General features: G+C 45.1%; 74 protein-coding genes, 1 rRNA gene and 1 riboswitch. Of the genes, 15 read left to right on the forward strand and 60 right to left on the reverse strand.

The annotated features are described in order from the left end of the window. Positions 1-333: ribosomal RNA gene (locus UQ64_RS22550) — 16S ribosomal RNA — on the reverse strand; the annotation flags it as partial. Positions 334-803: 470 nt separating this feature from the next. Next, entirely contained in the window at positions 804-1,682 is an 879-nt protein-coding gene (locus tag UQ64_RS22555; RefSeq protein ID WP_060625692.1) for a nucleotidyltransferase-like protein, read from the reverse strand. A 127-nt stretch (positions 1,683-1,809) separates the two neighbouring features. Between UQ64_RS22555 and UQ64_RS22560 the strand changes: the two genes are divergently transcribed. Then, positions 1,810-2,175: a DUF2614 family zinc ribbon-containing protein gene (locus UQ64_RS22560; protein WP_060625693.1), complete on the forward strand. Its 366-nt coding sequence runs from the start codon at positions 1,810-1,812 to the stop codon at positions 2,173-2,175. 116 nt (positions 2,176-2,291) lie between these two features. Here the strand turns inward: UQ64_RS22560 and UQ64_RS22565 are convergent, their stop codons facing one another. The 19 genes from UQ64_RS22565 to UQ64_RS22655 form a co-directional block, all read right to left on the reverse strand. Next, positions 2,292-4,013, reverse strand: a complete 1,722-nt coding sequence (locus UQ64_RS22565; RefSeq protein ID WP_060625694.1) for a glycosyl hydrolase family 18 protein — start codon at positions 4,011-4,013, stop codon at positions 2,292-2,294. Between the two features lie 236 nt (positions 4,014-4,249). Further along, the gene (locus UQ64_RS22570; protein WP_060625695.1) at positions 4,250-4,681 is read right to left on the reverse strand and encodes a Fur family transcriptional regulator; all 432 of its coding nucleotides are present in this window, start codon (positions 4,679-4,681) and stop codon (positions 4,250-4,252) included. A 126-nt stretch (positions 4,682-4,807) separates the two neighbouring features. Beyond that, positions 4,808-6,718 (reverse strand): DUF4097 family beta strand repeat-containing protein, encoded by a 1,911-nt coding sequence (locus UQ64_RS32345; protein WP_245238180.1) that lies wholly within the window; start codon positions 6,716-6,718, stop codon positions 4,808-4,810. 46 nt (positions 6,719-6,764) lie between these two features. After that, positions 6,765-7,241, reverse strand: coding sequence for a GNAT family N-acetyltransferase (locus UQ64_RS22580; RefSeq protein ID WP_060625696.1), 477 nt, complete (start codon positions 7,239-7,241; stop codon positions 6,765-6,767). A gap of 188 nt (positions 7,242-7,429) precedes the next feature. Beyond that, positions 7,430-8,875, reverse strand: a complete 1,446-nt coding sequence (gatB, locus tag UQ64_RS22585; protein WP_060625697.1) for an Asp-tRNA(Asn)/Glu-tRNA(Gln) amidotransferase subunit GatB — start codon at positions 8,873-8,875, stop codon at positions 7,430-7,432. Positions 8,876-8,886: 11 nt separating this feature from the next. Then, positions 8,887-10,344 (reverse strand): Asp-tRNA(Asn)/Glu-tRNA(Gln) amidotransferase subunit GatA, encoded by a 1,458-nt coding sequence (gatA, locus tag UQ64_RS22590; RefSeq protein WP_060625698.1) that lies wholly within the window; start codon positions 10,342-10,344, stop codon positions 8,887-8,889. A gap of 27 nt (positions 10,345-10,371) precedes the next feature. Further along, positions 10,372-10,659, reverse strand: coding sequence for an Asp-tRNA(Asn)/Glu-tRNA(Gln) amidotransferase subunit GatC (gene gatC, locus UQ64_RS22595; protein WP_042131015.1), 288 nt, complete (start codon positions 10,657-10,659; stop codon positions 10,372-10,374). 145 nt (positions 10,660-10,804) lie between these two features. Beyond that, a complete protein-coding gene (locus UQ64_RS22600; RefSeq protein ID WP_042131017.1) occupies positions 10,805-11,188 on the reverse strand; it encodes a hypothetical protein in 384 nt (127 codons plus the stop codon). Between the two features lie 244 nt (positions 11,189-11,432). Continuing rightward, on the reverse strand, positions 11,433-12,203 hold the full coding sequence (locus UQ64_RS22605; RefSeq protein ID WP_060625699.1) for an ABC transporter permease subunit: 771 nt from the start codon (positions 12,201-12,203) through the stop codon (positions 11,433-11,435). Beyond that, positions 12,200-13,114: an ABC transporter ATP-binding protein gene (locus tag UQ64_RS22610; protein WP_060625700.1), complete on the reverse strand. Its 915-nt coding sequence runs from the start codon at positions 13,112-13,114 to the stop codon at positions 12,200-12,202. The genes UQ64_RS22605 and UQ64_RS22610 overlap by 4 nt, the downstream gene beginning before the upstream one ends. Next, complete coding sequence (locus UQ64_RS22615; RefSeq protein WP_060625701.1) at positions 13,114-13,305, reverse strand: PLDc N-terminal domain-containing protein; 192 nt, start codon at positions 13,303-13,305, stop codon at positions 13,114-13,116. The genes UQ64_RS22610 and UQ64_RS22615 overlap by 1 nt, the downstream gene beginning before the upstream one ends. Positions 13,306-13,357: 52 nt before the next feature. Continuing rightward, positions 13,358-13,570, reverse strand: a complete 213-nt coding sequence (locus tag UQ64_RS22620) for a hypothetical protein (RefSeq protein ID WP_060625702.1) — start codon at positions 13,568-13,570, stop codon at positions 13,358-13,360. Then, on the reverse strand, positions 13,567-13,902 hold the full coding sequence (locus tag UQ64_RS22625) for a YxlC family protein (RefSeq protein ID WP_060625703.1): 336 nt from the start codon (positions 13,900-13,902) through the stop codon (positions 13,567-13,569). Before UQ64_RS22625 ends, UQ64_RS22620 begins: the two co-directional genes overlap by 4 nt. After that, entirely contained in the window at positions 13,889-14,434 is a 546-nt protein-coding gene (sigY, locus tag UQ64_RS22630) for an RNA polymerase sigma factor SigY (RefSeq protein ID WP_060625704.1), read from the reverse strand. The genes UQ64_RS22625 and sigY overlap by 14 nt, the downstream gene beginning before the upstream one ends. A 76-nt stretch (positions 14,435-14,510) precedes the next feature. Further along, a complete protein-coding gene (locus tag UQ64_RS22635) occupies positions 14,511-14,834 on the reverse strand; it encodes a hypothetical protein (RefSeq protein ID WP_060625705.1) in 324 nt (107 codons plus the stop codon). Between the two features lie 184 nt (positions 14,835-15,018). Then, a complete protein-coding gene (locus tag UQ64_RS22640; RefSeq protein WP_060625706.1) occupies positions 15,019-15,651 on the reverse strand; it encodes an MBL fold metallo-hydrolase in 633 nt (210 codons plus the stop codon). A gap of 1 nt (position 15,652) precedes the next feature. Beyond that, positions 15,653-16,219: a thioredoxin family protein gene (locus tag UQ64_RS22645; RefSeq protein ID WP_060625707.1), complete on the reverse strand. Its 567-nt coding sequence runs from the start codon at positions 16,217-16,219 to the stop codon at positions 15,653-15,655. After that, the gene (gene uptA / locus UQ64_RS22650; protein ID WP_042191826.1) at positions 16,216-16,830 is read right to left on the reverse strand and encodes an undecaprenyl phosphate transporter UptA; all 615 of its coding nucleotides are present in this window, start codon (positions 16,828-16,830) and stop codon (positions 16,216-16,218) included. The genes UQ64_RS22645 and uptA overlap by 4 nt, the downstream gene beginning before the upstream one ends. A gap of 425 nt (positions 16,831-17,255) precedes the next feature. After that, complete coding sequence (locus UQ64_RS22655; protein WP_082651276.1) at positions 17,256-17,738, reverse strand: SDR family oxidoreductase; 483 nt, start codon at positions 17,736-17,738, stop codon at positions 17,256-17,258. 217 nt (positions 17,739-17,955) lie between these two features. Between UQ64_RS22655 and UQ64_RS22660 the strand changes: the two genes are divergently transcribed. Both UQ64_RS22660 and UQ64_RS22665 read left to right on the forward strand, forming a co-directional pair. Beyond that, positions 17,956-18,294 (forward strand): autorepressor SdpR family transcription factor, encoded by a 339-nt coding sequence (locus UQ64_RS22660; RefSeq protein ID WP_060625708.1) that lies wholly within the window; start codon positions 17,956-17,958, stop codon positions 18,292-18,294. Positions 18,295-18,296: 2 nt separating this feature from the next. Beyond that, positions 18,297-18,950, forward strand: a complete 654-nt coding sequence (locus tag UQ64_RS22665; protein WP_060625709.1) for an SdpI family protein — start codon at positions 18,297-18,299, stop codon at positions 18,948-18,950. On the opposite strand, the gene UQ64_RS22670 is transcribed toward UQ64_RS22665, so the two are convergent. The 6 genes from UQ64_RS22670 to yyaC form a co-directional block, all read right to left on the reverse strand. Further along, on the reverse strand, positions 18,939-21,392 hold the full coding sequence (locus UQ64_RS22670) for an O-antigen ligase family protein (RefSeq protein WP_060625710.1): 2,454 nt from the start codon (positions 21,390-21,392) through the stop codon (positions 18,939-18,941). The genes UQ64_RS22665 and UQ64_RS22670 overlap by 12 nt on opposite strands. A 350-nt stretch (positions 21,393-21,742) precedes the next feature. Next, complete coding sequence (locus UQ64_RS22675; RefSeq protein ID WP_082651277.1) at positions 21,743-22,927, reverse strand: class I SAM-dependent methyltransferase; 1,185 nt, start codon at positions 22,925-22,927, stop codon at positions 21,743-21,745. Positions 22,928-23,009: 82 nt separating this feature from the next. Further along, the gene (locus UQ64_RS22680; RefSeq protein WP_060625711.1) at positions 23,010-23,819 is read right to left on the reverse strand and encodes a PhzF family phenazine biosynthesis protein; all 810 of its coding nucleotides are present in this window, start codon (positions 23,817-23,819) and stop codon (positions 23,010-23,012) included. Next, on the reverse strand, positions 23,819-24,490 hold the full coding sequence (locus UQ64_RS22685; RefSeq protein WP_060625712.1) for a DUF6483 family protein: 672 nt from the start codon (positions 24,488-24,490) through the stop codon (positions 23,819-23,821). Before UQ64_RS22685 ends, UQ64_RS22680 begins: the two co-directional genes overlap by 1 nt. 292 nt (positions 24,491-24,782) lie before the next feature. Then, positions 24,783-25,589, reverse strand: a complete 807-nt coding sequence (locus UQ64_RS22690) for an alpha/beta fold hydrolase (protein ID WP_060625713.1) — start codon at positions 25,587-25,589, stop codon at positions 24,783-24,785. A 90-nt stretch (positions 25,590-25,679) separates the two neighbouring features. Further along, positions 25,680-26,207 carry a spore protease YyaC gene (yyaC, locus tag UQ64_RS22695; protein WP_245238182.1) on the reverse strand — a complete coding sequence of 176 codons (528 nt, stop codon included), beginning with the start codon at positions 26,205-26,207 and terminating at the stop codon, positions 25,680-25,682. A 144-nt stretch (positions 26,208-26,351) separates the two neighbouring features. Between yyaC and UQ64_RS22700 the strand changes: the two genes are divergently transcribed. After that, the gene (locus UQ64_RS22700) at positions 26,352-26,576 is read left to right on the forward strand and encodes a DUF1128 domain-containing protein (RefSeq protein WP_042191840.1); all 225 of its coding nucleotides are present in this window, start codon (positions 26,352-26,354) and stop codon (positions 26,574-26,576) included. A 76-nt stretch (positions 26,577-26,652) separates the two neighbouring features. Here UQ64_RS22700 and UQ64_RS22705 read toward each other — a convergent pair whose 3' ends face one another. The 4 genes from UQ64_RS22705 to UQ64_RS22720 all read right to left on the reverse strand — a co-directional run bounded on the left by UQ64_RS22705 (position 26,653) and on the right by UQ64_RS22720 (position 31,460). Beyond that, the gene (locus UQ64_RS22705) at positions 26,653-27,657 is read right to left on the reverse strand and encodes an asparaginase (RefSeq protein ID WP_060625714.1); all 1,005 of its coding nucleotides are present in this window, start codon (positions 27,655-27,657) and stop codon (positions 26,653-26,655) included. A gap of 308 nt (positions 27,658-27,965) precedes the next feature. Further along, positions 27,966-28,802, reverse strand: coding sequence for a sugar ABC transporter permease (locus UQ64_RS22710; RefSeq protein WP_060625715.1), 837 nt, complete (start codon positions 28,800-28,802; stop codon positions 27,966-27,968). Further along, complete coding sequence (locus UQ64_RS22715; RefSeq protein ID WP_060625716.1) at positions 28,799-30,106, reverse strand: sugar ABC transporter permease; 1,308 nt, start codon at positions 30,104-30,106, stop codon at positions 28,799-28,801. The genes UQ64_RS22710 and UQ64_RS22715 overlap by 4 nt, the downstream gene beginning before the upstream one ends. A 19-nt stretch (positions 30,107-30,125) precedes the next feature. Next, positions 30,126-31,460 carry a sugar ABC transporter substrate-binding protein gene (locus UQ64_RS22720; RefSeq protein ID WP_060625717.1) on the reverse strand — a complete coding sequence of 445 codons (1,335 nt, stop codon included), beginning with the start codon at positions 31,458-31,460 and terminating at the stop codon, positions 30,126-30,128. A gap of 454 nt (positions 31,461-31,914) precedes the next feature. Between UQ64_RS22720 and UQ64_RS22725 the strand changes: the two genes are divergently transcribed. The 3 genes from UQ64_RS22725 (at position 31,915) to UQ64_RS22735 (ending at position 34,768) form a co-directional block, all read left to right on the forward strand. Further along, complete coding sequence (locus tag UQ64_RS22725) at positions 31,915-33,675, forward strand: glycoside hydrolase family 13 protein (protein ID WP_060625801.1); 1,761 nt, start codon at positions 31,915-31,917, stop codon at positions 33,673-33,675. Between the two features lie 106 nt (positions 33,676-33,781). Next, positions 33,782-34,291, forward strand: coding sequence for a YtxH domain-containing protein (locus tag UQ64_RS22730; RefSeq protein ID WP_082651279.1), 510 nt, complete (start codon positions 33,782-33,784; stop codon positions 34,289-34,291). 144 nt (positions 34,292-34,435) lie between these two features. Next, positions 34,436-34,768 (forward strand): DUF5665 domain-containing protein, encoded by a 333-nt coding sequence (locus UQ64_RS22735; RefSeq protein ID WP_060625718.1) that lies wholly within the window; start codon positions 34,436-34,438, stop codon positions 34,766-34,768. 146 nt (positions 34,769-34,914) lie between these two features. Here the strand turns inward: UQ64_RS22735 and UQ64_RS22740 are convergent, their stop codons facing one another. From UQ64_RS22740 to UQ64_RS22780, 9 genes are all read right to left on the reverse strand, one after another. Further along, a complete protein-coding gene (locus UQ64_RS22740) occupies positions 34,915-35,685 on the reverse strand; it encodes a sigma-70 family RNA polymerase sigma factor (RefSeq protein WP_060625719.1) in 771 nt (256 codons plus the stop codon). Then, complete coding sequence (gene rsbW, locus UQ64_RS22745) at positions 35,682-36,134, reverse strand: anti-sigma B factor RsbW (protein ID WP_060625720.1); 453 nt, start codon at positions 36,132-36,134, stop codon at positions 35,682-35,684. Before rsbW ends, UQ64_RS22740 begins: the two co-directional genes overlap by 4 nt. 18 nt (positions 36,135-36,152) lie before the next feature. Beyond that, positions 36,153-36,491 (reverse strand): STAS domain-containing protein, encoded by a 339-nt coding sequence (locus UQ64_RS22750; RefSeq protein ID WP_060625721.1) that lies wholly within the window; start codon positions 36,489-36,491, stop codon positions 36,153-36,155. A 98-nt stretch (positions 36,492-36,589) separates the two neighbouring features. Next, the gene (locus tag UQ64_RS22755) at positions 36,590-38,260 is read right to left on the reverse strand and encodes a response regulator (protein WP_060625722.1); all 1,671 of its coding nucleotides are present in this window, start codon (positions 38,258-38,260) and stop codon (positions 36,590-36,592) included. Positions 38,261-38,281: 21 nt separating this feature from the next. Next, positions 38,282-39,148, reverse strand: a complete 867-nt coding sequence (locus UQ64_RS22760) for a CheR family methyltransferase (RefSeq protein ID WP_060625723.1) — start codon at positions 39,146-39,148, stop codon at positions 38,282-38,284. A gap of 87 nt (positions 39,149-39,235) precedes the next feature. Beyond that, on the reverse strand, positions 39,236-42,904 hold the full coding sequence (locus UQ64_RS22765) for a response regulator (protein WP_060625724.1): 3,669 nt from the start codon (positions 42,902-42,904) through the stop codon (positions 39,236-39,238). Continuing rightward, entirely contained in the window at positions 42,901-44,073 is a 1,173-nt protein-coding gene (locus tag UQ64_RS22770; protein WP_060625725.1) for a SpoIIE family protein phosphatase, read from the reverse strand. Before UQ64_RS22770 ends, UQ64_RS22765 begins: the two co-directional genes overlap by 4 nt. A gap of 235 nt (positions 44,074-44,308) precedes the next feature. Further along, positions 44,309-44,833, reverse strand: coding sequence for a hypothetical protein (locus tag UQ64_RS22775; RefSeq protein WP_060625726.1), 525 nt, complete (start codon positions 44,831-44,833; stop codon positions 44,309-44,311). 60 nt (positions 44,834-44,893) lie between these two features. Further along, complete coding sequence (locus UQ64_RS22780; protein ID WP_060625727.1) at positions 44,894-45,400, reverse strand: DUF948 domain-containing protein; 507 nt, start codon at positions 45,398-45,400, stop codon at positions 44,894-44,896. Between the two features lie 188 nt (positions 45,401-45,588). Here UQ64_RS22780 and UQ64_RS30330 point away from each other — a divergent pair, with 188 nt between their 5' ends. Continuing rightward, positions 45,589-45,756, forward strand: a complete 168-nt coding sequence (locus UQ64_RS30330; protein ID WP_042131050.1) for a DUF1328 family protein — start codon at positions 45,589-45,591, stop codon at positions 45,754-45,756. A gap of 124 nt (positions 45,757-45,880) precedes the next feature. Beyond that, positions 45,881-46,255, forward strand: coding sequence for a hypothetical protein (locus UQ64_RS22785; RefSeq protein WP_060625728.1), 375 nt, complete (start codon positions 45,881-45,883; stop codon positions 46,253-46,255). A gap of 237 nt (positions 46,256-46,492) precedes the next feature. Here UQ64_RS22785 and UQ64_RS22790 read toward each other — a convergent pair whose 3' ends face one another. Then, entirely contained in the window at positions 46,493-47,575 is a 1,083-nt protein-coding gene (locus UQ64_RS22790) for a C40 family peptidase (RefSeq protein WP_060625729.1), read from the reverse strand. Between the two features lie 201 nt (positions 47,576-47,776). Continuing rightward, complete coding sequence (locus tag UQ64_RS22795) at positions 47,777-48,646, reverse strand: cation diffusion facilitator family transporter (RefSeq protein ID WP_060625730.1); 870 nt, start codon at positions 48,644-48,646, stop codon at positions 47,777-47,779. A gap of 123 nt (positions 48,647-48,769) precedes the next feature. On the opposite strand from UQ64_RS22795, the gene UQ64_RS22800 reads away from it, so the two are divergent. After that, positions 48,770-48,955 (forward strand): hypothetical protein, encoded by a 186-nt coding sequence (locus tag UQ64_RS22800; RefSeq protein ID WP_042131054.1) that lies wholly within the window; start codon positions 48,770-48,772, stop codon positions 48,953-48,955. A gap of 334 nt (positions 48,956-49,289) precedes the next feature. Here UQ64_RS22800 and UQ64_RS22805 read toward each other — a convergent pair whose 3' ends face one another. Together UQ64_RS22805 and UQ64_RS22810 are read right to left on the reverse strand one after the other, a co-directional pair. Next, a complete protein-coding gene (locus UQ64_RS22805) occupies positions 49,290-50,915 on the reverse strand; it encodes an ABC-F family ATP-binding cassette domain-containing protein (protein WP_060625731.1) in 1,626 nt (541 codons plus the stop codon). 156 nt (positions 50,916-51,071) lie between these two features. Beyond that, on the reverse strand, positions 51,072-52,037 hold the full coding sequence (locus UQ64_RS22810; RefSeq protein ID WP_060625732.1) for an MBL fold metallo-hydrolase: 966 nt from the start codon (positions 52,035-52,037) through the stop codon (positions 51,072-51,074). Between the two features lie 244 nt (positions 52,038-52,281). On the opposite strand from UQ64_RS22810, the gene UQ64_RS22815 reads away from it, so the two are divergent. Both UQ64_RS22815 and UQ64_RS22820 read left to right on the forward strand, forming a co-directional pair. Next, complete coding sequence (locus UQ64_RS22815; protein ID WP_060625733.1) at positions 52,282-53,418, forward strand: virulence factor; 1,137 nt, start codon at positions 52,282-52,284, stop codon at positions 53,416-53,418. Between the two features lie 103 nt (positions 53,419-53,521). Continuing rightward, positions 53,522-53,726, forward strand: a riboswitch (Lysine riboswitch). A gap of 201 nt (positions 53,727-53,927) precedes the next feature. Next, positions 53,928-55,406: an amino acid permease gene (locus UQ64_RS22820; RefSeq protein WP_245238184.1), complete on the forward strand. Its 1,479-nt coding sequence runs from the start codon at positions 53,928-53,930 to the stop codon at positions 55,404-55,406. Positions 55,407-55,479: 73 nt separating this feature from the next. On the opposite strand, the gene UQ64_RS22825 is transcribed toward UQ64_RS22820, so the two are convergent. From UQ64_RS22825 to xylA, 9 genes are all read right to left on the reverse strand, one after another. Beyond that, positions 55,480-56,619: a transglutaminase domain-containing protein gene (locus UQ64_RS22825; RefSeq protein WP_060625734.1), complete on the reverse strand. Its 1,140-nt coding sequence runs from the start codon at positions 56,617-56,619 to the stop codon at positions 55,480-55,482. A gap of 140 nt (positions 56,620-56,759) precedes the next feature. Then, positions 56,760-59,129: a glycoside hydrolase family 95 protein gene (locus UQ64_RS22830; protein ID WP_060625735.1), complete on the reverse strand. Its 2,370-nt coding sequence runs from the start codon at positions 59,127-59,129 to the stop codon at positions 56,760-56,762. A 116-nt stretch (positions 59,130-59,245) separates the two neighbouring features. Next, the gene (locus UQ64_RS22835; protein ID WP_156417650.1) at positions 59,246-60,991 is read right to left on the reverse strand and encodes an ABC transporter substrate-binding protein; all 1,746 of its coding nucleotides are present in this window, start codon (positions 60,989-60,991) and stop codon (positions 59,246-59,248) included. Positions 60,992-61,142: 151 nt separating this feature from the next. Next, the gene (locus UQ64_RS22840) at positions 61,143-62,048 is read right to left on the reverse strand and encodes a carbohydrate ABC transporter permease (RefSeq protein WP_060625736.1); all 906 of its coding nucleotides are present in this window, start codon (positions 62,046-62,048) and stop codon (positions 61,143-61,145) included. Positions 62,049-62,114: 66 nt separating this feature from the next. After that, positions 62,115-63,050, reverse strand: coding sequence for an ABC transporter permease (locus UQ64_RS22845; RefSeq protein WP_245238186.1), 936 nt, complete (start codon positions 63,048-63,050; stop codon positions 62,115-62,117). Between the two features lie 655 nt (positions 63,051-63,705). Next, positions 63,706-65,247 carry a response regulator transcription factor gene (locus tag UQ64_RS22850; RefSeq protein WP_060625738.1) on the reverse strand — a complete coding sequence of 514 codons (1,542 nt, stop codon included), beginning with the start codon at positions 65,245-65,247 and terminating at the stop codon, positions 63,706-63,708. Beyond that, positions 65,244-67,031 carry a sensor histidine kinase gene (locus UQ64_RS22855; RefSeq protein WP_060625739.1) on the reverse strand — a complete coding sequence of 596 codons (1,788 nt, stop codon included), beginning with the start codon at positions 67,029-67,031 and terminating at the stop codon, positions 65,244-65,246. Before UQ64_RS22855 ends, UQ64_RS22850 begins: the two co-directional genes overlap by 4 nt. 237 nt (positions 67,032-67,268) lie before the next feature. Then, positions 67,269-68,765 carry a xylulokinase gene (gene xylB, locus UQ64_RS22860; protein ID WP_060625740.1) on the reverse strand — a complete coding sequence of 499 codons (1,497 nt, stop codon included), beginning with the start codon at positions 68,763-68,765 and terminating at the stop codon, positions 67,269-67,271. 566 nt (positions 68,766-69,331) lie between these two features. After that, on the reverse strand, positions 69,332-70,648 hold the full coding sequence (gene xylA, locus UQ64_RS22865; protein WP_060625741.1) for a xylose isomerase: 1,317 nt from the start codon (positions 70,646-70,648) through the stop codon (positions 69,332-69,334). A 376-nt stretch (positions 70,649-71,024) separates the two neighbouring features. On the opposite strand from xylA, the gene UQ64_RS22870 reads away from it, so the two are divergent. Both UQ64_RS22870 and UQ64_RS22875 read left to right on the forward strand, forming a co-directional pair. After that, a complete protein-coding gene (locus tag UQ64_RS22870; RefSeq protein WP_060625742.1) occupies positions 71,025-72,185 on the forward strand; it encodes an ROK family transcriptional regulator in 1,161 nt (386 codons plus the stop codon). Between the two features lie 210 nt (positions 72,186-72,395). After that, complete coding sequence (locus UQ64_RS22875) at positions 72,396-72,596, forward strand: hypothetical protein (protein WP_042131070.1); 201 nt, start codon at positions 72,396-72,398, stop codon at positions 72,594-72,596. Between the two features lie 181 nt (positions 72,597-72,777). Here UQ64_RS22875 and UQ64_RS22880 read toward each other — a convergent pair whose 3' ends face one another. From UQ64_RS22880 to deoC, 7 genes are all read right to left on the reverse strand, one after another. Beyond that, positions 72,778-73,011 (reverse strand): glutaredoxin family protein, encoded by a 234-nt coding sequence (locus UQ64_RS22880; RefSeq protein WP_060625743.1) that lies wholly within the window; start codon positions 73,009-73,011, stop codon positions 72,778-72,780. Positions 73,012-73,080: 69 nt separating this feature from the next. Then, the gene (gene trxB / locus UQ64_RS22885; protein ID WP_060625744.1) at positions 73,081-74,022 is read right to left on the reverse strand and encodes a thioredoxin-disulfide reductase; all 942 of its coding nucleotides are present in this window, start codon (positions 74,020-74,022) and stop codon (positions 73,081-73,083) included. Positions 74,023-74,178: 156 nt separating this feature from the next. Further along, complete coding sequence (locus tag UQ64_RS22890) at positions 74,179-76,143, reverse strand: heavy metal translocating P-type ATPase (protein WP_060625745.1); 1,965 nt, start codon at positions 76,141-76,143, stop codon at positions 74,179-74,181. Positions 76,144-76,551: 408 nt separating this feature from the next. After that, the gene (gene aroB / locus UQ64_RS22895) at positions 76,552-77,691 is read right to left on the reverse strand and encodes a 3-dehydroquinate synthase (protein WP_060625746.1); all 1,140 of its coding nucleotides are present in this window, start codon (positions 77,689-77,691) and stop codon (positions 76,552-76,554) included. Positions 77,692-78,091: 400 nt separating this feature from the next. After that, positions 78,092-79,159 carry a hypothetical protein gene (locus tag UQ64_RS22900; RefSeq protein WP_060625747.1) on the reverse strand — a complete coding sequence of 356 codons (1,068 nt, stop codon included), beginning with the start codon at positions 79,157-79,159 and terminating at the stop codon, positions 78,092-78,094. A 211-nt stretch (positions 79,160-79,370) separates the two neighbouring features. Beyond that, a complete protein-coding gene (locus UQ64_RS22905; RefSeq protein WP_060625748.1) occupies positions 79,371-80,663 on the reverse strand; it encodes a homocysteine synthase in 1,293 nt (430 codons plus the stop codon). Positions 80,664-80,911: 248 nt separating this feature from the next. Next, a complete protein-coding gene (gene deoC / locus UQ64_RS22910; RefSeq protein ID WP_143759565.1) occupies positions 80,912-81,589 on the reverse strand; it encodes a deoxyribose-phosphate aldolase in 678 nt (225 codons plus the stop codon). Positions 81,590-81,777: 188 nt separating this feature from the next. On the opposite strand from deoC, the gene UQ64_RS22915 reads away from it, so the two are divergent. Further along, positions 81,778-82,596, forward strand: a complete 819-nt coding sequence (locus UQ64_RS22915) for a 3-oxoacyl-[acyl-carrier-protein] synthase III C-terminal domain-containing protein (RefSeq protein WP_082651280.1) — start codon at positions 81,778-81,780, stop codon at positions 82,594-82,596. The last annotated feature ends 127 nt before the right edge of the window (positions 82,597-82,723 follow it).

Here is an 82,723-nt window from a genome sequence, read left to right on the forward strand (position 1 = left end):
TCCCAGTGTGGCCGTTCACCCTCTCAGGTCGGCTACGCATCGTCGCCTTGGTGGGCCGTTACCCCACCAACTAGCTAATGCGCCGCAGGCCCATCCCTTAGTGACAGATTGCTCCGTCTTTCATTCTTCCTTCAGGAGAAAAAAGAAATTATCCGGTATTAGCTACCGTTTCCGGTAGTTATCCCAGTCTAAGGGGCAGGTTGCCTACGTGTTACTCACCCGTCCGCCGCTAAGTTACTTTGAAAGCAAGCTTTCAAAGTAACTCCGCTCGACTTGCATGTATTAGGCACGCCGCCAGCGTTCGTCCTGAGCCAGGATCAAACTCTCCAATTAGTATTGAAAAGAGCGATATGCTCATTTTGAAACATCTGACGAGAAAATTAATTCTCACGATGAAATTCCAAAAGCGTAAAATACGCTGTGAAACTCATCTGTTTTGGATTTCACTTTCGTGATTCCCTACTCACTCGTTGTTCAGTTTTCAAAGATCAAGCTGTTTATTTCGTCGTTGTGTTGTTCAGCAGCGACCTTTATAATATATCACAGCACCCTCGTTTTAGTCAACCTTTTTTTTAATTTCTTTTTTCGGTTGTCTTTCGAATGTTTTCGAAAGCACATCTCTGTGTCAGAGGGACGAGTTATAATTTAACACATGAACAAGGAAAGAGTCAACCATAAATTTATTAGAATAAATATGAGCGCATCATAATAGCGAGCAAACAAAAAAGAGAGTGCTCAGCCTCTCCCTATCCCTACTTATTTTATCTATAGATTACCGGCAAATCCTGCATCTAATTTCTTCTCTATAAGGTATATCGGATCGCATGACCCTCTCCACCATGACCGTCAGCCCATAAAGTAATCTCACGGATTAGCGAACGGGAAACAAGCTTTCGTAAAACCAGGGGCAACTCAGCCTCTAATTGACACAGCCCAGAATGCTGTAGTAATTCTTTTATACTCCACGCTTCCTTACGGCTATTCAAAATATTGAAAAGCAATGCACAACAATCCGTCATTTTTGACATAATCCCAAATTCACATGCTAGAAGAACAAGCTCTACTCTTTGCTCTAAGGTCTCCGTGCTGATGGTTAGTTCCTCATATAGTTTATGGACCGAAGTGTTCATACTTTTAACCTGCTCCCAAACACCCGGCTCTGGAAATGAACCAGATTCACTCACTTCTATTCTTGCCCAATGATATAGAGCCATCAATACACAGTTATACGCATCCATAATGTAGCCAGCTTCTATATACCGTTTAGATTTCACATACAAATGCAAGAATCGTGCAAACTCCATGAACTCAACTCGTTCCTTAAGAGGCCCTTCAAATTGTAAAATCTCCCGGCGCATATCCCCTAGTATTCCTTTGGGATCCCAGATTACTTCCCCAATCATCAAACTAGTAAGGAGCTCGTTATTATCTCCCGCCATGACAGCCCGCTCCAAAGCGGAAAGGCCAATATGGACTGACTGGGTCCGTGTGTCACCGGCAATGGTGTGGCGAACAATATGTTCTAAATCCTGTTCCTCATGTAAAACTAACACAACCATATCAAAATCGTGAAGCAGCGCGCTTTGAAATGGAGTACTCCCCTTCTGCCGCAAAGCGACAGCTCCTAAAACATTTTCTTCAAACGTTTCTCCACTCAACAAAGTTACATTGGATAATTCCATGCTTCCCTCCATTAAATTTGGCGAATTTGCGTCCAGTCAGTTATAATTCAGTTATAATTATTATTCTACATATGAAAGACAGTTCCTTCTGAACTACCCAACTATATTTAGTTAGGAGCAAACACTCATGAAGTTTAAAACGGCTAAGATTAACGCTTTTCGCACATGGGGATTACTGCTCACAATGCTCGGAATGGGGCTTATGGTTTTGGGTACAGCAGGTATCGTATTCTGGGGATCGACTGGAAAGGTATTCGCTGGAATCGGACTTGTAATCGGTTTAATTTCCATGATGGCAAGTCTTGCGATCTATTTCTGGGCTGGCATGCTGTCAACGAGTGCAGTTCAGTTAGAGTGCCCGGAGTGTCACAAGCTGACCAAGATGCTCGGCAAAACAGACCGCTGTATGTTCTGCCACACCATCCTTACTATGGATCCGGCAGCAGCCAATATTACTGCGGAACAACTTAAGAGTCAGCAGCTTAATCACTAAAACACACCTTACAGAAGCTTATTACTAGCGAATTAGAATGCAATCAAACATTTGCTTGATACAACAAAGGGGCCCCATATGGGAGCCCCTTTGTCTGTTCTCTTTATGATAAAAAATTACTTATGAATTCCTTGTAAAGCCTCCCACGCAGACGGATTACTGAAGCTGCGATTCCATGAACCTATGCCACCAAGCCCTAGAGACTTAGCAAGCTCAACTCTTGATTTTAAGCTCACCTTATCTTCTATCCATATTTTCTTAAGAGCGCCATCTTCCTTGTACTCTACGTAATTCTGTCCAGCATCCTTATCAAATGTCGGGGTTAGCTTTTTCTCTTTGATAATTTTTTCAACTGCATTCATACTAACCGATTTAGAGCTCACCTTTGTCTTGCCATCTACTTGAGCCTCAGTCCAGATACGGGTGTACAATGGAATCCCCAAAATCACCTTCTCAGGCGGCACTTTATCTTCCTCTAGGATACGGCTTATTGAATTCTCTACCCAAGGTAAGGAGGCAACAGAGCCCGCGATAGGGCTAGCCGCCCAATGTTCATCATAAGCCATCACGATTAGATAATCGACTAGTGTCCCAAGAGCCTTACGATCAAGGAACGCAGACCACATCTCACTATTAGATTTAGGTGTCACGTCTATGGAGACGATTAGATTCTTAGCCTGAGCCATCGGTTTTAGCTCTCTCATAAATTGAGTGACATTCTCTCCGTCTTTCGTATACACATTCTCAAAGTCGATATTAATTCCATCCAAATTGTATAAGTCCGAATATTCTAAGATCTGTACGATTACGTTCATCCGTTTCTCATAGCTGGACAATGCCTCAGTAGTCATGTCTGGATCGAAGCTATTGCTAAGCAATCCCCATACCTCTAACCCGTGCTCATGTGCCCACTGCACATATGCACTGTCGGCCTGACTGCGCACATTGCCATCTCCATCTATAATACTAAACCAGGTTGGGCTAGCCACGTTAACGCCTGGCAGCTCACCGAAGGTTTCTGGATTGGGTTTGCGTTGGTAAACAGCCTCCCAATACAAATTCACTGACTTCCCTTTCCAGTTTCGCTCAGCGCGTGTTGGCGTGGATTTTTTCGGCTCCACTGTCTTTTGACCATCCCGAACAATGTCACTTGCCTTGGCATAACCTGCATAACCGCTGCTTAATTGTACAAACAGCCAGTCCTTATTTTCCTCATTCCAAATATTCACGACTGCCCCAGGAGACATATCCGCAACTATAGGTGCGTGAATGGATGCCTCATTTCGTAGAGCTACTGACTTGTCTCCTTCTTCACCTTTAACTTTCCCTAGTGAGACAGTCTCTCCTGCCGTCATTAGTAGCGTGGCTCCAGTATTTGTATCCTCCTGTATTTCAAACCCATACAGATCTTCTAATACATCCGCAGGAAGGTAGGTTACTTTCTCCTTTACTTCAGGCGCTAAGCGCAGCTGCAGCGGACGATTGTTCAGACTGGCATCGGTTTTCTCCTCCTGCATGTATAGAAGTTCACTATCCGTTGATAATATGACCGATTTCGTCTTCTCTTCATATCGAATGGAAGGATCCACATACTCTTGCAACAATGGTAATGGTAATAGCATGCTATCCCCAGTCCCCGAGGCAGAATAACCTGTATGTTCTCCTTTTACAAAGATGGGATGCTCTTGAGCTTTCCAGTCTACATCTATATGCTGACGATTTGGCAATACATAAAACACTACCCAATAGGCTGCTGCTACAATGATTAAAAGTCCAAACAAACGCCTAAAAAAACCTCCGCGCTTTTTGACGCGTCTCTGTCCCAATCTTCTGTCCAAAATATATCCTCCAGATAATAATATGATTTTTAATAGAGTCTAACATTACGATTATAACATCCACTTGGTTTCGTATAACCAGTAGAAAATAGTCATTTATTCTACAAATTGTTATATCCAAGAAGAAACCATTCTTATTTTTTCAAAAAAATAAAAACGTGAGTCCTCCGCTTTCGGATTTCGCACGTTTATTGTGGTTACTTGGCACATAGCCTTGACACCGTTCTATTCTAGTCTTAATGCTGCTTCTCTCTACAACCTTTGCAAAATCCATGCAGTTCCATACGCAATCCTGTAATCTTAAAGCCTGTAGCTTGCTCAGCATGCAGCTCTACATCCCTAAGCGAAGGATAACTAAAATCCTCAATCTTACCGCATTGCTGACATATAACATGATAATGATCAGACACATTGGCATCAAAACGGCTGGAGCTATCCCCATAGGTCAACTCACGAACCATGCCAGCTTCCATAAACATCTTGAGATTATTATATACGGTTGCCACGCTCATGCTCGGAAATTTAGGCTCTAATGCCCGATATATATCGTCAGCTGTAGGATGATTCATTGCTTCCATCAAATACGTAAGAATCGCATGACGCTGGGGCGTTATACGGACACCTGTTGTTTTTAATTGTTCCAATGCATGTTGTACGCCACTCCCCATGACTGTCACCGCCTTTTAAATTTAAAAATAAAAGAAATATTTCTTATAATTGTAAGACTGGGTTTTCAATCTTGTCAACGAAGTCGATACATTATATTCATTATTATATAAGAAAAATTACTTTTTTCAATAACCTCTCACATTTAAGTTGCTGTTTCCCTCAACCTGAACCTTGAACTCACCTGTGCCCACTTCACCAGATATCTTCTTCTTATCAATGGTTAAGCTAGGTAAATCTGAAATAATATCGCCATATCCACTAGAGCCATTCAACTTATAGTTCCCTAACAGCGGCAAATATAAATAGATATCGCCAACTGCACTATAAATGTCCCAGTCTCCTCCCACTTCAGGTGAGCGAACATCAATGATGCCATTCAAGGATTCGGCATGCAGCTTGGATCTGGCTCCATCAATCTCTAAATTACCATTTTTGCTGGAAAGATCGATCTCAGCTTCATTCCCGATTGCTCCGATATTGCCAACTGCCGTTGATAATTTCAAGGCCCCTGTGACATTCCAAGCATTCATGTTGCCACCGCTCGTCGATAATTCAACACTGCCTTGGACGGATCTCGCACGCACAGCTCCATTCAGTGTTTTCCCCTTCACATTACCAAAGATACGATGAAGAATAAGTTCTCCATTCCCCGTTTCCAGCGAAATATCTTCGATCGCTTCTATGTTCTGCAGGGTAATCCCACCATTCATAGTACGAACATCGAGGTTAAACCGACGGTCTTCCGGCAAAGAAATGTCCAAATCCATTCGCGGCTGACGCTTACCTGATTCTCCATACGCCTTACTGTTGGATGTGATTTTTATAGTTGGTCCTTCAACAACATCCACAAAGGACTGTTCCGAAATGGCTTCAGCCATCGGACCTTCCAATTGATCTACCCAGACTGTAGTAGTAATTTGAATGTTATCTACGGGTGCACGATGCAATAAAATATCGCCATTAATACCATCGATGGCTATTTTGGCTGTATTTAACTTCACTGGAACAATAAGCGGAGCCTTCTGAAATTTGCTTCCCTTCGCCTCACCATAGTCGACTGCAGCTGCCGTAAGGTTGAGACTCACATTTTTCCACAGATATAAATAATGCTCTTGTTCGGCAACGATAAACACACTCGCAGCAAGTAATATAGCAGATAAAAGGCCGCGTAAATCCAATCTGATTCTTGTTCCTTTTTGTACAGAGCCTGCACGACCAGAAAAGAAATACATGAGCAGGAACTCAATCCCCCATAACACCGGGATTACTGGCCACCACTTCAAGAGTAGAAGCATATAGTCGGATCCATCTTTCCAATCCAGAAACAACGGGATAGAAATACCAATAAGTAAGACCGATGCCGTATATCTTCCTACACGCCGGTTATGAGACTCATTTTTTTTGCGCCAAACGATTCCTCTGACAATTTCTCTCGTTCCTATATATATACCACCACATAATAAAACTGCAGACACGGCCACTTCGGAGTAATGCTCAATAAAAAATTGCAGCCATGCTGGCTTTTGGCGAAACAGAATGAGTAACGCTCCCCCTAAAAGAAGTAGAAATCCAAAGGATACGCCAGGTTCACTGACGATACTACGACGCTTAGGAGGTGTAGTTACTTTTGCCACAGGATCATCAAGCTCTTGATCTTCAGGGTAACGAAGAATCTTGTCAGCTGATTGCAGCACATCATATACATTATAGAAATATATCGCCGGAATAATTAGCGCAAGTAAAATAAGTAACGGAACATTAATCTGCATTCCAATGGATGAGAAATATATTAAAGCTGAGATATCCAATAGAATTAAGAAGATAAAGGTAATTCCTTTGCGGAGAAGCCCAAAGTATAAGTGCCCAGTTCCTGGGATGAGAGCTGCCAATAGTCCAGCGATAAATTTGCGTTTGCGGCGGCGGCGCTTCGGACGTGGAGGGATTATCTTCTTCTGAATCTCACCCTCTGTAGTCTCAAGATCGGCTGAACCCCGCTGCTCTTCCTGCGCTGAGAGCGTTGCAGAATCATTCGTCATATCTCGGCTTCTCCTTTCGTAAACAATGGTCTGTGTATATGCTTCTTCAAAGTGAACCACTCCGATAAAAATCAATCAATTCCACTCCGGGAGCAACTTCCTGCGATCCCATAGGTACAAATCCATGCTTGCTGTACAAAGAAACGGCAGGTAAGTTCAGCTTCCCCGTAGATACGATGTATTGCTCCATCCCTGAAAAATGTTCAAATACGTATTCCAAAAGACTGCTTGCAATACCTCTACGGAAAAAGTCCGGTCCCACCATCATCCGCGTAATCGTGAGTTTCCCCGGGGATTCTTCTTCTATAGCAATAGCACCCATCAGTTCTTCATCTTCATCTTCATCAAAGCAGCCGTAAAAATCCTCTTTAGAGTGGCTGAGCATCTCTCTCGTCTCCATGAGCGGTGGAATCTCACGAAACCCTATTAACTCTGCTTCCAGTCGGTAGGCCTTATGCTGGAGGCTCCATAATTCATTAACGGTACTATCATCCCGGAGGTTTAGCTTAATAATCGTATTCATCCCTACAAGTCCCCTTATATGCCGCTAAGGGCCTGCCGTTGCCGACAAGCCCTTAGCTTATTACATAAGTATATTACCCCAAGTATAAACGTCTTCGGCGTCCTTTTATGGACGACAAACGTTTATACGAGAAATATAAGAATAATGTATAACGTGAAACTTATACTTTCTTATATTCCAAATAAGGCTTAGTTGCTCAATACCTCGATCAGAAGTTTATTCGCTAGACCTGGATTAGCCTTGCCTTTGCTTTCCTTCATCACTTGTCCCACAAGGAAGCCAATAGCTTTCTGTTTCCCTGCTTTATAATCCTCTACGGATTGCGGGTTAGCAGCTACGACTGCTTCCACAATTCCTTTTATGGCGCCTTCATCGCTGATTTGTACCAGACCTTTTTCCTCAACGATTGCAGCAGGCAATTTACCGCTCTCTAGCATTTCTTTAAATACCGTTTTAGCGATCTTGCTGCTGATGGTTCCGCCTGCAATGAGTCCGATCATTTCCCCGAGCCCTTGCGGCGTAATTTTGACCTGAGACAATTCCAGGTTATTACTATTCAAATAAGCAAGCAGATCCCCCATGATCCAGTTAGCTACAGCCTTGGCATCCTGCGTATAAGTAAGACATCCTTCGAAAAAGTCCGCTAACGGTTTAGAGGAAGTGATCACGCCAGCATCATAAGCTGTAAGACCCAGTTCTTCACTGTAGCGAGCTTGTCTTGCATCCGGTAGTTCCGGGATCGTCGAACGAATGGATTCTTTCCATGCATCGTCAATATGCAATACGATCAGATCTGGATCCGGGAAATAACGATAATCATGCGCTTCTTCCTTACCTCGCATAGATAAAGTTTTCCCTTGGGCTTCATCCCAGCGGCGAGTCTCTTGTACAACCACTCCACCATCATCCAGGATCTCAGCTTGACGATATTGTTCATACTCCAGTCCACGCAGCACACCGCGGAAGGAGTTCATGTTCTTAAGCTCTGCTCTAATGCCGAATTCTTCTTGTCCTTCTGGGCGTAGACTGATGTTCGCGTCACAGCGCATCGATCCCTCTTCCATCTTGACATCGGATACGTCGCAGTATTGCATAATGGCACGGATTTTCTCCAGATAAGCACGAGCTTCCTCTGGCGAGCGCAAGTCTGGCTCGGATACGATTTCGATAAGCGGTGTTCCTACCCGGTTAAAATCGACAAGTGACGCAAAACCGCCATCTACGTGCGTCAGCTTACCTGCATCTTCTTCCAAATGAAGACGAGTAATACCGATCCGTTTCGTTTCCCCATTCACTTCAATGTCAATCCAGCCGTTCAGACCGATAGGCTGATCGAACTGCGAAATCTGATAGGCTTTCGGAGAATCCGGGTAAAAATAATTCTTGCGGTCGAATTTACTAACATCACCAATAGTACAATTCAGTGCCATCGCTGCTTTCATAGCGTAATTTACCGCTTGTTTGTTGAGCACTGGCAATACGCCGGGGTGACCCAGGCAGACAGGACAAGTATGCGTGTTAGGTGGGGCACCAAATTCAGTGGAGCATCCGCAAAAGATTTTGGAGTTGGTATGAAGTTCTACATGAACCTCTAAGCCGATGACCGTTTCGTATTTAGACATAAGTAATCCCATTCCCTCCTTTACTACAGCTGTGGACGCTGCTTGTGATGATCAGTATTTTGTTCAAAAGCGTGAGCAACACGCAGAATCGTGCTCTCATCAAATTCTTTACCGATAATTTGCAAACCTACTGGCATGCCTTCCGCAAAGCCACAAGGAACGCTAACGGCAGGAATACCTGCCAAGCTCACAGGAATCGTGAGAATATCGTTCAGATACATGGTCAGCGGATCTTCAGTCTGTGAACCTAATTTAAATGCTGTCGTAGGCGCTGTTGGGCCGATGACCACATCATATTTTTTAAAGATGTCATCAAAATCCTGTTTAATCAAAGTACGCACTTTTTGTGCTTTTAAATAATAAGCATCATAGTACCCGGAGCTTAGCGCATAAGTCCCTAGCATAATACGACGTTTAACCTCCGGGCCAAAGCCGCGACTGCGGGAGTTTTGGTACAGATCGAGCAATCCCCCACCTTCATCTACACGTACGCCATAACGCACACCGTCAAACCGGGCAAGGTTAGATGAGGCTTCCGAAGAGGAAAGCAAATAATAAGCGGCTACTGCATATTCCGTATGCGGTAATGAAACTTCCTCCCAAACAGCGCCCATTCCTTCCAGCACCTTAAGTGCAGACAAGACTGTCTCACGCACAGATGCATCGACACCTGCTCCCAAGTATTCCTTAGGTACAGCAATGCGAAGTCCAGAAACATCACCAGTCAGTGAACTCAAATAATCAGGGATTTCTACCTTAGCTGAAGTAGAGTCCTGTGCATCATAACCAGCAATGGCTTGAAGCACATATGCAGAATCTTCTACATTACGCGTAAGCGGGCCAATCTGATCAAGAGAGGAAGCAAAGGCCACCAGTCCGTAACGTGATACAAGGCCGTACGTAGGTTTGAGACCTACAACGCCGCAATAAGAAGCAGGCTGGCGGATGGAACCCCCAGTATCCGAACCAAGCGAGAAGAACACTTCACCCGCAGCTACAGCTGCAGCAGATCCACCGCTGGAACCGCCAGGAACACGTTCAAGATCCCAAGGATTACGCACAGGCCCAAAGCTTGAGTTCTCGTTAGATCCGCCCATTGCGAATTCATCCATATTCAATTTACCGATCGTTACAGCATCTGCCTGTTGCAGTTTGGAAGCTACAGTTGCGTTATATATCGGCTGAAAATTGTTCAAAAATTGGCTGGCACAGGTCGTGCGTAGTCCCTTAGTTACAATATTATCCTTAATTCCAGCAGGAAGACCAAACAGCAACCCACGTGCTGCTCCAGATGCCAGTTTGTCGTCCAAAGCGCGTGCAGCGCTACGAGCGCCCTCCTCGTTCAAGGTCAAAAATGCATTTACTTTCTTATCCCGCTCAGCGATAATCGCCAGCGATTCTTCAGTCAGTTCACTGACCGATACTTCTTTTGCAGTTAACATACGATGTACTTCAGGCAATCGATTTTGAAACAGGCTCAAGATTATTCCCCCTTTCTTATTATGTAGTTATTCCAAAACAGCTGGAACCTTGAAATGTCCGTCTTCATCATCCGGCGCGTTAAGAAGTGCTTCCTCTTGCGTTAGGCTTTCCTTCACAACATCATCCCGCATCACATTACTGACCTGCAGTACATGCGTGGTCGGCTTCACATTCTCCGTATCTAGCTCATTCAACTTCTCAGCATATTGTAAAATAGCATTCATTTGTTCTGTAAAGGTTGCCTCTTCTTCCGGGCTCAATTGCAGACGAGCCAGCTTGGCCACATGCTGCACATCTTTAACGGTAATGCTCATAAGATAAATCCCTCCTGTTTAAAGGGCTAAAGCGCCCGGATAACGTTTTTAATTATATTGTAGAAACTTGGACAATTCAATGATAGGGTTATATTCATTGGAAAATGAAGTACATAACAAAAAAGCCGGCTTTCGCCGGCCTTCCTTAAATCCAAGCTCTAAGATTCACTTGTTTGATGAAATCTGCTTGGGACATGCTTTCGGTTGACGTTGTTTCCGTCTCTTCTGTATCCATATCTTCACCGTTCATCAAATGATGGAACAGCTTCTCATTGTACGTGGACAAAGCATAATCAATTAACGCTTCATGCGTTGCTCTTTCAGCCTCAGCTACTAATAAATGTTCTTCCGCCTCAATGTCTTCAGCCGGAACATAAAAGTTCCTGTTGGCTTCCGGTACACGTATAACATAGTCAAACGCATTATCGGGATTGCGGTCGTAAGCAATTAGGTAGCCGTATTCCCCGATAGGAAGACTCTGCTCAAAAGCGTCCGCAACAATGACAATCTTTTCTCCTAAACGCAGCATCGCCCTACCTCCTGACCCCAAAATCTATCATGATTTTGCTTATTTCAACAGTCTACTAAAAAAAGATAGAACTGTCTAGCGGCAGTCCAGACGATCCTGATAATTCTACCAAGCAATAACGCCTTCGGCGTCCCTTAAGGACGATATGCGTTTATGCGAGAAATAGAAGGATAATGTATAGTGTGAAGCTTATACTTTCTTATATTTTAAAATATACTATATTCGATACAGCACAGCTTAATAATCAGTCGGGAAAGTTGTTCTTTCTTGTCAAAAATGAGGCCCCAGCAAGGCAAATTATAATCAATATACTGTCAGACAGATAAGGAGCCGCTCTAAAGCCCTCTCCATCTATAAGAATTCCTGCTGACAGTCCAGAAAGTGCTGCGGGTGTCCAGTCAAACCATGCAGGCAATATGCTTAAGCCTAATGACAATCCAGCCATTAACGCCAGTGCTAAAAATGCAGCTACTGGAGGTCTTAAAAAGGCACTAAACAGCAACGTAGCCGAGACAACACATAATAACCACAAACCATATACTCCAGAAGCTGCGATAACATCGCCCCATGATAATGATCCAATTAGCTGCTCCGTGTAGTAAGCAGCACCCGCTGCACCCAGTCCAAGCGCAACAACAAGCAGGGTCAGTTGAGCAAACCATTTAGCTAACACTATTGCTACCGGTGAAACCGGTCTTACTAGAATTAACTCCAAAGTGCCGCTATAGCGTTCACCAGCTAAAGTATTCATCGAGCCTAGCGCCAATACCAGCATTCCAATCGTCCCATACTGTCCCAATGCTTGCGCCATCACAACTGCGGCACTCGGTATTTCATACCCTTCCAGCAGACCTGGGGGTACATCCCCTGAGGCTTTTAATATTTCCGGCAAATAATATGTGGTTAAAGGCTGCATAATGCCTAAAATGATGAACACGACAGGTATCCAGATTAGCTTATAACTGCGAGCCATCTCGAGCATTTCTTTTCGATAAAGGACCCAAGTGCTGCTCATACGCCCACCACCTTCATAAATAAATCCTCTAATGTGGAAGAGCCAGCTTCAAATTGCAACAATGGAATTTCGAGCTGCGCTGCTTCTTGCAAAATCATCTGGCGGGCCTTTTCTACGTCATTCACATTAAATACGGCATGATCTCCAAGCAACTGGGACTCCAGTACAAACGGTTTGGAGGCAAGAGATTCCAGCCACTGAATGGCTTCTTTGTGTTTCTCAGTACGTAAACGAATAACAGGAAGACTGTATTGTGAACGAAGCTGCGACAGAGCCCCCTGCTCAGCGATGAGTCCATGATTCATTAAAATAATATCATCACAAATCTCTTCCGCATCATGCAGCACATGCGTGGAGAAAACTACCGTTGTCTCTTCACGTATTTCACGTAGCAATTCCATCACTTCCCTGCGGCCAATCGGATCAAGTGCAGATACAGGCTCATCCAGTAAAAGCAGTCGAGGACGATGCACAAGTGCCTGTGCGAGTCCCAGCCGCTGCTTCATCCCCCCGGAATAGCCACCAATTCTGCGGCGAGCATCGTCTTTGAGACCTACACGCTTAAGTGATTCCAAAGCGCTGCTTGTCGCTTCTTTGGCCCCCATCCCACTAAGTTTAGCAGCGAATACAACATACTCCTGTCCAGTCATCCACCCGTAAAAGGCTGGAGACTGCGGTACATATCCTAATCCCTTGCGATATTCTGCTCCAGGACGGCTCCCCTCAAAAGAAATCATTCCAGAGGTTGGTTCGAGAAGTCCAGCCAGCATACGTAGTGTGGTCGTCTTTCCAGCACCATTTGGCCCCAGTAAAGCGACACACCGTCCTTTTTCAATCTCAAAGCTTATATCATGTACGGAAATATGTGCCCCATAGCTTTTGCGTAAATTTGTAACTTGAAGGAGTGACATTAGACATCTTTCCTTCCTATCGTGAAATAAGCAACGCTGCCTAATATATTTCCGAAAATAATGATTATAATCCACATCCATTTAGGACCACGCACGCTATCGGCTTTGGCTAAAGAAATTAACCCGATAATAGCAAGCAAAGCCTGCAAAATGATCAACGGCATAATTAAACCCCAATTTACATCTTCCATGAAGTACCACTCCTTTTGTGTTATGAAAGGAACGAGCTCATATCCTGGACCGTTACAGCTTCTTTCTCCTACGTCTTTCCGGTAGAATGACCACAAGTAAATAGACCAAAGCGGGCGTAGGAACGGTAGTAATAGCCCAAAGCCCCCAGAACCAGGCTTTTCTTCCGCGTCGTCTTGCATCCCGGAACAACAGCGTCCCTTGCAGCATCAATAGGACTGCTAACAATAACCATAACCACAGAGGCACATCCTGTAGCTCATTCATTCTTGTGCACCTTCTCTATTTCTCCTGATCCTCGCTATTCCTAGAGCACTGAGCCCCGCAATAGGAATAATCGCTTGAATAATCCAATAAACCATCGGCGCAGAACCGAGAATGGATAGAAATGCACTGATCAGGATCAACGATATCCCCCAGAATAACAGCAGTTCTTTACGTTCCATGCTCTTTCTATGCACAGAGGCATCAACCATTAACCTCTCCAGTTCCTGTAATGAAGGTGGTGTGATGTCATTATATTGTGCATCTAACCGGTCAAGCTCATCTGAGAGCTTGTGCAAATACAACTCAGGCTCCTTATCTTTATCCTTCTCCATCCTCATTCAGCTCCTTTCGTAGTTGGTTAAGACCAAGGGATACACGCGATTTGACAGTGCCTGAAGGAACTCGCATGATTTCGCCAATTTCGTCGTAGCTATAGCCATAATAATGCTTCAGTAGCACAGCTACCCTTTGCGCAGAGGGTAATCTGGAGAGGGCATCCAGCACTTCACTCCATTCCTCCCCCCTGCTCTCAAACCGCCAACGAATCGAACGGATCCCCTGTTCCTGTTGTTCCCGCTGCTTCCACTCCGCTTCACGCTTCCAGCGCCGTTTTCGATCAATGAATATTCTGGTAGCAATTGTGATTAACCAAGAAGAAAATGAAGATGTTCCGTTATAGGTGTTGATCTTCTCCATACATCTGACCATGGTGTCCTGTACAAGATCCTCTGCCAGCAATGGATCCATGGTCACCTTGATTAAATATTTGAATAAAAAAGTATAGTGTTCTCGCAGCAGTGAAGACAGTGCTGAAGTATCTCCCTGCTGTGCCCGTCTGATTCTCTCCAGCGACTGATCGCTCATCTGTCCCTCCATCTCCATGATTTCGTTCCTATTTGTAGTACGAATATGTATTGCGAATCGTTCATTCCGCTAATAATTATTTTTTGAGCTCCCACAGCTTGCGTCTCCATGGCTGAATCATTCCTTTTCTTGCCGGAAAACGCCAAAAAAGAGGCATACTTCTGCACTCGCCTCTTGAAGCCACTGCTATTCCCCCGTTAACCCCACTGTTCTCCTGAAGCAAGCCCTCACGAAGTTCCTTATTTTCAGATTGTATGTCTCTACGTTCTATGGATGAACAAAAACCACCCTTTCCTGAACATTCCGAAAAAAACCGGCAATTACTGCTGCAAAAATTATTCCATTTCTCCTTGGAGTCATACCAACTGTAGTCCAATGGGTAGTATATATTCTTCTCCATTCTACTTCCCTCCATGCTTTTAAGCCTATATGAAGACAAAAAAAGAACGCAAACCGGGATTAATTCCGCAGTCTGCGTGCTTCGCGAGGTAAATGTTACATTTAATTAACCTCATTCTAGTCCTTTTGTAGTCTTTTGTCTATCAAAACTTCCTCGGTTTTTGTCGGTTCTACTAGATCACCGTCTATTGAGGAACATAAGGGTTGCGAATCTTTTCAAATCCAATGGTGGTCCGTGGGCCATGACCTGGATAAACCTTTACTTCATCATCCATTTTGTAAAGCTTCCCGCGAATAGAATCGAACAGATCTCGTTCCCTGCCACCAGGCAAATCTGTGCGTCCAACTCCCATTTTAAAGAGTACATCTCCGGAGAATAGATCATTTCCACAAAGGAAACTTACACTACCTGGAGAGTGACCAGGTGTATGGTACACACGGAAGGTGTGTCCAATGAACTGCAGAACTTGCCCTTCTGCCAGATCATATTCCGCAGGATCTGTAGCTAGAGGAGGTGACACCTCCGACCACATTAGTGAACCGTTCAGCTTGGGGCTGCTTAGCCATTCACTTTCAAGTGGGTGTAAATAAACAGGGCATTTCTTAGCTTTACGAATTTCGTCTACACCACCCATATGGTCAAAATGCGCATGTGTTAACAAAATAGCTTCGATCTCCATCCCTTCGATACTCCGAACTAATGCAGCAGGATTCATACCGGGATCAATAATAATACCCTTTGCAGGATCCGCACCTGTCAGCAAGTAGGCATTCGTCTGAAGCGGACCTAGATTAAATGAACGTATATTTAACATGATTCTAGAATCCGGAGATCAGACTACGTAGTTCTTTTGCGATAACTGTCTGATATTCCGTTCCTTCCCCATAAGCTTGCCCCATGGCCTTACGTGCTTCTGCGATTTTGCTGTCGTAATCAGCGGCCTCACGATCAGGATTCTCACGTTTAAACTCTCTCATAATACTCTGCACATGCTCTGGTCTAGGACCCCAATGTCCGAGCACATATCCGCCAGTGTCCGCAAAAATCACGACTGGGACAGATCTTCCACCCATGGTCAAGAAATCATCCATAAGATCCAGATTCTCTTCCAAAATAAATACCTCTGTCTTCATTCCCGCCGTATCCAGAATACGGAATACAGCAGGAACGTTGCGAACTACGTCTCCACACCAATCCGCTGCAAGAATAAGTACCCGCAAATCGTCGCGATGGTTCAGACTTTCGAAATATTCCTTTTCGCTCTCATCTTCCCAAGTAAACTTCTCATACCAGGATTCAAAATCCCGTTGATTCTTCGTCATACTTTCTACGAATTGGCGCGGCGTTAGGCCTTTTCCAAACTTATGAGCTACATTCTGCTTCATTTTGTAGTCCCCTTTTTCTTGGATTTGTACCATTTAAACACAAAGTAAATGATGATCAGAGCGATCGCTACAAGTATAATTTCGTTGGTATACTTAGCTGCTACTTTGTCAATATCTTCCCATTTATTCCCCAAGGTCATACCCAGATATACAAACAAAGCACTCCATGGAATAACAGCAAGCGTAGTCAGCAAAGTGAACTTACCTAAAGGCATTTTCGATATTCCGGCTGGAACGGAAATGGCATGACGAACAACGGGAATAAAACGAGCTGTAAAGATTACGCCAGTTCCGTATTTATTGAACCACTCTTCCGAATGGTCAATATGCTTCTTTTGAATGAAAATATATTTCCCGTATTTCTCCAAAACAGGTCTGCCACCATAACGACCAATCCAATATACAAAAATCTGTGCAATGACTCCGCCGATCGTACCGAATAATACGGCACCAAAAAAATTAATATCTCCACTCCATACTAAAAAGCCACCGAAAGCCAGTACAATTTCACTCGGAATAACTTCAATCATAAGTCCGATCATAATCCCAAAATAACCAAGACTCTGAATCCATTCAAACAATGTTGAGATCAGATCAGAAATAACATGCAACCGTACTCCTCCTCCCTTTTCCGCAGAATATGGCTATGTATCTAGCATAAACATCTTTGACGTCTATATAAAGACGCTTAGCGTTTAAGCAAGAAATATAAGATCATAAAGTATAGATGCTAAACTTATACTTTCTTATATTTTTAAAAGCTCTGCCGCTCTGCTCTATTTTCCAGTTTCTCTTAGCCTATTCTAGCACAAGCAACCTTATCACATCTACTTACAGCGGCAAGAGCATTACCCTATATCGACCCTCTCTTAAAAAGAGTTGGAACAACCCGTATAACCCAAAAAGGTGTGCACTTCCAGCAATGAAGATGGAAATGGACACCTCTTTAGCCAAAATCTAAAAGCTAGCAAGTATAAGAATAATTAATCATAGAAACTTATAAATTCTTAATTTTTAAGAAAGAACAATAAGCTGTTTAATAAGCGGTCCATCCAGCATCTGCCGTTATTACCGTTCCATTCACGAAGCTCGCAGCATCTGAAGCCAAAAATAAGGCTATCGATGCGATCTCGCTGCTTTCCCCTGTTCGCGGCATCGACGCCATACCTTCTCCTGCTTTTTGACTACCAAAAGCACTCGGATTAGACAAATCAATATTAGTCTTTACCCCGCCTGGCGCAATGGCATTACAGCGAATTCCAAGCTTCGAGTATTGAAATCCTATATTTTTGGTCATACCGATGACTGCATGCTTAGAGGCAGTATAGGCCACCCCTGCACGTGATCCCTCTAAGCCTCCGATCGAAGCTACATTGATGATACATCCACTTTCTCGTGCCATGAAAATCGGTAGCACCTTACGAATGGCTCGCATGGGTCCGGTGACGTTCACTGTAATTGCTTCCCCAATCCCTGAACCCGCACCTGTAACAACTGCAACCTTATTTGTCAGCATCATATGTCCTCTCCTCCGCTTCTTTGATTCGATCCAATTATCGAGTACATGTTCACAGTTAGTATTAGCCAGGGCAGAGCCTCAACCGTCGTTAATTTTATAGATTCGGTGACACTTTTGCTCTCAGTCATAATGAGCGGAATACGCATTGACAGATAAGAAAATGAATGGTTATTATATATTTAGATAATTACCTAAATATCGAAAGGCTGGGTGGAACATGAATGAGTCATTCAAAGCACTAGCTGACCCTACCCGTCGCCAAATCATTCGGTTACTAAGGGAGAAAGACCGAACCGCAGGTGAGATTGCCGATTTTTTCAACATGTCTAAGCCAAGCATTTCTCACCATCTGAATGCACTGAAGCATGCCGATCTCGTACAGGATGAGCGAAAAGGTCAATTCATTATGTATTCATTAAATACGACGGTTCTTGAAGAGGTTCTTGGCTGGCTGCTCGAGCTTACTGGTACGGGAAAGCAAACGGAGACTGAAAGCAAATCGTTGGACGGAAAGCAAAGCCGTCAGAATATCGATTCTGAGAAGGAGGCTGATTGAGGATGAAGGACTTTAAATGGAGATGGCAAGATACACTGATAGTAATATTAGGCTTAGCTTCGCTAACTTATGCTTTAATCAATTATGGCAAGCTGCCACAGGAGCTGCCCGCGCAGTGGGGAATTACGGGTAAAGTCAACCGGTATTGGGATAAAAACGTAGCTATTCCCATGTGGGGTATTTTGGGCATTGTGCTTCCGCTGATCATGCAGTTCACACGCAGCATCGACCCTAAGCGGGAAAATTACAAGAAGTTCGAAAATGCTTATGCCATGAGCAGACTCGCTATTGGAGTGCTTTTTAATCTCATGCTGATCCTCACGGTTGCTTACGGTCTCGGTAAAGATATTGATGTGGGCAAAATTGCTATAGGAGCCGTCGGAGTGATGTTTATTGCGCTCGGCAACTACATGCCACAGGTGAAAGATAATTATTTATTCGGTGTTCGTACAGCATGGACGCTCTCCAGCCCAGAGGTGTGGCGAAAAACACATCGTCTCTCCGGGAGAATGTGGATGATCGGTGGGTTGCTTATTTTTGGGGGAGCCTTCTTGAGCGGAGTCTTGTCCCAGGCTCTTATTATTACAGCACTTGTGCTTGCTATCATCGTTCCTGTGCTGTACTCTTGGATCATTTCGCGTCAGTTAAAATCTTGAAACTAATATATTGAGCCGCCGACTCAGGTCGTCGGCTTGTTCTGTCATATAGAACTTTCGGTCATTATGCTGCTCACCTTTACTAGCCTCGTATTCCGCCAACACTCTATACTGCCGCAAAAGCTCATTCCCTGAAGCAATACAGCTTATGGCCTCCATTCGGTTCCCTTCCGCTAACTTTTTGCGCCCCATCATAAGCATGCCATCGATCCCTTTGACCCACTTATTGTTGTTGTATTTATCCAACCGAATACTTTGATGTATCCAATATAGTGCAGCTCCAGAATCATCACTGTACATCCATCGTCTAGCCATTTCCCAGCTTAAGCTTGCATTCTCCGGGGAATATACCAAACTCTGCTCGAGAATACTCACACTCTGTTCACCCGTAAGCAACTTGGATAATTCTACAGCTGTTTTAGGAGACCGAGGGTTCCACACTAGCGATTGCTGTAGCAAACCTACCTTCACCGATGGATCAACCGTCTGAACTGCTCGTTGATAGTACCTTTCTCCTCGGGTAGCCTGAAAGGACAATACGGATAGTATGAGACAAAAGCAGCAGGCGGCAGTGATGAATAGTCGGCGGGGATAAGGGTTGTACGGATTGGGCCGATTTGCGGATGCTGAGTGTGTCGGCCGCAGGGTCACTTGCATCGAGTGAGTTAGCGGCGGGTTCGCGGTCGCGGAGTGAGTGGGCTGCAGATTCCCGGATGCGAAAAGAGTTGTGAGCGAACTCATGGACATAAAGCGGGTATTCACAGATTGATGTTTCTGCTCATATTCAGACAGGGCAAGTGCTGGCAGCCAAAAAAGCAGCAACCAGATTAATCCGTAGCTCCAGTCAAAATCGACTGCGCTGTGCAAAACGATAACCAAAAATGGCGGCAACAGCCGTGGAGATCTCTTAGCCAGCAGCCAGCCTGCTGCCAGCAGCATAAGCAGTATGGCTGCAAGACCGACAAATCCTAGGTTCAACAGGATGTCGAGATAACCGCTATGCACTTGGCTGCCTACATAAGGGCGAGATTGGGCGGCGAGGTATGAGCTCCGCCAAGTCTCGCCCCCGCGCCCCAGCCAAGGTGCCTCTCCCGCCAGCCGCCAGGCGTCGCGGTAGAACAGACCACGCGCGGATACCGTCGATGACGGTCCGGTGATCCGCTCGCGCACGTGCAGGAGGACGGCGGTGCCCGCCGCCGTCCAACCTGCCGCCGCCAATGCCAGCATGGCGGCTCGGGCACTGCCCGCCGCGCTGCGCTGGCGGCGGCACAGCCATAGGCCGGCTAGCAACGCGCCGGCCCAAAGCCCGGCCAGCAACAGCAGGCCGGGCAAAGGCTCTACCGCCAACCCGGCACGGGCCAGTTGGCGGTAGAGCAGCGCCGCGGCGACCACGGGCGCGGCGCCAGCGGCAAGAAGCGGCGCGATAAGCTGCCGCTTCCAGAGCAAGACGGCGGCGCAGGCGCAAGCCGCCGTCAGCCACGCGCCGCGCGATTCGCTGAGGAGCAGCGCGGCGGCGTAAGGGAACAGCGGCAGCAAGCGCAGCAGCGCGGCGGCCGTGCTTCCCGCTTCTCGCCGCTCTACTCCTACGCACCCATCCTCTACATTTACGCTCACCTTTTCACTCCCACGCTCCTCCTCTACGCACTTTGAGCCTGTATTGTTATTCCTCCGTCTCACCTCTACGCATCTTGATCCTATCTTTGCACTCCCTCGTTCCAACCCAGTATACTCTATCTCTGTCTGTTCACACTCTCGCCCAATGCCACAACCTCCTGCTCCCCACATCTTCACACGCTTTTGCGGCTTTACATAATAAACAGCGACAGCAAACAGCCGCTCCAACAGAAAAACAGCCATCACAGCACCAAAGGCATTAGGATATTCCATCACCCCTGCTAATCTGGCACCTGTAATACTTACTTCCGATGAATTGCTGTAGGCTACAGCGAAAGGTAATTCTAGCACCCCACACACTGCCAGCAAAGCACTCATGCTTAAGAACATACCCAAAATGGACCAAGCGGCAATGATGAGCTGACGCCCTACCCGATTCAACGCACAAAAACAAACCAAAAATGCAAAGCTAGCATACAAGCCCCACCGTAATAGTTCATTCATTGTTCCCTGTGCTGAAAGAGGTTCTCTTAGCCAATGAATCAGATAAAGTGATAGAACTATTAAAGGTGCAGTCAACATTATATTCAGAGCTCTATGTACTCCACTTGCTCCCCCTGCACTACTTCCCCGCTTGCCTACTCCAATGTACAAATAAAGCAAAACCGCAGAACACATCACAAACCATAGGGTCAGAAAGAGGTACATCTCCTCTGTAAAAAAAAATCCCCGCACTAAGCAAGCTCCTACTCCCGCTGCAATTACTAAGGCTGCACTACAATATACGAGTAATGAATCCAGACTCTGCTGTTTGTTAACGTTCCACATTTAGATACCCCTGTATTCGTTAGTTATCCCTATCCTTTCCACATTTACCCTTTGCAAAACTAGAATGCAAAAAGGACGATACCTCTCCACGAAGGAGTTGCACCGTCTCAATTCTCATCAAAAGCTATTTAGTTGTAAAAAGTACAATAGATCTCTGTGATTTGCTGCTTAATCTCATTTCAATTGTATTATGTGCAACTGTTTTCTGAGAATCCCGCCAAATGCGGAGAATTGTTCGTTTTCGAGTGTACAGAGTGCAATTAAATCCAAAAAAAGTCCCTTCAAAGCATAATCAGTTGCACAAAATACAACTAAACCCAACTTACCACTCCTAAAATGTCGTGCTACCCCTACAACGAACTCTCACTCGGAAGCAGGTCAGCACATACGCGCTCAAGGTAAGGTTTCGCCCCTATAAAATCACGGAACGCGGTATATTCACGCCATTTGACGGAGTTATCACCACCTGAGCTTTTAACGGCGCGGATCAAAATATTCTTCGGTGTATTCTCCAGGTCGATGAATTCCAGCAGCTGGCTGCTATAACCCATCATATCGAGCAATTTGGCACGGATAGCATCCGTAGCCAACGCAGAGAAACGCTCCTTAAGTATCCCATGCGACAGCATCGGACTCATTACTTCATTCTCAATCTGTGCGAATAATTCATGCTGGCAGCAAGGCACAGACAAAATGACGGAGGCGCCCCAACGTACTGCTTTTTCGAGTGCAGCATCTGTAGCAGTGTCACAAGCATGAAGCGTTATAACCATATCTACCTGATCCAGCTCATCGTACTCGGCAATGTCACCCACAAGGAACTTCAGGTGATCATAACCGATTTTCGCAGCGAGCTCATTACAATGCTCAATTACATCCGCTTTCAAATCAAGTCCAACAATATTAAGCTCCCGCTTCTTGCGGACGGTCAGATAGTGATAAAGAGCAAAGGTCAAATACGATTTACCACAGCCAAAATCAACAATCGTTAATGGCCGTCCCGTTGGCAGATCGGCAAGCACATCCTCAACCATCTCCAGGAAACGGTTGATCTGCCGGAACTTATCGTATCGCTTGGCCAGCACTTTTCCTTCTCTGTTCATTATGCCGAGCTCCACAAGAAATGGCACAGGTTCTCCATCCTCCAGCACATAACGCTTGCGGCGGTTGTGCGCTAGATCCGGCTCTTCTTTTTTACTTGGAGACTTGGTAAGGATGGATACTTTGAATTTCTTGCTAATCAGCACCTGATAATCCGCCTCCACCGTGCATAACAAGCCTTGGCGATATGATTCACTAAATAAAAGAGTCATGTCCTCCGCTGCTAATTCTGCCGGTACGTTGCGATGTTCAACCTTTGTACCAATATAGGACGCAAACTGATAATGCAACTTACCCTTTAGTTCAACAGGTTTAATCTGTACCTTTGTACAGGTCTCACCTTTGTTACGTACTTGGCTTAAGGTAGCCATAATCAAGGTACGGTCATTAATCAGTTGTTCAATAAGAGCTTTTAAAGATTCCACAACGCACATCTCACTTTCGGGATTAAAAATGGAGAATCTATGTCTCCTAACCATCATCGTTCCATTATATCACGGCTCTACAAGAGTTATCCTAGCAGGGCTTCACATGAAGCTCTCCACTAACAATAGTTATTGCTCGGCCAGACATCTTAATCTGATCTTTGCTTACCTCAAGTTGAAGCAAGCCTCCTCGTTCGGAAGCTTGATAAGCGGTCAACTGCGTACGGTTAAGTCGACTAGCCCAGAAAGGTGCTAGCGCAGTATGCGCTGAGCCTGTGACCGGATCCTCATTTACCCCCATCTTCGGTGCAAAGAACCGTGACACACAATCAATGCCTTCGGTGGAGCTTTCTGCAGTAACCGCAAAGGCTCTCTCTTCAAGCCGGGATAAAGCCCCAAAGTCTGGGCTAAGTTCGCGAACTAGGGATTCCTGATCGAGTCGTACAAGTACATTGTCAGCATATAGCATAGTTTCTACCACATTTGCTTCTGTAATACCAAGCGCTTCTATAAGAGCCGGAATTGTAGGAGAAGACTTAAGCTCATAAGGCGGGAAGTACAGTGAGATGAGGTCATCCGCACGAGAAGCTCTAAGCAATCCACTGCGTGTATAAAATCTAGCTTCCACCTCTGGATCCAGCAATCCCACCTCCCACAATACATGTGCACTCGCTAGAGTAGCATGGCCACATAGATTAACCTCAACCTTGGGCGTGAACCAGCGCAGGCGATATCCATCATTCTCCGGCCAGAGAAAGGCCGTCTCTGACAAGTTCATTTCTGCTGCTGTCTTCAGCATAAATGCCTCGTCGACTGGATGCTTTAGCAAGCATACTGCTGCCGGGTTTCCTGAATATGCTTTTCCAGCAAAGGCATCGATAATAAATAAAGGGATATTCATTAGGCTTCCGACTCCCTCCGAACTTGTGTGATCCGGCGCCACTCTTTCCTTCCTTGTTCCACTTCATGGATAGGAAGCGAGCCTTGTTCCAATTCTTCCGGTGATTTAAGCAGCAGCCGTCTGTACAGCTCATCACCTTCCAGTGAGACATCTTCCCCCTGCTCCCATAGTCGATACAAACTGTCCTCCGCTTTACTATAATGTCCGGTTGACTCCATATAAATTAGAAGCAGCCGTTCCGTCTTGGCCGGAAGACGATACGCTTTGACTTCCTCCAGAAGTTCATCAATATCCTCTGTCATCTGCAGCATTTCTCGATCAGCGCCGTGCAAATCTGCGTACAAGTATAAATGCAGTGCTCTCATACTCCTGAATAGTGCTGCGTCATGATCGCCATTTGCAGCATAAATGCTACCCTCTTCCTTGAGCAGTTTAGCTACACCTTGAAGCTTATCTGACTCCAATACACCGTTAAAACGGAACATATCTATAATATCTTCTACAGATAGTGAATTTAAAAGACGTGAGTTCAGCGGAAAATGTCGGTTCAATAGCTCATCAATTTCCCATAAGGCTTCCGTTGTCTTCCGCTCTTGCTTTAGCGTTAGAACCTTGGCAACCATCGCCGTCATATCTTCGATCATTCGGACAATATAGTCTCTTCGGAACATGAACTTCCCCCTTTTCCATACTGTAACTGTAAAGCTTTTGTATCTAGGTATTATATATGTTTTATTCATTTATCTTAAACCATTGCACTACACTATGCCACTAAAGCAATTACGAGAAAATAATGACTAGAATCCTTCTACTTATTGACACAAAATGCCGTTCCTCAGAAAGCCTTCGGTCGTATTAAGTGTTCCATCCATTGTTGAATTTCAATAGTCTCCTTAAAAAGAGGCAGCCCACGTCAGTTACTTTGACGCGGTGCTGCCTCTCTTTAAATTATTATTTCAGCGGTCAAGAATGGCTGTTAATACTGACCGTAGCTTGGGCGAATTCCTTGATAACCTCAGCTAATCGTTCAGGAGCTTCAAAGAGGCTCATATGGCCTGCTCCAGAAATCGTAGCTTGCGTTATATTTGGTTTATCCGAAGTAAAGGTGCGCTCCGCAGGAATCAGTCCATCCTGCTCGCCAGCAACAAGTAGTACCGGCAGCGTGGTAGCTGTGATCACATCACGTCGATCTGGACGCTCGCGCATCGCCAGTGCAGCTCCGGCTGCTCCTTGTGGAGGCGTTTTGTAACCAATTTCTTTGGCTCGCTCCAGCAGCTGTGGTGATGCAGAAGCGGTTGCTTTAGCAAAAATTGCTGGGACGAAGCTGTCCACAAAAGGAGTAATGCCTTCATTTTGAATCCTGCTGACACTTTTCAAACGATTCTCCCGAGCTTCTTCACTATCCGGATATGCAGTAGAATGGATTAATCCGAAGCCCTTCAATCGAGAGGCATACCGCTGCGCGAACGAAAGTGTAATATATCCACCAAGTGAATGTCCCAGCATGGTGCATTCAGAAATTTCTAGTGTATCTAACAAGCCCAGCACATCGTCTGCCATTTGTTCAATTGTATAGGGTCCTAGTGGAGCCTCTGAAGCTCCATGACCACGTAAATCGGGAGCAATCACTCGGTAGTCGCTGCTTAAGATGGGAATGACTTTTTCCCAGTATTCAGCACTTCCGCAAAAGCCATGCAGTAATACAATAACCTCGCCTTTCCCCTGATCACTGTAGCAAATATTGCTTCCGTCACAACGTACTCTTTCCATGGCTGCTTCCCTCTTTCCAAAATACTAAAATATATTAACTAATATCTATTATTAAGCAAAACAGCTCTCCTTGAAACCGGCATCCTATTCTTAACACCCAATTCCAAACCCTTTTGCTGCTGCGGCGGCAATTTGTTCAGCCATAACCATAACTCTATGTAGTGGAGTCGTCTGCAGCGTTCGATAGGGCTTTGGACCATTGATATCTACAATCGCCGCCAAGCTATAATGCCCCACTGCAGGAAGGCATACCCCCACCGATTGAGCTGGCTGAAGGGACTCATTCGATACGAAGTAATATCCAAGAGCTACTGGAGGTCCTAGGCAAGCATCCACAGCAATAATGATATGCTCAGGTGGAATCTCAGCGACTCTGGCCACCAAATTATCTGCATCGCAAGGAGATGGCAACGTACCGATTACGTGCGGAAAGCCATATTCAAGAAGTTTGCTGCCTGTTAATGGACCGAGAGCATCACCTGTAGAGCGATCTGTTCCGATACACAGAAACGTAACTTTCTCAGCGGAATGCAGCGCAGCAATTTCCATAAAAAAGGACACCAAGCCTACATCGTCCATTTTGCTTCGTTTTCCGCTTCCCTGTTCTCTAATTGCCAATACCTTTCCTCCCTTCGATGATATTTTTGATTTCATGCCTTTAATTTAACATGATTTTTGTGGGCCCGACAAAAAAATGGTGATCAAGCTCACAATCATGGTAAAATACATGGATCAGTATACAGAGAGGATGTTAATAACCCTATGGATTTGACACAACCTAGTCAGGAAAATGTTGAATATATGATCGAGGCTATCAAGAACAAACTGAAGATGGCAAGTGCTGCTGCAATGCAAGCCTCCGCTTTTTCAGTAGATAAATATGAAGATATCTTCGATGTCTATGAGGTAGCCATGGGCAGCGATAGACTCAGTATTTCTCAGGTGGAAGCGCTCGTCTCCGAACTCGGCCGTCTACGTCAGAAATAATTGTTCTCCGTTTACAAAAAGAGCCCCTCGCTGCGTATCCGAGATGGATGCACAGTAAGGGGCTCCTTTTAAGTTCCTATTTCATGAAATGAAGCTGAAATTCTGTATCCGCATGACCTACCCGCGTACCACCGTCATTGTAAATCACACCTGAAAATGCATTACGCAGCTTTTCTAAAGTATTCTTCTGACTGTATCCAATCTGATTTAAAATCGCCTGTACAATAAGTCCCCACTCTTCTTCTGATCCATCTAGAATCTTGAAGGCAATGCCCAGTCGCTCACGGCGCAACCCGAAGCAATATACGCCTTTAAATCCACCCTTAGCAATAATATTATCATCTTCCAAAAGGATTGAATCGAGTCGTCCAGACCCAGAAACCATCTCCGGATGAGCATTCATGGCCGCAGTGATCGTAGTGACCGCTTTGCGAGTAGCCTCGTCAGCAATTAAATCAGGATTGGCTAATTTCAAATAAGCAGTCGCCAAGGCTGTCAAAGGCATGGCAAATACCGGCAGACCGCATCCATCTGTACCTAGACCAATACTGTCTGGTGCCACGCCAGCCATATAAGCAATGGTATCTATAATCTCACGCTGAACCGTTTGCTCCGGCTGAGAGTATTCTTCAAGTGGCAGTCCTTTGAGCTTACTATACGATAAAATCCCCATGTGCTTGCCCGCACAGTTATGATAGAACTTTCTTTTGCCCGCTCCGCGGATAGCACTCTCTCTACTCGTATAATCCAGTGGATAGCTAGTGGCACATATCATTTTTTGCTCATCAATGCCAATCTTGGAGGAAATACTCTCCAGCGCGGCAACATGATAGCTCTCTCCTCGGTGAGAAGCAGTCATTAGGGCAACCTCAGCAGGTGTAAAACCATAATACTCCACGATCCCTCCACGTATGCCTGGAATAGCCTGAAGTGGCTTGGCCGCTGAACGGGTAAAGGATACAAACTCAGGATCACCTGCATATCCCTTTACGTTCCCGCCTTCTCCTACGATAGCAATATGTCCACTATGGACACATTCCAGCAAATCCGCCCGATATTCTCGTACTAATACTGTTTCCATGGTAACTCTCCTCTTTTCTCTTGATGCTCTATAACTCACAAGGATTTATTAGGATTCTACATTTAATAAATGCTAGAAAATAACCCCGCGCTCCGGGGATTTTTTGTACATCACAAATTCCCTTAAGTGTTAGTTCCATGAGGAATTCTACTCCTATTTTCATCATTCTTCAATCCTCTCCACACCAAGAAGATTTTAGAAACCAGCTTTAAAATAAAAAACCACTTCCTCTCAGATTCTTGCGCTTCTGAAAAGGAAGTGGTTTTTATGGAATTCATTACCTGCTGTAGAGTGGAGCGCAAATCGAACTAACCCTTACTTGCACCCGCGGTCAGACCGTCCACCAGGAAACGCTGAAGGAAAATGAACAGCAGCGTGACCGGGAGAGCAACCAGTACCGCTCCGGCGGCGAACAATGTGAATTCAGTCGAATTGCTTTGATTCACCATCCGGAAAAGCCCGACAGCGAGCGTTCTCGTCTCTTCCGTACGCAATACAAGATCCGCGAATATGAAATCCACAAAGCAGCCATTAAATATCATAAGACTGGCATAGGTAAGCATCGGTTTGGACAGCGGGATCATTATAGAGAGAAAAACTTTCATATGGCTCGCCCCGTCCATCCGCGCAGCATCTTCCAGACTTTTTGGAATAGTATCAAAAAATCCTTTAGCCACAAACACATTCGTGATAATGGCGCCACTGCTGTATACAAGCACAAGTGCCCAATGGGAATTCAGTAGCCCAAGCGTGTTCAGCAGCACGTAAACTGCAATCATAGCCATGAATCCCGGAAACATTTGCAGAACTAGGAGCGCGGTAAGTGTCGTTTTTCTGCCCGTGAACCGATATCGAGAGATGGCATACGAAGTCAACAGCAACAGAAAAGTGCCAAGTAACGTAGACAGCGCCGCAACCTTTAGTGTATTCATGAACCAAATCAAATATTTAGTTTGCTCAAACAGTTCCTTGTAATGAATGAACGTGAAATTTTTAGGAATCAACGAGTCGCTGAACAAACTGTTTCCCGTCTTGAATGAAGACATAATAATCCAAAAAGCTGGAAAAAGACTAATAAAACTGAGCACAATCAGTAACAAATGGCTTCCAAATGTTTTTAACGCTTCCGTCAGTTTTGGCTTCATGCAATCATATCCTCCTCTTTGTAGGATCGCGTTCGGCGGTAGCTCCAGATGGAGAAGGTCGCGACCAGCAGGAAGATGACAATCCCGATTACGGAAGCAAAGCTATATTGCGACTGGTTAAGCGCCAGTTTGTAGAGCCAAGTCACCAGTAGATCGGTATGGCCCGCGTACTGGTAATTCGGATTGACCGGTTCTCCGTTGGTCATTAGGTAAATGACATTAAAGCTGTTAATGTTACCGGCAAACTGCATGATCAGGATAGGAGCGGTCGCGAACAGCACCATAGGCAGTGTAACCATGCGGAATTTGTAGAATGCCCCAGCTCCGTCCACTTCAGCAGCTTCGTACATATCCCTTGGAATCGTTGTCAGTACCCCAAAGGCCAGAATCATAGTAACCGGAATTCCGATCCACATATTAGCCAGAATTACGGTGACCTTAGCCCAGAAAGGATTAGTCAGCCAGGCCGCCCCCTCTAGTCCCATAGCTCTTAAATAACTATTGATCGGTCCGAACTGATTATTGAACATATTGCGCATGACGAGCAGAGAAATCATATTAGGAATAGCGAAGGGAACGATCAGAAGTGTACGCCAAAGCTTTTTGCACCGAACACGGGGCTGGTGAATAAGTACGGCGATGAGCACACCTCCAATGTAAGTCGTCGCAGTAGCAATAATCGCCCAGATCAGTGTCCAAGTCAGCACTCCGCCAAAGGTAGAACTCCATACATCCAAACTTAGCATTTTATTAAAATTACCGAAACCCACCCAGTCTACTAGATGCGCAGGCGGTAAAATCGGGTCGGCATAGTTCGTAAATGCTAAGAGCACTGAAAAAACAAGCGGCAATATCGTCAGAAAAACTACAGCCACAAATGGTATCGCTAATACAAGATAGGCGAAATTTCTACGTCCCATATATCTGAGCGATTCACCGAATGAATGAATGGGCTCTTTCCGGTCTCGCGCAGCTCCAACTAGGAAAGCGTCCCTGATATTCAGTAAATGAAAAGCTGTATAAAACAACAGCGCCAGCAATGACATCAGACCATTGATCATCATAAAAATGGAGTGGTCGCCCTCCACCATTCGGGTTAATTTACCTACCTTGACCATACGGCTTGGAAACTCACCAAGTGTGATCAAACCCTGCAAATAACCCATTAGATCATGAGCAATAAAATAGATTCCCGCAGATCCCACCAGCAGAAATACTAATCCTTTCAGCCACTGTCGATTGAAGAACTGGCCCAGTCCCGGAATAATAGCCGAGAGTAGCGCTGCGCCTGTTTTTTTGTGCATAGGTCAAATCACCTGTCCTTTACTTCGAATCCAGATCAGCCTGAATCGTTGATACGGTCTTATCGAGCGTCTGCTTAACATCAAGACCCGGGTCGTTCCACAGGGATACAAATGCTGCCTTTAGCGGTTCCCAGACGGATTTGATTTCCGATAGGGAAGGCATCGGCACAGAGTGTTGGAACTGCTCGAAGAATCCACTTATAATCGGATCATCTTTGATTACCGGCGCTTCTCCAGCTTCAATGTTCGCAGGAATTGCACCCGTCATTTCAAAGTTCTTGAGCTGATTTTCCTTATTGCTTGCAAAATGCGCGAACAAGCGGCTAGCGACCGGATATGCCGTATAGGAATTGACATAATACGATTTAACTCCGGAAAAAGAAACGCTGTCTTGTCCGTCAGGTCCCTTCGGAAGAGGCGCCACTCCAAGGTTGACATGATCCTTGAACATCGCTATGGACCAAGGCCCGTCGATGTTCATCGCCAGCTTGCCTTCCTGAAACAATTGGGTTTTAACGTCATAGGTGATATCTCCTGCATTCAATGGCAGAATTCCTTTTAAGCTCTGAAGAAAGGTAAATCCTTTGACGGTGCCTTCATTATTCAATCCGATATCCTTGACATTCGTATTGTTGTCACCGTAAATGTATCCGCCGAAGCTGCCAATGAATGGATAGCTGTAATATCCGACGAATTCCCACATGATCGCAAATTTGTTCTCTTTCGGCTTATTGTACGTATTGGCAAAAGCGACCACATCATCCCAAGTTTTTGGAGCTTCGGAAATCAGATCCTTGTTGTAGAACAGCGCATAGGTTTCCACCGATTTAGGATAACCGTACAGGATACCTTCATAAGTCGATGCCTGGATGGCTGTCTCCACCATCGTTGATTTCGTTTCTTCCTCAAACACATCATTTGGCAAAAGCAACCCTGCTTTGACAGCCTGACCGATCTGATCATGCGGGAGAGTCAACACATCGGCAGCTAGTTTGGACGGGCCATCTGTTGCCAACCTTGTTCCCTGATCGCCGCCCGCCATTTCCTCAACCGTAACAGGAACGCCGTATTCTTTTTCGAAGTCAGCGGCTAACTGCTTCATGTATTCAACCTGCTCCTTGGCTTCCCAGACCGTTAATTCGGCCCCAGCTTCCGGTTTCAGCTCCTCTTCGGCGGGATTCGTCTCATTTGTAGTTCCCCCCGGGTCGTTCACCGTGGAATTCGGGCTTGAATTCGGCTGTGCCGTAGAGTTCCCATTGCCTGAACCGCAAGCCGTAACCGTCAATACCAGCAGCAGACTTAGGACCAAACTAAATGATACCGCTTGCATTTTAGAACGTTTACTTTTCTTCATTTGCTCATCTCCCCTTTATTCATAAGTGATCAGACCTAACACGCATAGAAAAAAGAGCATGCAAAAAAGGTACAACCTCATTTGCACAAAGTGCCGAGGTTGTACCTTTTAGGTAACAGTGCCTTTAATTTGTATGCGTATTACGAAAAATCAAGTTCGCTCGCCCTCATTCTATAATACCCATAATTTGGATTGCAATCAGAATATAGATCCAAATGGGACGATTTAATAGCACTTTTCTTGTTCTTTCTTATATTTTCTCCTATTATCAACTGCATACTAAATATTCCATATCTGAAATTCACATAAAATAATCTCTTGCTTTAATCTTGAGGGGTATGATAAGATTCAGACAAAATTTAAAGGCAATGAAACCGCCAAGGGTTCAACCTCTGATAATTATGAGGTTGGCCCTTTTTTGCGTTTACATGCCGTGAAGGGATGGAAATTGATTATGATTCAACAAGAAGCCGTTTATCATCGTATGGGGCAGAATTGGTCCTATGCCTACGATGAGTCTACACTACATATTCGCATAAGAACTAAACGAGATAACGTGTCAAAGATTGATCTTTTCTGCGGAGATAAATACGGTTGGGACAAAACCCATGAGGTTATTCCCATGCAGCACATGGCTTCTGACAGCTTATTCGATTATTGGCAGGCTGCGGTCCGTCCTGTTTATCGCAGACTCACTTACTATTTTGCACTTTATGACGGAGATGAGGTGCTTTATTATTTGGAAAAAGGCTTCTTCTCAGCGCCTCCAGTCATAATATATGAAGGCCTATTCGACTTTCCTTTCTTGAACCGTGAAGATGTACACTCCCCTCCAGCATGGGTGAAGGATGCAGTATTTTATCAAATTTTCCCGGAGCGTTTCGCAAATGGTGATCCTACCAATGATCCGGCAGATGTGTTAGATTGGGGCGGTACGCCGAGTCCCCGGAATTTCTTCGGAGGAGACTTGCAAGGTGTGCTAGATCATTTGGATTATCTCTGTGAATTGGGTATCACCGCCATATATTTCAATCCTCTGTTTGAGGCAACCACCAATCATAAATATGATATAAAGGATTATTTCTTGGTGGACCCTCATTTGGGAACCAACGCATTGCTAAAAGAACTTGTGGACGCCTGTCATTCCAAAGGTATCCGCGTCATTCTAGACGGTGTCTTTAATCATTGCGGTCATACCTTTCCGCCATTTGTTGATCTGCTCACCAACGGGCGCTCTTCCCGTTATGCCGATTGGTTTCATGTACGTGAGTGGCCACCACAGGTCATCGACGGAATTCCCACCTATGACACATTTGCATTCGAGCCTATCATGCCAAAATTCAACACTGAGAATCCGGAAGTCAAAGATTATCTGTTGAATGTTGGCCGTTATTGGATTGAGGAAATCGGTGTAGACGGCTGGCGGCTTGATGTCGCGAATGAAGTCTCTCATACATTCTGGCGACAATTCCGTAATACGATCAAAAGCATTAATCCAGAAGCCTATCTAGTAGGCGAAATTATGCATGATTCCTTGCCGTGGCTACTAGGCGATCAATTTGACGGCGTAATGAATTATCCACTAACCAATATTCAGATTAATTTCTTCGCTCACGGGCATATCAATGCTGCACAATTCTCTCTATCGATAGCTGCTATGCTAGCAAATTACCCGCAGCAAATTACAGAGGCTGCCTTTAATCTATTAGACAGCCATGACACAACTCGTTTCCTGACTCTTTGCGGTGGTGACATCCGGAGATTAAAGCTGGCCGTTTTGTTCCAAATGACCTTTCAGGGAGCACCATGTATTTACTATGGCGATGAAATCGGTATGGAAGGTAAATATGACCCCGATAATCGCAAATGTATGGAGTGGGACATCCAGAAACAGAACAGGGAACTGTTCGAATACTATCGCTGGACGATCGGTCTTCGTAAGTCGCATACTGCATTCCGTGGTAGCGGGTTTAAATCGCTCGAGATCCCGGACCACCCAAGCCTGCTTGTTTATGAACGGTGGGACGAACACAACCGCTTCTTAATCGTGCTCAACAATGAAGAGGTGTTAGTCGACGCCACCATTCCTGTGCCCGGGACGGATGCTATATGGGTAAACCTAGAGACGCAAAAGCGAACAGAAACCTTCACATCATTACTACATCTGAATCTGCCCGAATTCGGCTATGCGGTATTCCAAGTTGTTAATAATTAGTCCATAACAAGAGTCTCCCGCAATCTACGCCTTGCTCATCAATTGTTTCAGCCTATACGCCAAAGTTTAAATACGAAGTAAGATAACTTATAAGGAGTGATTGGTGATGAGTAACGTAGAACATAAAGTAGAGCATGAAGTAGAAAACGGAAGCAACTTTTTCAAAGGTATCTTTATTGGTAGCTTAATAGGTGCTGCAGCAGCCCTGTTATTTGCACCAAAGCCTGGTCGTGAAATACGCAGTGATCTGTCCGACAAACTTACACTTGCTACTGACAAAACTAAAGAAGTTGCTGGCGTTGTAACTGACAAAACCAAAGCCATTGCCACAACTGTAGGTGAAAAAGCAACTGATCTGGCTAGTACGGTTTCAGTTAAAGCCTCTGACATCTACACTACTGTCAGTGACAGCAAACAGCAAATTGCCGCTACCCTTCAAGACGCAGGCAGCAAAATTGGTGACACTGTAAGTGAAGCCTCAAATAATGTAGCATCTGATGTTAAAGACGCTTCTAAAGAAGTGGCTGACGAAGCCAAAGCATCCTCTAAAGAAGTCACCGATGAGGCTAAAGATGCGAAAGAGGATGTTAAATCCTCCTATAAATCCAGTTACTAATCTGCGGCATAATACAGCTATTATTTCATCCGACAACAGCCAGCTGTCCGCAGCTGGCTGTTGTTTAGTTATACCCTAGTTTCATCTGATTGAAATAGATACTTGATGAATGCCCGTTCGGGCTACAGAAAGCAGGGGTGCTCCATGGGAGAATCAAATAGCCAAACAAAAGCATATGAAATTGATGAACATCCTTTCGAGCTACGACATGAAGTAAAACGCTTAAACAATCGTCTGGATAAGATTGCTGCCTCACTAGAAAAATCAGAATTTAAGGATATCCTCGATAACTACTCAGATCCAAAAAAGAGAATTATCACAAATCTGATGGCCGGTATATCCCGAGGTCTCGGACTTTCTCTCGGAACGTTCATAGTCCTTGGTGTACTGGGCTACATCCTTAGCCTATTTCTTGATGTTCCCGTGATCGGTGAGTACCTTGGCGAGATCAAAAAATACATCGATGCGAATAGCTAACAACTGGTCTATCTATGTCTTTCCCCCTTAAGATTTGTAGAACACAAATAAAGGACATGCTATTCTCCAAGCACGGAGAGAGGCATGTCCTTATCGTCGAACAGTAGAATTCAAATCCAAGTAATGTATATTACACATAAAGTAACTCAATAGGATGAGTTGGCCATAATCTGCTTTAACTTCTCAGTGGCCCGCTTCTGTATCCGTGAAACACTCATCTGTGAAACCCCCAGCTTCTGAGCGATTGCCCTCTGGGATTGACCATCTTGGAAGGCTAGTAGCAACACTTGCTGCTCTTGCTCCTTCAATTGTCCTAGTGCTTGCTGCAGATCCATTCGTTTCTCTACAGTTTCGTAATCGTTCGCATCAGAGCTGATAAGCTCCCCTAGCGTAGCTCCAGTCTCCTCTTGGGAAAGCGGTGAATCTAGCGATACGTAATGGTAACATTCTCTGCCTGCCAGTACTTCTACAGTTTCTTCAACAGACAGATCAAGATAATGAGCGATCTCATCGACCGCAGGAGAACGCTCAAGCTTCACTGTAAGTTCATCAATCGCGTGTTGAACAAGCGCTCCCTTTTCTTTAATCCGTCTAGGAACCTGTATGTACCAAGATTTATCACGTAAATAGTTCTTCATATGTCCAATCATGCTTTTCATCGCATAGGGCTCAAAAGGGATTCCGAGACTGATATCATATTGCTGTAGTAACCGGATGAGCGCCATTTGCCCGACCTGATATAAATCCTCGTATAAGTCGGGACGATTGCGAGAAATTTTTCCAGCAGCCATCTTTACCATAGGCTCATATTTTTGAATCAGCAGAGTGGCACGGTCGTTATCCTTGGTCTGCTGATACTCCCATATTTGGGTGACTGCTTCATTCATGGACTCGGGGGGAGTCACGTTTTCGTTCATACTTTCTCCTCGCTAAAATTAAGGTGCTTCTTCAAAGTTACAACCGTCCCTTTTCCGGCTTCACTTACGACGCTTACGTCATCCATCAACGCTTGCATCAAGTAGAACCCTAACCCGCCAACCTGAACGTCACTTAACTCCTTATCATGTAGTGTCATGCGCTCACTAGACTTGTCCAAACCGTCAAAGCTCTCCCCCTCGTCTTTGACTGTAATGGATAGGGCACTTTCTTCGACCTCGAAAATCACATCTACCAATCCGTTTTTTTGACCATAAGCATACAATACTGAATTGTTACAGGCTTCTGACACAGCCACTTTCATATCTTCTATGTCCTCATAGGTGAAACCCATTTTCGAGGCAATGCCGTATAAATTCAACCTAACAATATCCACATACTCTGCGCTAGCAGGCAACTGAAGAATTACTTTTTGCACATCATCACTCATTCTTTGTTCTATCCTTTCCTAGTGGGAATTCTCTTGGGAGGCAAAAAACTTGGAAATACCAGTCATGTCAAACAGCTTCTGAATTTGTGGAGGAACATCCTCAACCATAAACTTAACGTCCATTCCTTGTCTTGACTTCAGGATCGAAAGCAGAATACCAATTCCTGTGCTATCAATGTATTTTAATTCTTTTAGATTAATAACTAAATCCAGTTTGGTATCTCCCACAATTGGCTCCATCACCAGACGGAAATCGGAAGCAACTGATAAATCAAGTTCACCATTCAGGAAAACTGTGCATACATTCCCTTTGGTTTCTGTCTTAGCTTGGAACTTGTTACTTTTATGCGTATTCATTAGACGATCTCTCCTGAACAAATATTTTCTATATTAATAACCTTAATGATATACCTTTGAATCAAAAAACGTTAAAAACCGGATTGGTAAATACTAGATTACGCCTGGAAAATAGATATATCAGGTTCAACTATTACATTGTCATTGCTAGAATATCGAGAAATAATTTGTTTTATACTACTCATCTTCAGTGGTTTACTGATGTAATCATCCATTCCTGAGGCCTTACAGCGATTCTGAATCCCCTCCATGACGTTTGCTGTCATAGCAATGATAACGGTCTTCTTGGCAGCAGGACCACCCTTTCGACGAATTTGAGCGGTTGCCTTCAAGCCATCCATCACCGGCATTTGTAGATCCATAAAGATAAAATCATAAGGATGTTTTATCGCCATATTTACGGCCTGTTGACCATCTTCAGCCATATCGGCCGCATAGCCCAGCTTATCCAGCATGCTGACCATTAGACGCTGATTAATCGGATGATCATCCACAACAAGGATTCTGCTTCTTCCCTCTTGATTGGGAACAGGTTGCATGGATTCCTCTTCTTGATATCCGCCTATCAAATCTTCTCCTGGCATAGACGCCTGAATCGTAAAAATAAAGGTGGCTCCTTTTTGCTCCATCGATTCTACCCGAATTTCGCCGCCCATTATTCCGACAAGAGATTTACATATAGCTAGTCCCAGACCTGTTCCCCCATATTTCCGTGTCATGGAAGAATCAAGCTGCGAGAAGGGCTCAAATAATCGGTCACATTTCTCCGGTGAAATACCAATCCCCGTATCCATGATCGTGAATTCAACTTCCATCTTATGATCAGCAACGCTCTTGATCGAAGCGACTAAATAGACCCCACCTTGATTTGTGAATTTAACCGCGTTAGCGATCAGATTAATTAAAACTTGGCGTAAACGAGCCATATCCCCATATAAAAGTCGAGGCAATTTCTGATCAATAAAATAAGCGAGCTCCAGGTTCTTCTTTCCCGCTTCTATCGAAAAAAGGCTAAACACCTCTTGAATACAATTTCGGAGTTCAAATAAGTGCTCTTCAACTTCCATTTTTCCGGATTCCATTTTAGTAAAATCAAGAATGTCGTTAATTACCGTAATCAACGTGTCCGCACTTTTCCGAATGATCTCCGAATATTCCTTTTGCTCTGAAGTAAGATCCGTCTCCATTAATAGATCAATCATGCCAACTACGCCGTTCATGGGTGTACGAATCTCATGACTCATCATGGCTAGAAATTCCGACTTTGCTTTGGACGCAATCTCCGCCTCTTCTTTTGCCTTGATAAGCTCACTATTAATGATTTCCAGTTCTTTCGTCTTTTGCTGCAGCAGCATGGTTTGAGTCTGATGTTTCTTGCTCGTGATGTACATTTCGACAAAGCCTTGTATCTTAGAGTTCAATATTTGTGGAATGAAAGGCTTGACCATATAATCAATAGCCCCTGCCGAATAGCCCGCGAATAAATGCTCCGCTTCTTTGCTATTGGCAGAGATAAAAATAATCGGAATTTCCTTCGTCTTTTCTCTGGACTTGATCCATTTTGCCGTTTCAATTCCATCCATACCCGGCATCTGTACATCTAGTACAATGACAGCAAAATCATACCTTAACAAACAGCGCAACGCTTCTTCACCGGAGGTAGCTTTAATTAGCTCGTAATGCTGGCTCTCAAGCACCGCCTCCAGCGCCAGCAAATTTTCAGGACGGTCGTCAACTAGTAGTATATGAATTGGTTCTTGAAACCCCATAGGACCACCCTCCTACATGCGTTATTTTATGTTACGGTATATTTTCTCCACTCTGTCTAAAGATTCATAGCAATCGCTATACTTCGTAAAGTGAATGGACTCTTTGGAGCCCAGAACAAGGATTCCAAAGCGACTTAGACTCTCATGAAACAACCCGTGCACATGATCACGAAGCTCATCATTGAAATAGATCATTACATTTCGGCAGAAAATTACATTAAATTCATTAAAAGAGGTGTCAGTAGCTAAATTATGCTCAGCAAAAATAATATTTTTGCGTAAATATGGTTGTAAAATGACCGAGTTATACTTCGCAGTATAGTATTCGGAAAATGCCCGAGTACCACCTGCCTCCAAATAATTCTTTGTATATTGCTTCATTGTGCTAATATCATAAACGCCTTCCTTAGCCTGCTGTAAAGAACGTTCATTCATATCTGTGGCGTAAATTCGAGCCTTATCATAAAGCCCTTCTTCATGTAGCAGGATGGCCATAGAATAAACCTCTTCCCCGGTGGAACATCCGGCATGCCAGATACGAATATAGGGATAAGTTCTTAACAAAGGAACAACCTTCTGACGAAAAGTTAGAAATAATCCTGGATCCCTAAACATTTCAGTAACAGGAATAGAGAGACTGTAGACAAATCGTTCAAAACAAGCGCGATCATGCAGCACTTTCTCTTGCAGCGCGGATATGGTGAGTACATTCTCCGCATGAACATGATGCCAGATGCGTCGTTTCAATGAAGGTAACGCATAATTCCGGAAATCATAGCCATATAAACGGTGTACCCCATCAAGCAGCAGCTCAATCTCAATTTGCTCCAGTTCATCACTTCCCGCAAGAACGGGCTGCTCCTCATATCCGTGTTCTATTGCTTTCATTGTTATCCCGACTCCCTTATCCACACGCCGTACTTTTGAAGAATGGCTTTTTGATAGTTCTTTTAAAGTATTACCCCAATATTGAGGTTACGAATACAGCCAGACTCGCATTAAAGATAGAAGTTGACCTGTTGCAATTGGCTTCTTCATATAGTCAGAAGCTCCAGCTTCAATACATTTGGCACGATCCTCTTTCATCGCTTTGGCGGTAAGCGCAATAATAGGCAGTTTCTGATACTGTGGCATCTCGCGAATCCGGCGCATAGCCTCATATCCGTCCATTTCAGGCATCATCATATCCATTAGCACAAGATCGAAATCTTCTTGCTCTACCAACATTTCCAACGCTTCGCGTCCATTCTCCGCAAACTTCACTTCCATGTGATACTCTTCGAGCACACTGGAGAGTGCAAAGACATTGCGAATATCATCATCGACGAGCAGGATCTTCTTTCCTTCGAACAACTCTTCTTTATTATGAAGCTTCTGCAGAATCTTCCGTTTATCTTCCGGAAGATTGGCTTCTACCCGGTGCAAGAACAATGTTGTCTCATCCAACAACCGCTCTGGAGAACGTACATCCTTGATAATGATTGATTCCGCATATTTGCGTAGCTGCGTTTCTTCTTTGTTATCCAAATCCTTACCCGTATAAATAATAATAGGTAGATCATTTAATTCCTCATCATCTCGAATCTGATCCAACAGATCGAAACCTGTCATATCCTCAAGCATCAAATCTAGAACCATACAATCATATCTCTGCTTCCGTAGCTCATTCAATGCCTCCCCGCCAGTTGAAACTGCGGTTATAGCCACATCATCATGACCAATCAATTCCATGATCGAACGACGTTGAATCTCATCATCCTCTACAATCAGCAAATACTTCAACGTACTGGAGGTGTAGTTCTCAATTTGAGAGAATGCCCGGTCTAGAGCTTCTCTAGAAGATGGTTTTCTTAAATAAGCCATAGCCCCCATCATAAGCCCCTGTTTCACTTCATCATTCACAGAGATGACATGGACTGGAATGTGACGCGTCTGTGATGCACTCTTTAGCTCTCTAAGAATGGTCCAGCCGTCCATAACAGGCAGCTGAATATCAAGAATAATCGCGTCCGGCAGATAAGTCTTCGCCATCTGCAGTCCAGTATCGCCTTGCAGGGCTACGAGTCCTTTGAAATTGCGACCATGTGCCATATCCAGCAATATTTTCGCAAAGCTCTCATCATCTTCAATGATAAGCAGGACTTTGTCATTAGCCGTCAAATTATCACGGTCGTCCTCTACTGTCAGTTGTGGAAGAGGTGCATTAACCGCAGCTGGCACTAAGGTTGGAAGCATACCTCCAATATATTCATTAAACGTTGAATCTTCTTTGGACACAGCAGCTTCTATTGCTGCAGGCTGTTTAATGTAATTCGCCTTTACCGGCAAGTACAAAGTAAAGGTACTGCCTTGTCCTTCACGGGATTCGAGTACAATAGCTCCACCCATTATACGAACCAATTCACGGCTGATCGATAATCCCAGACCCGTGCCCCCATATTTACGACTGGTTGTTCCGTCTACCTGTTGGAAGGCTTCGAATACAATATCTGTTTTGTCAGCCGGAATACCAATTCCACTGTCCTTCACAGCGATAGCAATATATTCCTTATCACTTGGCAAGTTTAGTGGCAATAAATTGTTATCTGCTGGACTAACTGCAAATTCAATAAAACCTTCGGTTGTAAATTTGAAGGCATTCGAGAGTAGATTTCTTAAGATCTGCTTCAACCGATGTCCATCGGCAATTATGCTATCTGGCAACGGCTCGTTAAAGGTAATCCGTAAGGAAAGACCTTTTTTGAGCGCCTGCGGAGCAAAATTCTGCTTCACAAAGCTCTTCAGCTCAGTCAGTTTAATTTCTTCAGGATTCAGTTCCATTTTTCCTGCATCAACCTTGGAGAGGTCCAGAATTTCATCAATCATCTTAAGCAGGTCTGCTCCTGACATGTAAATCGTATGTGCAAATTCAACCTGTTTCTCTGTTAAATTACCATCCTTATTCTCTGTAAGCAGTTGAGACAAGATCAAAAGACTGTTGAGCGGTGTCCGCAATTCATGGGACATGTTCGCCATAAATTCCGATTTATATTTACTAGTCACAGATAATTGCATCGCTTGTTTCTCTAACTGAACCTTGGCATGCTCAATTTCATCCTTCTTCTCTTCTACCTCCTGCACTTGTTCTTCTAAGGCGCGAGTCTTGGCAATAAGTTCCGTATTATAATGCTCCAGTTCTTCCTGCTGACGCTGAAGCAGTTCTTCCGAACGTTTCAACGCATCCGTCTGCTCCTCCAAATTCTCATTGGAACGACGTAATTCCTCTTGCTGAGTCTGTAATTCCTCTGACTGACACTGTAGCTCTTCCGTAAGCGCTTGTGAATCACGCAGCAATTTCTCCACGATCATGCGACGGCTAATATTATTGAAAATAATGCTTAAATTATTAGCGAGTTGTTGCAGCAAATCATTTTTCAGACTGCTAAAAGGTTGGAATGAAGCAAATTCTACTACGCCTAGCAGTTCGTCTTCAAAAATAAGCGGATGGATAGAAATATATCCAGGTTGTGCATTCACGAATCCGGACTTAACGGATAAATAGTCTTCAGGAGCCTTCTCCAGTCTGATCGGGTGCATGTCGAGCGCACTTTGTCCTACAAGCCCCTCTCCAATCACAAACCCGTCCTTAGGTTTCTTATCATTATCTACTGCATAATAGCCACTGCTTCGTAAAAAATCGGGACGATTGGCATCTTTTAAATATACAGCTCCGAACTGTGCTCCCAGCACAGGGGTAAACTCATTGATGAAGGTCTGCGAGACCTGATCCAAGGAGCTAACACCTCGCAATAGTTCCGTCACCCGAGCGATATTCGCATTCAGCCAGGATTGGTCATTCTGCGCTTGCGCATAAGCCTGTTCCATCTGCTGCTTCTGTTCAAGATCTAAAGCCATTTTCTTAAAGACAAGGGCAACCTCACCAATTTCATCTTTAGTAGTAACCTTTATACGCCTTATGGCCCTCACTCTACCGTTGCCAAAGCTGGTAATCATCATCGAAACGACATTAAGCCCCCGTGTGATGCTTGGGATGATCCATAAAACCACTCCAAGTCCGAGAAGTAAGCCCAGAATCATCATTAGGACTACCATCTGAGTCGAGCTTTTATAAGCTTCGTTGGCCTTCGTACTCTCTTCGTTCATAATAAAAGCATTATAATCAGAGAGACCGTTCAGAGCGTTTAACACGGCATTCTGAATCGCTTGTCCCTCTGTGTTGGAATACGTGCTAGCATTCTGAAAATAACCAGCCGATAGCAATTTCAATACCTTTTCCTGATAATTTAAATAAGTGGTGTACGTCTCATCTATTTGACTAACCATTTGCATTTCTTCAGCGCTAGTCATCGACGCCTTTATTTTCTCATAGTGCTCATTCGCTTTAGTAATCTTCTTATCAATCTCATTCTTTTGAGATTCTACCGATAATGCATCTGCACTTAACATGGTCGTGGTCAATATTCGCGCCATATCATTGACTTCTCCACGCATCACGGAAGAAGAGCGCCCCTTCATATATCTATCCTGATACCCTTCCAGTTGGTCATTCATATAATTTAAGCGGTCGTATCCTATCATCGTAAGTGCGAGCATAATCGCTAACATGGCACTGAAGCCGATTAAGAGTTTAGACTTTATCTTCATTCTCTATCTGTTCCCTTCTTCAGTGAGATCCACACTATACATTTATCATCATCACGCTCTTTAGGAACCTCAACGTTGAAAAAGGCCGATCGAATAGCTTCTTCGTTCCATTCATGTTCCCCATTTAAATGTTGAATCATAAATTTCAGTTGCTCCTCTTGTTCGCCCTCAACCAGTTCCAGTAAACCATCTGTATAAAGAACTAGATGCCCTTTATCTTCATAGGTTAAGCTCTGCGGCTGAATATCGATCTGTTCAAACAGACCCACAGGGTGACAGTTACTTTCCAGCAAGACTGGAGTCTTAGCTTTGCCCTCAAAAAACAGCGCAGGTGGATGCCCCGCGTTGACATAGTCAATACGCTTCATACGGGTATCTATCACAAGATAAATAGTCGTAAAATAGTATTGGATCAACTTTTTCTCAATATATAGCTGGTTAAACCTTCGATTGAGCTCCTGAATTACCTTTTCCGGCTCTACATACGTAGTTACCGTGTCCTTTAACACAGAAGCAAGAAACATACAAAAAAGAGATGACGATATTCCGTGTCCCATGATGTCCAGAAGGATCACGCCATATCGGCCATCACCAAGGGGGTACCACGCATATAAGTCACCGGCGAGCTCAGAGGATGGCTGATAGATGGCATTGACCTCAAAATTCTCATCCTGAAGAGGCAAGCTCAACACGGCATTCTGAACAAGTGCGGCCAGTCTCAATTCCTCCTGAATTCGCTGATCTCGTTCCTTATGCCAATCTTTCTCGCGCTTCAACCGCAGCGCGAGCCGAATTCGGGCCATCAGCTCCACTTTGTTAATGGGTTTGGTAACATAATCTACTGCACCTGCATCCAGTGCTTCTGCCAGCTTTTTGGAATCACCAACAGCTGTAACCATTATTATTGGAATATCCTTTAGGTGTTCGTATTGCTGTACAACACGACATGCCTCGATCCCATCCATTTCCGGCATCATCATATCCAGTAAAATCAGGTCGATATCTGACATCCGGGGACGTCCATCTTCACTCACAGAACCGATACCCAACCGCGTAAGCATCTCTTTTGCAGAGGATGCAGTTACGAAATTTCGGTAATCTTCTTTTTTCAGGATTTCACGGATAATGATAACATTAGTCGGGTTGTCATCTACGATTAAGATTCTCATCATCTTCACCTCACACGAATAGTATTACGACCGTAAAATTCTGCGACTCATTACCTATATCATACGCTATTTAAATGTGTTATATCTATTTTTAATATATGTAAATATAGTAATAGGTTCATTTACGCCTTCAGCAAAGTAACCTCCCGAACCACTACACCTAGTGGTTCGGGAGGTTACTCTATAATAAAGACAGCCCCTGATTATTAACCAAAATGATCAAAAGTTAAACCTATTAAGAAGAAATACTATCAAATAAATCAATACCTTCAAATTCACCTGCCAAATTTCGATATATTTTGAGTGCATTATTTCCTCTCATATATACGTCACCATCTTCAGCTATAAAATACGGTTTACCTAAGGTCGATTGTACATTATCCTTCATGGGATCAATCCCCACCCCATTTACCTGTAGACCGAACTGCTGTGCTTGAGAAGATGAGACATGCACATACAGTACAAACCCCTCGCCAACACCCACTGTCACATCTGCGTATTGGTACTCCTCTGTCCCTTGCAATGGATCATTTGTTACCGCAAGCGGATTGCCCTTGGCCAGAAGCAATTCTTCCTTCGTAGCATATAAAGCAACGCCTTGCAGTGAATCAAACCGATTTATAGAAGGGCTGGTTTCTGTGGCATATTCAAATGTGAGAACTGTCTTTGGCTGATCACTAAAAGTCGAGATAGGCGTCAACTGTGGAGACGCATCAAAGTATGGGGAAAGTAGACTAAACAAAAGAATGATAATGTTCATGTTGTTATCCCACCTTTCTTATCTGCAGCCGCCATTTACAGAAGCCTTGCTGCCTTAGCTTTAATGACGGAATTTTTTCCAAAGAGTTGCAGCTACATCTACACCTTTTAACACAGCAGTCATTTTCCCAGGTGCTTTCTTGGCATTAACAGCATCATAGGAGTTAACCGTACGTTCCTCGGCTGGAGTCAGCGGAGCCTCTTTTATGGATACGCCCTTACGCTTCTCCCTCAGTTCATGCGATTTACGATATCTCTCAATCACAGTTACTGATACTTGCTTAACGGTTAAGGTTAACTCATTCATAACCTCTCCCAAATTCTTCACAGAATCTATGACAGGATCAATCTTCTGAATTTTATTCTGTACATCAGCGGTAATTTCATTTGCATGTCTGACTGTAGTCTTCACTTCATAAGTCAGTTCATCCATCGTCTTCTGCACTTCCACCAAGGTTTGGCTTACTTTGTCGAGGGATTCCTTCGCTGACTGCAAAGTCTTAATTAGAAAGAAAACAAGTATTGCGAATGCAATAGCAACGAGAGCTACACTAAGTTCAATGATCATATTCATAACCCCTTCCAAATCTCATAAATAGTGGCTAATCAGCCTTGTATACTGCATAGTTACCCCTACTACCATATGCCGAAACAATCTGTCGAGCGTTGTCAAAACTCCCTGCTCCCCTTTGTTTCAGAATCAAAGTCCCCGTTTAAACAATGACTACAAATCAAAAAAAGGATAGGTGATATGTAATGTTAAAATGGTCCGCAATTCTGCTAGTTGTAGCTGTAATCGCTGGTATCTTTGGTTTCTTCAATCTTGTAGCAGCCGCTGCAGGTCTTGCAAAGATACTATTCTTCGTCTTCTTGGTTCTGTTTGTTGTCTCCCTCTTCACGGGACGCAGAGGTAGATCGATGTAGCCTCCTCCCATAAGTATCCATATATCTTATTCATCATGCAGAAAGTATAGGTCATTCCCACACAGATGTCACTTGAGAAAATAAGAAAAATTTATATCAAAATCCTAATGAGGAGGAACTAAACATGAAAAAATTCGCCAGCATTACAATAGCCTTGGGACTTATGGCTTCCCTAGCAGCTACAGCATCAGCCGCAGAGGTAGCAGGTACTACTACAGATTCTACGATGGAAACTGGAAGCACTTACACTACTTCTTTTGAAACGATCATTACGCCATCGGATATTGTTCCAGCGACACCACAAATTGTTCTGACCGAAAAAACAGCTTTCCATTTTTCCGTCGGCAGTATAATTCCCGCAGGTTGGCTTAGCGCTCAAACGCTTGACACCACAGGTGAAGTGATTACGGATACTTGGGGCAATGAATGGAGAGAAATTTACACTTGGCTAGGAAAAGCGTGGGTAAAGGTTCCTGTGGCTGCCAATGTAATTATGTAATTTGTACTGAAAAGATGATAACAAGCATAAACGCCTTCGGCGTCCCTATAAGGACGGCAAGTGTTTATGCGAGAAATATAAGGATAATTTATAGAACGGAACATATAAATTCTTATATTTACAAAAAGCTACCCCCTCAGTAGATCATTCTACTGAGGGGGTAGCTTTTGCGCTTACGCCCGCCTTTGTTCACCCGTCACAAACATGCGATGCTGCCGCTTCTGTACACCTATATAATTATCGGATGACCGATCCCCCGTAGAGAAAACGATTCGTCCAAGAAGCGCTTAATTTATCTACTTTTACCCCGCCTGAAGCTACGGAATAAGTATGTAGAATTTGTCCATCTCCCAAATAAATAGCAACATGCGATATTCTTGCCTTGGATTTATCGATCCCTTCATAAGCAGAAGCGGAGTTTCCTTTATAATCCATAAAGAACATTAAATCGCCGCGTTTCAAACCGGAAGTAGACGTAACCACCGTACTATTCGATTTCACCCAATCTCCCTGTTGACGGGAATCAGCAGGCAGTTTCAGATTCACAGCATCGATAAAGATTTGCCGGATAAAATCAGAACAATCAAAGGTACTTGTATCATATCTGCTGGATCCAAACTCATAAGGTGTCCCAAGATAGCCCATACCTGCTGAGATTATACTTTCGATTTGGGCGGAAGCCCCCGGTGTTGAAATAGGTGGTGCTGGAGGTGCTGGTGGTACTGGTGCTGGCGGCATTACCGTCCCAGTCCCCCCGTTATTAGCGAACGAAGTATATTGATCACTTGAGCTTATATATCCAATGCTACCATCAGAGGTTTGAATTTGATACCAGTAGCTGTTCGGCTGTGCCAGAAGTTGTACTTGTTCCCCCTTCTTCAAAAGTCTCAGTACTTTTCCGCTTGTTGAAGGAGTAGTTCGAAGATTCACCCCGTACTTAATGGTTCCCGTTTGTGCTGATGGTGCTGTTGGTGTACCCACTGAAGATGAATTTACGCTGATATACTTATTATCCGTGCTTGTATAACCTACAGATCCATCTGCTGTTTTCACCTGATACCAATAGTTATTCGGTTGCGCCACAATCTGCACTTGATCTCCCTTTTGCAAATACTTCACTACTTCTCCACTTGTAGAAGGTGTGCTGCGAAGACGAACACTTGCCTCGATGACCGCTGTTTGACCGGTTGCTGCCGCCATAACTGAATTTGATGGACTTGAGGCTGCTGCTGCATTTCCAGGAGCAGATACTCCTAAACCTGCAACAATTGCAGCTGAAACCAACAAGGATGCTGTTAATTGCTTATGTGATTTAATCATATGTTCCCCCAATACCATGATGAGATTTCAACAAAGGTGTGTACTACATTCCTTTATGCCCTCATTATAGGCTTGCCCGGGATTTGGAACATGCTCCAAATTGCACATATAATCATGCCACTTTATGGTAAAACACAGGACTATAGTCTTGAATCCTCCTTGAATATGTTTGTTTTTTCCTTAAAATAGATTTTTTTAAATTTAATCTTTAGGTTCCACATGCACCTGCACATTCATAATGTTGTGTAGCTTGCTCATTCTCTCTTCAATGGAATCACTGATTTTATGGCCTTCCACCACTGTAATATTCGCATCTACCTCCACTACGACATCCACGTGCACATGATTCCCATGAACCCGTGCCTTCACATCTTTAATCCCTTCTACTCCCGGCGTTCGGGCGATCGTACTACGTAGATCCATCAACCTGTCTTGATCAAAGCCATCCGTTAGCCGGTAGGTCGAGTCACGAAAAATATCCCATGCCGTCTTAGAGATAATTAGTCCGACAACTACCGCCGCCGCAGAATCAATCCATGGCAATCCAAACTGAGCACCCACAATCCCAACAGCAGCACCTATACTAACCATAGCATCCGAAAAATTATCTTTCGCCGCTGCCATTAGAGCACTGCTATTTATCTGCTTAGCCAGCCTTTTGTTGTATATGTATACTCCCATCATTGCTACTGCACACACTAGAGCCACACCGGCTGACATCAGCTGCGGCATTTCCTTTGCACGATCGAAGAAGGACCGTACCGCCTCCACAATCACCTGAATACCTACTACCGCCATAATAAAGGAGGCTAATAATGCAGCTACTGTCTCTGCCCGAAAATGTCCATAAGCATGGTCAGAGTCAGGTGGCTTCTGCGAAATCCGCAGACCAATCAACACGGCTACGGATGCTACGATGTCAGTTAGATTATTGACCCCGTCCGCGACCAACGCACTAGAGGCGAATAGATAACCACTGACCAGTTTGAATGTCGATAAAATGAGGTAAGCCGCTATGCTAACCCAAGCTCCACGCTCGCCTTTACGTATATCTTCGTAAATATCAACCATTTTGGCGATCTCCTCGTTTTCTGTTTTGTAAGAAAGAATTCTTTCAATTATTCTTGCCCTTGTAGCAGCATTTAAAAACAATTAGAATAAAGTGAAGGACTTGCTTCGAAGGAGGTTATCATAATGAGCGAAAGCAATGAAAAAGGAAAAATCAATTTAGCCGAAGCTATCCGGCAAAAGCTGGAGCAAAAGAAACAACAATCTTCCTCCAAACCTGGATCAACTTTTCAGGCCGGCTCCGCCAAACCGCTAAAAAGTCAGAATAACAAAAAGCCTAACAACCAACGTCGTCGTACCGGCGGATCCTAGTACTATCTTATAAACATAAAAGGCTGCGTATCCCTCAGGGACAACGCAGCCTTTTATGCGTTCGCCTGCCTTAAAGGATGGGCTAGAACTCATCAAATTCATTACTGATTCTCTTTATTATAGAATTAGCCAACTGAAAACATGCGCTTTTTGGGAAACCTCAAGTGCTAAGACTTCCTGTCTTGCAAGCCACGCGTATACTCCCCGTAGAATTCTCCACAGCCCTCACCTACCGTTACGTTTGAAAATCGAAATTATAAAGACAGCTACCCTAATCCTATTAGGATTAGAGTAGCTGCTTATCGGGTTCCTTCCACATAGCGGAAAGTAAATATTACACTTCTGCAGGATACATGCGTTGGCGCATTTCCTTAATTTCAGGATTCTCCAAATACTCATCGTAAGTCATCGTGCGATCAATTACACCTGTAGGTGTGATTTCAATGATACGGTTAGCGATCGTTTGGATGAACTGATGGTCATGGGAAGTAAACAGAATGGTACCGTCGAAATCGATCAGTCCGTTATTCAGTGCCGTAATGGATTCCAGATCCAAGTGATTGGTAGGTTCATCGAATACAAGTACGTTCGCACCGTTCAGCATCATCTTCGCCAACATACAGCGAACCTTCTCGCCCCCGGACAGTACACTTGCTTTCTTCAGTGCTTCTTCTCCGGCGAATAGCATCCGTCCAAGGAATCCACGCAGGAACGTCTCATCCTGATCTTTAGAATACTGACGCAGCCATTCTACGAGATTCATGTCCACGCCATCGAAATAGCTGGAATTGTCTTTCGGAAAATAAGCTTGAGTTGTAGTGACTCCCCATGCATATTCACCCGCATCCGCTTCTTGCTCACCCATGACCACATCAAACAGAAGTGATTTAGGCTGGGAATACGGACCCACGAAAGCAATCTTATCTCCTTTGTTAACTACAAAACTGATTTCATCAAGAACCTTCTCACCTTCAACCGATTTGGTCAATCCGCTGATCGTCAGAAGCTGCTTACCTGCTTCACGTTCAGGTTTGAAGTTGAGGAACGGATATTTACGGTTAGATGGACGAATGTCATCCAACGTAATTTTCTCAAGTTGTTTCTTACGAGAAGTCGCCTGTTTAGACTTGGAAGCATTGGCCGAGAAACGCTGAATAAAGGCTTGCAGTTCCTTGATCTTGTCTTCTTTCTTCTTGTTCGAATCACGCTGCAAAGCTTGAGCAAGCTGACTGGACTCGTACCAGAAGTCGTAGTTACCAACGTACATCTGGATTTTGCCAAAATCAATATCCGCAATATGCGTACATACTTTGTTCAAGAAGTGACGGTCATGAGATACTACGATAACAGTACCTTCATAATCCATGAGGAAGTTCTCTAACCAGCCAATCGATTCTAGATCCAAGTGGTTGGTAGGCTCATCGAGCAGGAGGTTATTTGGACGGCCAAACAAGGCTTGTGCCAAGAGTACCCGTACCTTCTCATTGCCGCTCAGTTCGGCCATTTTCTTGTCATGCAGTTCACGCATAATTCCAAGACCGATCAGCATGGCAGCCGCATCCGGCTCTGCATCCCAGCCATTAAGTTCTGCAAATTCGCCTTCAAGCTCACCGGCACGTAGACCATCTGCTTCCGTGAAATCAGACTTCGCATAAAGCGCGTCTTTTTCTTTCATGATTTCATAAAGACGAGTGTGACCCATAATTACTGTTTCAAGTACTGGGAATTCATCATACTCGAAATGATTCTGCTTCAGAACTGCAAGGCGTTCACCTGGTGTTATATGAACATCACCCGTGTTCGCTTCAATCTCCCCGGAGAGAATTTTCAGAAAGGTTGATTTACCAGCACCATTGGCACCAATCAAACCATAGCAGTTACCAGGGGTGAATTTTATGTTTACATCTTCGAAGAGAGCTCGTTTTCCGTAGCGGAGTGTTACGCCGCTTGTGCTAATCATTACGCATTACCATCCTTTTCACTTTAGGGTTTCGGCTCATTATAGCATAAAATCAGTGCAAAAATCCCGTGAAATAGGCATTTAAGCTGATCTCTCTCCTACGAAACTTATTCCAACTGTTTTACAGCGACAACTTTTAAGGAGGAATTTTTTCAATTATTCCTCAGATGTGCGATTCTCCGGTTGTACGACCAGTGTTTCTCCATAACCGAGTGTACGAATTCGGTCCTCAGAAATCTCATGCTTAATTCTGGCGATCTCCATGCGATCCAATGCTTCCCGGGCGGTATCATCAGCAAGTCTGAAGGTACCATAATGCATCGGAATCATGCTCTCCGCTCCTACATCAAGAAAAGCCTGTATAGCCTCCTCAGGATTTACATGCTGAGAGGTCATGAACCACTCCGGTTCATAAGCTCCAATCGGCATAAGCGCGATATCAATCTTATAACGGCTTCCGATTTCCTTAAAGCCTGGAAAATAACCGCTATCCCCAGCGAAATAAAGGTTAGGTGAAGTCTTCTGATTTCCGGAGTCAGCGGGCTCCAAAATGTACCCACCCCAATGAGAAGTATTCGTATCCCAAGGCGTTCTCCGCGTCCAGTGCTGAGTAGGCACAAAACTAAGCTTGATCTTACCTAGCTTAATCTCCTGCCACCATTCCATTTCCACACAGTTGTGGAACCCTTTGCGGAGCATTTTCCGCTTCAGACCTACAGGAACTACAAGCGTTGTCCCTGCCCGATATAATTTGCGGATAGAGGCGATATGCAAGTGGTCATAATGAGAATGCGAGATCAGAATCAGGTCAATCGGCGGCACTTCGCTAAGCGGAATCCCAGGTTGTCCCAGTCTTTTCTCAAAACCTAGCCTTCTCGCCCAGATGGGATCTGTAATGATATTCATCCCTTCATATTGAAGGAAAAATGTCGAATGCCCAATCCACGTAATGGTAGACTCCTGCTTATTCTCCAACAGATAAGACAATCTTGGCGGCGTATTCGGCACAACATATGAATAGTCCTTCTTCTTCCGACGACGCTCTTCACGCCACTGGCGAAATTCTTTTATTGTTTTATCGGTACTTACATTGTCGACGTTATGGTAACGAACTTTAGGCATAAAACACCTCTTCTGCAGAAGTTTGCCAAGCAATCCTGACTTTAGCGGATATACTATAACTATATTGAACAGCAGCGCATTTTGCAAAATATACAAATCACATGATAAATGTTCGCCATTTTATTCCAACACTATGCAGTCACTGGCGAAATAATAGAAGAGTTTCTTTTGTGTTTCACGCCAGAAATGAGGTAAAATGCGTGTAAAGACCACGGTGCATGTACCGTTCAAGGGGGAGCTACGTATGAAGATTACATTTATTGAACCGACTCCAAGTCCAAATACGATGAAGCTTCATTTGGACGAAAGTTTAGAACCCGGAATTCGCAGAACCTATACTCCGGAAAGTGAGCGGTCCGCACCTGCTTGGGCACGTGAAATGTTAACGATACCGGGCGTTACTAGCATTTATCATGCTGCTGACTTCGCAGCACTTGAACGCAAAGGAAACGCCGATTGGGCAGCCATTCTAAGAGAAGTTCAAAGCCGCTTCGGGAGCAGCGAAGGATTAACTGGCGATTGGAGCCTAGACGACGAGAATGCCGGGGCTCACTTTGGGGAAGCGCAAGTCTTCGTCCAAATGTTCCGCGGGATTCCGATGCAAATCCGCGTAAAAACGGGCGCGAATGAGGAGCGCATATCCTTAGCTAACCGCTTTACTAAAGCGGTTATGGATGTGGCTAGCGCCGTAATGATCAAAGAGCGCAAGCTCACCGATTACGGCGTGCGTTATGGCGAGCCCGCGGACATTGCGCGCGAGGTCGAGCAAGAGATCGAAGCGGCGTATCCGCAGGAACGCCTCGACTCTCTCGTGCAGCAAGCCATTGCGCACGGAGCCGAAGGTGAGTTCGTCGAGCAGAGACGAACTCGCACTCAGGATGAGCTGCTGCGAGACCTGAAGCATGAGGATTGGCGCGTGCGCTACGCCGCGCTAGAGGATCTTACGCCGACGGCGGAGCTCCTGCCGGAGCTTAAGGCAGCGCTACACGATCCCAAGCTGCATATTCGCAGGCTTGCGGTCGTGTATCTGGGCGACCTTCGCACGCCCGAGGCGATGGAGCTGCTCTATGAGGCGATGGCAGACAGTGCGCCAGCCGTAAGACGTACGGCAGGCGATACACTGTCCGACATCGGCGATCCTGCCGCCACGCCAGTGATGACGGCGGCACTAACGGATAAGAGCAAGCTTGTCCGCTGGCGCGCGGCTCGTTTCCTTTATGAAGTTGGCACATCCGAAGCTCAAGATGCGCTTACCCTTGCTGCGGATGATCCAGAGTTCGAGGTTGGCCTTCAGGCCAAGATGGCTTTGGAGCGTATCGCCTCAGGTGAAGCTGCAGCGGGCACCGTCTGGCAGCAGATGTCAGAACGCCGTCGTAATTAACACGGAAGTACCTGATTTTGTCATTGCTTTGATATGTAAACTTGCTTTATACTAATTCCTGTTGTTTATAAATGAATGAAGTAAAGATAGCCTCGTCATACTAAGATGAGGTAGAGGTCGCGGATATAAAGAGTACGCGTGTGGAGACGTTAGAGCCGTCTATGAATCACGCCGAAAGGAATATCTGCCGAAGCTTGCGCTGTAGCTCTTACAGCGGTGCAGGCTGGGGCCGTTGCCGAAAGGCACGGAACTGTCACATTGTACAGCCTGCGTAAGTAGAGGCTACAGTGTGTTGCGCTATCTTCACAGGGAGTATGATGCGGAGCTGTATAGATGGAAGCCGCAGATATAGTCTGCGGCTTCTTTGCGTTTACAGATTTTGTATGTTTCGTACAGTCATCCATAACCTACTGGAAATCACGAAGTATACCTCCCGCATTGCGGGAGTCAGCAGCTCAGAACTCCCCGTTCATGAACAGTAAGATTAGATCATAAGGAGTGTCATATTCATGCAGGGTAAGCAGCAAAAACCAGCGCAAGGCAACATGAATCAGCCTGCGCTTAAAAAATCGTTCAAAGCAAGACATTTGACCATGATCGCGCTTGGCGGATCTATTGGTACGGGTCTGTTTCTAGCCAGTGGCGGCGCGATCGCTTCAGCAGGACCTGGCGGAGCCCTTCTAGCTTATACGGCTGTGGGTGTAATGGTTTATTTTCTCATGACTAGTCTTGGGGAGCTCGCTACCTATTTACCGGACTCCGGGTCCTTTAGTACCTACGGCACTCGTTTCGTCAGCCCCGCCTTTGGCTTCGCCATCGGTTGGAACTTTTGGTATAACTGGGCGGTTACGATTGCGGCAGAGCTATCAGCGGCTACCGTCATCATTAAATACTGGTTCCCCGACAGCCCTTCCTTTCTCTGGAGTCTGGTGTTCCTACTGCTGATGTTCGGCCTTAACTTCCTATCTGCTCGTGGCTACGGGGAATCAGAATATTGGTTTGCCATTATCAAAATCATTACCGTTATCGCCTTCCTCGTTGTCGGGGTCCTCATGATATTCGGCATTATGGGTGGAAAAACCGTAGGCTTCAGTAACTTCCAAATCGGAGGAAGCTCCTTCCACGGTGGCTTCTTTGCCTTCGTTGGAGTCTTTATGGCAGCAGGATTCTCCTTCCAGGGTACCGAGCTAATCGGCGTTGCCGCTGGTGAGAGTGAGGACCCACGTCGAAATGTCCCCATTGCGATCCGCCAAGTATTCTGGCGTATATTAATCTTTTATATCCTTGCCATTTTTGTAATCGGAATGCTGATTCCTTATACGAACCCAGATCTGCTACGCGGTGGCATTGATGATATCGGAGTCAGTCCGTTTACGATCGTGTTCAATAAAGCCGGGCTTGCAATTGCCGCATCCGTAATGAATGCCGTCATTCTCAGCTCCGTACTGTCAGCGGGGAACTCTGGAATGTATGCCTCCACCCGTGTCCTGTATGCCATGGCTAAGGATGGCATGGCTCCGCGCGCACTGGGTAAGCTCAATCGCCGTGGTGTCCCTGTTGGCGCTTTACTTGTAACAACGGCTGTTGGAATGCTCGCCTTTCTCGCTTCATTCTTTGGTGACGGCGCCGTATATAATTGGCTGCTGAACGCCTCTGGTATGTGTGGATTTATTAACTGGCTGGGCATTGCGGTCTGCCACTACCGTTTCAGACGTGCTTTTATAGCACAAGGCCACTCATTAGATGAACTACCTTACCGAGCTAGATGGTTCCCATTCGGACCTATCTTTGCCTTAGTACTTTGTATTGTAGCTATTCTCGGTCAGAATATGGGTGCCTTTTCAGGTGGAAATATTGACTGGTATGGCATTGCCGTTTCTTATATCAGCTTGCCGCTGTTTGTCTTAATCTGGGTTGGCTATCGCTGGTTCCGAAAGAGTAATATTATTCCTTTAGATAAATGCGATCTTAGTACTCACCCAGAATAAATAGACTAGTTAAAAGACGTAAGGGATATCCCGTAGCCATTAGGCTTCTGGGATATCCCTTTTTTATGTCCTTTTATTCCCAAGTCACATACACTTTGAGGTCGCCCGTATTATCAAAAGATGAGCTAGAATAAGACACATCCTCTAGTCCAAGCTTATATAATTCCTGCAGGTCATTCTTAAGCTTTGTTCCACTCCCTTGATAACGGAATAATATAGACACTTCACCGGAGGCGATCGCCTTATTGGCTAACCGGGTCAGATCTTCTGCCGAACGTACAATTAGCTCATCGGCATAAAGCTCATAATTGAGATTCTTCTGAAGCTGTTTATACACAGCCGCACTCTGTCCTCCACGCTCCACAAGCGCAGACAAGGTCTTATGATAGGCTACCGAAGCTGCCGGATAAGACTTCGTCCAGCTATGGTCCTGACGCATCTGTGCATCCGTCCTCAAGTAGTATGCAGTACTAATCACACCAGCCTTATCAGGTGTCGGGTCATCCCAAGTGGTGTCGAGGTGATACCACCGTCCATCTAATAGTACAAGATTCCAGGCATGCAACTGGCTACGTCCACCCGGTTGTTTTGCTGTACCCTCAACGATTTTATTCGTGAATCCAGCTTCCTTTAACATCTTATAGGTCAACAGCGAGTATCCTTGGCAAACTGCGCTGCCACTCTTCAGACCTTCATAAGCCGTATATTTACGATACGAAGTATCATACTTCAGATGTAGCACAACCCAATCGTGGATAGCCTTCACCTTCTGATGATTGTTCATGCCCGGCGTTATGATCTTCTTCAGCGCTGCCTTCACTTCTTTGTTCACAAAAGCGGTCTGCTCCAGTGTCTCCAAATATTTCACTTCTACCGTAACTTTTACCGCGCTTGCGCTCCCTCGATAAGTATATCCGTAGCTGTCTATAATGTAATACAAATAAGGGTCACTAGCCATCGCTTGATCCAGCGCCGCTTGAATTTTCGTTTTCAAATTTGAGGCTTTGCTCTCATAAGTAAAAGTAATCGTCTCCCTACGGTTGTTCATCGCACCCGTTAGCTTCTGCGCCACTTCATTTACAGAACGAAGGGTTGGTGAACTCGAAGCCGCATAAGCATGACCCCAGCCCCAATAAATCATCGGTGGAATAGCAGCGAATATAATCACTCCTCCCAGAATGATCTTTACTAATGTGAAGCGTTTTTTCCACATATATATTCCGTTCCTCCGGCTCCTATAGACTTATAATGAACCCTACCATTTAATAGATAATGAGCGCTTAGGCAAAAAAAGACTGCTCCCTGTAGAATAATTCTACTCTGAGAACAGTCTATATGCTAGACCGATGTGTTTTATTCGCTTAGTGGTGTAATGATATAGGTCTCTCCTATTACGGTTTCAAATTCCATCTCTGTCCCTAATCGTGAACCATCGGGCTTTTGAATGAGTAAAGGCTGGCGACTATAGATTCTGCATAGTTGTCCATGTGTCGAGGTCAGTTCCGCCTTCATTAAGCGTCCCTCACGCCATTCTATATTCGTGATAAATCCGCCTCGTGCTATCAAGCCTTTCACACTACCTTCAGACCATCCTTCTGGAAGAGCGGGTAATAATTCAATCCCCTCCTGATGACTCTGCAAGAGCATCTCGGCCACTCCAGCCGTAGTTCCAAAGTTACCGTCAATCTGAAATGGAGGGTGATTACCGAATAAATTCGGCAGACTGGAGTCTTGCAAAATACGACGTAAACAGCTATACGCACTCTCGCCATCCTTCAAACGCGCATATAAATTAAGAAGCCAGGCTGCACTCCAGCCCGTGTGTCCACCCCCGCTTTCCAAGCGCTTCTTAAGCGATAACGCTGCCGCCTCCGCTAGCTCCGGTGTGGAGGCGGGACTAATTACATTCCCGGGATATAAATCATACAAATGAGAGACATGGCGATGCCCAGGCTCTTGTTCAGCAAAATCCTCATTCCATTCACGAATACGTCCGTCCGGTGCAATGCCAGGATGAGCGAGTCGTTCCTGTTTCTGGCTCAGCTCCTGCCTCAGCTGGGCATCGATATTCAAAATCTCAGCAGCCTGAATGCAATGCTTGAACAGTTCAGCGATTAACGATAAATCCATAGCTGAGCCAGCTGAAACACTGCATGGCGTGCCATCAGCAGTCAAGAATACATTCTCCGGCGAGGTAGACAGACTTGTTGTCCATCTTCCATCAGGTAGCTCCACAAGCCAATCCAGACAGAATAACGCGGCTCCTTTTAACAGAGGATAAGCCGTACTCCGCAAATATTCCTCATCTGGACGAAAAGCATAACGTTCCCATAGATGGCGAGAGAGCCAGACCCCACCCATCGGCCAAAAAGCCCACATGGCCTTGCCGTCCGACGGTGACGTCATGCGCCACAAATCAGTATTATGATGCACTGCCCAGCCACGTGCGCCATAATGAATATTTGCTGTACGACTGCCAGCCGCGCTAAGCTCCGTAATAAAATCTATTAAAGGTTCGTGGCACTCACCCAACCCGCATAACTCGGCTGGCCAGTAATTCATTTCAGTGTTTATATTGGTCGTATAATTGCTGTTCCATGGCGGCTGAAGATAGGGATTCCAGATCCCTTGCAGATTCAGAGCTTGCGTCCCCGGCCGTGAGCCAGCAATCATCAGGTAGCGGCCATACTGGAACAGCAGCGCTTCTAGCGCAGAATCTGCCTGCCCTTCGCGGTACCGTGCTAGTCGCTCATCCGTGGGAAGCTCTATCCGAGGGGAAGATGCAAGCGTCAACTCCACGCGGCGGAACAAAGACTGATGATCCTCTAGATGGCGCTGCTTCAGCTCCGCATATCCAGTAGAGGATAAAGCTAATTGCTCTAGGCACAACTCCGAAGGCAGCTTACCGCCGCTTCCTGGCATCCGGTCATACCCGGCATAATCGGTTGCTGCAGCCAGACGGATGGTAATGGAGCGCGCACCTGAAACCGACATCGAGCCGTTCTTTGCTACACGATTGCCGCCATCTGTACGGATTTCCATTGCAGCTGCAAAACTTATGCCAAGCCCCTCTTCGTATAATACGGCACACGGATGATCTCCTACATAATTATCAGCTACATGCGACGGGGCACGGCCGGTCATTATCAGCATACCGGCGGGAGTAATCTCTGAACAAGAAGGATGCGGCGAAGTGAGAGCCACCGAGAAATCCGGTAGAATGCCCAGGCCCTCTCTCCCCTCTGCACGGATATGAATGACTATAAGTTCATCCGGTCTGCTGGCCAACACTTCTCGCACAATTCTTACATCCCCAGCAGTATAGGATACCGAAGCAAGCGCTTGATCCAAATCAAGCTCCCTCTGGTAATCCTCTACAGGACCGGCAAGATTGAACTTCATTCGCAAGTCTCCGAGCGGTTGATAGGATTCGGTCCGTCTGCCTAACATCTTGGCATCCACTAGTGCTTCAGCTTCCTTGTATTTTCCCTCTGCCACTAACTGTTTGGCCGGAGCCAAATGACGCAGCGCCTCATAATTAGCTGTATCCCGCGGAAAACCCGACCATAAGGTGTCTTCATTTAGTTGAATCAGTTCTTCTTCCGTTCCGCCAAAGACCATGCCGCCCAATCTGCCGTTACCCACGGGCAGTGCCTCTTCCCATACCGCTGCCGGCTGTTTATACCAGAGCTCATGCCGCCCAGTGTGTTTGCTCTCTCCCATGTATATTCCTCCTATCCTGTAATCACAGATGAAAAAGAAATCGGCGGGAGGCCCGGACTTTCGTTCGGACTTCCCGCCATCTTCATGCTTTTATTATATTAGCCGTAATTCAATAATTACTCATTCCAAAGTTTCACGCGTTGTTTAACCAGCTCTTCACGTAAATCTTCAGCTTTCGTCACACCAGCTTTATCCAGTTCAGCCATGTAAGCATCCCAAACTTTGTCGAAATCCGCTGGTTTGGACAAGATGGCTTCAGGAATCCGTTTCCAACTGATATCCTTCAGCTTGTTGTCGAGAACAACGATTTCGCTATCCCCAGGAATCGTGATATTCCATGCCGCACCCCAAGGTTTAACTTTGAATTCATCTTCACTTGGGAAGAGGTCTTTCCAAGTTGTTGCTTTATAAGCAGCAAGTGTTTCTTTTTCAACTGCATTGTAGCCTACGGTTACTTGCTCAGGGAAACGAGTTGTATAGTAGTTTCCAGTTGGATCCAATACACCGTCGCCATAGTGAGCGCTAAGCAGTGCGTAGTTTGATCCGACATTGCCAAGTCCAGTTTCTTTTTGGAAATTGGTAGTATCATTATATTTACGGTTGTTTACATCTTCAGGAATGACGCGTTTGCCGTCCACTACGCTGTAATGCTTGCCTTCGATACCCCAGTTAACTAATACTTGACCTTCATCGGAAGCTAAGTAGTCCAAGAATTTAATTGCACGTACCGGATCTTTAGCGTCTACGCTGATCCCAATGCCGTTACCACCCATAAAGCCTGTAGGCCAGAAGGAAGTTTCTTTGTACTCTTCAGACAGGGTTACTGGATAGTGTCCGTATCCTTGATCCAGCTTGCCTTCAGCTTTCAATGCTCTTTCTCCATCGCCATAACCCCAGTCTTGGTCAATCAGACCAATAACACGGCCGGTAGCGATTTTAGCTTTGTACTGGTCATACTTTTGAACGAAGCTTTCCGGGTCAAGCAATCCGATATCGTTCATATGGTTGAGCCAGCGGAAATATTCTTTCTCAGCAGGACGACGGAAGTGATAAGTTACTTCTTGTGTATCGATATCGATAGCATATTCACCATCATCAGGGGAGCCTGTAGTAGTGAAAGCCGGATTAGTCACTGTAATGTACATGTACCAATCGTCTGCATTTAGGGTCAGACCAATGTTTTTGTTACCATTTTCATCCGTAGGATGTTTTTCCAAGTAAGCCTTGATGACATTCTCATAGTCTTGAACCGTCTTGATTGCTGGGTATCCAGCTTCTTTGACAGCACGGTGCTGTAGTTCGAATCCGCCACCAGCATCAAAATATTTATTATCCACACCAGCATACGTAGGGATAGCATAAATCGCATGGTCATCGTCACTGTAACGTGAGCGTTTCAAGCCTTCTTCGCCCAATACTTTTTTGATATTAGGAGCATATTTATCAATCAGGTCTGTCAGATCAAGCATTGCACCTGCATCCACCAGCTTACTGACATCGGTCTTGGCACTGATCAGATCCGGATAATCGCCGCTCGCTGCGATCAGCGCTACTTTTTGAGCTGGGTCACCAACTGCGTATTCAGCATTCAAGGTAACACCTGTTTTTTCCGTAATCACTTTACCTACTTCGTCTTGCATGCCTGTCCAGTTCGGGTTAGGGTCAGCACTGAAGAAAGTCATCGTGAGCGGAGAAATATCCTCAACCGCATTGGCCGAATTAGCCGTATTCCCCTTATTAGTTGCATTTCCAGCTGCATTATTGCCGTTGTTACCACCGCAACCTGCGAGCATGCCGAGCATCATAATAGAAGTGAGTGTAAGTGCAGTTGCTTTAGCTTTTATTTTTCTATTATTCCCCATTAAATAAACCCTCCTTAAAATTGTTTATCTATCGTATCACAGATAAATCCTGTTAATACTTATCCCAAAACTTCCCAAAAGAAAAGAAAACGGATACATAACTCACTTAGAATGTAGGGGAGACTAAGCTCCCCTGTAACTGAAGCTGTGATTAGCTCTTCACAGCACCAAGTGTCATACCTTTAACAAAATACTTCTGAATAAATGGATATACTAGCAAGATCGGCACGGTTACGACAATCGTAATTGCCATTTTGAGCGACTCTGGCGAGACTTGGTTGGAGGCCAGCGAAGCAATGTTGGAGCGGTAATCGCCTCCGTTACCACTGGTTGTAGTCTGCAGAACCTTCATCAGTTCATATTGCAATGTAGTCAGGTGTGGGCTCGATCCGTTATACAGATACGTATCAAACCACGCATTCCATTGACCTACTGCGAGGAACAGCGCGATTGTTGCTAACGCTGGTTTCATCAGTGGCAGAATGACCCGGAAGTAGATGGTAAAGTCATTGGCTCCGTCCAGCTTCGCCGATTCCTGCAGCGCATACGGCAGGCCATCGATGAAAGAGCGGATAACGAAGACGTTAAAGGCACTGACCAGTCCAGGTAGGACATAAACTGCAAAGCTGTTCATCATATGCAGATCCTTGATCAGCATGTATATAGGAATCATTCCTCCAGAGATATACATGGTCATCGCCAAGAAGGTGGAGACGAATTTACGGCCTGCAAAGTCAGGGCGACTAATCGTAAACGCCAGCATTGAGGCACTGATCAGTCCGAACAAAGTACCGATAACTGTCCGCAAAGCAGATATTTTAAACCCGGTGATTAATCCCGAGAAGGTGAAGATTTTTAAGTAATTGTCCCAGGTAAATGCCCGGGGATAGATGGTGATCCCGCCGCGCACACTATCCACTGAATCATTCAGCGAGATCGCAAGCACGTTCAGAAACGGGTAGATCGTAATTACAACCACGAACAGTACTACAAAGTACACAACGAAATCAAAGATCCGGTCTGACCACGACTTTCCGGTGATAGCTGTATTTCCCACTGTAACGCTCTCCTTTCATGAAAAGGGCAATTATACTGCCGCGATTGGTAGAAGGGCCTCCTTGTGTTACAGAAGGCTCTCTTTAGTTGTACGTTTAAAGATTCCATTAATCGTAAACAGCAAGATTACACTGATCACTGAGTTGAATATATTGATCGCGGTACCGTAGGAATATCTCGCCATGCCTAGTCCGTATTTCAGAGAGTACAGATCCAGCACCTGAGAGTAGTCGGTAACGAGGTTGTTTCCGAGTAGGAATTGCTTCTCGAAGCCGATATTTAGCAAATTACCGATCGACATAATGAGTAGCACTGTAATGGTCGGGCGGATACCAGGGAGTGTAATATGCCATACCTGGCGGAGCCTGCTGGCACCGTCCACTCGAGCCGCTTCGTACAGTTCAGGTCCGATACCTGCAATGGCCGCAAGATAGATGATCGCGTTCCATCCGGTTTCTTTCCACACATCTGATAAAGTAACGATTCCCCAGAAGAGATGACCCTGGGCCATAAACTGAATAGGTGAGTCTATAAATCCAATTCCTAACAAGAGATCGTTTACAAGACCATTTTCACTAGATAACATTTTAGTTACAATTCCCGCTGCAACCACCCAAGATACAAAGTGAGGCAAATACGAGACGGTCTGAGCAAATCGTTTGAAAAAGCCAAGGCGCACTTCATTGAGCAATATTGCAAACGTTATCGGAAAGATAAAGCCTGCGACCAAGCCCATTCCGCTCATCGCTAGTGTGTTACGTAGCGCCAATAGGAATTGCGAATCACTAAACAGCGTCTTAAAATGTTCGAAGCCTACCCATTCTTGTTCAAAAAAGCCGCGTGCGGGCTTGTACTTTTGAAAAGCCATCGTCCAGCCCCATAATGGGAGATAACTGAAAACGAATGCCCAGATGACAAAAGGTATCGACATCATCCACAAATACTTTTGATTCTTAAAGCTTCTCCAAAACCGTCCTCCTGAAGCAGGCTTTTTGTTGCGCATTCGGGTGTCCGGCGGGATTTGAGCAGTTACTGTGTCCGCTTTCATAAAGCCCCTCCTCTCTATGCCTTAATTCTAGAACTTTGTAAGCGATTGCAGTACCCTATAAATTCGACTTAAAATCAGGTAAAAATTAGAGATTTTTGTCCGTGGTGAATTCTCATTTCGGCTCATCGACACAGGGGGGCTAATGCTGCTTGGCTTATGCTTTATTCTTTTGATGAGGTTCATAAAAATATCTGCTGGATGTTAGTCGCTACGCAGAATATTTGGACTTCCGACCGCTGTTATCCTCAGATTTCCTGATTTGAACCGCTTCTCGCGGTAGAAATCCGAGGATAGCATATGCTTTCGAAGCGAGCTTTTCTACGAAAAGCTTTCGGGCGAACGCTCCGCTTCTACAGTTCCAAATATTCCTCTTCACTCCTTTTCCAGCAGATTTTTAGAACCCTGATTCTAAAGAAAATGCATTAGCCCTCCACCCGCATAAGCTTAAGCAGGTGTCTATTTAACTACATTAATACTTCACCACGTACAATTGGTGGGAGTAGGGAAAACAAAAAAAGACCCGCGGACTGAGGTTCAGAAACTTACCTGAACCTCAGCCGCGGGTAAACATCAGGAGCCATTGAAAATGGTACATTGAGAATTTAAATCCTTAAATGCTTTTACGATAAGAAGTTGGAGAGATGCCTACATATTTACGGAACTTAGCGTTGAAATAATCGGGGTTCATATACCCTACCTTCTCAGCCACCTCGTATACTTTCATACCTTGCGTCAGAAACTCCTTAGCCTTCTCAATCCGCACTTTGTCCACGTACGTATTGAAGTATTCCCCTGTGGTATTCTTGAACATTTTACCGAGATAAGCGCTGTTGTAACAGAATAACTCGGATAAGGTCTCCAGCTTTAGGTTCTCATTATAGCGGCGGTTGATGATCTCCGTGATCTTCTTAATTTCATTTCCACGCCCACTGGTCATCTGACCCGCAATTTCTTCGAGAAATGAGACGGCCTGATCCTGCAGATCAGACAAATAATAACTTTGATATAGCTCCCCTATTGGAGGAGAATGCTCTGCTGCATAGGTGCGAATTTCTGGATAAGTCGGCTCCAGACGGGCCAACACAGTGCTAAGAAGCCTCACAAAGGTCTCTTTAATTCGCAATTCGTCGCTGCCCGCAGAGATAAGCTCCGTACAGATGGTCTGCACGATCGGTCGGATCGCGCTAAGACTTCCGGTTTCCACTGCAAGTAGCAGACGACTCTCTGTCTCTTGCGCGTCTTCGATCTCCTCCCTCTTCTCCATTAGAAATCCTGAAGGATCTGTACTGATGATCCCCTTCTTGAAGAAGAAGGAGCGTCTTATCAGTTCACGTGCTGCATTCAATGATTCTGCCGCCATTTCGGGCCGCGGTATTACTCCCCCCGCTACTGCAATGAAGTCGTATCCCTTCTGGCCAATCGTTGCAGATAATTCCTTATATAATTCTTCCCGTTTGCTCGTGCTCTGGTCCGGGTCCTTCATAAGAATCCCCAAATACTGCGACAACGTAAAGAATGAAGCATTAGGGTGATTACTAAAATGCTGTTCCATTACTGTTTTGATTCCCTGGAGATCCTCATCATTTGCACCAGCTGTTTTTCTTAACTCCATGAGGATGACTTCGTAATTCCCCTGTTCCAGTCCTAGCGCATTCACATGTCTGCTAAGGTTCTCCTCCTCCAGTTCTTCCTCTGAAGTTGGCTGTAGTAGCGCTCGAAGTAAAGCTTCCCTATTGCGAGCAGGCTCATCCTCATTCCAGTCACTGAACCGCTGCTCCTGCTCGATCGTTTCATGTAGCTGTTCCAGACATACGATCATCTCATCTTCATCGACTGGCTTCAACAAATAACCGTCAATCCGATAGCCAATCGCCCGCTTAGCATATTCAAAATCCGCATGCCCACTCAAGATGAGCACATGACTTTCGGAGCCTTCTTTGCGAAGCTCACTGATCATTTCCAGACCATCCATTCCAGGCATACGAATATCAGCAACGATAAGCTCCGGGTAGAAGGTATGATACTTTTCAAGTGCTTGCAAGCCATTAGCTGCTGTAGCTACCACCGTATAACCGAGCGTCTCCCATGGGATCAGACTTCGAAGTCCTTCCCGCAGCTTCGGCTCATCATCGACAATCATCACTTTTATCATAGATTGTTGTCCTCCATTGGTATGCAGAAGAAAATAACCGTTCCTACATTAGGTCTACTCTCAATCGATAGCCCATATTCTGCGCCGTAGGAAAGTTTCAGCCGGTCATGGACATTACGAAGTCCAATTCGCTCACCTTCACGCTCTTCCTGGCGCTCAAGCGTGTTCTGTAATTCTTCCAGCTTATTTGGAGATATCCCTACTCCATTATCTGTAATCGTAAATTTAGCATGATCCCCAACTTGTATAACTTCCACCGTCACAAATGCGCCTTCCATCTTATTATCCAGTCCGTGGATTACGGCGTTCTCGACAAGTGGCTGAATAAGAAGCGGGGGCATATAAAGAGATTCAACGGCAGGGTCTACAGCAAATTGATATTTCAACCTCTCCTCATAACGGAATTGCTGAATATCCAAGTAACAACGTACCACTTCTAATTCCTGACTAAGCAAAATCTTACTGCGTCCTACCTCCAGGTTACTGCGCATCATTTTACCTAGAAGACGTACTACACGGGCAATTTCCACTTGTCCTTTCATGTGAGCTTCCATTCGAATCGCTTCTAGTGCATTGAACAAGAAATGCGGGTTAATCTGGCTGGCCAGCATTTTGAATCGTATATCATTTTGTTTCTGTTCCAGCAGACTGTTCTGAGCATTGGATTCCTGTACCTCATACATCAAATCATTAATGCTGCGTACCATGGAATTGAATTGACGAGCTAACAGGGCAATTTCATCCTTGCCATCAATCTTTAATGTCGTATCAAAATCCCCGGTACTGACTCGGTTAATATGTCTGCTTAAATGCAGCAATCGTCGTGAGAACAACGAGGAGAAGCTATATATAATTAAAAAGGCTAATAGAACACTTATCGCAACCACAGTAATCGAAAGCTTAATCACTTGATTCGGTTCTTTAACTATACTTTCAATCGAAAAAACAGATATAATTCGTAGGGCATTTCGGCTGGATTGTGGTTTAAGCTCCTCTATCACAATTTTGGAAGCTTCACCATCTACTACGGCTTCATAGCTTCCACTTCCCTGCCCCAAGAGCTTCGTGTCAAAAGAAACCTCCGCCAGCTTTTTGCCTGTGCGGTCTTTCCGGTTCGCTGCAATGATATTGTCCTGATCATCGACGATCATGGTATCAAAAGATTCTTGGCTTAGGATGGATGCAAGCTGCTGACTGTTCACATTAATAACGAGTACACCAATTTTGCTGGAGCCCTCCAGCTCAATTTTGCGGACAAGACTTAAATAATTCCGTTTATCACGCTCATCTTCTATATATTCCCAACCGACAAGACTATCGTACCGCTGTGCTCTCTGATACCACTGGCTCTCCTTAATCTCGGGCGAAGGATTGATCAGCTCCCAGTTGTTAAGCAGCGTAGCATTGTCAGTATACAAGCGAATGTTGGATATATCTTTATACAACCTTAGGTACTCACGCATATCCGAGTAATCGCGATAAGCTTCCACTACATCATAAGTGCTAACATACTGACGTATGGCAAGTCTTTTTAACCGTGCATCATTGCTCAAGCGATATGCGATATCTTGAGATACACCGATGACTTCTTCCGTTCTTTTCTTTACCCGATCTACGTTGATTGAAGCTTGTTCCAGTGCGCTCTGGAACGCCATGGTTCTCATCTCAAACGTAAGATAACCGCCTACCAGTAATACCGGAAGTAACGTGGTGAGTAAAAAAGCAAGCAACAGCTTATTACGGATTTTGATGTCATTCAACAGCTTAACGATCCATTGGAACATGGCCTTCCGCCCCCCGAAACCTTCACTCTCTCATGCAGCGTTTAACTCTGCCCTGAAGATACCCCATACTTTACAGAAGAAAAATAGGAACGGCAACAACTTCGAATACAGCCTATTCTCACATTCATAGACGAGATGGTCATAAAAAGGTCCTCCGCCATATGCGAAAGACCCTTTTCATCTGACATATCAAGCATAAAAGACGGTAAGTGTTTAAGCGAGAAATATAATGGTACTTTATTGGCGGTATGCAGCCAGCTTGTTATTCAGTTCACGGGTCTGACCGTAGACTTCCTGATAGAGGTTGAATAAGCCGTCATAGATTGCCGCTTGCTTAGGATCTGGTTTATACACATCCGCAGGACGGATGAAAGCTTCTGCACATGCACTAAGGGATGTGAACCATCCGCTACCGTATGCTGCCAACATCGCTGCTCCCATGGCTGGACCTTGCTCACTTTCAAGCCTCACGATGGATGCATTAAAAATATCTGCTTGCATCTGGAGCCATGCCTCATTTTTAGCCCCGCCACCGATCGCAATGATTTCAGTAATCTCTTTGCCTGAATCACGTACAATCTCGATAGATTCACGTAGCGAAAAGGTAATACCTTCTAATACAGAACGTGTAAAATGAGTCAATGTATGACCGGAATCCATGCCAATAAAGCTTCCGCGAATATTCGCATCTGGATGTGGCGTACGTTCCCCTACGATATAAGGTGTAAAGAGCAGTCCACCGCTACCCGCTGGAATGGAGGACACCCCACTTAGAAATTCATCAAAGCTCTTGTCTGCCGCAAAGGTTTCTTTAAACCATGTAAGGCTATGACCTGCTGCTAGTGTAACGCCCATGATATAGTAAGCATCTTTTTCACCATGGTTGAAGAAATGGACTTTTCCTTCGAGATTTAAATCTTTGTTGCTCTCATAGGAAAGAACTACACCAGATGTTCCAATACTGCACATCGTCCGGCCTTCACCAAGGACACCTGCTCCAAGTGCTCCACATGCATTATCCGCACCACCAGCAAATACTTTTGTTGATGATAAAAGACCTGACGCTTCAGCAATATCAGGCAATAACGTTCCTGTCTGTTCAAAGGACTCTACCAGTCTAGGACAAAGGGAAAGTGGCAGTTCAAAAGCTTCAGCAATTTCAGCACTCCACGTTTTAGAACCTACATCTAATAAAAGCGTTCCTGCCGCATCGGAATAATCCATCGCATAATCACCGGTCAACCGAAGACGTACATAGTCTTTTGGTAACAGGAACTGATACGCTTGTGATAATACCTCAGGTTCATTCTCTTGTACCCATAGAATTTTAGGAAGTGTGAAGCCTTCCAGCGCACGGTTTCTAGCAACCTCAATAAGCTTTGCTCCGAGCGTCTTCTCTATTCTTCTGCACTGTGCCGTAGTACGGGTATCATTCCAAAGAATGGCCGGACGAAGCACTTGACCTTCCTTATCCACTAGTACCAATCCGTGCATTTGTCCAGAGAAGCTAAGACCGTCAACTTGTGATGGGGCTATGCCCGATACTTCAATCAAGCGACGAAGGCTGACCAATGTCCCTTTTACCCAGTCTTCAGGATTTTGTTCGCTCCAGTTCGGTTGTGGTCTGCTTAGCGGGTAGGATTCGGAATGCTCAAAAGCCACCTTCCCCTGCGGGTCCACTAGAACAGTCTTCACTGCACTAGTGCCCAAATCTACACCTATAACGTATTTCATATTTGACCTCCTTAAAGTTTTATGAGCGCTTACTTCTTTGAACTGCTTCGAATAAAACTTACTTCGTAAGCATCCTGCTTAGTTTTGTGAGCATAGACTTCATTGAATTACTTCGAGCAAAACTCGCTTCGTAAGCATCCTGCTTAGTTTTGTGAGCATAGACTTCATTGAATTACTTCGAGCAAAACTCGCTTCGAAAGCATCCTGCTTAGTTTTGTGAGCATAGACTTCATTGAATTACATCGAGCAAAACTCGCTTCGAAAGCATCCTGCTTAGTTTTGTGAGCATGGACTTCATTGAATTACTTCGAGCAAAACTCGCTTCGAAAGCATCTGCTTAGTTTTGTGAGCGTTCTAGAATTTCTTTGTACAAAAAAAGGGGGCTGCCGAAGAATGCTCTCTTCAGCAACCCCCGTTGCATTTGTTCAAATATAAGAAAGTATAAGTTTCACACTATACTTTATCCTTATATTTCCCGCTTAAACGCTTAGCGTCCTTAAAGGACGCCAATAGCGTTTATGCTTGATACTGCACTCAAGGCGTTTGCCTTAAGCTCCCTGTAAATCCTACTCAGCCAAGATGTATTGGTTAAGTGTAGCTCTCAGGTATTCCTGACGTCCGGATTGGTTAGGACGTGGGCTCTCATTGTTCAAAGCATATTCAGCCAAGGAAGCCAGAGTTGCTTTGCCGGATACGATGTCAGCGCCAACGCCTTCATTGAAGCTGCTATAACGTTTTTCCACGAAATCTTCGAATACGCGATCTTCGATCAATTTAGCAGCTACTTTCAAGCCTTTTGCATAAGTATCCATACCAGCGATGTGTGCTAGGAACAGATCTTCAGGCTCAAAGGAAGGACGACGTACTTTAGAGTCAAAGTTAATTCCACCTTTGCCAAGACCATCATTCTTGAGTACTTCATAAAGAGTAAGTGTTGCATCGTAGATATTCACCGGGAATTCATCTGTATCCCAACCAAGCAGTGTATCACCTTGGTTAGCGTCAAGCGATCCAAGCATGCCGTTGATACGGGCTACACGAAGCTCATGTTCAAAAGTATGACCTGCAAGTGTAGCATGGTTAGCTTCAAGATTCAGCTTGAAGTGCTTGTCGAGGTTGTATTTTTGCAAGAACGAAATTGTTGTTGCTGCATCGAAATCATATTGATGTTTCGTAGGTTCTTTTGGTTTAGGCTCGATCAGGAATTGACCGTCAAAACCGATTTCCTTAGCGTAATCTACAGCCATGCTGAACAGACGAGCAATGTTATCTTGTTCAAGACCCATATCTGTATTCAGCAATTCTTCGTAGCCTTCACGACCGCCCCAGAATACATAGTTGCTAGCGCCTAGACGTTTACCAACTTCCAGACCTTTCTTCACTTGTGCTGCTGCGTGTGCGAAAACATCAGCGTTAGGCGTAGAACCTGCACCGTGCATATAACGTGGGTTAGTGAACATGTTAGCTGTATTCCATAGCAATTTCTTGCCGGAAGTCTTCATACCTTGTTCAAGGATATCAACGATGGTGTCAATGTTGCTGTAGAATTCACGCAAAGATGCGCCTTCAGGTGCGATATCTACATCATGGAAACAGAAGTAAGGCAGATCCATCTTGTCCATAAATTCAAAAGCAGCTTCTGCACGAGCCTTAGCTTTGTCCAGACCGTTCAATTTGTTCCAGCTACGAATTGCTGTTTCAGCGCCAAACGGATCAGAACCGCCAGCAGTTAATGTATGCCAATAAGCCATTGCAAATTTCAGATGTTCTTCCATAGTTTTGCCGGCTACGACTTCTTTAGGATTGTAGAATTTAAATGCAAAAGGGTTGGTGGAACGGCTTCCCTCGTAAGAGATTTTGTTCACTGTCTCAAAATAAGCCATTGTGTAATCCTCCTCAATTTGTGCTTCGCCCGCAAGCGTTTACAGGATCATCTTAACACATCTTTCGGACTTTGTATATTGGTTAAACAAAGTTTTGATAAGTTTTTCATGTCCATTTTTCGGAGCCCTGTCTAGCTTCCGCTCTTCTCTTCCCAAATATAGGAGATCCATGTTGGCAAATTCCCTCTAGACGCTATGTATTGCAATTTCCAGCACATCACTCTAGACTAAGTGGCATACAACAAATGGGAACTATGCCAAGCTAAAACGCCTTTAGCGTCCTTTTAAGGACGGTAAGCGTTTATGCGAGAATTATAAGGAGAAAGTATATCGTGAAGCTTATACTTTCTTATAATTTAAGAAGGATGTGTGATTTGTGAAGGTTACTGGAGACCAAGCGCTGGTCAAAAAAATAAATAAATCGATCGTACTACATACCATTCGAAGACACTCTCCACTCTCTCGCGCGAAGGTTTCAGAGATGACCGGATTGAATAAAGCTACTGTGTCCAATCTGGTAGCCGAGCTGTGCACGCAAGAATTGGTAACTGAAGTCGGACCTGGGGAATCAAGCGGTGGCCGCAAACCGTTAATGCTGCATTTTAACACGATGGCCGGCAGTGTAATTGGCATAGAATTACGGGTAAAGCAGCTAACAGCGGTCTTATGTGATCTGAGTGGGGGCATTCTTTACGAAAGCGATTTTTCCTTAGACAATCATGATTTCCCTTACGTCCTGGAACAAATGAAAAAGCTTATCTCAGGCTTAATTATCAGCGCTCCAGAATCCCCTTACGGCATCGTCGGCATCGGAGTAGGTGTCCCCGGCATGGTGGATGAAAATGGTGTTGTACTCTTCGCTCCCAACCTTGGCTGGGAAATGGTCGATCTGCGAGCGATATTGGAAGCTGAATTTTCCGTTCCTGTCACCATTGATAACGAAGCGAACGCGGGTGCACAGGGTGAACTCAACTTTGGTGCGGCACGAGAGGTAAGGCATCTCCTTTACATCAGTGCAGGATCAGGGATCGGATCTGGAATTATTATTGGCGGAGAGCTATACAAGGGTGCAAGAGGATATGCCGGTGAAACTGGACATATGACGATTGAAGCACAAGGTAAACCTTGCAGTTGCGGCAGTCGTGGTTGCTGGGAGTTATATGCCTCTGAGAAAACTTATGATAATCCAGACCTCTCCCTCCCTGCCCATACTACGCCAGAGCTGGTACGTTATGCGGCTGGAGGACAAGAAGACGCCCTGCATCACTTCTCAACGATGGGGGAATATCTCGGTATCGGGGTGACCAATCTAATCAATAGCTTCAATCCAGAGCTTATTGTGATCGGTGGAGCCTTGTCTGAGGCTGAAGAATGGTTAGGTGAGCCGCTGCGCCGGGTTGTAGCCGAGCGTACTCTTCCTTACCATAAGCAGCAACTCGAAATTACATTCTCTAAGCTCGGCAGCCGTGGAACGATGATCGGCGCAGGTTTCTCTGCGGTTATGCATTTCCTAGGCGATATTCGGGTAACCCTGTAATCCAGAACGGTAAGCGTTTATGTGAGAAATATAAGAATAATTTATAGCCCGGAACATATACATTCTTATATTTTGAAATAATTGACGTAAAATTGACGCATTTGAGTGAAGCAAAAGTGCAGTAAAAGGAACAGAAATCCTATATAATAAAGGTCAAGCTAGTGTGACATTTATCACTACAACCCCTTTTTTGAAATGGAGAGCGAGTCCATGACCTATGTTGATACGTCTGATATCTCGGCACAGATGTTCATCACTGTGTTGCTTTTTCTGCTCATTATTGCCCCTTTGATCAGCCTCGGTGTGCTCCGTTTTTTTCAAGCTAAAAAGAAATCAGGCTTTATTCTTATTGGCAGCGGCGCTGCTGTATACGTGCTATTTCAGATCATTACATCTTTCACTCAAACCTAAACTCTACTTCTAGATCTACTTTCATAAAAATAGTCTGCGCACAGATGCGTCAGACTATTTTTTGTATGCTTAAAGCTCACAAGCATTTTATACTTTCTTATATTTCAAATAAGACCGCCTCCTGATCGGAAGCGGTCCATTACATTTTCCTTACGGAAATCTTATTTAAATTCTTATATTTTTAAACAGTTGTGAGTGCTTTGTCGAACTGAGTTTTGTTCATGCCAATAATTTTATGCTCACCGATTACAGTCACAGGAATAGCTCTCACTCCCATGTCCCATACTTGCTGCGCAAAATCATCGTTCTGCTCGACATTGCGTTCTTCGTAGGATACGCCCTTTTCGCTTAAAAAGCTCTTCACCTGACGGCAATGGGGGCAATTTGTTGAGGTATATACAATAACATTCTCCATGGTATGACCTCCTATAAAAGATATACAGTGATGATATCAATTGTAGCAATGAGGGTTTTTCAAACCAAATTATAGAATGACTGCACTGTGCTCCAAGCTTTCGATATATTTCTCAGCATCCATAGCTGCCATACATCCACTACCTGCCGCAGTAATCGCTTGTCTGTAACGAGTATCCTGAACATCACCACATGCGAATACGCCTGGGATATTGGTTTCGGAAGTACCTGGATTCGTCATGATATAGCCATCCGCATTGGTTGTGATCTGTCCGCCTAAGAAAGAGGTATTAGGGTGGTGACCAATCGCAACAAACACGCCGCTTGCTTCGATGACTTCTTCTTCTCCGGTCTCATTGTTAAGCACTTTTAGTCCATTGACGCCTCTTTCGCTCGAAGTCACTTCCAGAGGAGTGCGGTTCAAGTTCCAGTCTACTTTAACATTAGCGCGTACGCGATCCTGCATGATCTTCGAAGCACGCAATTCTCCACGGCGGTGCACCAAAGTCACTTTAGAAGCAAAACGGGTCAAGAAACCAGCTTCCTCAAGTGCGGAATCTCCGCCACCAACAACCACGATCTCTTTATTACGGAAGAAAAATCCGTCACAGGTAGCGCAGGTGCTCACACCGCGTCCTACGTTATCTTGCTCCCCTGGGATACCGAGGTATTTTGCTGTAGCGCCTGTGGAAATGATCAATGTATCTGTAGTAAGAACGCCCATTCCTTCAACATTCAGCTTAAAAGGACGCTCTCCAAGTTCTACACTATTCACCCAGCCCGTACGGAATTCCGCACCAAAACGTTCAGCTTGTTTACGCATATTATCCATCAAGTCAGGGCCCATGATTCCTTCAGGAAATCCAGGGAAATTCTCCACTTCTGTAGTTGTGGTCAATTGTCCACCGGGTTGGGGTCCTTCGATTACTAGTGGATTCAAATTGGCACGAGCCAAGTAGATAGCGGCGGTTAATCCTGCCGGTCCAGTACCAACAATTATTGATTTATACATATCTATGTCCTCCTTGAGCTAAACGGCAATGACGTCGCTTCTTATTTAAAATAATTATAATGTAGTGTTAATTATGATAACTGAAAGCAAATATGTCAATATTCCAGACTCCCAAGTTCCGAAACTATTTTGTGAACAATTTAATTTCAAAAAATATTATCGTAATAATCTTAGTCCATTTAGAATTACTAATATAGTACTGCCTTCATGCCCTATCACGCCAAAAGGAAGTGCGATCCCTTGCACAAAGTTGCTGATCATAAGCACTGCAATCACAGTTACAGCAAAAATCATATTTTGCTTCACAATACGCTGTGAACGACGCGCCAATGATATCGTTGAAGCGATCTCTTCTATATTATCATTCATAAGTACTACATCTGCTATTTCGAGTGCTGCGCCGCTCCCTTTCATGCCCATCCCCATGCCTACGGTTGCTGTCGCCAAAGCAGGTGCATCGTTCACACCATCACCAACCATAACAACGTGACCATACTTTTCACGTAGAGCCTTGATATGCTTCACTTTATCCTCTGGTAATAGATCGGCAAATACCATATCTACTCCAGTTGTACCTGCAATGACCTGAGCTGTAGCCTCACGGTCTCCGGTAAGCATTGCCACTTTAATCCCAAGCTCCTGCAGCTTTCGCACTGCGGCTTCTGCTTGTGGGCGAACCGTATCCTGTAAAGCAATCATTCCGGCAATTTGCTCACCGTCCAGAATGATGGAGACGGTCTTTCCTTCTTCAGCCAACTGCTGCCGCTTAAGTTTCCAATGCTCCAGTTCAGGATTCATAACAGATGGAGTCAGCTCATCGAGCAAATTAGACTTCCCGATTCTCCAAAGATGTCCGTCGATTTGACCTTCAATCCCCCAGCCTGTGATGGTTTTACTGTCTTCTACTCCCTGAAGCTCTAAACCTTCCTCTTCCGCTTTACGCACAATCGCTTCCGCCAGTGGATGACGGGACATATGCTCAATGGATGCGCTAACCGTTAGTAACTCTTGACGATTGTAGCCTTCTCCTGCAATAAAATCAGTTACCTGTGGAGTTCCCTCTGTAAGTGTCCCTGTCTTATCGAACGCCACAACTGTTGTGCGTGCCATATTTTCCAGATGGACCCCGCCTTTAAACAGAACCCCTTTTCGCGCACTTTTGGAGATTGCTGACAGCATCGCTGGCATAATGGAAGAAACCAAAGCGCAAGGTGAAGCTACAACTAGAAAGACCATCGCTTTATAGAAGGTAGCGCTCCAGCTCCAGTCCAGCAAAAACGGCGGAAGGATAATCAGTGCCACTGTCGAGGCTACGACTACCCGTGCATAGATAGCTTCAAGTCTTTTAATAAAACGCTGCGAGTTAGGAACTTCCGTTTCCGCCTCTTCTACCATTTTGATGATTTTAGCAAAAAGAGTGTTCTCTGCAGCTTTCGTTACTTCAATATAAAGGGGGCCTTCTCCATTCACAGTGCCTGCAAAAACTTCGCTACCGGCATATTTCTCCACAGGTACTGACTCTCCTGTAATGGAAGCCTGATCTACTGCCGATTCCCCCCGATATACCTTGCCGTCTGCCGGAATCAAATCTCCCGGGCGCACAAGCAGCAGATCTCCGATCACCAGCTGGTCGATATTGACCTCATTCATGCTTCCTTGTTCAATACGCATAGCCGTAGCCGGCTTGAGTGCCATCAGCGAGGAAATATCCTTTTTACTACGTTCCATCGTATAACTCTCTAAGGCTCCACTGAGTGCAAAAATGAAAATAAGCATAGCACCTTCATTCCAGTACCCAATGGAAGCTGCGCCTAGTGCTGCTGCAATCATTAATAGGTTCACATCGAGATCCCGTTCTTTGACGAGCGTTTCTACGCCTTCCTTCGCTTTGTTCCAGCCACCAATCGTATAAGAAATGACATAGAGTGCTATGGAAAGAATCTCTGACCATCCTCCAACGGACCAAGCAATGAGCATAAGCAGTCCGCTGCCCAGAGCAGCCTGCATTTCAGAATTGCTGAGCATGGCACGCGGATCGAATCGACGCTTTGGAGCGCCTGGCTTCTTCATGCTGCCAGAGATTGATTTCTGTTTAGGTAAATGTTTTGATGTTGCTTGCATAATAATCGCCGTCCTTTAAAGTTTTGTGTAGCGTTCCTTCTGTGACTCTTCTTCGCAACAAAACTTGCTTCGTAAGCATACGCTTTGTTTTGTGAAGCCTAGCTTCATTGATTCCTCTTCGCAACAAAACTTGCTTCGTGAGCATAGCTTTGTTTTGTGGAGTTTTACTTCTGCCAAGTGAGAATGAGAGCCATTATTAAGACCCCTAAAATGACACATGCTGCCCCGGCTTAGCCGGGACAGCATGATTGATAACTATAGATAGTGAGAATGATAATCATTGTTGCAATAGTACAACTATATTTCCTTAGTGCAACTTATATTTTAATCATACCACCAGGAATGAAAAAGTAAAGCCTATCTATTCAGCTAACCACCATAAATTTCAGAATTTGTGCAGCTGCCCGATTATTGACGAATTTTATATAAAAGTTCTGTTAGAACCTGTTCCTCGACTGGAGTGGAATAAGATCCATCCTCAAAGCGTTTCATTGAACCGATTCCTTCTTGGAATACAAACCTTATGCGTCCTTTACGTACTTTTTTATCTGTGTACATTTTATCGATTAGCATTCGGTCTGTAATGGTTACTGGGATTTCGGTTGGCAGACCTGCCTTCTGTAGCAAAGCAATTACCCGCTTTGCTTGGTCCGAAGTTACATATCCCAAGCGCTCTGCTAACTGCACCTGAATAACAAGACCTATCGCAATAGCTTCACCATGTAACAAATCATAACCACTTAAAGCCTCCAGTGCTCGACCTGCGGTATGCCCCAGATTAAGAACTTGACGCAGGTTACTCTCCAATTCATCTTTCTCTACCACACCATATTTGATCTCACAATTGTGAAGTGCAATCCGTTCGCAAACCTCTCGATCTAATACTAGTTCACCTTCCGTGGTGACTACTTTATCCATATTCCGCTCCAAAAACTCGAAAAATCCCGCATCGGCGATGCAGGCATGTTTGATCGTTTCAGCCAAGCCGCTACGGAACTCACGAATCGGAAGTGTTCTCCAAGTCGCTAAGTCGATGTACACCTTTTGGGGTTGATGAAATACACCGATTAGATTAGTAGCGACAGGTGTATTTACGCCTGTTTTTCCGCCAATGGATGCATCTGCTGCCGCTAATAAGGTAGTTGCATAGTTCAAACTCGGCACTCCCCGGCCAAATGTCCCTGCCAAAAAACCTGCCAAATCCGTTACCGCTCCGCCTCCAATCGCAATAATACAGCAATCTCGGCCATACGAACGACTTAATAGCTGATCCTCAAGCTGTGCCTTCGTTTCACGGGTTTTGGACTTTTCTCCGGCGGGGAAAGAGAAAAGCTCCGCATGAAAACCGTTCTGAATCAGCTGTTCCTGCAAGGCTTGTCCATATAGCGCTTCAACTTTGGAATCTGTAATAATCGCGTATTTGCTAACATTCTCTACGATTCCTCGTTTTAAGTCCTCTATTAATGAGTTAAATAAAGTTTCTCCGATCACAATATCGTAGGAATGGTCAACAACCTTCTTCAGGGCAACTCTAAAATTTGCGGACATGTGCAGCGCCTCTTTTCAGTAGGATGCTAATAGATTCGAGCGCTAATTCAATTATCCTTTTTATGTAAAATAAATGAGGGTGCTGAAAGTAAATGGGGCTGGGGCAAGACTATATGACCCTGACGACAGCCCCTCATGGATGAAAGTTCAGGGTCACGGGACGACCTTATTTGATTTGATATACACTTAACTTCATTTGATTACTATTGAATAATGTCTTCGGGGTCCGAAACTATGCTCAAAAAGAATAACAAAGAGCAGTGATTCTCTAATCACAAAGAGCAGTGTTCCTCCGAAAATGGGGAAATCACTGCTCTTTTATTATTATCGATTCTAAATGAAACGTATCGTTTCATTTAGAAGTGCAAGTGGCTTATGGGACAGCCACTGCGTTGCTTTGTTACGGCCTTCCACCGGCGGCAGTATCCAGTGTTTCCTGCTGCCTGGCGATCCAGATCAGACAGGCTGCTCTAAGCAGCGCCTCGGTCCGCTGACCGACGCTGCAAAAGATCCCACTGAGGCCGATCCGATACAGATCGGCCAAAGCCGCCGCCGCCGGATTCCCCGCGGCGAGAACTACCGCCGCCGGCTTCACGCTCCGCACGGCGGCAAGGATCTCCCCCGCCGCCAGGGCGAAGCCCTCTGCGGCGGCCCCTTCCGGCGCGAGCTCGCTTGCCGCGCCGTCGAGCACTAGGAAATCGGCGATGCGCACGATTTCCGCGGCGGCGGAGGGCTCCACATCGAGCGCGATCAGCGCCCCGATGCGGCACGCCGCCGCATAAGCGTGGCCGAGTGTCTGATCGGCCACGACCTCGATGAATTCGCGCTTTGCCGCGAATTCGGCGCCGCTTGCGGTGTAGGCGACCAGCAGGTCCAGGCGGCAATCGCCGCCTTGCCGCTGGCTCTCCGCCACCGCAGTAAAAAGCGCTTCGAGCTGCGCGTCCTGAAGCGCGGCGAGCTTTGCGGGCTGCGCCGCAAGCTCCTCTGGATGCAGTAAGGTGACTGCTGCCCATTCACCATCCGGTGATTCCAGCAACGCTGTGGCCGCTGCTTGCAATCGATAGTAGATCCGCTGCAGAATTCGATTAGCCTGCAGTTCATCTTCACTGGATAACCAGTTCTCATAAAGACAGAACAATTCAGGTTCGAGCAGCCATTCCTCACTTCGTATCAGACAAGGGCCGGCTTGAACGGATTTTTTTCCTTCCCGTACAGTAGGGCGTTCTTCTCGTCCTTCACGCAGTACTAAGAATGCCGACTGTTCCCCGGGCCGCTTAAAATAAGAACGGTTCAAAGGTTCTACGACATCCCTCTGCTCTACCCCGGTGATAAATTCTGCGGCGGCGGAGGCTACGGATCCGGCTTGGCTCATTTCCATCCCTACAGCCCGATCACCGGTCTTATACATGAACTTGAACGGGCGCTCTTCACTACTCCGAAAACCATCCTGCTGACGTTCACCCTTCATCTTCGCACCCACCCTTTATCTTTGGATTGCTGCCGGTACGCCAAGTTAATAAACATCATGCACCGACATCTTATTACCACACTTATAAATACGGGAACCTCCCATGAAATATGCAAGCGTTACCAAATGATGTGAATAATTTAGCCTTATTAAATCACAAAAAAAAGGCATCGCCGCATAACAGCAAATGCCTTCCTTGAACTTCATTGTTTTATTGTTGACTGGCGGCAATTGCCTGTTCCAGATCATAAATAATATCATCAATGGATTCCGTACCAATCGATAAACGAAGCAATTCCGGAGTTACTCCGGCTGTGGTTTGCTCTTCATCCGACAGCTGCGCATGTGTTGTACTTGCAGGATGGATAATCAATGATTTGGAATCACCGACATTCGCTAAATGCGAGAACAGCTTCACATTTTCAATCAGCTTGCGTCCCGCAGCACTTCCGCCTTTGATACCGAAGGTAAGGATCGCTCCTTGGCCTTTAGGTAAATACTTTTGCGCTAATTCGTGAGATGGATGAGTCAGAAGTCCGGAATAACTTACCCATTCTACGTCTGCGTGTGCCTCCAAATATTGCGCAACCTTTAGCGCATTCTGGCTGTGACGTTCCATCCGCAAATGCAGTGTTTCGAGACCTTGCAACAGCATCCAAGAGTTAAATGGTGAAATAGAAGCACCTAGATCGCGAAGCAATTGAACGCGGGCTTTAATAATATAAGCAATCGGTCCCACAGCTTCCGTATAAACAACACCATGATAGCTTGGGTCAGGCTCTGTAAGTCCTGGGAACTTACCGCTTGCCTTCCAATCGAACTTACCGCCGTCTACAATAATTCCGCCGATGGACGTACCATGTCCGCCGATGAATTTGGTTGCCGAATGGACAACGATGTCAGCTCCATGCTCAATCGGACGCAGTAAATATGGACTTGGGAACGTATTATCCACAATAAGAGGAATTCCATGTTCATGCGCGATCGCTGCAACGGCTTCAATATCTAGTACATTCCCCTGTGGGTTACCAATGGTTTCTGCATACAAAGCTTTGGTTTTATCATTAATCGCAGCACGGAAATTCTCTGGATTATCCGAATCGACAAAATGCACCTTAATGCCAAGCTTAGGCAACGTTGTAGAAAAAAGATTATAAGTTCCACCGTACAGGCTTGCCGCAGATACAATTTCATCCCCAGCGCCCGCAATATTTAGAATGGAAAAAGAAATAGCCGCTGCCCCGGAAGCTGTAGCAAGTGCACCTGCTCCACCTTCTAGTGCTGCCAGGCGCTGTTCAAATACATCCGTAGTCGGATTCATCAGCCGAGTGTAAATATTACCGAATTCCTTGAGTGCAAACAAATCCGCTGCATGATCAGCATCACGGAATCCATAAGATGTGGTCTGATAAAGCGGTACAGCACGTGCGAAAGTAGTTGGATCAATCTCCTGGCCTGCATGAACAGTCAAAGTTTCAAATGACAGCTTACGGTCTTCTGACATAGGTATTTCCTCCCTTTATAAATAAGAATAGAAATCTTTAACAAATAATTATTTTACCCATTCTCTCATAAACGACATCATTTGAAAAGAAAAAAATCTTATTATTCCGGTGCGAATTATTATATTTCAGTTTATTCGAAAGAAACCCTGTCCGATAAAAATCAGATAACGCTTTCAATATAAAACAATATAGCGGCGGACAAAGCTTGTCCACCTCATCTCACCGCTATCGATTTTCTTATCGCCTTTTAGTAATTGCTTTGACTAGTTTCACCCTTAGCAATCGCTACACCGCCGCTGGTACCAATACGGCTTGCACCTGCTTGTACCATTACATGTGCATCTTCTGCACTACGAACACCACCGGAAGCCTTCACACCCACATTAGGTCCAACCGTTGCACGCATCAGCGCGATATCTTCCTTCGTTGCTCCACCTGTAGAGAATCCTGTGGATGTTTTTACGAAGTCTGCTCCAGCTTCAACAGAAAGCTTGCAGGCACGAACCTTTTCTTCTTCCGTTAATAAACAGGTCTCGATAATGACCTTAGTCAGTGCTTTACCGCGAGCTGCGTCTACAACTGCTGCAATATCACGTTTAACCAGTTCATTGTTGCCATCTTTCAACGCTCCGATGTTGATGACCATATCCACTTCACCTGCACCATTAGCGATAGCATTGGTGGTCTCAAATGCTTTGGTCTCTGTTGTCGAGGATCCGAGCGGGAAGCCGATAACTGTACATACTTTAACCTCAGGCGTATCCTTCAACACTTCATGGGCAGTAGCTACCCAAGCTGGGTTTACGCAGACCGAAGCAAATTTATAAGCTTTTGCTTCCTCTGCCAATTTAACGATATCTTCTTTCCGTGCATCTGCTTTAAGCAGTGTATGATCAATGATCCGCGATAGTGTAATTTCGCTCATTTTTGTCATTCCTCCATGATTTGGATAGTGAATTTTTTTCATCTCTGTAATCATACCAATAGAACTCTGCTTTGCAAAGTCGACTGGGCACTCAGCCCCCACTCCAACCTCGGTTAACTCATATAAATATATTTGGAGCAGGTCATTATTTACTTAATTATCTTTTCAAGTTAATTTTATACCTTACGATGGGATTCAAGGCCGCTCAAAAAGCGCTGCACGAAGCCAATTTGCTAGGTGAGGATATGGATATGATCATGTTCGCTTCACAGACACCGGAATATACCTATCCTACCAACGCACTCCTGCTGCATCGTATGCTTCAAGGTAAACATCGGACCATTACGCAAGATTCCAATGCCAACTGTGCAGGAATGGTATCTGCCGTGGAGCAAACAAGTCGTTATATGCAGTCTAATCCTAGCATCTGGTACGCGCTCGTCGTGGGAAGCGACTACAGCTCGGTGAACTGCAATACGGATGATGAAATTACTTACCCTAACTTCGGGGATGCCGCAGCAGCTGTCATTCTGGAACGGAGTAGCGAGCAATCAGGCTTCATTGACTCCCTTTATTACACTGACTCTGAGGGCTCCGAGAACATTATGTTCCCAGCTTGCGGTCTATCCAATATTTATCACGAAGACATTACACCGGAGCAAATTCGGATACGCTGGACACCCTTTGACGGTACAGTATGTGTAGAGGCGGCGGTTGCAGACATGAAAGAGCTTCTTTCAAGGAACGGCCTGACTACAGATGATATATCTGCCTTCTGCCTTTCACAATTCTCCCTTAAAAATATCGAACTCATCCAAGATGGACTTGGACTTACCGATGAGAAATTCATCTATGTAGGTGACGAGTTCGGTTATACAGCTACAAGCAGTCCTTTTATCGCCTTTCAACGCGGAGTCGAAGACGGACGAATCAAACGTGGCGATTATGTATTCTTCTGGTCAGTTGGCGCTGGCTGGCAAATTCCTACGATGCTTTATCAATATTAATCGAGTAGGAGGGGGCGGCGAGCCCCCGACCTCTCACACCACCGTACGTACCGTTCGGTATACGGCGGTTCATGAAATATTCCGTAAGGAGTTGTATCTGTCCAATACACTCTTTAATCCATTGGAT

Origin of the sequence: Paenibacillus etheri (genome assembly GCF_001012825.1) — a bacterium.
Classification (GTDB): Bacteria; Bacillota; Bacilli; order Paenibacillales; family Paenibacillaceae; genus Paenibacillus_AQ; species Paenibacillus_AQ etheri.

Coding starts and splice junctions, on each gene's coding strand:
- gatB (WP_060625697.1), bottom strand. CDS start 8,875: ATGGGATTACTTATGTCTAAATACGAAACGGTCATCGGCTTAGAGGTT.
- sigY (WP_060625704.1), bottom strand. CDS start 14,434: ATGAGCGATCAGTCGCTGGAGAGAATCAGACGGGCACAGCAGGGAGAT.
- UQ64_RS22875 (WP_042131070.1), top strand. CDS start 72,396: ATGACCTATGTTGATACGTCTGATATCTCGGCACAGATGTTCATCACT.
- UQ64_RS22620 (WP_060625702.1), bottom strand. CDS start 13,570: ATGAATGAGCTACAGGATGTGCCTCTGTGGTTATGGTTATTGTTAGCA.
- trxB (WP_060625744.1), bottom strand. CDS start 74,022: ATGTATAAATCAATAATTGTTGGTACTGGACCGGCAGGATTAACCGCC.
- aroB (WP_060625746.1), bottom strand. CDS start 77,691: ATGTCCGCAAATTTTAGAGTTGCCCTGAAGAAGGTTGTTGACCATTCC.
- UQ64_RS22675 (WP_082651277.1), bottom strand. CDS start 22,927: ATGTGCGTTGTGGAATCTTTAAAAGCTCTTATTGAACAACTGATTAAT.
- UQ64_RS22735 (WP_060625718.1), top strand. CDS start 34,436: ATGGGAGAATCAAATAGCCAAACAAAAGCATATGAAATTGATGAACAT.
- UQ64_RS22670 (WP_060625710.1), bottom strand. CDS start 21,392: ATGTGGAACGTTAACAAACAGCAGAGTCTGGATTCATTACTCGTATAT.
- UQ64_RS22780 (WP_060625727.1), bottom strand. CDS start 45,400: ATGATCATTGAACTTAGTGTAGCTCTCGTTGCTATTGCATTCGCAATA.
- UQ64_RS22635 (WP_060625705.1), bottom strand. CDS start 14,834: ATGGAGAAGAATATATACTACCCATTGGACTACAGTTGGTATGACTCC.
- UQ64_RS22800 (WP_042131054.1), top strand. CDS start 48,770: ATGAGCGAAAGCAATGAAAAAGGAAAAATCAATTTAGCCGAAGCTATC.
- UQ64_RS22915 (WP_082651280.1), top strand. CDS start 81,778: ATGGGATTCAAGGCCGCTCAAAAAGCGCTGCACGAAGCCAATTTGCTA.
- UQ64_RS22685 (WP_060625712.1), bottom strand. CDS start 24,490: ATGTTCCGAAGAGACTATATTGTCCGAATGATCGAAGATATGACGGCG.
- UQ64_RS22755 (WP_060625722.1), bottom strand. CDS start 38,260: ATGGGGTTTCAAGAACCAATTCATATACTACTAGTTGACGACCGTCCT.
- UQ64_RS22580 (WP_060625696.1), bottom strand. CDS start 7,241: ATGAATACGATTATTAAGCTAAACCTCCGGGATGATAGTACCGTTAAT.
- UQ64_RS22655 (WP_082651276.1), bottom strand. CDS start 17,738: ATGATGCTGACAAATAAGGTTGCAGTTGTTACAGGTGCGGGTTCAGGG.
- UQ64_RS22825 (WP_060625734.1), bottom strand. CDS start 56,619: ATGTGGAAAAAACGCTTCACATTAGTAAAGATCATTCTGGGAGGAGTG.
- deoC (WP_143759565.1), bottom strand. CDS start 81,589: ATGAGCGAAATTACACTATCGCGGATCATTGATCATACACTGCTTAAA.
- UQ64_RS22660 (WP_060625708.1), top strand. CDS start 17,956: ATGAATGAGTCATTCAAAGCACTAGCTGACCCTACCCGTCGCCAAATC.
- UQ64_RS22680 (WP_060625711.1), bottom strand. CDS start 23,819: ATGAATATCCCTTTATTTATTATCGATGCCTTTGCTGGAAAAGCATAT.
- UQ64_RS22555 (WP_060625692.1), bottom strand. CDS start 1,682: ATGGAATTATCCAATGTAACTTTGTTGAGTGGAGAAACGTTTGAAGAA.
- UQ64_RS22880 (WP_060625743.1), bottom strand. CDS start 73,011: ATGGAGAATGTTATTGTATATACCTCAACAAATTGCCCCCATTGCCGT.
- UQ64_RS22720 (WP_060625717.1), bottom strand. CDS start 31,460: ATGAAGAAAAGTAAACGTTCTAAAATGCAAGCGGTATCATTTAGTTTG.
- UQ64_RS22710 (WP_060625715.1), bottom strand. CDS start 28,802: ATGAAGCCAAAACTGACGGAAGCGTTAAAAACATTTGGAAGCCATTTG.
- xylB (WP_060625740.1), bottom strand. CDS start 68,765: ATGAAATACGTTATAGGTGTAGATTTGGGCACTAGTGCAGTGAAGACT.
- UQ64_RS22850 (WP_060625738.1), bottom strand. CDS start 65,247: ATGATAAAAGTGATGATTGTCGATGATGAGCCGAAGCTGCGGGAAGGA.
- UQ64_RS22900 (WP_060625747.1), bottom strand. CDS start 79,159: ATGAAGGGTGAACGTCAGCAGGATGGTTTTCGGAGTAGTGAAGAGCGC.
- UQ64_RS22725 (WP_060625801.1), top strand. CDS start 31,915: ATGATTCAACAAGAAGCCGTTTATCATCGTATGGGGCAGAATTGGTCC.
- UQ64_RS22625 (WP_060625703.1), bottom strand. CDS start 13,902: ATGGAGAAGGATAAAGATAAGGAGCCTGAGTTGTATTTGCACAAGCTC.
- UQ64_RS22905 (WP_060625748.1), bottom strand. CDS start 80,663: ATGTCAGAAGACCGTAAGCTGTCATTTGAAACTTTGACTGTTCATGCA.
- UQ64_RS22795 (WP_060625730.1), bottom strand. CDS start 48,646: ATGGTTGATATTTACGAAGATATACGTAAAGGCGAGCGTGGAGCTTGG.
- xylA (WP_060625741.1), bottom strand. CDS start 70,648: ATGGCTTATTTTGAGACAGTGAACAAAATCTCTTACGAGGGAAGCCGT.
- UQ64_RS22615 (WP_060625701.1), bottom strand. CDS start 13,305: ATGGAAGATGTAAATTGGGGTTTAATTATGCCGTTGATCATTTTGCAG.
- UQ64_RS22890 (WP_060625745.1), bottom strand. CDS start 76,143: ATGCAAGCAACATCAAAACATTTACCTAAACAGAAATCAATCTCTGGC.
- UQ64_RS32345 (WP_245238180.1), bottom strand. CDS start 6,718: ATGACGAATGATTCTGCAACGCTCTCAGCGCAGGAAGAGCAGCGGGGT.
- UQ64_RS22750 (WP_060625721.1), bottom strand. CDS start 36,491: ATGAATACGCATAAAAGTAACAAGTTCCAAGCTAAGACAGAAACCAAA.
- UQ64_RS30330 (WP_042131050.1), top strand. CDS start 45,589: ATGTTAAAATGGTCCGCAATTCTGCTAGTTGTAGCTGTAATCGCTGGT.
- UQ64_RS22790 (WP_060625729.1), bottom strand. CDS start 47,575: ATGATTAAATCACATAAGCAATTAACAGCATCCTTGTTGGTTTCAGCT.
- UQ64_RS22770 (WP_060625725.1), bottom strand. CDS start 44,073: ATGAGAATCTTAATCGTAGATGACAACCCGACTAATGTTATCATTATC.
- UQ64_RS22610 (WP_060625700.1), bottom strand. CDS start 13,114: ATGTCACTCCTTCAAGTTACAAATTTACGCAAAAGCTATGGGGCACAT.
- rsbW (WP_060625720.1), bottom strand. CDS start 36,134: ATGAGTGATGATGTGCAAAAAGTAATTCTTCAGTTGCCTGCTAGCGCA.
- UQ64_RS22605 (WP_060625699.1), bottom strand. CDS start 12,203: ATGAGCAGCACTTGGGTCCTTTATCGAAAAGAAATGCTCGAGATGGCT.
- UQ64_RS22705 (WP_060625714.1), bottom strand. CDS start 27,657: ATGGAAACAGTATTAGTACGAGAATATCGGGCGGATTTGCTGGAATGT.
- UQ64_RS22760 (WP_060625723.1), bottom strand. CDS start 39,148: ATGAAAGCAATAGAACACGGATATGAGGAGCAGCCCGTTCTTGCGGGA.
- UQ64_RS22815 (WP_060625733.1), top strand. CDS start 52,282: ATGAAGATTACATTTATTGAACCGACTCCAAGTCCAAATACGATGAAG.
- UQ64_RS22855 (WP_060625739.1), bottom strand. CDS start 67,031: ATGTTCCAATGGATCGTTAAGCTGTTGAATGACATCAAAATCCGTAAT.
- UQ64_RS22835 (WP_156417650.1), bottom strand. CDS start 60,991: ATGGGGAATAATAGAAAAATAAAAGCTAAAGCAACTGCACTTACACTC.
- UQ64_RS22845 (WP_245238186.1), bottom strand. CDS start 63,050: ATGCGCAACAAAAAGCCTGCTTCAGGAGGACGGTTTTGGAGAAGCTTT.
- UQ64_RS22715 (WP_060625716.1), bottom strand. CDS start 30,106: ATGCACAAAAAAACAGGCGCAGCGCTACTCTCGGCTATTATTCCGGGA.
- UQ64_RS22570 (WP_060625695.1), bottom strand. CDS start 4,681: ATGGGGAGTGGCGTACAACATGCATTGGAACAATTAAAAACAACAGGT.
- UQ64_RS22560 (WP_060625693.1), top strand. CDS start 1,810: ATGAAGTTTAAAACGGCTAAGATTAACGCTTTTCGCACATGGGGATTA.
- gatC (WP_042131015.1), bottom strand. CDS start 10,659: ATGAGCATTACCGTTAAAGATGTGCAGCATGTGGCCAAGCTGGCTCGT.
- UQ64_RS22645 (WP_060625707.1), bottom strand. CDS start 16,219: ATGAAGCAGAATGTAGCTCATAAGTTTGGAAAAGGCCTAACGCCGCGC.
- UQ64_RS22690 (WP_060625713.1), bottom strand. CDS start 25,589: ATGGAAAGAGTACGTTGTGACGGAAGCAATATTTGCTACAGTGATCAG.
- UQ64_RS22810 (WP_060625732.1), bottom strand. CDS start 52,037: ATGCCTAAAGTTCGTTACCATAACGTCGACAATGTAAGTACCGATAAA.
- UQ64_RS22730 (WP_082651279.1), top strand. CDS start 33,782: ATGAGTAACGTAGAACATAAAGTAGAGCATGAAGTAGAAAACGGAAGC.
- UQ64_RS22765 (WP_060625724.1), bottom strand. CDS start 42,904: ATGAAGATAAAGTCTAAACTCTTAATCGGCTTCAGTGCCATGTTAGCG.
- UQ64_RS22700 (WP_042191840.1), top strand. CDS start 26,352: ATGGATTTGACACAACCTAGTCAGGAAAATGTTGAATATATGATCGAG.
- UQ64_RS22785 (WP_060625728.1), top strand. CDS start 45,881: ATGAAAAAATTCGCCAGCATTACAATAGCCTTGGGACTTATGGCTTCC.
- UQ64_RS22775 (WP_060625726.1), bottom strand. CDS start 44,833: ATGAACATTATCATTCTTTTGTTTAGTCTACTTTCCCCATACTTTGAT.
- UQ64_RS22665 (WP_060625709.1), top strand. CDS start 18,297: ATGAAGGACTTTAAATGGAGATGGCAAGATACACTGATAGTAATATTA.
- UQ64_RS22600 (WP_042131017.1), bottom strand. CDS start 11,188: ATGCTGCGTTTAGGAGAAAAGATTGTCATTGTTGCGGACGCTTTTGAG.
- UQ64_RS22830 (WP_060625735.1), bottom strand. CDS start 59,129: ATGGGAGAGAGCAAACACACTGGGCGGCATGAGCTCTGGTATAAACAG.
- UQ64_RS22805 (WP_060625731.1), bottom strand. CDS start 50,915: ATGATTAGCACAAGCGGCGTAACACTCCGCTACGGAAAACGAGCTCTC.
- UQ64_RS22820 (WP_245238184.1), top strand. CDS start 53,928: ATGCAGGGTAAGCAGCAAAAACCAGCGCAAGGCAACATGAATCAGCCT.
- UQ64_RS22740 (WP_060625719.1), bottom strand. CDS start 35,685: ATGAACGAAAACGTGACTCCCCCCGAGTCCATGAATGAAGCAGTCACC.